This is a genomic window from Bacillus sp. B25(2016b) (assembly GCF_001679765.1).
GTDB classification, from domain to species: Bacteria; Bacillota; Bacilli; order Bacillales; family Bacillaceae_G; genus Bacillus_A; species Bacillus_A thuringiensis_K.
Genome location: NZ_CP016285.1, coordinates 4,887,729 through 4,979,321 on the forward strand (window position 1 = coordinate 4,887,729; position 91,593 = coordinate 4,979,321).

Consider the following 91,593-nt stretch of genomic DNA (forward strand, 5'->3'; position numbering starts at 1 on the left):
CTTTTTATAGCCCAATCACGCCTTTTAATTCATCCATGCGTCCTTTCGAAAGCGGGATTGAACTTTTTCTTTCGTCATCCAAAATTAAACTAAAACTATTACGAGTCCACGTAATCACTTCTCGTACTCTTTGTAAATTCACAAGATAAGAGCGGTGACATCTAAAGAAACCAAAACCTGTTAATCTTGCTTCTAGTTCACTTAATGTTAAGGCACATACGAAATCACCTTCACGAACGTGAATATGCGTTACTCCGTTTTGCGTTTCAATGAAATGGATTTCCATCGGATCAAGTAAAATGATTTTATCGTTCACTTTCGCAGGTATTCTTTCTAATTTCATTTGCGGAATCATTTGAATGACTTTTTCTTCACCGACTTCTTCCACTTCCTCTTGCTCAATTTCTATCTTTTTCACACCATCGTTGTTTAATATGTATACATCCTCTGTTAACGAAAGGGCATCCGATAGAAATGATGACGTAATAAAGATTGCCTTTCCTTGCTCTTTCATTTTCATAATTGCTTTTCGAATAATAACCGTACTCTCTATATCTACATTTTGCTCCGGTTCTTCCAAAATGATTAAATCCGGGTTATGAATCATCATTCGTCCAATATGAAGACGACGCTTCTCTGAAAATGATAGTTTTTCTATTTTAACGTTTAGCTTATCTAGGAGACCAACAGACTGCACAACTTCTTCTATACTTATCTTTGATTCATAAAGCCCTATTAAAAACTTAAAGTATTCTTTCACCTTCAAACGATCATATGCCTCATCTTTCAAAAAACAAAAACCGATGCGGGAATAATTTTTCTTTCCAATCACTTCTCCTTCAAACAGTACATTGCCAGTCGAAGCTTCTTCTTCACCAATAATAATGCGGTGTAACACTTTAGCTGTATGATTATTGCATTGCAAAACAATACATTGTCCTTTCTCAACCTTTAGCTCAATTGCCGGTAACTGGTTCGTCTTCCCTAATTGTTTCAACTCTAGTAACGCCATTTCATTTCCCCCAAATGCCTTTTTATCCTATTATATCAAACAGTTAATGGAAAATTATGATATTTTAAACAGAAAAAATAGATGCCAGAGTTCTGACACCTATTTCTTCACCATCAATTTTCCTTCATAATCATTCATCGTCTTTATTTCAACGCCTTTATAGTAATGAGCGACGATATCTGTATATTTCTTTCCTTCCGCTGCCATGCCGTTCGCCCCGTATTGACTCATACCAACGCCGTGACCGAAGCCTTTCGTCGTAACGATGATTTTATCTCCCTGTTGTTTCCACGTGAAATCAGACGAACGTAAATCTAACTTTTCACGAACTTCTTTTCCTGTTAATGTTTTCCCTTGAAAAGCTACATCCTTTACGCGCTTTCCTTCCGTAAGGTCTTTAATATTTCCAATCTTCCCGTCTGCTAGCACTTTCACACCGAGACGTTTTTGAAAATCAGCTACTGTAAATGTTTGCTCGCTCGTAAACTTTGGAGAGGCTTGATCCCACGGACTATCTACACTTTTCAAGTACGGATAATCATTTCCCCAATAGTCAGCTGCATTTTCTGTTCGACCATTACTCGTTGAAAAGAAAGATGCTGAAATTGGTTTTCCATCATACGTTAAAACTTGTCCTGCTGTTTTCGAAACGGCTTCTTCGATTTTCTTCAAATTATTTTCGTAGTTATTGCCCCATTGCTTCTTCAATTCATCTTTGCTTTTGTACACTTGATCTTTCACCGTATCTGTCACGTCCGCATTATTTTTCTTCCCTCCGCTTAGCATACGTTGTACTACAAATGTTCTTGCTGCTAATGCCTGTGCCTTTAGTGCCTCTATTTCAAAACTGGCATTCATCTCAGAAGCTACTACACCTGTCACATACTCCTCCATAGGTAATGATTCTACCTTCTTTTGTTTCTCACGATATACAGCAACTTGAACAGCTGTATCTACTTTTCCTGGAGCTGGTATACTTTCTATCGCTGGAGGAGTTTTAGAGGCCGTTTCTTCCCCTACTTTTGCTTTCGCAAATGGAATAACAAGGGCTGCAGGTACAATAATAACGAGCGCTATTAAGAGCGCTACTGTAATAAAAAGTGGCTTTGAAAATTTCATCCTATTTTCCCCCAATATAAAAGCTTTACTCCATTCATTCTTATGGAACAACTCTTTCTTTTAGAACATACTTAAGGGGAAGAGTATAAAACAGAAATTTTCTAAATATTTTTACTGGTACTTGCATAAGTACAGAATTTATTGACTATAACAGTAATAACCCAAAAAAATAGCCCCTATGTCAAAAGACATAGAGACTATTTCAATTAAGCGTGAAGATCAGAAACTTCTTGTTCTTTCACTTCTTCTACTTTTTCGTTTACACGTTCAATAGTTGCACCTAATGCAGCTAATTTCTTATGGAAGTTTACATAGCCACGGTCAAGATGTTTTAACTCAGTTACACGAGTATAACCTTCTGATACTAAACCAGCTAAGATTAATGCAGCTGCAGCACGTAAATCAGTTGCTGCTACTTCAGCACCTTGTAAGCTGTTTGGACCGTTCATAATAACAGAACGACCTTCAATTTTAATATCAGCATTCATACGACGGAATTCTTCAACGTGCATAAAGCGGTTTTCGAATACCGTTTCTGTAATCATGCTTGTTCCATCAGCTTGTAGTAATAATGCCATCATTTGTGATTGCATGTCTGTTGGGAAACCTGGGTGAGGCATAGTTTTAATATCAACCGCTTTTAACTTATCTGGGCCGATAACACGTACACCTTCGTTTTCCTCAATAATTTTAACACCCATTTCTTCCATTTTCGCTGTAATTGAGCGTAAATGTTCAGGTACAGCATTTTCAATTAAGATGTCTCCACCAGTAATTGCTGCTGCAACCATGAATGTTCCCGCTTCAATACGGTCAGGAATAATAGAGTGGTTTGCACCATATAATTTATCAACGCCTTCGATACGAATCGTTCCAGTTCCAGCTCCGCGTACTTTCGCTCCCATCGCATTTAAGAAGTTAGCTAAGTCAACGATTTCTGGTTCTTTCGCTGCGTTTTCAAGAATTGTTGTCCCTTTTGCTAATGTAGCTGCAGACATAATGTTTTCTGTCGCGCCTACGCTTGGGAAGTCTAAGTAGATTTTAGCTCCTTTTAGTTCTCCCTCAACATATGCCTCAACAAAACCGTTACCAACCTGTACTTTTGCTCCCATTGCTTCGAAGCCTTTTAAATGTTGGTCAATTGGACGTGAACCAATTGCACATCCACCAGGAAGTGCAATACGAGCACGACCGTTACGTGCTAATAATGGTCCCATTACTTGAACAGATGCACGCATTTTACGTACATATTCAAATGGTGCTTCAATGTTTAGTTCTTTAGAAGAATCGATTGTTACTTGATTATTTTCAAATACGACTTCAGCATTTAAATGACGTAATACCTCATTAATTGTGTATACATCAGACAAAACTGGTACTTCAGATAGTACATTCTTTCCATCACTCGCTAATAGGGCTGCAGCGATTATAGGTAATACAGCATTTTTTGCGCCCTCAACACGCACTGTGCCGTTTAACCGCTTTCCGCCACGGACGATGATCTTTTCCAAATTATTCCCCTCCGTGTCCTTTTTTCAGTATCTATTCACTCAATACTCAGAAGTTATGATCGGTGTGCCAACCACAATTGTATCTTTGTTGTCTGTAGAACGTATTGCTATTTGCACATTTATTTTCTCTCTATTTGTTGAAAGAGCGTCATCCCACTTTTTATTGTATGCGGAGACTGACACAAATGCTCTTTCTTCTACTTGTTCGATCGCTCTTGCTGAAAGATCTTTCAAAACCTGATTGGTTTTATTTTGCAAAACACCTTCAATCTTATCATTCAGTACACCTTGAACACAAGTGTAAATTATAGGTTTTTCACTAAAAATTTTATTCATGTTTTGAACATACTTCGGGTCCCATTTCGCCCCACTCACTTCAAAGATAATGAAAGTGTTTTCTTTAGTATTTTCTTTACTCCAAGTTACTACTACTCGTTCTTCATGAGAAGCAAACTTTTTATAGGATGTAGCTTTATATCCATCTGGAGATTGCTCTAACTCCCACTTTTGAATATTTGCCTTTTCCTTCACATCGTTTAACAACTTTTGAAACGTATGTATGTTAGAAATTGTTTTTGTTTCTCTCGCTAACCATGACCATTTTTCTACTTTAGCATCATTTTTCTCTAAAGCCTTGATCATGCTCTCCATTTTCTGTTCATCGCTTATCGGTTTCATCTCTCTATATCCAACCAAAAATAAAACAACACTAAGTGCAACAATAAGAATGGCTTTAAGCTTCAATTTCATCCCCTCCTATCCCCATTGTTAACGGAGATTTGAGGTTCTATACACTTACTTTACTAAATACGTTAAACTCTTCGAATAGCCTAAATAATCAAGGAAAAAGTTACTTACAGATGTCCCAATTGCAATTGTAATTAAGATGAGTAATACTCGCGTCTGCAGCACTTTTCCGGACTTCATTAAACGCTCAATGTGAATGCCTTGTAAGGCCCACCACGTAATGGTAATAAACAATAAATGCGAAACAATGGCAATCAGTGCTTGTTGCCCTAAAAGTTGTGCCAAAAAATCGACCCCTTTTTACTCAGCTACTACTTATGAAAGAATATAAAAACGATACCATAATAAGTAGGAGCTACACTTTTTCAAATGCACATAGACATCTTACATTTTACATCGTGATTTTCTTTCCAAAAACGTATATCTACATTACAAGTTAACACAAAATAAAAAGCGCAGAGTACTGACTCCACACCTTTTATTTTCACTATTGTACCACGTTCCCTAAGAAGAAGAAATCTTTCATTAATGGAAAATATTCATAAAAGAAATTGTACCCAATCATCGGCATAATCCCTAGTATTACAATCGAAATTGCACAAAGACTCATAACAACCTTTATATTTAACGGTAACCGTATTCTCTCTTCTGTCTCTCCTGTGCGGAAAAACATTTGTTGTAAAATACGGAAATAATATACGAATGAAACAACCGTCGTACCCATCATAATCGAAGCTAGTACGTAATGTGCTGGCTCTACATGAAGCGCGCCTAAAAAGATATTAATCTTTCCAATGAAGCCAGCCGTTCCTGGTATCCCAGCCAACGATAAAATAAAGATTGTCATCATAATCGCTGTAAATGGCGACCTTTTATATAAACCTGTGAAAATCGTTATATTTTCCTCATCATTTTGTAAGATTAAGCCGTGGATGATAGCAAATGCACCTATATTCATAAGCATGTATGCCAGCATATAAAACCACATGCTATCCATCGTAAATGGTGATAATGCCACAAGTGGAACGAGTAAATACCCTGCATGAGCAATGCCCGAATAAGCAAATAAACGCTTTATATTGTATTGTTTTAACGCGACTACATTCCCAACAATCATCGTAATACTTGCTAGCACCGCAATATATATACTCATATGCCCATATAAAGATTGCATATCTCCTTGTATTAATACACTTGCAAAAACCATAAGGAACAAACGAATAATGAGTAGGAAACCAGCAATTTTAGAAATCGTTCCAAGAAAAGCAGTAACTGGTGTAGCCGCTCCTTCATACACATCAGGTGCCCACATATGAAACGGCACTGTGGCAATTTTAAATGAGAGACCAACTAGCAATAAAAGAAATGCGAGAGCTAACAATAACTGAATACCACTAGCGAGTTCCCCAGTGAGTACCTTTTGCATATCTACAATGTTAGTTGAACCTGTAATACCGTATAAATAACTCATTCCGAAGAGCGTAATCGCCGTTCCAATTCCTCCGCTAATGACGTATTTCATTGCCGCTTCATTTGATGCACGGCTCTTTTTTCGTATTCCTACTAAAATATAGGAAGAAAGTGAAAGTAACTCCAAACCAACGAAAAGGGTAATGAAATCAACACTAGAAGCCATGAACATCGCACCAAGAAGTGCAATTAAAAATAAGTAATAATATTCACCCTTATCTTCAATTGGATTCTTCTTATCATCGCTCATTGCGGTGCATAAAATGAGGGCTGAGGCACCTAATAGCAATGTTTTAAACCCTTTTGAAAATCCATCTAACACAAACGATCCATCTAAAATATCTCCTGCCGGTTCGCTATATAGCGTAATTAATGACACGATTGCTAATACGATAGCAGCAATCGCACCAAGAGCTACATATCTATGGTTCAGCTTAAAAAACAAATCACATATGGAAAGGAGGATGGCGGTGCCGAGAATAATAAATTCTGGCACCATTAGATACCACGATAAGCTAAGTAACGTATTCATATCCATCCTATTTCACCCCCAATGTTTTCAATGTATTTTGAAGCGGATCCCCTAGTATCTCTGGCATAACTCCAATTGCAATAATACAAAAGATAAGTAGTAAAACAGGGACATACTCCCATCCGTGTATATCAGATTTTGCTTCCCACTCTTTCTTTCCAAATGTCACTTGAAGTGTCGCCCTTAATACATATACAGCGGTTAAAATGATGCCAATCACACCGACTGCAGCAATGACGGGCTCTCCTTGAAATAAACCGAGAAAGGCAAGAAATTCACTAACAAACCCAGACATCCCTGGTAATCCAAGCGAAGCCATTCCTCCTGCTAAAAAGAATCCGCTAAGTATCGGTACACTTTTCGCAAGTCCGCCTAGCACCGTAATATCCGAAGTTCCAAACCGTTGTTCTATAACACCGAGTAGGAAGAAAAGCAAGGCTGCAATTAAACCATGTGATACAACTTGGAATAGTGCTCCTTGTGTACCAGGTGCATTAAGTGAAGCAAGTCCCATTAACACAATTCCCATATGCGAAATACTAGAGTAAGCCAGTACTTTCCTAAAGTCCGTTTGGATGAGCGCTAAAAAGGCACCGTATAATAAATTGATTACGCCTAATATAGCAATTAGCGTTGCAATATCGTGAAAATATTCCGGGAATAGCCCTTTCCCGAAGCGAATAATACCGTACGCTCCAATCTTCAGCAAAACACCCGCGTGAAGCATAACTACAGCTGGATGCGCTTCTATGTGTACATTGACCATCCAGCGGTGCAACGGAAAAACAGGTAGTTTAATTGCAAAAGCAATCATTATGGCAATAAATACACTAAGCTGCAAACTACTTGGGATGACGAGTGCTCCCTCTGCGTTTACGCTTCTTAATATCTCTTTCAGCTCCACAATATTTGTTGTACCTGTTTTCGCAAACAAAATTGAGAAAACAATGAGCAAAATAGCTGAGCCAATACCGTTATATATTAAATAACTATACGCAGCCTTTTCACTCGACAATTTTCCCCACTTTCCAATTAATAAGAACATTGGTGGCAACGTAATTTCAAAGAAGATAAAAAACAACATTAAATTTTGAGCAGCAAAGACACCGAGCATTCCTATTTCTAGCATGAGTAACAACATATAAAATGCTTTTAAATTTCTTTTAATAGAAAAGGCTGCAATTGCTGCAAGCATCGCTAGAAGAGCCGTCAGTACCATCATGACAAGTGACAAACCATCAATACCGAGCTCGTAATAAATAGAAAACCACCTTTTATCCACCGCTGTTAAATCTCCGAACTTAATCCATTTCACCTTTTCATCAAATAGTGACAAATTCTTTCCAGAAGCATATGTACAAGCGAGGACTATAGCGATTCCAAATGGAAGTGCCGTCCCAAATAAGCCAAGCGCTCGCACTGTACGCAATTCCTTTTTCGGTGTTAATACAAGCAATAAAATTCCTAAAAGCGGGGAAAAAATGAAGAACGTTAACAACAAATCATTCATCGTAAATCCCCTCCCGTATAGAGCAAAATAATGACGAGTACAGCGAGCGAAACCGCCGTTACAGTACCGTACACTTGTACATTCCCGTTTTGAAGTTTCGAGCCAAGATTACTTGTGCCTTTAACTACACTTCCAATTAAAACTGCAATTCCTTCGACTACATACACTTCAAATAAGCGAAGCACATGAGTGATTCCTTTCGTAATAGAGATCACCGTCATGTTGTATAGTTCATCGACATAATATTTTTCTTTCAAAAGATTATAAAGCGATGTTTCCGTACCCCCAGCCCAATCTCTAGAAATTGATTTCTTGCCATATATGAAATATGCAAGAGCGATTCCCGCAAATGAAACGAGTGTCGCAACAATCATAATCCAAACTGATCCATGCGCTTCTTCAACCTTAAACCCTACATCTTTCGTCAACCAATCTCCGAGAAACGTCCCAAACCAAGGTGTATTTATATATCCTGCCACTACCGCAAGAACGCCGAGAACAAGCATTGGATACGTCATAACGCGAGGCGATTCATGCACTTCTTCCTTCGTCTTCGCTTCTCCGGTAAAGACAAGAAAGTATAGACGGAACATATAAAACGCTGTTAAAAACGCTGCAATTACTGCTAAAGTAAATAAAACGTAATTGCCATTCATCCAAGTCGCCGCTAAAATTTCATCTTTGCTGAAAAAACCGGAAAGCAGCGGAACACCGCTAATGGCGAGGGTACCTGTTAAAAATAGCATACCAGTTACTTTCATCTTCTTCTGTAAACCGCCCATTTTATTAATGTTTTGCGTATGCACAGCATGAATTACACTTCCTGCTGCCAAAAATAGTAGTGCTTTAAAAAAAGCGTGTGTCGTTAAATGGAATATACCAGCTACATAGCCGGCAGAACCTAAAGCAAGCATCATATAACCGAGCTGGCTAACTGTCGAATAAGCAAGCACCCTCTTTATATCTGTTTGCACAAGACCGATAGAGGCCGCAAAGATTGCAGTGAAAGCTCCAACGATTGCCACGGTCTGCATCGCCACTGTACTTGCTGAAAATAAAGGGAACATCGTTGCTACTAAATATACGCCAGCAGCGACCATCGTCGCTGCGTGAATAAGTGCCGAAACGGGCGTTGGCCCTTCCATTGCATCTGGCAACCATGTATGAAGCGGGAATTGACCTGATTTCCCCATCGCCCCGATAAAAATTAATATCGCTGTTATTGTAATCATGTAAGGAGGTAGATCACCTGTATAAATCGCCCTAAATATTGCGTCATATTCAAAACTACCTGCGTACCAAAAAATTAAAATCATCCCGATAAATAAACCAACATCACCAATACGTGTCATAATAAAAGCCTTTTTTGCAGCAGCCTTCGCTTCTTCTTTAAAGAAATAAAAACCAATAAGTAAAAATGAACCAAGGCCAACTAATTCCCAAAATATATAAAGCTGTAATAAATTCGTTGATATAACAAGCCCTAACATCGCAAATGTAAAGAGTCCTAAATATGCGTAAAAGGTTGGTAATCGTTCATCACCTTTCATATAACCTTTCGAATACACATGTACAAGCAGACTCACAAGCGTAACGATAAATAACATTAAAGCTCCTAATGCAGTCACTTCAAAGCCGAATGATATATCCACATCTCCAGCTCTAAGCCACACCCACCTATGCTTCACGCTTGCTTCTGAAAACCTTTCTATTAACACAAGTACCGCAAGTATGAAGGAGAGAAAGACGAAAAAAATACTAAGTACGCTGCTTCCTTCTCTAATTTTCTTCCCGAATATAATAAGTAACAAAAACGAAACGAGTGGGAAAAGCGGTATGAGCCATGCATAATCGATCATTGTTTCCTTCCCCCTTTTTCGGTCACAATGCTATCCTTTGAGCGTATCCATTTCATCCACCTGAACTGTCGTACGATTACGATATAAAGCAATTAAAATAGCGAGCCCTACCGCCGCTTCCGCTGCCGCTACAGCCATCGTAAACAGTGAGAAAATTTGACCTGTTAAATTCGGAAATAAGCCTAATTTACTAAACGCCACTAAGTTTAAATTGGCAGCATTCAGCATTAATTCGATACAAACTAATACGATTACTGTATTCCGCTTTGTTAAAGCTCCAAATAGACCGATGCAAAACAAAATAATCGCAAGTGTTAAATATGCAGAAGCTGGAACGCTACTCATTGGATTCCTCCTCTTTCTCGTCCTTTTTCGCAAGTATAATCGCGCCAACGAGTGCTACAAGTAAAATAACTGAAGTTAGTTCAAATGGGATAATATATTTTGAATAGAGAAGCGTACCGATTTGAAGTGTGTTGTTTTCATGGAGAGGTAAACTTCCTTGTGTGCTTTCATTTGCAAAATCAACATTATTAACAGCGAAATACATAACCGCTCCAAATGCTACAACTGCAAAGAAGATAATCCATTTTCGAAGAGTAAGACGCGATTCATTTTCCGCGTTATGTTTCGTTAACATAATGCCGAAAATCATAATAATTGTGATTGCACCAGAGTAAAGTAAAATTTGTGCAACGCCTATAAATTCGGCTGATAAAAGAAAATACAAACCTGCAATGCTGAGGAATGTTAGAACGAGAGCTAGCATCATGTGCATAACTTTCGTTAAGTTCAACATAAGAACACCGCCGATAATTGCAGACAAGGATAGTATAAAGAATGCTACAAACTCGCCATTCATGCCTTATTCTCCTTCCTGACGTTTTCGTCGTTTTCGTCAAGCCACTGCAAATTTTTAAATAAATCATCACGTGAATATTCCGCGAGTTCAAAGTTATTTGTCATGACAATTGCCTCTGTCGGACAAACTTCTGTACATAAGTCACAAAGAATACAAATTTCAAAATTAATATCGTACGTGTCGATAATTTTCCCTTTTTTCGTAGGATCCGGATGTTTCTTTCCTGTTAACTGAATACAGTCTGTCGGACAAATGTTAGAGCATTGGTTACAAACAATACATTTCTCCGGATAAAATTTTTGAATCCCCCGAAAACGGTCTGGCAACGGCAACGGTTGATTTGGATAATCATACGTTACCTTCTTCTTACTCAAATTACTTAATGTATATTTTAACCCTTTAAATAGTCCTTTCATCTCTTACTGGCACCCCCCTCATAGATTAGAAGAATAACTCCTTAATCAATGCCGTTAAGAAAATATTTGCAAGTGCAATCGGCAATAATACTTTCCATCCAAATTCCATTAACTGGTCACCTCTTATACGCGGAAACGTAACGCGGAACCAAATTAATAGAAAGACTACACTGCTAAATTTCAAAGCAAACCATACGGCACCTGGGATAAATCCAAGAAACATGACTGGATTCCATCCTCCTAAAAAGAGCACTGTAATTAACGATGCCATCCCGAAGAAATATACGTATTCTGAAAGCATGAAAAACGCCCAGCGAAACCCTGAGTATTCCGTATGATATCCAGAAACAAGTTCTGACTCCGCTTCTGGCAAATCGAACGGCGTCCTATTTAACTCTGCAACTGCTGCGATTAAGAAAACGACGAAGCCAATTGGCTGTACGAAAATGTACCAAACCTTCTCCTGCGCCGCTACAATCTCATTTAAATTCAGGCTACCAGCTAACAAAACGATACCAATTACACTCATTACGAGCGGAATCTCATAAGAAATCATTTGCGCCGCCGCACGCATCCCTCCTAAAAGGGAATATTTATTATTCGATGCCCATCCCCCAGTTACAACACCTATCGTCGTAATACCGGAAACAGCAATATAATAAAGTAACCCGACTCCAATATCTGCAAATTGAAATTTATCAGTGAACGGGATAACTGCAAGCACCATAAATGCTGGTGCAAATGCAATGACAGGCGCTAATATAAACAGCGGTTTATCTGCTGCTTTCGGAATACTATCTTCTTTCAATAATAGTTTTAAAACATCAGCTACCGTTTGCAGTAAACCGAATCGGCCTCCAACCTGGTTTGGTCCAATCCGCCCTTGCATAAACCCCATCACTTTCCGTTCTGCCAAAATTCCATATGTAACGAAGCCAAGGACTGCAAATAGTAGAAGTACCGCTAATCCGAAAAAAATGAAGAAATTCGTCCAGCTTGAAGGTGATTGTAAGAGCGTCTCAATCATTAGCCATCAACCTCCCCAAGTACAATATCAACTCCACCTAAAATCGTAATTAAATTAGCGATGTTTTCACCTTTCAATAACTTCGGTAAAATTTGCAAGTTATAAAAAGATGGCCTACGAAACTTCAAACGGTACGGCTCTTTCTTTCCGTCACTAGCGATATAACAACCAATCTCTCCGCGCGGCGACTCGATACGTACAAACGCTTCTCCCTTAGGTGCCTTAATAATTTTCGGTACTTTTGCCAGCACAGCTCCATCTTTCGGGAACTGCTGAACCGCTTGCTCAACAATCTTTAAAGACTCCTCGATTTCTTGCATTCGGCAAACGTAGCGATCCCAAGCATCTCCCACGCTTCCAACAGGAATATCAAAATCAAAACGATCATAAATCGAATACGGCTCATCTTTGCGGAGATCCCAGTTTACTCCAGTGCACCGCAAATTTGCTCCGCTTAAAGAATACGAAATCGCTTCTTCCGCGCTATATATACCAACGCCTTTCACACGATTTAAGAAAATCTCATTACCGCTAACAAGATCATGATAACCTGCCAGTTGCTCTCTCATATACGGAACAAACTCTTCCACCTTTTCAATCCAACCATCTGGCGCATCCCACTTCACACCGCCAACTCTCATATAGTTAAAAGTAAGCCGTGCCCCGCATAATTCATTTAATAAATTTATAATCATCTCTCGTTCACGAAACGCGTACAAAAACGGGCTGACCGCTCCTATATCAAGAAGATTCGTCCCCCACCAAACGAGATGGCTCGCAATTCTTCCTAGCTCCATCGCAAGTACTCGCAAGTATTCGGCACGCTCCGTAATTTCAAGCCCCATCATCGTCTCTACAGCATGGCAAATGACGTAATTATTCGTCATGGCTGATAAATAATCCATTCGATCTGTATAAGGGATAATTTGCGTATACTGTAAGCTCTCAGCAATCTTTTCCGTCCCGCGATGCAAATACCCAATAACCGGTGTAGCTTCTTTAATAATTTCCCCGTCAATCTTAATTACGAGCCTGAACACACCATGTGTACTCGGATGCTGAGGTCCTACATTCAAAAGCATCTCTTCCGTGCGGATCATAGCTACACCTCCACATCATACGGTTCATAGTCTTTTCTAAGCGGATATCCTACCCAATCATCTGGCATTAAAATACGCGTTAAATTCGGATGCCCTTTAAATACAATACCGAGCAAATCGTACGCTTCTCTCTCCGGCCAGTCAGCCCCTTTCCAAAGCGCTGTCACAGATTCGACTTGCGGCGCTTCCCGGTCTAGCTTTACCTTCACCGCTACCGATTGTTTCTTACCATATGAAAACAAATGAACATACACTTCCATATGTGTCACAAAATCCGTCGCATGTAGCTCTGACATATAATCAAAAGCAAGTCCCTCATGGAATCGCAGTAACTCCATCACTTCATAATATTTTTCGGGATCCACCACAAGAGTTGGCACATCCTTTGACAGTTTATTAATATAGGAATCTACTAATGCACCCTCTCCTAACTTCTCCCTAATAGCCTCAACATACTGATTTAAATACGGCTGATTTACGGACAGTTCTTCCTGCTTCGGCTCATCCTCTTTCTTACCTTCAGCCCCCTTTGTCTTCGCTCTTGCAGCCGCTGCAATTGCCTTTGCCTTTTCATCTCCCGAATCCCCATCACCTTGCGAGGCTTTCTGCTTCGCCAATGCTGCCGCTTTTGCCTTGGCCGCTGCCACCGCCTTCGCCTTCGCTTTTTCTTCTTCCGTTACTTCCTCGGTTCCTTCTCTTTTCTGCTTCGCTAACACCGCCGCTTTTGCCTTGGCCGCTGCCGCTGCCTTCGCCTTCGCTTTTTCTTCTTCCGTTACTTCTTCTGTTCCTTCTCTTTTCTGCTTCGCTAACGCCGCCGCTTTTGCTTTGGCAGCTGCTGCTGCACGTCGTTTTGCTTCTTCTATAGTAATATCATTATTTTTTGGTAGCGCTTTCTCTTTTTCTTGACCTTCTTCCTCAAGCTTACTTATTTCCGCCTCGTGTTTCGCTACAAGGCGTTTTCTCGCCTCTTCTTTTGCACGCCTAGCTGCTTCTTTTTTCAACTCCTCTAAATCTTTATTTGGATTACTCATTTATTCGTCACCTGCTTCCCGGTCTTTGCTTCGTAACGAATTTTTTCTTTTAATTTATTAATTCCATAAATTAAAGCAGCTGGATTTGGGGGACAACCAGGAATATACACATCAACTGGTACAATTTGGTCTACACCTTTTACAACAGCATATGAATTTACATACGGACCACCTGCTGTCGCACAAGATCCCATCGCAATAACCCATTTCGGTTCGGGCATTTGATCATATAAGCGCCGAACAATAGGAGCCATCTTCTTCGTTACCGTTCCCGATACAATCATGACGTCCGATTGCCTTGGTGAAGTCCGAAAAAATGACCCAAATCGATCTAAATCATAATGTGATGAGCCTACTCCCATCATTTCAATTGCACAGCACGCCAGTCCGAATGTCATCGGCCATAAAGAATTGCTCCTCGCCCATCCTTTCAACTGTTCCAATGTAGAAAAAAAGATATTTCGTTCTAATTCTGCTCGTTCATTTGGATGTAATTCCTCAAAATTTATAACCATTGTAACACCTTCTTTTTCCAAGCATACGCTAATCCAACTAGCAACATTACAACAAAGATGAGCATTTCAATTAATGCAAATAAACCTAGCTTGTCATACGCAACAGCCCAAGGATATAAAAATAAAGTTTCTACATCAAAGATCACAAACAATAAAGCGAAAATATAATAACGAGCATGAAACCGAATGTTTGCATCATGAAAAGGCTCAATTCCACTCTCATACGTCGTCGCCTTTGCTGCACTTGGTTTATTTGGGCGCAGCATCCTGCCTAATGTAAGAGCCACTACCGGCAGCAATATACCTAATAGCAAGAAAATCAAAACGATCATATAACTATTTTCATATACACTTGCCATTGTGAAACCCTCCCCCCTAAATTAAGAACAAGTTCACATAGTAAACAATATGTCCTAGTTGCAGTAATTATTATTTTTAAATTTTTCTAAATAATGCAACTATTCTAATCATTATAGCAAACTTCAAATTCCTATGTCGATATGTTGGGAGACAGAAACAAGAATTATTAAAATCTATCTTTACAACTTGCTATAATTGTGCAAAATAAATATAAAACTTATATATGCTTTTCAAGAAACCGTAGGTGATATAAATGAAAAAACAAACACATGTAAGTATTCTTATAAGCATTGTATTGCTGTCTATAACGCTTCACTATGTAGCGATGCCTTTTCTGTATGAATACTCATTTCCTTTTCAGCTATTAATCGGAACGAGTACCCTATTAATTGATATTATCGCTTGTAGTTATATACTTTATTTTTCAAACATGAAAGAAGGGCTATCTCGTTTATTTTGGATCATATTATCTGTTGGAGCTCTCTCTTATTTTATCGGTGATATAGTCGTTGCTTATCAGCGTTTGATTGTAAAAGACTTCTATACGTTCGTTGATCCATCTGACTTTTTTTACTTACTTTTTTTAGTTAGCTTTACGTTTGCCTTTCTATACGAAATCATTTACAACCGAGATTTATTAGAAAAACTTTTTATGCTATGTGATATTTGTATTATCGTTACAGCCCAATTTACTTTAAGTTACTACTTACTTATTGAACGAACTATTCACATCTTTACAACATCCTATATCGACATATTTGTTCAACTTACCTATCCAATGGCTGATTTACTCTTTCTCTTAATAGGAATCAACCTTTTATTTAAACCACTATCCTTATTACCTAAAAAGGTCGGTGCACTTCTTGGCAGTGCTTTAATTTTATATGCTACTACAGATGCGATTTATGCTTATATAAAATACTTCATACCAGAGTATTCTATGTTTACAGTTACTCCTTTCTATCAAGTAACCTTAGCACTAGTAGCAATCGCCTGTATTCTCCATACAAAAGAGCCTGAAAAACAAGAACAAGTACTACTAACACCTAAAATTGGTGAATCAATCCGATTATCATTACCGTATATTTCGGTAGTAATGCTTATTGTTTTTATATTAGTTGAATACGTTTTTGCGCCTATTATAGTAATCGGACTTATAATAACTTTCTCTTTCGTTCTCATACGTCATAGTTTAGTTCGAAAACAAAATAAAATATTATTGCTAGCTCAAATGCAATTCAACTCAGAACTCGAGAAACAAATTAAACTACGTACAGAAGATTTAGTAGAACAGAAAAATGAACTTTATCATAATCAACAAATGTTTAAATCTTTATACGAGCATCATCCAGATCCAATCTTCACATTAGATTTGTACGGCAATTTTCTCAAAGTAAATAACGCTGGTACTACTTTACTCGGTTATCAAACGAATGAATTATTAAACCAGCCTTACTACTCACTCATATACGAAGAAGATTTAGAAGAAATGATTAACGCCTTTCATCGTGTGAAAAAGGGATATTCTATCTCTTTAGAAATACGGGCATACCATAAAAACAGAGATATTTACTACTTGCACGTTACCGCCGTACCGATCTTTTTAAAGGAGAAAATTTCTGGGGTTTATTTAATGATTAAAGATATTACGGAAAGCAAACAACAACAAGAACAAATCAACTTCCTAGCATACCATGATACTTTAACAGAGCTTGCAAATCGTCGTGCATTTCATCAACATTTAGAACAAGCAATTGCACGAGCAAAAATATCGAAAAAGCCTTTTGCTGTTATGTTTCTCGACCTAGACCGTTTTAAAGTTATTAATGATACCCTCGGTCATCGAGTAGGAGACCTATTACTCATCGCAGTAGCAAAAAGGCTCGAAAAAATAGCAACATCAAATATGAAACTCGCACGGCTAGCTGGGGATGAGTTCACAATCCTTATCGAGAATTACAAAAAAAAGCCAGATGTCCAAAAAATAGCTGATAGGATTGTGGCGGCCATGAATGAGCCATTTGAAATCGAAAATCAACATTTACAAATCTCACCGAGCATCGGAATTGCAATATATCCTGAAGCAGGTGAAGATCCGCTATCCATTTTGCAGCATGCTGATATGGCCATGTACGAAGCAAAGAATAAAGGAAAAAACGGTAGCTCTCTTTACACGAAAGAACTATATAAAAAAATGGAACGAAAAGCTCGAATCGAAAAAGATTTGCCAATCGCTTTAGTAAACAAAGAATTTTATCTCGTTTATCAACCACAAATTGATACGACAACAAATAAAATTATCGGTGCTGAAGCTTTAATACGTTGGAAACACCCACTATTAGGTGACATTTCACCATGTGAGTTTATTCCAATTGTAGAAGAGACGCCACAAGTAGTCCCACTTGGACATTGGGTATTACAAGAAGCTTGTCTCCAATTAAAAATATGGCATACCTTTGGCTACCAAAATTTAAAAATAAGTGTTAATCTATCCGCAAAAGAGTTCCGGCAAGATCAATTAATCGAAAGCATTTCACAAATATTAAACGACGTGCAAGTCGATCCAAAATATGTAACCCTTGAGTTAACAGAAAGAATTGCAATGATTGACGAGAAAGAAACGTTATTAAGACTGAAGCAATTAAAAGAGTACGGTATCCAAACTTCCATTGATGACTTCGGTACTGGGTATTCTTCTCTTGCTTATTTATCAATTTTTCCAATCGACACATTAAAAGTACCGAGAGAATTTACACAATTAGCTGATCATCGTCCTGAAGAACGAGCCATCGTTTCTACAATACTTTCCCTCGCAAATACTTTAAATCTTTCAGTCGTTGCCGAAGGAATTGAAACCGAAAAACAACTTAAGTTTCTGCAAAAACATAACTGTAAATATATGCAAGGTTACTATTTCAGTAAACCACTTACTAGTAATGAGTTTATAAGGTTTCTACAAAAAACCCCCAGTATGAACAAATAATTCATACCGGGGGTTTTTTAGTGCTAAATATTTTTCTCATAATATTCTTCTGCGATCTCTTCGTAAAAAGCTGCAGATGTTGTATAGAAATATGGAATTAACCATAAGAATCCAATCCCTAATGTAATACAACTTAATATAAACCAGCCAATAAAACTTAAACATAAAATGAAATACTCCATCTTATGTCCATCCATCATACGACGACTTTCTGTAATAGCCTGGTTCAGTGAATACTCAGGATGATCGTTTATAATAAAGTATGTCATCGCATAAGAAAATGATTTAATAATACCTGGAATAATGAACAATAACATCCATAAGAAAAGATAAAGATTTACTAATAAATATAATAAAAATGATTTTAGAAATCTCTTTCCCTCTGAAAACCAAACGAATACATTACCAATACTAGCTTGCTTTTCACGAAGGATATTTAAACCAAGGTAATATCCACCTAAAGTTAACGGTCCAGCAACAAAAAATGTAAGAATATTCGTTGAAAGTGAACCATTTGTTTTTTGCCAACCGAAAATTAAAGAAAATCCCCAATCAACACTAAAACTAAAAGCCGTGATAAGAATTGAAATGAGTAGTGTAGCTCCAACAGCTAATCCCCATTTTCCCTCTAATGAATCTAGTGCTTCTCCTTTTAAATCACTAATCATGCGTAGCCTCGCCTCCTATACACAATAATTCTATTAGTATAGCATGTTCCTATTGAAATTCACCTTTTGAAATATAGCGATAAAAGTGTGCTGTCGTCGTACTCATATACGGACTAAGCCAAAGAAATCCTATTCCAAAAGTAAAAAGCGCTAAAATAGCCCATCCTATGAAGCTCAGCCATAAAAGAAACAAATCTAACTTATGACCCTTCATAAGATTCTTACTTTCCTTCATCGCCTGCGAAACACTATATTCTGGATTTTCAATCATCACATAATACGTCAGTGCATAAGAAAAATACATCACAATCATACCAACAATTGAAATTGCTAATAGTACGAAGAAAGCTATTGCAAATGACGTATTCCCTTCTTCACCTAACAATGCAAATAAGCCTATTAACAGCATCGGAATCCATGTACCTGTATATAACAAAATAGCAAGCATTGCCCACATTGTTTTCATCATTCTTTTAAAGCCACGAAATCCTTCAAATAAGTAATCTACTTTAGCATCTTCTCGTTTACTAATCTGTAAAAATACATTTGTATAACCATATGACGTAATCCCATACGATGCGTTACTCAAAATTATCATAATGAAATAAAAAATCCCAAAGGTAATACCTGCTCCAATTGACATCGTTTCCTCTTCAAATGATCCAGTTAAGCTTGCAACTGAGAGAAATATAATAATTCCTGGAATTAATAGTATAAGCATTGCAGCCATCGAAACGACATAACTTAAAATAAAATATAAAATTGTTGATCCAACACCTAGTCCCCATTTTCCCTTTAAAGAGTACAATGCTTCTCGCTTCATTTCACCAATCATTGATTCATCCCCTTTATGAAATATAAATTGTTGTACACTTCTACTTATACAAGCATCAATATAATTATACCAGTTTTGTAAAATTATCCATAAAATACACAAAAAAAAATCCGTAAAGGCAAAGCCCTTACGGATTTTTTTACTTCATATCGGAAACGTTTAAACGGTTCACGGCACGTTGTAATGCCATTTCTGCACGTTTAAAGTCAACATGTGCTTGTTTATCTTGCAGACGTTGCTCAGCACGACGCTTCGCTTCATTTGCGCGATGGATATCGATATGGTTTGCTTCTTCAGCAGATGATGATAATACAGTCACTTTATCTGGACGAACTTCGATAAAGCCACCGCTTACTGCTACATAATCAGTGTGTCCACCATTTTTCAGACGAACTGCACTAATTTTTAATGGTGCAACAGTTGGAATGTGACCTGGTAAGATCCCCATTTCCCCACTCTCTGCTTTTACACTTACCATTTCTACTTCTTTTTCGTAAACCGGTCCATCAGGAGTTACAATACTGACTGGAAATGTCTTCATACTTCGTCCCTCCTAAGGCCTTACGCCATCATTTTCTTCGCGTTTTCAATAACTTCTTCAATGCCACCTACTAAGCGGAATGCATCTTCTGGAAGGTCATCATATTTTCCTTCTAGAATTTCTTTGAAACCACTAACTGTATTTTTTACAGGTACGTAAGAACCTTTTTGACCTGTAAACTGCTCAGCTACGTGGAAGTTTTGAGATAAGAAGAATTGAATACGACGAGCACGATGTACAACTAACTTATCTTCTTCAGATAACTCATCCATACCTAAGATAGCGATGATATCTTGAAGCTCTTTATAACGTTGTAAAGTTTGCTGTACTTGACGAGCTACTTCATAATGTTCTTCTCCTACAATTTCTGGAGAAAGTGCACGAGATGTAGATGCTAATGGATCTACGGCTGGGTAAATACCCATTTGTGTTAAACGACGCTCTAAGTTTGTTGTTGCATCTAAGTGAGCGAACGTTGTAGCTGGTGCTGGGTCAGTATAGTCATCGGCTGGTACATATACCGCTTGGATAGACGTGATAGACCCTTTATTTGTAGATGTAATACGCTCTTGTAATTGACCCATTTCTGTTGCAAGTGTTGGTTGGTAACCTACCGCAGATGGCATACGACCAAGAAGGGCAGATACTTCAGAACCCGCTTGCGTGAAACGGAAGATGTTATCGATGAACAGAAGTACGTCTTGTCCTTGCTCATCACGGAAATGCTCAGCCATTGTTAAACCTGTTAATGCAACACGTTGACGTGCTCCAGGTGGCTCGTTCATTTGTCCGAATACCATCGCAGTTTTCTTGATTACGCCAGAATCGCTCATTTCGTGGTATAAGTCATTACCCTCACGAGTACGCTCACCTACACCAGCGAATACAGAGATACCACCGTGCTCTTGTGCGATGTTGTTAATTAATTCCTGAATTAATACTGTTTTACCTACGCCGGCACCACCGAATAGGCCGATCTTACCACCCTTAATGTAAGGAGCAAGTAAGTCTACTACTTTAATACCAGTTTCAAGAATTTCTACTTTAGTAGATAATTCTTCGAACGCAGGTGCTTGACGGTGAATTGGATCACGATGTACATCTGCAGGAACCTCACCATCTAAGTCAATTGCATCACCTAATACGTTAAATACGCGACCAAGTGTTACATCACCAACTGGTACAGAGATTGGTTTACCAGTATCTTCTACTTCTGTGCCACGAACAAGTCCATCTGTGGAAGACATTGCAACTGTACGAACTGTATCATCACCTAAATGAAGTGCAACTTCAAATGTTAAGTTAATACTTCCGTTTTCGTTGCTTTGTTTTACCGTAAGGGCGTTGTAGATTTCTGGTAGCTTTCCGCCATCAAACTTAACGTCTACAACCGGACCCATGATTTGCGTAACGCGCCCTTTATTCATCGGGTTCCCTCCTAGCTTTCTTTTAATTAGCCAACTTTCTACGAGCAGCTAGCTTTTAATTTTTTATTGGTTTATAGCTTACGCGACTCTTTTGACAGAGCCGCTTCCGCTTTTTATTGAATCTAGTTCCAGCGGCTAGAACAGTCGGTCATTTCGCGCCTTCCTGTGAGGCAAACTACGCCTCTTCGTCAGGAGCTCCAATGCCCTCCTGTTCTGGACGAGCCGCTTCCACTTTTTATTACTATTCTAACGCTGCTGCTCCACCAACGATTTCCGTAATTTCTTGCGTAATCGCTGCCTGACGCGCACGGTTGAATGAAAGTGTAAGTGAATCGATAACTTCCATTGCGTTGTCTGTAGCACTCTTCATTGCTGTCATACGCGCTGCGTGTTCACTTGCTTTACCGTCTAGTAATGCACCGTACACTAAGCTTTCTGCGTATTGTGGCAATAGTACTTTTAAAATTTCTTCTTCAGAAGGTTCGAATTCATAAACTGTCGTCGGTTTGTCAGACGCCACATCAGTAAGCGGTAAAATTTTATTTTCCGTTACCTCTTGTGAAATTTTACTTACGTAATGGTTGTAGTAAATGTACAGCTCATCATAAGCACCATCTGCGAACATCGCAATTGCTCGAGAAGCAAGGTCTTTAATATCAGTAAATGATGGATGGTCAGATAATCCAACTACTTCATCAATAATGTTAAAGCCGCGACGTTTTAAATAATCACGTCCTAGTCGTCCAAGCACAATAATAGAATATTGGTTTGAATCCATATTATGACGTTCACGAATTACGTTACTTACTGTACGTAATACGTTACTGTTATAACCACCTGCTAGTCCGCGATCAGACGTAATAACGATGTATCCTGTACGCTTTACAGGACGCGCATTTAGCATTGGATGATTAATCCCTTTGCTTCCTTGCGCAATGCTCGCTACTACTTCTTGAATCTTTTCCATATACGGAACGAAAGATTTAGCATTTTGCTCTGCACGGTTTAACTTAGATGCAGATACCATCTCCATCGCTTTCGTAATTTGACTCGTTTTCTTTGTCGAGTTAATCTTCGCTTTTATATCGCGTAAAGATGCCACAGGTTTTCACCACCTTTTTTCCGGAAGTTGGCACGATTAGTAAGAATCCTCTTCCTAATCTACGTTGCAAGATATTCTTGCTCATGATTGAAGGAAAAGAATAGGTGCACCTACTCTTTTCCTTTACATGACCTTTAGCAATCTCAGAGCCCGAGATGCCTTTTATATATACTATCTAGCTCCAGCGGCTTGAATGCTCGGTGGCTTCACTTCTTCCTACGAGGCAAACACCGCCTCTTCGTCAGAAGCTCCATCCCCCTCACATTCAGAACGAGCCGCTTCCGCTTTTATTAATCTAGTTCCGCCTCCTAGCCCCTTTCGTCTAAGAACCTTCCCCACAAGAAGGTAAAAAGCACCTTCTGTGAGAAAGAACCTTAGCCGATGGGGCTGAACAGTCGGCTTCACTTTTTATTATTATTCAGAAGCTACGAATACTTTTTTAAATCCGTTAATTGCTGCTGCAAATTTGTCGTCATCCGCAAGTTTCTTAGTTGTGCGGATTTCTTCTAATAAGTCAGTCGCATTAGAGTCTAACCAAGCATGGAATTCTTCTTCAAAACGAGTGATATCTACTACTGGGATATCATCTAGGAATCCACGTGTTAAAGCGTAAAGAATGATAACTTGTTTCTCTACACGTAATGGTTTGTGTAATCCTTGTTTTAATACCTCAACAGTACGAGCACCACGGTTTAATTTCGCTTGAGTTGCTTTATCAAGGTCAGAACCGAACTGAGCGAACGCTTCTAACTCACGGTAAGATGCAAGGTCAAGACGAAGTGTACCTGATACTTTACTCATCGCTTTAATCTGAGCAGATCCACCTACACGAGATACAGAAGTACCCGCATCGATCGCTGGACGTACGCCAGAGAAGAATAGATCAGATTGTAAGAAGATTTGTCCATCCGTAATAGAAATTACGTTTGTTGGGATGTATGCAGATACGTCCCCTGCTTGTGTTTCGATGAAAGGTAGTGCAGTTAAAGAACCGCCGCCTCTTGCATCACTTAATTTTGCTGCACGCTCTAATAAGCGAGAATGTAAGTAGAATACATCCCCTGGGTAAGCTTCACGACCTGGAGGACGACGTAATAGTAATGACAGCTCACGGTAAGCCGCTGCTTGTTTTGATAAGTCATCATATACTACTAATACGTGTTTACCATTGTACATGAACTCTTCACCCATTGTTACACCAGCGTAAGGAGCTAGGTATAATAATGGAGCTGGTTGAGAAGCAGATGCAGTTACAACGATTGTGTACTCTAATGCACCGTGCTTACGTAGTGTTTCTACTACGTTACGTACAGTTGATTCTTTTTGTCCAATTGCTACGTAGATACAAATCATGTCTTCATCTTTTTGGTTAATGATTGTATCAAGTGCAACTGCTGTTTTACCAGTTTGACGGTCACCGATGATTAACTCACGTTGACCACGACCAATTGGTACAAGGGCATCGATCGCTTTAATACCTGTTTGAAGTGGCTCATGAACAGATTTACGATCCATTACACCTGGTGCTGGACTTTCGATTGGACGAGTGTTTGTTGTATTGATTGGGCCTAAACCATCAACTGGTTGACCTAATGGGTTTACAACACGACCAATTAGTTCTTTTCCTACTGGTACTTGCATGATGCGACCAGTACGACGAACTTCGTCACCTTCACGGATTTCTGTGTAAGGTCCTAAAATGATAATACCTACGTTGTTTTCCTCTAAGTTTTGTGCTAGTCCCATAACGCCGTTAGAGAACTCTACAAGTTCACCAGCCATAACGTTATCAAGACCATGAGCACGCGCGATACCGTCACCAACTTGGATAACTGTACCAACATCACTAACTTCGATTTCAGACTGATAGTTCTCGATTTGTTGCTTTATCAGTGCGCTAATTTCTTCAGCTCTGATGCTCATGTGCTTCACCCCTATCTATTCTTCATTAATTCACGCTGAATACGTGCTAATTTTCCTTGTAAACTTCCGTCATAAATGCGATTTCCAATACGTACTTTAATGCCGCCTAGTAAATCTTCATCTACAACATTTTTCACGCGAATTGCATCTTTGCCCGTTCTCTTTGCAAATGCTTCAGCAATGTTAAGCTTCTCTTCTTCTGATAGAAGACGAGTAGAATATACAGTTGCATCCGCTACGTTACGTTCTTCATTAGCAAGAACAACATATTCATCTGCAATTTCAGGTAAGATATCAATGCGTTTGTTATCAATTAAAATATATAACGTATTTAAAATAGATTCAGAAACAGATCCGAATACGTTTGCAAGAAACGTTTTCTTCTGCTCTTTTGAAATGTTCGGTTGCGTTAAAAAGCTATGTAGTTCTCCGTTCTTTACATAAACGTTTTGTACAAGGCGTAATTCCTCTTCAAACATTTCTAATACGTGTTTTTCTTTAGCAATTTTAAAAAGAGCGACAGCATAACGTTTTGCTACAATCCCATTGCTCATCGCGCTTCTCCTACTTCTTTAATATAATCGCGAATTAACTTCACTTGATCTTCTTCTTTTAATTCTTTTTCAATTACTTTAGAAGCAATTTGAACAGATAAAGAAGCGACTTGTTCTTGTAAAGCAGCAATTGCTTGCTCTTTTTCGCGTTGAATTTCTTGTACAGCAGATGCTTTAATTGATTCTGCTTCTTCTTTCGCAGCAGCAACAATAACATCTTTCTGATCTACAGCTTGTTTTTTCGCTCTTTCAATTAACTCTTGTGCTTCAACACGTGATTGTTTTAACATTTCACGTTGTTCTTCTACTAACTTCTTCGCTTCAGCGTTACTTCTTTCTGCAGCGTCGATTTCATTAGTAACATGCTCTTCACGTTCTTTCATAATCCCCATTAAAGGACCCCACGCAAATTTGCGTAGCATCACTAACAGAAGTAAGAAAATGAACAATGTATAAGCAATCGTTCCAAATGGAATGGCAGCCCCTAATAATAAAGTTGGCACAAGGATTCACTCCCTTCAAAATATCTAGATTGATCATATGAAAAAAAAAGACATACGTTTCGTTCATAAAGCAATGGCGAAGAAAGTTCGGAAAAACACTCTTCGCCATCTATGTAAGGGGAGTCTCCCTTATTTGTTCATTACGATGAATGCAATAACTACACCGATGATTGGAAGTGCCTCAACTAAAGCAACCCCGATGAACATAATTGTTTGAAGTGCGCCTTTTAATTCTGGTTGACGAGCAACACCTTCGATTGTACGTGATACGATAAGACCGTTACCAATACCTGCACCTAATGCTGATAAACCAATTGCAATTGCAGCTGCGATTACACCTAAACTCATTTAATTTGTCCTCCTTTGTATTATAAAAAAATAAATTTTTTCTTACTTAAATTATATTAATGGTCATGGCTTACTTTATGAGCCATATAAACCATCGTTAACATAACGAAAATAAATGCTTGGATTGATCCAACGAATACACTGAATCCCATCCATGCTAACATTGGTACAAGCGCACCTACTGCCCCAAGGACTGATGCTCCGCCCAACTTAGCAAGTAATCCTAATAAGATCTCACCTGCATAAATGTTACCAAATAAACGAAGACCTAACGTTAATGTGTTAGCAAACTCCTCAATAACCTTTAATGGGAATAAGAATTTCATAGGTTGGAAATAACCTTTTACGTACTCTTTCGTACCCTTCATCTTAATTCCATAATAATGGGTGAGGGTAACTACCATCACGGCTAATGTTAATGTAACTGCTGGATCAGACGTTGGTGATCTCCACCATGCAATATGTTCGCCAGCTTCAGTTGCTGAATACATGAATGGTAAACCAAGGAAGTTCGATACGATGATAAACATGATAAGCGTAACGCCAAGCGTTAAGAAACGTCCACCTGTTTTCCAGTCCATCGTACTATTGATAATCCCTTTCACGAAGTCAAACACCCATTCCATGAAGTTTTGCATCCCGGTTGGGCGAAGAGCTAAGCTGCGAGTTCCGATAACAGCGATTAAGAAAACAATAACTGCTGCTACAGTAACCATCATAACTGATGACAAATCGAACGTTAAACCTAGAAATTCAACTAATTTACCGTGTTCCACTAGTAATTCACCTCTCTTCCCTGCTCTTATACTCTAAATAAAGAAAATCTATGATCATGACAAGGTATCCTGTCAGCAATCCTACACCTAGGCCCCACATCGCGATTAACTCTTGATATTTGGCTGCAAATAAAATTAATAACCCAATCGTGGCGAATCTTGAATATGTACTTACCGCTGTTGCCTTGAACTTCACGTTTTCTCCATTTGTTACGCGATCTAGCAGCTTGTCTGTTCTACGTGCAATGATGCGCAAACTAAGAAAACTGAAAATCGTACCGATAATCAGTCCAAGAAATACATCCTTGTAAGAGGTAAATCCCCATCCTAGCACTAGAAGCGCAAGCAAGTAGTACATATATTTCTTTTGTCTTTGGACAAGTCCATGTACGTCTATCATCATTGCTCTCCCGAATAGTAATGTCGAATGAGTCGAATCATTGCGTATACCCCTGTTCCTAGTCCGAGTAATAACCCTATAATAAGAAACAACGGAAACGTTCCAACCTTATTATCAATCCACTGCCCACCAAAGATTCCAACAAGAATAGAACCGACTAACTGAGCGAGAATACCTGACATTAAAGCATAAGCTTTTATATGGCTGCGATCGTTTTTTTGCAAGGATTCATCCCTCCAATATGTAACCCTCATTCACGATGTGTTAATAATAACTCATTTTTTTGCATAAATCCTATACAAAACAAAAAGTTTACATTTTCGTCACGGAATAGATGTAATTTTGTCACTGAAAGCCCTACCATCTATCCCCGTTGTTAGCATACAATAGGGTATTAACAGTGTCAACGAGAAATCGTAAAAAATCTAAAAATTTGAGTATTAGGCATTTCCTCCCAAAAATGAAAACGTTCCCCTTCTAAATACTGGTTACATATATGCAATTTCTAACAGTTTTCTCTTTATAATAGAAGGAAATGTTCACAAGTTTGTCACTATTATATTTTCGAGATATAACGCTTTTCTTCCATAATATAGTGTTCCTCAGACGTAAGACTTCTATATTATATGTGAGGTGTATGCAACTTATGTTGTATATACGATGTATATTTATCCTCTCCCCCTCCCCTACTTGCTTACAGCAAAAAAAGACGAGCTGGGGAATCTCCCCTGCTCGTCAGTTGTCTTACTTCGTTCCGAATAAACGGTCACCAGCATCACCAAGACCTGGTACTACATATCCGTGGTCATTTAATTTCTCATCTAATGCTGCTACATAAATATCAACATCAGGATGTTCTTCTTGTACTACTTTTACCCCTTCTGGAGCTGCAACGATACACATTAATTTAATTTGTTTCGCACCGCGCTTTTTCAGAGAGTTAATTGCTTCAGCCGCAGAACCACCTGTTGCTAGCATCGGATCTAGTACGATAAAGTCACGCTCTTCTACATCCGTTGGAAGTTTCACATAGTATTCTACCGGTTGCAATGTTTTAGGGTCACGGTATAAACCAACGTGTCCTACTTTTGCTGCTGGAATTAATTTCAGAATTCCATCAACCATTCCTAAACCTGCACGTAAAATCGGAATTAAACCAAGTTTTTTACCAGCGATCACTTTTGTTGTCGCTTTGCTTACAGGTGTTTCAATTTCAATGTCCTTAAGTGGAAGGTCGCGAGTAATTTCGAAAGCCATTAAGCTTGCTACTTCGTCCACTAATTCACGAAAATCTTTCGTACCTGTATTCTTATCGCGAATATATGTAATCTTATGTTGAATTAACGGGTGATCAAATACATACAGTTTTCCCATGTGAATCTCTCCTTTAGATGATATTCATGCGTTTGCACGCTTTTTTACACTATTTACGATTGTAAAGAAAACGCTACTAATATTCAAGGGCAAATTTGGCAAAATCATGATTTTACGATGAATCTATCTAGTATCTTTACCAATTATGGGAGCCGTATCCTTCATTATATCGCCAAAATTTATTCATCATTTGTATACATACTTTAAAAATAATATATGTCCACAAAAAAGACCGCCAAAACAATTAAGTCTCGGCAGTCTTCTTCAATCTATTATAGATTTGGATACATTGGGAATTTGCTAGTTAACGCTTCTACACGCTTACGTACTTCTTCTAATGCAGCTTCATTTTCATGATTTTTTAATGTATAGGCAATAAGTGACGCAATTTCATCCATTTCTTCTAAACCGAAACCACGAGATGTTACAGCTGCTGTACCGATACGTACACCACTTGTTACAAATGGGCTTGCTGTTTCAAATGGAATTGTATTTTTGTTCACTGTAATACCAACTTCATCTAATACGTGCTCTGCTACTTTACCTGTGATTTCTAAGTTACGAACATCAATCAAGATTAAGTGATTGTCTGTTCCGCCAGAAACAAGTGTAAGTCCTTCTTTTTGGAGACCTTCAGCTAAGCGGTTCGCATTGTTAATGATATTTTGTGCATATGTTTTGAAATCATCTTGAAGTGCCTCACCAAATGCAACAGCTTTCGCAGCGATTACGTGCATAAGTGGACCACCTTGAATACCAGGGAAGATTGATTTATCAATTTGTTTTGCAAATTGCTCTTCACATAAAATCATACCACCACGCGGGCCACGTAACGTTTTATGTGTTGTCGTTGTAACGAAATGTGCATGTGGTACTGGATTTGGATGTAAACCAGCAGCTACTAAACCAGCGATATGTGCCATATCAACCATTAAATAAGCGCCCACTTCATCTGCAATCTCACGGAATCGCTTGAAATCGATAACACGAGGGTATGCACTTGCACCTGCAACGATTAATTTTGGTTTATGTTCTTTCGCTTTTGCTAATACATCATCGTAATTAATACGGTGAGAGTCAGCATCCACGCCATATTCTACGAAATTATATTGTACTCCACTGAAGTTAACAGGGCTTCCGTGTGTTAAGTGACCACCATGAGATAAATTCATACCAAGTACTGTATCGCCTTGCTCTAAAATCGTGAAGTATACTGCCATGTTCGCTTGTGCACCAGAGTGTGGTTGAACATTGACGTGCTCTGCGCCGAAAATTTCTTTCACACGATCACGTGCGATATCTTCTACTACGTCTACGTGTTCACAGCCACCATAGTAACGTTTTCCAGGATATCCTTCAGCATACTTATTCGTTAAAACAGAACCTTGTGCCTCCATTACTGCTTCACTTACGAAGTTTTCCGAAGCAATTAACTCAATCTTTGAACGCTGTCTTCCTAGTTCTGCCTCAATTGCAGCAAATACCTTTTCATCTTGACGTTTTAAATGATCCACCAAAATCCCCCTTTTCTGAACGAATTACATCGATTCCCAATAGTTTTTTCTCATTTATTCAGAAAAAACGAAAATTCAGGTTGTAATTCTTTCGAACCTTCATGTTTTCAACTACATTCTAACATGACTTTCTATATCATAAAAGAAAAAAAAGACCGAAAATCGGTCTTTTCTTTCTTCTATTATAAAGTCAGACAACATACCTTTTATCTTATGATAAACAGTTACTATATGACTTCCTAATTTCTCATATTTAACGGCAAGTGGTAGTCTCTTCCGCTGCCGCATAGACAGCACGTGCCCCACCAATTAGTTTTCCACGTGTTTTGGCCATCGTTACATGCGCACTTCCAATTTCCTTCACACTTGTACGAACCGGAACAGCTACATGCTTTAAATGCATACCGATAAATGTATCACCAATATCCATTCCTGCATCAGCTTTAATAAACTCAACTACTACCGGATCTTTCAAATTGTGATACGCGTATGTCCCCAATGCACCACCTGCTGATCTAACAGGCGTAACTGTTACAATTTCAAATTGATATTTTATCGCTACTTCTCTCTCAACTACTAAAGCACGGTTTAAATGCTCACAACATTGAAACGCTAATTCAATACCTGTTTGCTCTTGAAATTGTTTTAATTCAGAGAAAATCGCCTCTGCTACTTCCATCGTTCCTGATGTTCCAATTCTTTCGCCTAGCACTTCGCTCGTGCTACAACCCACTACAAAAATTTGACCGCTTTGTAATGAAGCTTGTTCTTGGAAATCAGAAAGCAACATTTGTAGCTGTTCTCTTACCTTTACGATTTCTGTCATTACGCCTCTTCCTTTCACAGGTTGGTTCACCAAATTATATTGCACACTACTGATAGTTAGAATCTATTACTTTGTTTCGTATGTTTTAATTTTTCCTACGCGGTTTTCGTGACGACCACCTTCATAGTCAGTTGTTAACCAGATTTTCGCAATATCACGCGCTAGACCAGCACCAATTACACGCTCGCCCATTGCTAGCATGTTAGTGTCATTATGCTCTCTCGTTGCTTTCGCGCTGAAAGTATCATGAACTAACGCACAACGGATACCATTTACTTTGTTTGCTGCGATTGACATACCAATGCCTGTCCCACAAACTAAAATACCACGATCTACTTGACCATTCGCTACCATTTCAGCTGCTGGAAACGCAAAGTCAGGGTAATCAACAGAACCAGCTTCACATTCGCAACCTAAATCAATATATTCAATATTTAACTCTTCTAATAAACTTACAAGTTCTTTGCGGATATTCATACCGCCGTGATCAGATGCTATTACTACTTTCATTTTTACCCCTCCAAAGTTTCAATCCATTATCTTCATTTCTCACTCGATCCTTTAATGGGACGAAGTGATCTCCAATATCGTATTATACACGAAACATCAACCTTCTGAATGGTTTTTCAGTAAAGTTTGTACAAGTTTTTCCATCTCTTCTAACGTTTCTTTATAAATAGAAAGTGATCCGCCAAATGGATCTGAAATATCCTTACTTATTCCCTCAGCTACTCCATATAATGTATCTACTTTCTCTTCGACACTCGGATAATGCCCAAGGACAATTTGCTTATGGTTTTCCGTCATTGTTACTACAATATCTGCCCAACCAATCAAAGTTTCGTTTACCTGCTGCGCGGCATGATCGATTGCAATTCCCTTTTCAGCTAAAGCTTCCTTCGCATGTACCGATGCATCGCTCCCAGGATAGGCGAAAACACCAGCAGATTGCACTTCAAACTTATCTCCTCCGTGATGACGAAGCAACGCCTCAGCCATTGGACTACGACATGTATTGCCAGTACAAACAAATAACACTCGTTTCATTCAAACCCACCCCTATATTCCATTTCTTATCACTCATCATAACTTACATTAGAATAGAACAAAAGAAATGTGAATATACAAAAGGCGCATTTCTCTTATATTTTTTCTAAGAAAAATGCGCCTTATCCACATATATGTGAAGCCCTATTTCCAAGTGCCTAGAGTATTTTAACATACCTGCTGAACATACAACAAAAATAAGGAATCCATTTCATACGAAACGGATTCCTCTTATATAGCAATTATTTCATTGTAACTTTCATTACTTCTGTTGAACCTTTTGTAGCTGCTACGCCTACAGTTGTCTTAATAGACTCAGCTGCATCTGTGTTTGTAATAACAATTGGAGTAATTGTGCTTTTCGCTTTTTCACGGATTAATTCTAGGTCGAATGAGATTAATTTATCTCCAGCTTTTACAGCTTGGCCTTCAGAAACGTGAGCTTCGAAACCTTCGCCTTCCATTTTTACAGTTTCTAATCCAACGTGGATTAAAATTTCTGTACCGTTTTTCGCTTTAATTCCGATAGCATGTTTCGTGTGGAATAATTGTACGATTTCACCATCAACTGGAGATACAACTACACCTTCAGTAGGATCGATTGCAACACCGTCACCCATCATACGACCAGCAAATACTGGATCTGGTACTTCTTCAATATTTTTCACTGCTCCAGTTAATGGAGCTACGATTGTTTCTTCATTTGTTTTTGAACCAAGACCGAATAATTTTTTAAACATAGGATAGTCCTCCTTATAATTTACCTAAAAGTTTATAGGGCAATCCCTAGTAAAGCTCGGGATACATGTAAGACTTCATACTTCGAATATTATACTGTAAAAACGCTTTCGAAATAAATTACGTCATTACTAATAGACTCTTATTGTAGCGCTTCACAAAATTCCAGTCAATTCTGATTGTCTGAATAACAATTAGAAGTTAACTTCTATTTATATTTTCTCTTTTTTTGCCCAACTTGTCTAGAGGTCTTTACTACATTTTATTTTTTGTTGTTAATTTGTAAAATTTAATTCAAACTTTTTTCAAAATCCACTTGACTAAAGTAAGTAACTATTTTATCATTACTTACGTAAGGTAAGTTGATAACTTTTAGGAGGTTTTGAAAAATGATGGATTTCGGTCTACTTATTATTCGTCTTATTATAGGAATTACATTCATGGGTCATGGTGCTCAAAAATTATTTGGTTGGTTCGGCGGTTACGGTTTAAAAGGAACAGGTGGCTGGATGGAGTCAATCGGTTTACGCCCTGGTGTATTTATGGCATTTATGGCTGGCGCAACTGAATTACTAGGTGGTTTCTTATTCGCATCAGGTATTTTCATTGTAGTTGGTTCATTATTTATCGTTGGAACAATGTTAATGGCTATCTTCACTGTTCACGGAAAAAATGGTTACTGGGTAACACAAAACGGATATGAATATAACTTAATGTTAATCGCTGTCGCTGTTGGTGTAGCTTTAATCGGACCTGGGGCATACGTTTTACTTTAATTTTTATCTCAAATTTGAGATTCTTGAAAAAAGAACTTACTTCATTACAATTGAAGTAAGTTCTTTTTATGAAACAAAATATTATTTCCAGCAGGATTTTCTCATCGTTATCTTGTAAACAAACAATAAGTATTCATATTTAGAAAGGGGATTACAAGCATGTTATCCATTAATCCAGATGAACAAACTGAAAAAGATAATTACAAATTACTTACTGGAAGTATCATCCCTCGTCCTGTAGCATTCGTTACTTCTGTAACAAAAGACGGTGTATTAAACGGAGCGCCATATAGTTATTTCAATATTGTCGCTGCTAATCCACCACTTATCTCAGTATCTGTACAACGAAAAGCTGGAGAAAGAAAGGACACTTCCCGAAACGCAATTGAAAAAGGAGAATTTGTTGTACATATTTCTGACGAATCATATGTAGCAGCAATTAATGAAACAGCAGCTAACCTCCCGCCAAATGAAAGTGAAATTGAACTAGCAAAACTAACACCAATCAAAAGTGAAGTCATCTCTGTTCCAGGTGTAAAAGAAGCAAATATTCGAATGGAATGCGTATTAGAACGTGCAATTCCACTTGGCGGAACGGAAGACTCACCAGCTTGTGATCTACTAATTGGACGCGTCGTTCGTTTCCACATTGCCGAACATCTATATGAAAAAGGGCGCATTCACGCCGAAGGACTCAAACCAATAAGCCGCTTAGCAGGACACAACTATGCAAAATTAGGAGAACAATTTGAATTGGTTAGGCCAGTTTAAAAGTGGAAGTGGCCCGTTTAGCTCTGACCAGCTAAGGTTCTCTCGCACAAAAGGTGCTTTTTACCTTGAGTAGCGGAGGTTCTTAGATGCGAAGAGCTGGCCACTGGAACTGGATAATATCTAAAAGCGGCAGCGGCTCGCTCAGAATGGGAGGAGGATGGAGCTTCTGACGTAGAGGCGCTTTTTGCCTCGCAGGAAGACGCGAAGCTACCGACCATTCTAGCCGCTGAAGCTGGATAATATCTAAAAGCGGCAGCGGCTCGCTCAGAATGGGAGGGGAATGGAGCTTCTGACGTAGAGGCGCTTTTTGCCTCGCAGGAAGACGCGAAGCCACCGACCATTCTAGCCGCTGAAGCTGGATATATTTAAAAGCAAGGCGGCTAGATTCCTCCCATCACTCAAATATAAAATCCCCTGCTTTTTAGCAGGGGATTTTATCATTGTAATTCTTCCTTCTTTTCCTCTAAAGTAGGCATTTTCTCTTTTTTCGGCTTCCCTAGCTTAATTACGAAGAAGTATAGGGAAAGCAATGTAATAAGAAAAACAATTAAAAACGGGTACGGAGAGTAAAAGGCACGCGCCGCCTCAGTCTTTCCCGCAACAAATTTCAATGACTCAATATCTAAAAACTCAGCAAACATTTGTACACCGAGCATACTAAACCAAAAAACAAAAAAACTAATAATAATACCAAAAACTTGCTTCAATCTCGTCATTCATCTCATCCTTTCTATATCTGTAATTTTTAGCGCAATAAATATAGTACAAACAAAATATTCACAGAAAGGAACTATCTCACCATTCACGAATTAACTTAATCCAACCTAACATCGAAATTTGCAAAATAATACCCCAAATTATAAGTCTTCTTACCCATCGAGGATAGAAGGTTAAAAATTTAACATACCATTCCAATAGCTTGTTCATAATTCCCTCCTACATAAAATTATATAGGAAAAAGGATATATAATCCAAACCCAACCAAAATGATACCACCTACTACCTCACCATATGTACCGAGCATATCTTTCGCATGTCTCCCAATTAATAAACCCATCCACGCTAATAACATGCTAACAAATCCAAAAAGTAAAATCGTAATAATTGTTTGTGCCCCATAAATACCAAGACTAAGTCCTACTGAGAAACTATCTATACTGACGCCAAATGCAAATACGAATAAACTAATTCCAATAGGGGCTGTTCTAGTCTCTTCATTTTGTAAAATGCTCGAATATACGATATAAAACCCTAGTCCGATTAATAAAATAGCACCCGCAAAATGTGCGATATCTCCATACTTCTCTGATAAAAAACGACCTAGTACCATTCCTATAAACGGCATAATAATATGAAATATCCCTATCGTCATACCAATATACAGGATTTGTCTTAACTTTAGGGGTATCATCCCCATACCAAGACTCACCGAGAACGCATCCATCCCTAAGGCGAATGCCATAATTATTAAAGGTATTAGCTGTTCAAACGTCATTCATGCCCCTCCTTGGACGTGCTACTTCACAATATGCTTATCCAAGGAGAAATATTCTGTTTGCTAATCTTACCTTATCATTCAATAATAATATGATGTCCTGCCGCTTTTGTTAAACGATTCATAATTGCATTCCCTATTCCTTCATTAGGGAATGACTCACTAAAAATAACATCCACTTCACTTGCATCAAATGTTCTAAGTACATCATATAATTTAGTCGCAACACTAGCTAAGTCACTTCTAACACCACAAGATAATATAACATCTGCACTATATACATGCTGATACTCTTCTGTCGTTAATACGCCTACTTTAAATCCTTCTTCCTTTTTCTCATCTACAAGATGCTGAATAAACTCACGTGAACCCTCAACAATACTAAGTGGTGCTTTCGGCGCATAATGTGTGTATTTCATTCCAGGCGATTTCGGTTTTTCCTTCTCATCCTTTAAAGCTGGATCTAAAGAAACAGTACCTATCACCGCTTCTAATTGTTCTTTCGTAATCCCACCTGGACGTAATATTGTTGGAACCGCGCTTGTACAATCAATTACAGTTGATTCAACGCCTACTCCAGTTGCACCACCATCAACAATACCTGCAATCTTCCCATTCAAATCTTCATATACGTGAGAAGCTAATGTTGGACTTGGACGCCCTGAACGATTCGCACTTGGTGCTGCAACAGGTACATTCGCCTCTTCAATAAGAGCAAGTGCAATTGGATGATCAGGCATTCTTACTCCAACCGTATTAAGTCCTGCCGTCACCTTCTCTGAAATCCCTTCTTTTCTCGGCAAAATAATTGTTAATGGTCCTGGCCAAAAATGCGCCATTAACTTCTCTGCAACTGGTGGAATTTCTTTCACAATCCCATCTAACTGAGATTTTGTACCTATATGGACAATGAGTGGATTATCACTCGGTCTTCCTTTCGCTTCGAAAATTTTCGCGATTGCTTCATCATCCATCGCATTTGCACCTAACCCATATACTGTTTCCGTAGGGAAAGCCACCGCCTCATTTTCTCTTAATAATTTTGCTGCTTCTTGTAACTGTGGATAATATTTTTTTCTTTCCACAACATTATCCACAACCCACATGTTTGTATGCATTTTTTTCCACGTCCTTTTCTACCCTTAAATACTTGTATATTTTTAGTTTACTATGAGATTTATCCAAAAGACAAACAAGGTTTATCCACAAAATGTGGATAAACCTAATTAATCCGTGGATAACTTTGTGAATAGCTGACAATTTAGTATTATTGCATTCTGCTCTTTTATATTTTTACAAAAATGTTCTAGTTGTTGAATTCCCTCTGGAACCTCATCCTTTTCTATAGTAAAAAAGTCAAAAAACTGAAAGATCGGTACAGATTGTGGATGATTTGTTAGTAAGTACAATTGTTGAACACTTTTTTCTTTCATATACTGCAAAAACATTTCAAAAAAATATAAGAAAGTCTGTTTATCCACATGAGGTGTGAATAAACAAGAACGAATAAGCACATCTTCCCCACTTTGTTCATAACCAATTACAGCTCGTATTTCTTCCGCCTCTTCCAAAATCATAAATTGTGCGTACAACTCATTTATTTTATCATCTTTTTTATTAGCTTGTCCGAAAAAAGAATGTAATCTTTCCACATCTGCTTTCGTAGCAAAATACACTTTCTTCATAATAAATCCCTCCTCATTTTTATATATGAAGAGGGATTTATTAATAGTACTATTTAGAGAATAAAGATGTAAAAGCTTCTACAATAAACAATTTAACTTCTGGCTTTTCTTCTTCCTCTTCTACTTTTACATACTCATTTTGCTTTTCTTGTTTTTTCTCCACAGGTTTCTCCACTTTTTCCACAGTTTTCATTTCTTCTTTACTTACAGGCTGCTCTTCGACTTTTGTTTCATTTTTTACTACTTTCTTTTCAGAAGCTGTTACTTTTTTTACTACTTCCTGCTTTACAGCTTTCGTTTCTTTTACCTTATCTACTTTCTTCTCTTCTTTATCTATTACTTCCTCATCTAGTTGTTTCACCTGCTCCTCTTCAGGAGATTCCGCCTTCACAACGTGCTCTTCTTTTCTTACAGCTGTCCCGCTCGAAAAATCTAAGAAACACATTGGTGGAAATAATACACACCACCAGTTCGCCCCTTCACCTTCTCCAATTGTGATTAATACTGCTTCATATTCTCCTGCTGGATAAATAAAATTCCCGTATACCTTTGTAGGAAACTTTACATTCTTACTAAATTTCACTTGAAATGAATCTTTACTTCCTTCTCTTTTTAACGTATTTTCCACCGTTTTCTCGATTTCTGGAATATGACTTTGAATTACTTTGCGTGCCTCTTCAAATGAAGTTAAATCCGCTACCCACCCATCAATTTGTGCTTTTACTTCATCACGCACTTTACGTTTCAATGCCTGGTCTTTATCTGAATCACTATTTGCTAAAATTCGTAATCGAACGGCCTCTTTCGGAATAACTGAAGGCCCTTTCGCATCAGCTTTCATATATCCAAACTGCACAAGTAACTGTGCACCAATTAATAGTATAAGAAGATAAGCAATAACTTGTTTTTTCATTTCCTCCACCGTCCCTTCTACAAACAGTGTGGACAGACTTTCATCTTTCTAAACTATTAAATTCAAAATCTATATGAATTTTTCCACAAAAAAATAGAGTAAGGTGTGAACCTTACTCCATCTCTGCAAATACCATACGATCTTTTCCGTTAATATCGAAAACAACCTCAACATGAGCATGTGGAAAAGCTTGTTGTAACAATCTTTTTACATCCTCACCTTGTCCTACTCCAATTTCAAACGCCACAATCGCTTTCTTCTGCAACACATTCGGCAATTCTTCCATAAAACGGCGATAGAAATCTAATCCGTCTTCACCACCAACAAGTGCTCTCTTCGGCTCATGCTCTTTCACAACAGGAGAAAGACCACGCCAATCCTCTTCCGGTATATATGGAGGATTTGAAACAACAACATCTAGCTTTTGACCCGTTTTATGAAATGGTGACAATAAATCACCGTGATAGAACGTTACTTCTGCACCTAAAGCTTTTGCATTTTCTTTTGCAACTTCAATCGACTCTTGTGCAATATCTACTGTATAAACATGAAGATTTTCATTTTCTAAAGCAAGCGTAATAGAAATCGCTCCACTACCTGTACCTATATCTGCTACATGTAGTTTCTCATCACCAAAATGGCGCTCGATTCTTTCTAATACTCCCACTATAAGCTCTTCTGTTTCCGGTCTTGGTATTAATACTTCTTCATTCACAAAGAAAGACCGTCCATAAAACATTTCATAACCAATCATATATTGAATAGGAATACCTTCTACATGCTTGTGGATAAACTCCGTAAAGCTTTTCTCTTGATCCTCAGTTATTTCTTCACGCATATTCATAAGTAATCCTGTTCTGTTCACCTTTAATACATGACAAAGGACAATTTCTCCCGCATTTTCATCTCGTCCATTTTCCTGTAAAAAAGAAGAAGCCCATTTCAGGGCTTCATAGACACGCATTACTCAGCTGCCTCCATCTTTTGAGCCTGATCTTCCATCACTAAGGCATTGATGAAATCATCTAACTTACCTTGTAAGATTTGATCTAGCTTTTGAATCGTTAAACCGATTCGATGGTCTGTAACACGGTTTTGCGGGAAGTTATACGTACGAATACGCTCTGAACGATCTCCCGTACCAACAGCTTGTTTACGGTTTTGATCATACTCAGCTTGCGCTTCTTGTCTAAACTTATCATAAACACGTGCGCGTAATACTTTCATCGCTTTTTCTTTATTCTTGATCTGTGATTTCTCATCCTGACAAGATACAACTACACCAGTCGGTAAATGCGTTAAACGCACCGCTGACATCGTTGTATTAACGCTCTGTCCACCAGGTCCACTAGAAGCGAATGTATCAACACGAACATCTTTCTCATGAATATCAATTTCTACTTCTTCTGCCTCTGGTAATACAGCTACAGTTGCTGTAGATGTATGAATACGTCCACCAGATTCCGTTTCAGGAACACGTTGTACACGGTGAGCACCATTCTCGAATTTCAGCTTCGCGAAAGCACCTTTACCATTAATCATAAAGATAATCTCTTTATATCCACCTAACTCTGTATAGCTAGCCTCAATAATCTCCGTTTTCCAGCCCTGTACCTCAGCGTAACGGCTATACATACGGTATAAGTCACCAGCAAATAAAGCTGCCTCGTCTCCACCAGCAGCTCCACGAACCTCAACGATAACGTTCTTATCATCATTAGGGTCTTTTGGAACAAGTAAAATTTTCAGACGCTCTGATAATGTTTTATCTTGTGATTCTAACTCAGAAACTTCTTCTTTTACCATTTCACGCATTTCTGCGTCTAACTTATCTTCTAACATTGCTTTCGCATCTTTTAATTGCTCACGAACATCCTTATACTCACGATACACCTCTACCGTTTCCTGTATATCAGACTGTTCCTTTGAATATTCACGAAGCTTATTTGAATCACTAATAATCGCTGGATCACTTAACAATTCATTTAACTTCTCATAACGATTTTCTACAGCTTGCAAACGATCTAACACATCATTCACCTCTACATCCTAGTATCTAATACAAATAGTATATGGTACTTACTCAAAAAAACGCAAATTATATTTAAAAGCGCAAGCGGCTCGCTCAGAATCGCAGGCCACTTTCAACTCTCGACCTTGAAGCGCTTTTTGCTTCGAGCGAGAGAGCGAAATGGCCGGAGATTCTAGCCGCTGGAGCTAGATAATATATTTAAAAGTGGCGGTGGCTCTTTCAGCTCTGACCAGCTAAGGTTCTTTCGACCTAAAGGTGCTTTTTACCTTTTGGGCGGAAGGTTCTTAGATGCGAAGAGCTAGCCACCAGAACTAGATATATTTAAAAGCGTAAGCGGCTCACACCGCTCATTCTTTCTATTTTGAAAAAAACCCGCCTTGCGCAGCGAGTTTTACTTATCTTTGTTTGCAGGTACTGCATGACAATGACGACAACGCGGTTCATACGATTCTGAAGCTCCAACTAAAATAATTGGATCATCAAATGCCGCTGGTTCTCCATCAATTAATCGTTGTGTACGACTTGCTGGAGATCCACATACAGAACATACTGCTTGTAGTTTTGTTACATGTTCAGCAATCGCCATCAGCTGAGGAACTTGTCCAAATGGTAGACCACGGAAATCTTGGTCTAAACCAGCTACAATGACACGATAGCCACGATTTGCCAATACTTGCACCACTTCCACAATGTCCCCATCAAAAAATTGCACCTCATCGATTGCAATAACATCCAGCTCTTCTGTAATATGTTCAAATATATCCTTTGAAGCTGAAACAGGAACTGCTTTTACCTTTAATCCGTTATGTGATACTACATCTTCTTCACTATATCTATTATCAATACATGGTTTAAATACAATTGCATGTTGTTTTGCAAATTGCGTACGGCGCACACGGCGGATTAGCTCTTCTGACTTGCCAGAAAACATACTACCGCAAATCACTTCAATCCAGCCATTTTGATTTATTAAGTACATGAAGCTCTCCTTTCATCTACTTTTCAGTTAAAAGTAGGGTAAAGGTATAATATTTTCGCAAAAAAAACAGACAAGCGAATACATACACTTGCCTGTTTTATGTTTTTATTACTTAAGACCGTATTTCTTATTGAAGCGGTCAACGCGTCCGTCTGCAGTAGCAAACTTCTGACGTCCAGTGTAGAATGGGTGAGAATCAGAACTGATCTCAACTTTTAGTAATGGATAAGTGTTACCATCTTCCCACTCAACAGTTTCGTTAGATCCTTTAGTAGATCCGCTTAAGAATTTGAAGCCTGTGTTTGTGTCCATGAATACAACTTTCTTGTAATCTGGGTGAATTCCTGCTTTCATTCTTTTCATCTCCTTCCGCCCTGAATCATTTTCGAAACAGAGTTTTTCATCTTCAGCTGCATACACAACTATATTGATGAAACACATATGATGAAATTATAACAAGGCTAACTTCATTTTGCAACTACCTGTTTTTGTCTTTTTAATTTTAAAAGCGCAAGCGGCTCGTTCAGAATGGACGCGAAGCCACCGACCATTCTAGCCGCTGGAGCTGGATATTAAATTGAAAGTGGAGGTGGCTCGCTCAGCTCTGACCAGCTAAGGTTCTTTCGCCCTAAAGGTGCTTTTTACCTTTCGGGCGGAAGGTTCTTAGATGCGAAGAGCTAGCCACCGGAACTGGATATTATCTTAAAGTGGAGACGGCTCGTTCAGAATCGCAGGGCATTGGAACTCTCGACCTTGAAGCGCTCTTCGCTTCGAGCGAGAGAGTGAAATGACCGGAGATTCTAGCCGCTGGAGCTGGATATTAAATTGAAAGTGGAGACGGCTTGTTCAGCTCTGACTGGCTAAGGTTCTCTCGCATAAAAGGTGCTTTTTACCTTTAATGCGGGAGGTTCTTAGACACGAAGAGCTAGCCGTCGGAACTGGATACATTTTAAAAGCAGAAGCGGCTCGTTCAGAATCGCAGGGCACTTTAAACTCTCGACCTTGAAGCGCTCTTTGCTTCATGCAAGAGAGCGAAATGACTAAAAATTTTAACTGCTGAAGCGGCTCATCCAGCTCTGACTAACTCAAGTTCTTCCACTTATTTCCCTCTTTAATATCACCTAAACAGCATAAAAAACTCGCTTACTATAAAATAAGCGAGTCCTGATTTTTTCCCTTTACTTAGTTGTTACATACCTTTTCGAGTCTGCAACAATGTTTTGTAAAAACTCTTCATTTGTCTTCGTTTGACGAAGCTTACGTAAGAAACTTTCAACGAAGTCTGGTGTATCACGCATTGTTTTACGAATGCCCCATAACTTGTCTAAATGTTCTTTTGGAATTAATAGATCTTCTTTACGTGTACCAGAACGACGAATATCGATCGCCGGGAAGATACGACGTTCAGCTAATGAACGATCTAAGTGAAGTTCCATATTTCCAGTTCCTTTAAATTCCTCGTAAATAACATCGTCCATACGGGATCCTGTATCAACAAGGGCTGTTGCTAAAATTGTTAAGCTACCGCCTTCTTCAATATTACGCGCAGCTCCAAAGAAACGCTTCGGTCTATGGAAGGCAGCTGGATCGATACCGCCTGATAATGTTCTACCACTTGGTGGAATAACGAGGTTGTAAGCTCGAGCTAAACGGGTAATACTATCCATTAAAATGATAACATCTTTCTTGTGCTCTACAAGACGCATCGCACGTTCTAACACAAGCTCAGCTACTTTAATATGATTTTCTGGTACTTCATCAAAAGTAGAACTTACAACATCCCCTTTAACAGAACGTTCAATGTCTGTTACTTCCTCTGGACGCTCATCAATTAAAAGTACAATTAATTCTGCTTCCGGATGATTTGTTGTAACACTGTGCGCGATTTCTTTTAATAGACTTGTTTTACCAGCCTTTGGAGGCGCAACAATTAAACCACGTTGTCCAAATCCAACTGGTGCGATTAAATCCATGATGCGTGTCGGTAACTTTTTCGGTTCCGTTTCCAATTTCATTTGGCGATCTGGGTATAATGGTGTTAATGCAGGGAAATGCACACGCTCTTTTGCTGAATCTGGATCATCTCCATTTACAGCTTCAACTTGTAATAACCCAAAATAGCGTTCATTTTCTTTCGGAGGTCGTACTTTACCAGAAACCTTGTCTCCATTACGTAAATCGAAACGACGAATTTGCGAAGCTGAGATATAAATATCTTCTGAGCTTGGAGAATAGTTGATAGGACGTAGGAATCCAAATCCTTCTGATTGAATAATTTCTAATACACCTTCCATGAAAAAGAAACCTTCTTTTTCTGCTCGAGCTTTCAAAATAGAAAAAATTAACTCTTTTTTCGTTAACTTGCTATAATACGAAATCTTAAATTCTTTCGCAAGCTCGTATAACTCTTTTAATTTCATGTTTTCTAATGCTGCAATTGACAAATTCATTCAGACACCACACTTTAACGTTATTCTCTTTTTTCATGGGTAAAGGGAAAAAATACGGAAGGCAAATAATTAATAATGAAAGGCAATAAGTTCAAGTAGGGTAATATTCACTATTGTAACCCTTTTATCTAGTTTTAATCAATACGTTGGAACACAAATACAAGAAGCGAAGACAAGAAAATTTGTCTTCGCTTCTTATTTAATTTAGTTCCAGCTTCAGCAGCTAGAATGGTCGGTGGCTTCGCGTCTTCCTACGAGGCAAAAAGCGCCTCTACGTCAGAAGCTCCATCCCCCTCCCATTCTGAACAAACTGCTTACGCTTTTTACTTAACCCAGCTCCGGTCATTTCACTCTCTCACTCGAAGCAAAGAGCGCTTCAAGGTCGAGAGTTCCAATGTCCTGCGATTCTGAGCGAGCCGCTTCCACCTTTTACTTAATAACCAAGTTCGGTTTTTTATTTAAGCTATGACGGCCATCTACGAAGCGAACTGTGCCTGATTTTGCGCGCATAACAAGGGATTGCGTTGTGCCTACGCTACCTTTAAATTGAACACCGCGTAATAGTTCTCCATCTGTTACGCCTGTTGCTGCAAAGATTGCATCGTCACCTTTTACTAAGTCCTCCATACGAAGGATACGATTAATGTCTTCTATGCCCATTTTTTTACAACGTGCTAATTCAGCTTCGTTTTGTGGCAATAGTTTTCCGTGAATTTCTCCACCTAAACATTTTAAAGCAACTGCTGCTAATACACCTTCAGGTGCTCCACCAGATCCAAATAAAATATCTACACCTGTACGATCAAATGCTGTATTAATTGCTCCAGCTACATCTCCATCATTAATTAATTTAATGCGAGCACCAGCTTTACGAATTTCTTCGATAATTTCTTGATGACGTGGACGATTTAAAACTGTCGCTACAACATCTTCAATATCTTTATTTTTTGCTTTCGCAACTGCACGTAAGTTATCAATAATAGGCGCATCAATGTCGACCGCCCCGACTGCTTCTGGGCCAACCGCGATTTTATCCATGTACATGTCAGGGGCATGTAACAAATTACCGTGGTCTGCAATTGCAATAACAGCAAGAGCATTCCAGCCACCAGCTGCTACGATGTTTGTCCCTTCTAAAGGATCAACCGCAACGTCTACACGTGGTCCATATCCTGTACCTAATTTCTCTCCGATATATAGCATTGGTGCTTCATCCATCTCACCTTCACCAATTACAACTGTACCTTTCATCGGAATTGTATCAAATACATCACGCATAGCTGATGTTGCTGCACCATCTGCTTCATCCTTTTTCCCGCGCCCCATCCAACGCGCTGATGATAAAGCTGCAGCCTCTGTTACACGTACTAACTCCATAGATAAACTTCTTTCCACGATAATCCCTCTCCTTTAAGCCTTTATATTTCTGCCGTATTTTGTGAACCGTGTTTTTCTATAAAGTGTACTTCCGCAAGTAGTGATGCTTCGCTTCCCCCTTGCGGAAGTATCACTTATGCGTTCTTCATCTCTTCAATTTCTTGCTTTGTCATTTGTTCTCGCCAAATGTTTGCTCCAAGCCCTTTAAGCTTGTCCACTATATTCTCATAACCTCGATCAATATGCTCAAGTCCTGTTACTTCTGTAATTCCATCTGCCATTAACCCTGCAATAACAAGTGCCGCTCCCGCTCGTAAATCACTCGCCTTCACTTTTGCACCTTGCAGTAACACAGGACCAGTTACAATTGCCGAACGACCCTCTACTTTAATTTGAGCATTCATACGACGTAATTCATCAATGTGCTTGAAACGGGCACCGTAAATTGTATCTGTTACAACTCCCGTCCCGTGCGCCTTTGTTAAAAGCGTCGTAAACGGCTGTTGTAAATCCGTTGGAAAACCTGGATATACAAGCGTTTTGATATCAACTACTTTTAGCTTTCTATTACCGTTCACCGTAATTTGATCATCGTTCGTTTCAACTTGAACACCAGCTTCTCTTAGCTTTGCAGTAACTGATTCTAAATGCTGAGGAATAACATTATCAACCGTTACTTCTCCTCCTGATGCAGCTCCTAGAATCATATACGTACCAGCTTCAATACGATCTGGGATGATAGTATGGTGACAACCATGTAAAGAGTCCACACCATCTATTCGGATTACATCTGTACCAGCACCTTTAATACGTGCTCCCATGCTTGTTAACAATGTAGCTACATCAATGATCTCGGGCTCTTTCGCTGCATTTTCAATAACAGTTCTACCTTTCGCTCGTACAGCTGCTAGCATAATATTAATCGTAGCTCCTACACTAACAACATCTAAATAAATACGTGCCCCACGTAGCTCATCTGCTCTTAAATAGATGGCACCTTGTTCATTCGTAACATGTGCACCTAGCGCTTCAAACCCTTTAATATGCTGATCAATCGGCCTCGGTCCTAAATGACATCCACCCGGAAGCCCAATAACAGCTTTTTTAAAACGGCCAAGCATCGCACCCATTAAATAATAAGAAGCGCGCAATTTTTTCACTTTTCCATTTGGCAAAGGCATTGCAACCATGTTAGAAGGATCGACTACCATCTCCTCCTCCTGTCCATAAGTTACTTTCCCTCCAATTTCCTCTAGTAAGTCTCCTAACATTTTCACGTCCGAAATATTAGGGACACCACCAATAGTTACTGGAGTATCTGCTAAAATTGTCGCTGGAATTAATGCAACGGCACTGTTCTTTGCACCACTTACTCGAATTGTTCCATTTAAAGCTCTTCCGCCTTCAATTAGCAATTTTTCCATATTGAGCTCCCTTCTTGTGAATGTATTTACTTTCTATCTTTTTATAGAAAGCTCCCCTTAAGAATCTCAATTACTCTTTCCATCCCAAAACTCAATAAATAGGAAACCATTATCTTCATTTCTCCTATAGCACGAATAGATAAAGATCAACTATTCATCGAATTCACTTTATCAATTTAGATACGTTATCACATTTATTAATAGGACTATGCACATTATTTTCTATTTAAAAACCAAAAATGATAAAATCTTTAGACTTGTTCACGCTTTCATTATACAACGAAAGGAAACCGTCTAAAAGACTAGACGGTTTCCAAAACGGAATTTTATTCTTACGCTTTACCGTTAGAACCGAATTCGCGAATTTTACCAATAACAGTTGCTTTGATAGCGTCGCGGCCAGGTCCGATAAATTTACGAGGATCGTAAACTTCTTGGTCTTTGTTTAATACTTCACGAACAGCTTTTGTAAACTCGATTTGGTTCTCAGTGTTTACGTTGATTTTTGAAGTACCTAAAGAGATAGCTTTTTCGATATCAGCAGTTGGGATACCAGTACCACCATGTAATACTAAAGGTACGCCAGTGAAGTCACGAACTTGTTCCATTTCAGCGAATCCTAAGTTAGGCTCACCTTTGTAAGGACCGTGTACAGAACCTAAAGCTGGAGCTAGGCAATCGATACCTGTTGCTTCAACAAGGTGCTTACACTCTGCTGGGTCAGCGTAAATTACGCCTTCAGCGATTACGTCGTCTTCTTGTCCGCCAACTGTTCCAAGCTCAGCTTCAACAGATACGTTACGAGCGTGTGCGTATTCTACTACTTGTTTAGTAGTTTCAACGTTTTCTTCGAATGGGTGGTGAGAAGCGTCAATCATTACAGATGTGAAACCTGCATCGATTGCTTCTTTACATTTTTCGAAGCTTGAACCATGGTCAAGGTGAATCGCTACAGGAACAGTGATGTTCATTTCTTCGATTAAAGCTTTAACCATAGCTACAACTGTTTTGAAACCAGTCATATGACGAGCTGCACCCTCAGATACACCTAGGATTACAGGAGATTTTTCTTCTTCCGCAGCAGCTAAGATAGCTTGAGTCCACTCTAAGTTGTTCATGTTGAATTGACCAACTGCGTATTTTCCTTCTAGTGCTTTGTTTAGCATTTCTTTCATAGAAACTAAAGGCATGGTGAATCCTCCTAAAAAACGTTTTTTGTATCCGATAAGTTCTTATCGCTGGTAGTATGACCAGAATAAGGTAAAATATGTATATCTACATACCGGACTTTTTTCTACACTCAATAGGATAACAACTTGTACTCAAAAACTCAACCGTATTCACCTGCACAATAGTCCATGTAAACGCTTTTTTCCATATTTTTTATAAAAAATTCATTTTTATGCCTCTACAGCGAGCTCATTTCTCACAGCTTGACGAATTTCATCAATATCAAATGGTTTAGCAAAATGCATTAAAGCTCCTAAATCTTTTGCTTCTTGGATCATATCAAGTTCTCCATAAGCAGTCATTAAAATTACTTTAATACTCTCATCAATTTCTTTTACATGCTTTAAAATCTCTATACCATCCATGCCTGGAATTTTCATATCTAACACTACTAAATCTGGATTATCTTTTTTCACGATATCTAAAGCTTGAAATCCATTTGCTGCTTGGAATGTCTGATAACCTTCTTTTTGGAACACTTCATGTAATAACACACGAATCCCATATTGATCATCAACGATTAAAATTTTACCTTCCATAATTCCCAACCTTTCTGTATAAGTACAAGATTTAAAGCTTCTTATATCTTAACGATTTATTTTCGCTATTCTTTGGCAAATTCCTTCCTATTCTTTCTTATTTTACCGTTTCCTATTTTGTTATGCTACCCTACGATTTCACCTTTCTAAAAAAATAAACTATAATGAAAGCCGGCAAACACGTACGAAGGGAGTAACATTATGTTAAAAATTTTTTCAACTCAATTAAGTGGTTATTTCTCCAGAGTTTCTCAAAAAGAAGAAATGAATATAGAAGATAGCGCTCGTTTACTTGCTCAAGCACTAGTTGGCGATGGTTTCATTTATTTATATGGTACAAATGAGATGGAGGGCGTTATTGCCGAAGCACTATTCGGTGCTGAACCAATGAAGCAAGCAAAACGCTTATTTGAAAATGGTAAAGAAGCAGAAGTAACCTCTGCGGATCGTGTACTTCTTATTAGCCGTTTTTCAACAGATGAAGCGGTTGTAGAAATTGCAAAAAAACTACAAGAAGAGGGACACTCTATTGTCGGCATTTCTGCTCTTCAAGAAGGTACGGAATCACTCGAACGATATACAGACGTACATATTGATATAAAACTGTTAAAAGGTCTTATTCCAGACGATGAAGGTAATCGCTACGGATTCCCAAGTTTAATAGTAGCTTTATTTGCTTATCACGGAATCAAATTTACAATCGATGAAATGTTAAACGAATATTAAAAAAAAGCGCCTTATTTCAGGCGCTTTTTTTATTACTTGCTCTCTTTATTCGTAATAGAAGCTCTTACGAAGTCATGGAACAATGGTTGTGGACGGTTTGGACGAGAAACAAGTTCTGGATGGAACTGTGCTGCCACGAACCAAGGGTGGTCTTTTAATTCAATGATTTCAACTAGACGGCCGTCTGGGCTTGTACCAGAGAATACAAATCCTTCTTTTTCCATATCCGGACGGAACTGGTTGTTGAACTCATAACGATGACGATGACGCTCATATACAACCGGCTCATTATAAGCATTGTAAGCATTTGTTTCTTCAGCAAGCTTACATGGGTATAGACCAAGACGAAGTGTACCACCTAGGTCCTCTACATCTTTTTGTTCTGGTAATAAGTCTATGATTGCATATGGTGTGTCAGGGTTGATTTCAGAAGAGTTAGCACCTTCTAAACCTAATACATTACGCGCGAATTCGATTGATGCAAGTTGCATACCTAAGCAAATTCCTAAGAATGGAACTTTGTTTTCACGAGCATATTGAATCGCAACGATTTTACCTTCTACACCACGATCACCGAAGCCACCTGGTACAAGGATACCATCTGTATCGCCAACTAATTCTTTTACGTTTTCTGCTGTTACGTGCTCAGCATTTACCCATTTCACTTCTACATCTGTGTCGAATGAGTAACCAGCATGACGAAGTGCTTCTACAACAGAAATATAAGCATCTTGAAGTTCTACATATTTACCAACAAGAGCGATTTTTGTTTTCTTAGAAAGATTACGCACTTTGTTAACTAGAGCAGTCCACTCTGTCATATCTGCAGCTGGATTGTCTAATTTTAAGTGGTCACAAACGATTTGGTCCATGTTTTGTTCTTGAAGAGATAATGGAACCGCATATAAAGTATCTGCATCGCGAGCTTCGATAACTGCTTTTGTATCGATGTCACAGAACAATGCAAGCTTGTCTTTCATATCTTGAGAAACAGGCATTTCTGTACGAACAACGATAATGTTTGGTTGAATACCTAAGCTACGAAGTTCTTTAACACTATGTTGTGTTGGTTTTGTCTTCATTTCACCCGCTGCTTTTAAGTACGGGATTAACGTACAGTGAATGTACATTACATTGTCACGACCGATGTCGCTCTTAATTTGACGGATTGCTTCTAAGAATGGTAGAGATTCGATGTCACCAACAGTCCCACCGATTTCTGTAATAACAACATCTGCATTTGTTTCACGACCAGAACGATATACGCGTTCTTTAATTTCGTTAGTAATGTGAGGAATAACTTGAACTGTTCCTCCTAAATATTCACCGCGACGCTCTTTTTGAAGAACTGAAGAGTAAATTTTACCTGTTGTTACGTTGCTGTATTTGTTTAAGTTAATGTCGATAAAACGCTCATAGTGACCAAGGTCTAAGTCAGTTTCTGCGCCATCATCTGTTACGAATACCTCACCGTGTTGATATGGGCTCATAGTCCCTGGGTCTACGTTAATGTATGGATCAAACTTTTGAATCGTTACGTTTAAACCACGATTTTTTAAAAGTCTTCCAAGAGATGCTGCTGTAATACCTTTTCCTAAAGACGATACTACACCGCCTGTTACAAAAATATACTTAGTCATGAAAAAGCTCCCTTCTATTTTGCTGTTATATAATCACCGTTGCAAAGCGCAACGTATGTAGATAACACTGTATCCATCTTATTGTTAGACTCTTTTTATTTTCTAAACAAAAAACAAAAAAGAAAATTGCTCCCCTCATCACAAAAAGTAATAAGTAGGGAGCAATTTTCTTTTATATTTACACTTTAAAAGTATTATCGTCCTTTTTTAAAGAGCCCAAAAATGATTCTACATGGACGATAATGAAAAGTCAAGAACTACAGTTCTTCCTCTTCTTCTTCTTCAGTTTCATCATACTCAAGTTCTTCTTCAGCGAAGTCGTCGTCATCTTCGTCTAAATCATCAAGATCGTCGTCATCTCCGTCTTCTTCTTCAAGAACCTTGTCCAAATCTTCTACATCGTCTTCATCTTCACTTACGTCTGCATCGTCGAAGTCATCTTCATCTTCTTCAATGTAGTCGTCAAAACCGTCTTCTTCAACTTTACGTTTCTTCTTCGGTTTTGGTTGAGGCAAGATTTCTTCATCAATTTGCTCGTATGGGTACCAGCTGCGTAGTCCCCAACGATTTTCTCCTAAATTAATGAAACGTCCATCGATGTTTAAGTCTGTATAAAATTGTGCGATTTTCGCATTAACTTGCTCTTGAGATAGTCCCAGCACTTGAGCGATTTCTTGAACCAACTCGTTGAATGTCGTTGCTTGTTTTTTATCCCCTAAAACGCTATGTACAACTTCAATCATTGAACATTCTTTTAGCTCTTCTGGTGAATATTGCTTAAAATCCACTTATGCGGCACTTCCTTTCATCAAATATAACCTTATATATAACGGCCTGCTTAAAAAAATCCATACTATTCATTATAAACAAAAGTCGCACAAATATGCTACAAAAAAAACGGGAAACTTTTATAGGGTAGTAAAATTATAATTTGTCTGTTCCTTATTTCGGAAGCATATGGGCCCCTTGCAATACATACCTAATTTGCATTTCTGTATATTCTTCGAGCGTATACAGTTTTTGCAACGCCCAGCGTCTAAATCCCCACATCTGCCCTTGTATAAAAATATTATGGGCAAGAAGCTGTATTTCTTTTTTATTTAATGTAAATGTTCCATTTTCCGTACAATGTTCTAAAATATCTTCGAACATTCCTACCATTTGAAACTCCTTTTCTAATACATACGGAAGTGATTCTTTCGGTAAAAAGCGTACCTCTTGATACATTATCAATACTTCTTCCTGCAATTCGTCCATCACTTTAAAGTAATTCGTTATTGCTATCTTTAAACTTTCTACACTCCCTTTTTCTGTACACACTACTTCCTCTAATCGTTCTTTTACATGTTCATATATACTATCACAAACTAAATATAAAACATCGTCTTTTGTACGAATGTACTCATAAAGTGTCCCTATACTAAATCCAGCCGCTTTTGCAATTTCTCTCGTTGTTGTACGCGGAAATCCTTTTTGTTTAAACAGTTGCACCGCACCTTTAATCATTTGTTCACGTCTTAACGCAACTAATTTTTCATCTTTCACCGATGCATGTACATTATGTTTAACCATTCCCTTCACCTCTCTCTATTATTTTTTGGAAGGAAAAAGCGTAGGAAAATACCTACGCTTTCGTTCCTACTTCGTTAACATACGAGAAATTACAAGCCTCTGAATCTCTTGTGTTCCTTCATATATTTGTGTAATCTTTGCATCTCTCATATAACGCTCTACTGGATAATCTTTCGTATAGCCGTAACCACCAAATACTTGCACCGCTTCAGTCGTCACCTTCATAGCTGTATCCCCTGCAAATACTTTTGACATCGCTGATTCTTTTCCATACGGAAGCCCTTCTGATTCAAGCCAAGCCGCTTGATATGTTAAAAGGCGTGCCGCTTCTACATCTGTTGCCATATCTGCAAGTTTAAAGCCAATCCCTTGCTGCGCCGCAATTGGTTTTCCAAATTGATGGCGCTCCCTTGCATATTCTACAGAAGCATCTAAAGCCCCTTGTGCAATACCAACAGCTTGCGCCGCAATACCGTTACGACCTCCATCTAATGTTTGCATCGCAACTTTAAACCCTTGCCCCTCTTCTCCAAGTAGATTCTCTACAGGAATACGGCAATCTTCAAACATAATTTCAGTCGTTGGTGAAGAGCGAATCCCTAGCTTGCTCTCCTTCTTCCCAACTGAAAATCCCGGTGTATCACTTTCTACAATAAATGCACTCGTACCACGCTGCTTCGATTCAGGATCAGTTAGCGCAAAAACAACATAAATATCAGCAATACCGCCATTTGTAATGAAAATTTTTGATCCATTTAAAATATAATGGTCTCCATCTCTCTTTGCAATTGTCTTCATTCCACCAGCATCCGATCCAGATCCTGGCTCCGTTAAGCCGTATGCACCAATTTTCTTCCCTTCAGCCATCGGTCGTAAAAACTTTTGCTTTTGCTCTTCCGTCCCAAATTTAAAAATTGGCCATCCCGCAAGTGAAGTATGCGCGGACAGTGTTACGCCTGTTGAAGCACAAACGCGAGATAATTCTTCAATAGCGATTACGTACGCTAAGTAATCGCTTCCAATTCCGCCGTACTCTTCAGGCCATGGAATACCAGTTAAACCAAGCTCTGCCATTTGATCAAATAATTCTCGATCAAATCGCTCTTCCTCATCACGCTCAGCTGCTGTTGGTGCCACTTCATTTTTAGCAAAATCTCGAACCATTTTTCTTATCATTTCATGTTCTTCTGATAGTTTAAAATGCATCTCCGTCTCCCCCTCGCCCTTTTATAAAGCACGGCTAATAACAAGTTTCTGTATTTCACTTGTTCCTTCATATATTTGCGTGATTTTCGCATCACGGAAAAATCGTTCTACTGGATAGTCTTTCGTATAACCGTAACCACCAAATACTTGCACCGCCTCAATCGCAACTTCAACCGCTGTCTTAGAAGCAAATAATTTCGCAATAGATGCTTCTTTACCGCATGGTAATCCTTGTGCCCTAAGAGATGCTGCTCTATATACGAGTAACCTTGCTGCCTCGACACTTGTTGCCATATCTGCAAGTTTGAAGCCAATCCCTTGCTGCGCCGCAATGGGCTTCCCGAATTGTTCTCGTTCTTTTGCATAATCAATCGCACATGCAAGCGCCGCTTCAGCAATTCCTAACGCCTGTGCACCGATTCCAATTCGCCCAACATCTAAATTCGCCATCGCCACCTTGAATCCTTGTCCTTCTTCCCCAAGTAAATTCTCAGCTGGCACTTTCATATCTTCAAAAGTAAGTTGTACTGTACGAGAACCGAGAAGTCCCATCTTATGTTCATCTTTTCCGATGATTAAACCAGGTGTATCTTTCTCTACTATAAATGCAGAAATACCACTTTTTCCTGCCTCTGGATTTGTAGAAGCGAATACAATGTATGTACTTGCTTCACCACCATTTGTAATAAACACTTTCGATCCATTAATAATATAATGATCACCTTTTTTCACAGCTCTTGATTTCAAACTCCCTGCATCTGATCCTGCATTTGGCTCTGTTAAAGCAAATGCGCCTAAATATTCCCCGGTTGCAAGTTTAGAAACATATTTTTTCTTCTGTTCTTCTGTTCCGAAATATAAAATCGGATTCATTCCAACTGACGTATGTACAGCTAAAATTACACCAACTGTTGCACTGACCTTTGAGATTTCCTCAATTGCTAGAATGTAAGAAATAAAGTCCATTTCTGCCCCGCCGTATTTTGCAGGCGCTGGAATACCCATTAATCCAAGCTCACCCATCTTTTGCAAAATCTCTTTCGGGAACACCCCTTGTTCCATGCTAGGAACAAAGGGAGCTATTTCCTTCTGTGCAAAGTCCCGAACCATTTTCCTCATCATTTGCCGCTCTTCATTAAAACGAAAGTTCATATATTCCGCCTCCATTTGCTATATATCCTTTAAATAATTTGGTAAGACCACTATGTTGTAACAAAGGGGGCATTTATTCGTAAACGTAGAATCCACGGCCTGTTTTACGCCCTAACCATCCTGCATTCACATACTTACGTAATAACGGACATGGGCGATATTTACTATCTCCTAATCCTTCATGCAACACTTCCATAATGTATAAACACGTATCTAAACCGATAAAATCAGCGAGTGTCAAAGGCCCCATCGGATGGTTCATACCAAGCTTCATGACTTCATCAATTGCTTCTTTCGTCGCTACACCTTCATATAACGTATAAATCGCTTCGTTAATCATCGGTAGCAAAATGCGGTTTGATACAAAACCTGGGAAATCATTCACTTCAACTGGTACTTTCCCAATTTTTTTCGTAATATCTTCAATTGCTTCATATACCGCATCATCGGTAGCCAAACCACGAATAATCTCAACAAGCTTCATAACTGGAACTGGATTCATAAAGTGCATACCGATTACTTTTTCCGGACGCTTCGTTACCGCTGCAATTTCTGTAATTGGCAGAGATGACGTATTCGTCGCTAAAATTGCGTGTTCTGGAGCAATTTCATCTAGATTCGCAAAGATTTTCTTTTTAATATCCATTTTCTCAACAGCTGCTTCAATAATAAGATCCGCTTCTTTCACACAATCTAAATCAAGCGTTACTGTAAGACGATTTAATGTCGCTTCCTTCTCTTCTTCCTTCATGCGTCCTTTTTCTACTTGGCGCGCTAGGTTTTTCGTAATGATAGCCAATCCTCTATCTAATTGCTCTTGTTTTAAATCTTGTACCTTCACGTCATATCCTGCCATTGCACATACTTGTGCAATTCCTGATCCCATTTGCCCTGCACCAATTACAACAATGTTTTGTACACCCATTTTTTCTTCCCCCTTAATTGTTAATAAATTTTATACCCTCGAACTTTAATTAGTGAACTTCAATCATCACTGCGTCCCCTTGACCGCCACCGCTACAAATCGAAGCAATTCCAATTCCGCCGCCGCGCTGCTTAAGTGCATGGATTAGTGTAACGATAATGCGCGCTCCGCTTGCTCCAATCGGATGTCCCATCGCCACTGCGCCGCCATTTACATTCAATTTTTCTGGATCAATTCCTGCGATTTCTGTACTTGCGATTGCTACCGCTGCAAATGCTTCATTAATCTCGAATAAATCGATGTCTTCAATTGTCTTGCCTGTTTTTTCAAGCAATGCGTTAATTGCATAACCTGGCGTTCTTGGGAAATCTTTAGATTCCACTGCAATTGCTGTATGCGCCAAAATTGTCGCTAATGGCTTTCTTCCTTCTTGCTTCGCTCTGTCTTCGCTCATTAATACAAGTGCGGCACCACCATCGTTTAGTCCTGGCGCATTACCAGCTGTCACCGTCGCTGTCTTATCAAATACAGGTTTTAACTTTGCTAACTTTTCAATCGTTGTATCTTCACGTGGCGCCTCATCCTTTGCAACGACAATAGGATCGCCTTTTCTTTGCGGAATCGTTACTGGTACGATTTCCTCTTCAAAACGCCCTTCTTTATGCGCTGAAACCGCACGCTGATGGCTACGATATGCCCATTCATCTTGCGCTTCGCGAGAAATTCCATCTTCCTTTGCAACTTCTCCGCCATAAACGCCCATGTGTGTACCTGAAAATGCGCATGTTAAACCGTCAGCAACGTTTAAATCAATAACTTCGTTGTTGCCCATTCTGTATCCCCATCTTGCTCCACGTAAAATGTAAGGACTGTTACTCATCGACTCCATACCGCCAGCTACAATCAGTGATTGATCGCCAGTACGAATAATCTGATCCGCTAAAGTAACCGCACGAAGCCCTGATGCACAAACTTTATTCACTGTTTCCGTCTGCACTTCCCAAGGGATTCCAGCAGCCCTCGCAGCTTGGCGCGATGGAATTTGTCCCTGCCCACCTTGAATAACCGTTCCAAATATAACTTCTTCAACATCACTAGCCGCAACATTTGCTCTTTCAAGCGCTGCTTTAATTGCAATTCCTCCAAGTTCCGTCGCTTTTACATCTTTTAAAGATCCTCCAAATTTTCCAACTGGTGTTCTTGCAGCACTTAAAATAACTGTTTTACTCATGTTTCTTTCCCCCATTTCATTTTTTAACACTGAGCGCTCGCTCGGTATCTCTCCGTTGAGAAGAGGTGCAATCATTGCACCTCTTTCTAAAGTTGTATACATTCTTACAAACTACATCGCTTCTTTTTTCTGTCCGATAACAGATCGTTCTAAAATCTCTGTCACATCAAGAGTTTGAACTTTCTCTTCTACCTCTTTCGCTTTCGTTCCATCACTGATCATCGTTAAGCAATATGGACAACCTGTACCAATAATGGATGGCTGTACAGCTAATGCTTGTTCTGTACGAGCAACGTTAATACGAGAACCTGTTGTTTCTTCCATCCACATTAAGCCACCACCTGCGCCACAGCACATTCCCGTTTCACGATTACGTGCCATTTCTACAAGATTCACTCCAGGAATCGCTTTCAAAATGTCACGTGGCGCTTCGTACACTTCGTTGTATCTTCCTAAATAACAGGAATCATGGTACGTAACTGTTTCTTCAATAGCGTGAACAGGCTTTAAGCGCCCTTCTTTCACCCACTGAGCTAACAATTCTGTATGATGATAGACTTCTGCTTGCAAGCCAAAGTCCGGATACTCATTTTTAAATGTGTTATAAGCATGAGGATCAATCGTAACGATTTTCTTCACTCCTGCCTTTTCAAATTCTTCGATATTCTTTGTCGCCATCTCTTGGAATACAAATTCATTTCCGAGGCGGCGTGGTGTATCTCCAGAATTCTTTTCTTTATTACCGAGAATTGCGAATGAAATGCCTGCTTCGTTCATTAACTTCGCAAACGATATCGCAATCTTCTGACTACGATTGTCGTATGATCCCATTGAACCAACCCAGAATAAATACTCGAATTCCTCCCCAGCTTTTGATTTTTCTTTTACAGTTGGAACTGTTACTTCGTCATCACCTTGGCGCCATGTTTCACGCTCTTTACGGTTCAGCCCCCACGGATTTCCTTGACGCTCGATATTTGTCATCGCGCGTTGTGCTTCCGCGTCCATTTTTCCTTCTGTTAAAACGAGATATCGACGTAAATCAATAATTTTGTCAACATGCTCATTCATAACTGGGCATTGATCTTCACAGTTACGACACGTTGTACATGCCCAAATCTCTTCTTCTGTAATAACATCTCCGATTAAACTCGGATCGTAAGCGAGTGTTGTAGACGCTGATTCTTGTTGTCCTTTTCCAGCTGCCATCATCGCTAACTGATTTCCTTGTGTATTATTGAAGGCAACTACTGGAACCCACGGTGCTTTTGATGTTACCGCAGCTCCTTTATCAGTTAAATGATCGCGAAGTTTTAAAATTAAGTCCATCGGCGATAACATTTTTCCTGTTCCTGTTGCCGGACACATATTTGTACAACGGCCACACTCTACACAAGCGTATAAGTCAATAAGTTGATTTTGTCTAAAGTCTTCAATTTTACCAACACCAAATGTTTCTTGCGTTTCATCTTCAAAATCAATCTTTTCAAGCTTCCCTGGGTTTGAAAGACGACCGAAGAATACATTAGCTGGTCCCGCAATTAAATGCGCATGTTTTGATTGTGGAACATACACTAAAAACGTTAACAAAATTAGTAAATGCACCCACCAAGAAAAATAGAACACTGAAATGGCTACGGTTTCATTTATCCCGCTAAAAACGTAAGCGATTGCAGAAGCAATTGGTTCACTCCATGAAAGCTCCTCGCCATGCCATATAATTCCCATACCGTTACCAAGTAGCACAGAAATCATTAAGCCACCGATAAAGATAAGAACAAGACCTGATTTGAAGTTACGTTTTAAACGAACAAGCTTTTCTACATAACGTCTATGAAAAGCCCAAAATACTGCAATTAAAATAACAAGTGTGACAATTTCCTGGAAGAATGTAAATGCAGGGTATAGTGGTCCAAGTGGAAGATGTGATCCTGGTGCGAGTCCTTTCCAAACGAAGTCAATTGCTCCAAATTGGACAAGAATAAATCCGTAAAAGAACATAACGTGAATGATGCCGCTTTTCTTATCTTTCAGCAGCTTTTTCTGACCGAAAACATTGACCTTAAGGAGATCCCAACGCTCTTTAAAACGACGGTCAAATTCAATTTTTTTCCCTAATTGTATGTAGGCCATTCTCGTCCGTATAAGATATACAAACAAATATCCTGCATAAGCAATAACAGCAATGGCAGCCAGCCAATTAATGATCAGTAAGCTATTCATTTTTATGCTACCCCTCTCTTTGTAAGCCCTCTTTCTTTTTTCGAATCTTCAAAAATATATAATTTTCTGAATTATATTCCCTATCCCCATTATATAATGAGTGAGCATTCAGTCAACAGTTTTTTGTTATAGAACAACACATTTTTTCATAAAGCTGTTTATTTCGGTGAAACTATAAAGTGAAACTTTAATCAGTAGGGGTGGTTCATCCCCTGCTGATTATTAGTTGAACCAATCGGGCTTTTACGGGCAGTTGATTTCCAAACTAACTTCTACTTATTCAACAGTTTTGAGTTGAAAGGCTTACTGCCCGTTAAAGCGGGATAAAGTGAAACTTTAATCAGTAGGGGCGGTTCATCCCCCGCTGATTATTAGTTGAACCAATCGGGCTTTTACGGGCAGTTGATTTCCAAACTAACTTCTACTTATTCAACAGTTTTGAGTTGAAAGGCTTACTGCCCGTTAAAGCGGGATAAAGTGAAACTTTAATCAGTGCAACATACTATCCTCTAATAAAATTTATAATAAGAGCCATGCTACCCGTATCATTTGTAACACACTGAAGGTGAAAAGAATGCGAAGGAGGGAATTCACTGATGCTCTACTTATCTCTTTTGTTAATATCCGTTGCTCTTTGGATTACAATTGACCTTTCATACGGGCGACTTCTTCATTTAAAACGAGTAAGCCCTCGCACTTTCCCTTTACGTCAAAGTGATTTTCACCTTTATACATACGGGAAAGATTTATATGACGCTTTATTTACTGATATAAAACAAGCACAGCATCACATTCATATTTTATTCTTCATTGTAAAAAACGATAAAATCAGTCGTGAATTTTTAAAATTGCTGATTGATAAGGCTCAGGAAGGAATTGAAGTACGACTTTTACTTGATCGATTTGGCAGCCATTCTTTATCAAACGAAGCTATTCGCTCCCTGCAAAAACATGGTATATCTTTTTCATTTTGTCATAAGGTAAAATTTCCTCTGCCTTTCTTTTCTGCTAATCAAAGAAATCATAGGAAAATTACAGTGATTGATGGGAAAACCGGCTATATCGGGGGATTTAATATCGGCGAAGAGTATCTAGGGCATAATGAATATTTAGGATTATGGCGAGACTATCATTTACGTCTTACAGGAGAAGGGGTTCAAGATTTACAAAAGCAATTTTTGCATGACTGGTTTGATGATACGAAACAGAATTTATTGGATGCTTCTCTTTATTTTCCAAAACAAAACCCAGGTACCATCCTGCATCAATTTATTCCGACTGATGGTGCTTATTTACAACATACTTTTTTACATTTAATTAACGGGGCAAAAAAAGAAATCTGTGTCGGTACACCATATTTCATTCCTGGAAAAAAAATTATGAATGCCTTATTAAAAGCAAGAGAAAGAGGGGTTCAAATCACAATTCTTGTTCCAGAAAAAGCTGATCACCCTCTCGTTCGAGAAGCAAAATTCCCGTACTGCCGAAAATTAATACAGGCTGGTTGCAATATTTATGCATTTCAACAAGGATTTTTTCACGCCAAAATTATTATAGTGGACGATGATATTTGTGATATCGGAACGGCAAACTTTGATATGAGAAGTTTATATATTAACCATGAAATAAACTGCCTGTTATATAATAAACATTTCATTCAAACAGTAAAAAATAAATTCCATGAAGATCTAGAGAATGCATCCGTACTTTCCTATAGTGATGTAAACCCGCCTTCTCTTATCGATAGAGGAAAGGAATGGATTGGAACAATGCTTGCTTTCTTTTTATAGGAAAAACAATGAATAAAAGGGGGTATCTCATATGATTATACGGTTTGGATATGTCTCACATGCAATGGCACTCTGGGACTGTTCTCCTGCCAAAACAATGACGTTTACAAGCTTTAAGAAACTCAGCAAGCAAGAGCGAGAAGACAAACTGTACCATGTTATAAGGCAAAATTTAGAGCACACAATACGTATCCTTCATTACAATATAGCGCATGAAATCCCACTATATCGCCTATCATCTTCCATCGTCCCACTTGCAACACATCCCGAAGTCGAGTTTGACTATATTGGGGTATTCACACCACTTTGGCGTAAAATAGGGGCTTTAATTAAAGAACACAATTTACGAATAAGTTTTCATCCAAATCAATTTACGCTATTTACAAGCGACAAGCCACATATTACTACTAACGCTATTACGGATATGACTTATCATTATAAAATATTAGATGCTATAGGCATTGCAGATTCTTCTTACATTAATATTCATGTAGGTGGAGCCTATGGAAATAAAGAAAAGGCAATTGAGCGCTTCCATGAAAACATAAAAAAACTTCCTACACATATAAAAAAACAAATGACTCTTGAAAACGATGATAAAACATATACAACTGCTGAAACTTTATCAATTTGCCAAAAAGAAAATATCCCATTTGTATTTGATTATCATCATCATTTGGCCAATCTTTGCGAAGAACCACTAGAAGAGTTGCTTCCTGCAATTTTTGAAACTTGGTCACATACAAATATTTCTCCTAAAGTTCACATTTCCTCCCCGAGATCGGAAAAAGAATTTAGGGCCCATGCTGAATATATCGATTTAGAGTTTATTAAGCCCTTCTTACACATTGCGAAAAAAAACAATCATAATTTCGATATTATGATTGAAAGTAAACAAAAAGACTTAGCACTATTCCAATTAATAGACGAACTTTCTGCTATAAGAGGAATGAAAAGAATAGGTGGTGCAAAGTTACAGTGGTAAATTGTAACTTTGCACTATTTTTTCAAAAAAGTAATTTTTATAGTAAAAAACATTCTATTTTATATGCTATTATTTAAATTAGCATTTTCTCCCCGAGATTCAACTTTATTGAAACGGAGTCATAATATGATTAATCAAAAAAAGTATATACAATCTGTCATAATATACATATTTATATTTGCTCTTTGGATATTCCTTATACCAAATGAGTTGAATATAAAAGAAACCGGGATTCTTTTCTTATTCTGTTTCGCTGCACTTTTTTCTTGCTATTGCTTATGTAAAGCGATTAGAAAAATGACACATGGTGATAAATTATTTTGGATTTTATTATTATGTACTTGTCTATGCGGGTTAGCTATGGAGATAACTTTATTCCTTCATTCACTTTCCATTCATGAGCAAGTTATATTCTCATATAAAGCATTACCTTTTTTTATCATACAATATGTTTTACTCTTTGTTGGATTTGCTATAAAGTTTATAAAAATTTACTCTATTAAGGGTCTTGCTCAATTTTCATTCGATAGCATCTTTATTGTTATTATGAACATTTATTTCACTTTAACTTTTATCTTGGACCTTTCAAGCTTCCGTATGTTAACAAAGGAAACTTGGATTTTAATTGGCTATTTCATTGCACAATCATTAGTAATTTACGCCGTTATTAGTCTATATAGAAGAGAACAATATTCTTCTAGTAGAATTGCACTAATTACCGGTTTCACTATTGTACTCGTATACGGTTATATTCATCTGTTTCAATTGAATTTTAAGATGAAAACTTCTGCTGAAATTAATTATTTAATACACACTGCTTCTATTTTATTAATTGGACTTTCTTCCATACTATATATATTGGATAAACCAATGCAGCATGAAACGAAAGCAAAATATTATCGATTCGATTATATACGTTTTATACTACCTTATTTTAGTATTATTATTACTTTTTCCTTTATTATCATTCAACCTTGGGATGATAAATTCATGTTAATTGGCCTCGTATTATCACTTATTTTGTTATTCTTGCGGCAACTTTACATGTGGAAAGATAATCAAGCACTAATCCTTACATATGAACAGTTGACTACACAACTAGAGGATGAAGTTGAAGAAGGTGCATTTGCATTATCAAAAAGTGAACAACGCTATAAGTCTTTATTCGAAGATCATCCCGATGCCGTTTTCTCTTTAAATATGAATGGCATTTTTCAACAATCTAATAAGGCATGCGAAAGCTTATTTACTGCCTATTATTGTGAAGTAGGAAGCTATTCTCTGGTACACTTCATTGATTCAAAAGACCACGAACTACTAAAGAAGGCTTTACAAATTACAAAGGAAGGTAGGCCACAAACGTTAGAAGTTCGTACAAAAGAACAAGAAGGCTATTATTATTATCTTCATATTACACTTATCCCTACTTTTATAAACAAAGAAGTGGTCGGAATGTTTGGGATAGCGCGTGATATTACAACTTTATATGAAAAACAAAAACAAGTAGAGCATTTAGCCTTTCACGATGCACTTACTGGATTACCAAATCGCCGAAAGTTCGAAAAAGATTTAAAAGCCATTTTAAATACAGCCCAAACTAACGCAAATGATGTTGCCGTCATATTCCTTGATTTAGATCGATTTAAAAAAATTAACGATAGACTTGGTCATGACGTCGGAGATTTATTATTAATTGAAGTAGCAAAAAGATTACGCGGTTGCTTGCGTTCAAAAGATATCGTCGCTCGCCAAGGTGGAGATGAGTTTACAATTCTATTACCAGAAATGTACTCAGAAAAAAGTGCAATTTTTATAGCTGAACAGATTTTAACTATTTTAAACAAACCATTCTTCATTCAAGGCGAAGAACTCTCTATTACACCAAGTATCGGAATTGCGATGTACCCTGATTATGGAACTAATGTAAATGAGTTAATGAAAAATGCTGATATGGCTATGTACCGTGCGAAAGCAAATGGAAAAAACAGATTTGTTTTCTTCTCAAAAGAAATGAGTATCGCTCAAAATGAAATTCAATTCTTAGAAGGTGAACTTTCAAAAGCATTACAACAAAATGAATTTTTCCTTGAATACCAGCCACAAGTAAGCACAAAAACAAAACAAATTATCGGTTTTGAAGCATTAATACGTTGGAAGCATCCAAAACTCGGTATCGTATCTCCTGCCCAATTTATCCCTCTAGCAGAGGAAACTGGTTTTATTATTGAACTTGGCAATTGGATTTTACGTACTGCCTGCTTAGAGGCAAAAAGATGGCATAATCAAGGTTTTTCTCACTTAAAAGTTGGTGTAAATTTATCTGTTGTTCAATTTAACCATGCAGATTTAATCCCAACTATTTCAAAGGTGTTGGAAGAAACAGAACTGAAACCAGAAGCACTAGATATTGAAATTACGGAAAGCATCGCAATTAATCAAAATCAATCTGTAGTTGCAAAACTAGAACAACTTCAAAATCTCGGTATTCAAATTTCAATCGACGACTTTGGAACTGGTTATAGTTCTTTAGCTTATTTAACAAAATACCCAATCAACACATTAAAAATCGCTCGAGAGTTTATTTGTGGAATTACAACTAGTCCTTTAGAAGAAGCAATTGTCTCTTCCATTATTACACTATCAAAAGAACTAAATTTAAAAGTGATTGCAGAAGGTGTAGAAACAGCAGAAGAATGGGAATTTTTACATAAACAAAATTGTGATCACATTCAAGGATTCTTTATTAGCAAACCTGTTTCTAGTAAAGACGTTTGGATGTTACTCCATAAAAAAACAACCGCCTAAGTAAGACGGTTGTTTTTTAATATTCAAAAGGTAAATCTTTAGCTAATTGTACCTCTTGATCGTTATGAGAAATTATATGGCTTTTCTCTAATGCCGTATCGCCTAATGAAATACCCCATGCCATCGCTAACGTTAATAAACTACCAATAAGTAATTTCTTCATATTCCATCACCCACATTTTTTATTTTAATATATCATGAAAATTTATCCCTATTATATGCAATTATGCATACCCATTTTTTAGGATATTTATCTACTGATTTTATTTACGAGCGCTTCTTTATATGCATGCATTTCTAATATATCAAAAAAGAAACTTGCCTTTTTATATGCATCTTCAACCTCTGCCTCATCGTACTCCAACTTCCCTAGGCATTCACCTCTTTGATAATATAGCTGTCCAATTAATGCCATACTATTAATTCGGCATGATATTTCAATCGCTTTATTTACTTGATAAAGTGACTCTTCATATTGATTATCTAAATATAATGCTTTTGCATGATTATATCTTACCTTCACTTCAAATTCTTCATTATCATGCAATACATCTAATTGTTTTAATATATCTTCAAATAACTCAATACTCTTCTTAAAATAGCTATTTTCAGCATAAATATTTGCAATCGCATTTTCTATATAAAGATTTTGGTATACGTCTATTCCAGCTAACTGTTGATTTAACAATTTTTTCAATTCTAAAATACAATATTCGTAATCGATTTTCTTTAATATGTAAGCTGCTACATGATATTGCCATTGAAGAAACTGCTGAAATTCAGGATGATATTCTTCCTTTTTCAGCTCATTCCATACTTTATTATAAATTTCTTTATATCTTTTTTGCTTACAAAGCATAATGATTTGATCTTTAAACTGTTTTTTTCTTTCAATATCAGAATAAATGAGTACCTCATAAAAATGAATAATGGGAACTTGTAATTTTGCTGCGATACCTTGCAATATATCCATACTTGGGTATACCGCGCCCGATTCAATTCGACTTACTTCCGATTGATGACATATGTTCTCGGATAACTGTTTCTGTGTTAATCCTCTCATCACCCTAATTTTCTTAATTTCACTTCCTAATTTTTCTGCGTGCATACTTACTCACCATCCCATTAGAACAATCTAATTTTTTGAGTTGTCATACCACTACAATAATGTGAATTCGACAATTTTTGATATGAAATAATGCATAATATATATAAAATTCGGCAAATTTTTCATACAATTCATCTCACATACAATAATAGATTAGGAGTGTTATAGATGAATTATAGAAAACTTGCTAGTGCTTTCGTTACATTCGGTCTTCTTTGCCCTTTATCAACAGAAGCTATTCATGCTCAAGAATTAGACAAAGGTGCAGTCAAAGTTGAAATTGCTCAGCCTGGTTTAACAATCGGTAAATTAACACAACCTCAAAATGATACGAAAGAAAATATTGCTAAAAAGTATTTAAAAGGTGAGGTAAATGGGGCGAAAGCTCAACAAGAACAAGTCACTACTGAAAAAAATGTAGATTTCCAACCTACAAATAAAGAAACCAAAGAAAATCAAACCGAAGTTCGCCTTGCACAAACATATAAAAACTATAAAGTATATGGCCAAGATCTCATTGTAAAAGTAGATAAAAATGGAGTAATCACAACTGTTAGTGGTAAAGTTGTTCAAAATTTAAATCAACAACCTAATCTTACTATAACAAATTTTTTGTCGAAAAATGAAGTAAAATCTAAATTACGCGATATAGTTCAAATTCCAAGTGATGCAGTTGAGACAGAATTCTCTAGCGAAACCGTTGTTTATAAGAAAAAAGATGGCTATTATACATTCGCAACTGTTATTACATTTACTTATGAAAACAATGAACAAATTATAAACGGCAATGCTATAGTTGATTTAAAAACTGGCGAAGTACTTTTCCAAGAAAAATTCATTAAAAACAAAGAGAATAAGACTATAAATCAAGTAACATCACCTAGATTATCCCACGCAAGTGAGCAAGGAACTGGGAAAAATGCACTTCAAGAAAACATCTATTTCAATATTGCCAAAGGAACTGATGGAAAATTTTATTTAGCGGATTTATCACGCGGAAATGGTATTTATATTTATAATGCAAACTACGCCGATTCCCTCGGGGGATATAGTCAAGCTGGTTATCCAGGGACACTAATTTCAAGTAGTACTCCTAATTTTGCAGATAAAGAAGCCGCGGGCGCTATGAAGAACATGAGTGATATTTACGATTACTTTAAGAAAGAACATAATCTAAAAAGTTACGACAATAAAGATTCAAAAGTTGTTGCTAGTGTACACGGTTTTGATTCTACTGAAGTTAGTGATGGTGTAAAAGAAGACTATGTAAATGCATTTTGGCATCCCGCTTGGAACCAAATGGTATTTGGTGATGGTTTAGACGGAAAACTAACATCAGCTCTTGATGTAACAGCTCATGAATTTGGACATGCTGTATTCAGTGGCACAACGAAAAATAAAGTCGTGAGATATCCAAGCGCTGAAACATCTGCACTAAACGAGGGATTAGCGGATTTCTGGGGTACACAAATCGAATATTACGTAAAGAAAGATAAAGGAAACTGGATTATGGGCGATACATTAGGTGGCCTAACAATTCGTGATATCCCAAGGGAAATTGGTGACGGCGGTCATAAACTATATACAAATTTACAAGATTTCTATAACGATGGTAATAATCAAGAATCACACGTGAATTCTGGTATTATCAGTCACGTATTATATCAATTAGCTGAAGGTAAAACATATAACGGTGTTGCTGTTCAAAAACAAGGAAATGAAAAAGTAAGTAAAGTTGTTATGCGTACATTGCAAAATTATGCAACTTCCGCTGAAGACTTTGAATCACTTCAATCTCATATCGTACAAGCTGCAAAAGATTTATATGGAACTGCCGTATCAAATGAATTTGCAAAGGCATTTGAAGCACACGGTTACAAACCGTTACAAAAAATAAATAAAGTAATAGCGTTACAATAATAAAAAAGAAGTTTACCAATCATAGGTAAACTTCTTTTCATATCCATCCCTTTTCTTCCGCAATTGTAATTGCTTCAATTCTATTTTTCGCATCAAGCTTCGCTAATACTTCAGAAATATAATTACGTACTGTACCCGGCGAAAGATAAAGCGCCTTCGCAATTTCGTTTGCCGTCTTTCCTTCTTTCGCAAGCAACAATACTTCCTTTTCGCGATCTGACAACGGATTTTGCTCCTGCCATAGGCCGAACATTAAATCTTGGGAGACCTCTCGTTTCCCCTTCATTACATTACGAATTGCTGCTGCTAAATCTTCACTTGGACTATCTTTTAACAAATATCCGTGCACACCAGCTTTCATTGCTCGTTCAAAATAACCAGGTCTTGCAAATGTTGTTAAAATCATTACTTTGCATGATGATTTTTCTTTCTTTAAAGCCTCAGCGACATCCAATCCACTTTGAATCGGCATTTCAATATCCATAATACTTACATCTGGCTTTAACGATTCAATTAATTGTAACGCCGCTTCCCCGTTCGCAGCTTGCCCAATTACTTCGATATCATCTTCTAGGTCAAGCAGGGCCCCTAACGCACCACGAAGCATCCGCTGATCTTCTGCAATAATAATTCGGATCATGCCCTCACCTCATCTTTTCCTGTTCTAATAACAACTGGAACTTTTACTGTTAACAACGTCCCTGGATTGATTGTACCTAGTTCAACAAATCCATCAATAAGAGCAATTCGTTCTTTCATGCCGCGAATACCATTTCCATCATGATTTTGATCTGTTAAACCGATTCCGTTATCTTCTACTTGTAAAATCAGCTCACCTTGCGATTCTAATACAGAAACTGCGCACCGCGTTGCCTTACTATGTTTTACAACATTTGTAACGGCCTCACGTAAACACATCCCGACAATATTTTGTTCAATTGGTGATAACGAGCTCGATCTTGCTTCTTGCCTCACTTCTAATTCAATATTAGCTGCTTGTAAGATCGCTTTTATTTGCTCTAGCTCTTCTTCTACCGTAATCATACGCATATCAGAAATTAATTCCCTCAGCTGTTTTAAGGCTGTACGAGACGTTTGTGTAATTTCCTTCGCTTCTGCACTTGCACGCTCTGGATTTTTCAAAATTAACTTCTCAACGAGCTGGCTTTTTAAAGTAATAAGAGATAGCGTATGTCCTAATGTGTCATGAAGATCTCTTGCAATCCGCTGCCGTTCTTCACGTTTTACTAAGTCTTTAATTTGCTCGTTCGCCTCATCTAATTGATTTCTTAACATCTTTTTCTGATTAAAATTACGCATACCAAATGGCGTAAGAAGCATTAAAATAAACATCGGAACGATATTTACTAAACTTGTAGTTGTTAATTGATTCATATTTACAACTAAAAATGCTCCAAGCATTATAACTAACGAACATAAAAGCACTCGAAATACTTTCTTATTTGGCGCAAATCCCATCGCACTTGCTGTGAAAAAGCCAAAAAATATCATAAAAGGATTATAAAATAAAGCAAATAAAAAAATGAGTATCATTTGAATGCATGCCCAAAAAACAAACGTCCTCTGAACAAAATATAGCTGACGGTATGTAATAATAAAAAGTATCAACATACCGCTTCCTAGCACAAGCTTCCATCCTGATGCTTGTGCTAAGTGATAAATTGGAAATAATAGATAAACAAACCACATGTATGGAAAGAATCCCATATGTTTCGGAAAAATCTCAACCCTCTTCTTCTCTATCATTTATACCGCTTCCTGTCTTTTTCTTATATATATTGATACTACAACAAATATAAGGAAATAACCTCCTAATACCGCGATATTTTCCCATCCAATTGATTTTCCAGCTACAATATCCCACGCACCACTTCCGAAATGGTATGTCGGTGTCCATTCACCAATCGTTCTTAATATTTTTGGGAATACTTCAATCGGCATCCACAACCCGCCAACTATAGCTAAACTCATATTTAAAATATTTGCTAAGCCAGCAGCTGCGTCCGCCTTCTTAATGGAACCTATTACTGTTCCTAACGCTAAAAATGGTGTTACCCCTAACAATAACCATAACCCCGCACCAATCCATTGCCCTACCGTTAACTCAACATGATTAATTAGTATCCCTGCAATAAAGATAACTAATATTGAAAAAGCATTTACTACTGTTTGAGCGATAATTTTTGCTGTTAAATATGCTCCCTCTGGAAGCGGTGTAATTTTTAGAAGATGTGTCCATCCTTGCCCTCTTTCCTGAGAAAGTCTCACACCGAAACTAAAGAGTGCAGTCCCTACAATACTGAAAGTTGCCATCGAAATTAAATAATGTGCTTTCCACGCATCTCCGTTTTGTGGTACTTGAACAACATTTGTAAAAATGTAGTAAAACATAACAGGCATTAATAATGAGAAAAAGATAAATAATTTATTGCGGAATGTACGTAAAATTTCTATTTTGCACTGCATCCATAACGCTCTCATGCGATTTCCTCCTTCTGATTTGCGACAAACTGTTCAAATGCCTCATCAAGGCTTCCACGTTCAACTGAAACATCTGTTACAGGTAAACTCCTTTGATAAATGGCTTTTAAAGTTGCATCCGTATCCTCCGTTGTTAAAATGAAGCGTCCTTCGTTTGACTTTACTTCTGTTACATTTGGTAATTCCTTTAGTAATTTTGTAGGAATGCTTTCCTTCGAATAAAATGTGATTGTTTTTCTCGAAATCGTTGCTTTCATTTCGTCTGGTGTACCATCTGCGATAATCTTTCCGTTCGCAAATAATAAGATACGATTTGCTAAAGCATCTGCTTCTTCTAAATAATGCGTCGTTAAAATAATCGTTTTCCCTTCACTTGCTAACTTTCGAATCGTTTCCCAAAACGTTCTTCGAGACGTAATATCCATTCCGACTGTCGGCTCATCTAAAAATAACAAATCCGGATTTCCCGCAAGTGCAAGCGCAAAGTTTAATCTTCTTTTTTGCCCACCTGATAATTTCTCACATCTTTGCTTTCGCTCTGATTCTAAATTTGATAACTGCAGTAACGTTTCTTTCGCTATAGGATTCGTATAATAACTACGGAATAACTCAATTGCCTCTTCCACCGTAATACTATCAATGACACTTACTTCTTGCAGCATCGCACCGAAGCTATTACGAACATCCCTATGCTTTGGACTCTTTCCAAATATAAAGACCTTACCTACTGTTGGATCCTTTAATCCAAGCATCATCGACATCGTCGTTGTTTTTCCCGCACCATTCGGACCAAGTAACGCTACTATTTCCCCTTTATTTACATGAAATGAAACATTATTTACTGCGCTTTTATGTTTAAATGTTTTAGAAACACCATTTACTTCAATAATCTTTTCCATCTCTCCACCCCCGCTGTTTCTTATATTTACATTGTATTACTTGGAACACTTAGGAAACAGTATGATGCGTCATGACATCGATATGACAATTGTCATGTATTCTTTATGAGAGGAATCAACCCGCATACCGCAAGCGAGTAGCAGGACGAAAATAAACATGATACAATCGGATAAGATATATATTCGAGGAAGGACAGTGGTTTTCATGATTATTCGTAATGAACAAGATTTAGAAGGCTTACGAAAAATCGGCCGCATCGTTGCGCTTGCACGTGAAGAAATGAAAAAACAAGCGAAGCCAGGTATGACAACGAAAGAGCTTGATTTGATCGGTAAAAAAGTATTAGATGAGCATGGTGCTATTTCTGCACCTGAAAAAGAATATGATTTTCCAGGTGTAACTTGCATTAGTGTAAATGAAGAAGTTGCTCATGGTATTCCAGGAGATCGTGTATTAAAAGAAGGCGACTTAGTAAACGTCGATGTATCTGCTGCACTTGATGGCTATTATGCAGATACAGGTATTTCATTTGTACTTGGAGAAGACGAGGAAAAAGAAAAACTTTGCCAAGCAGCGGTTGATGCATTTTGGACAGCAATGAAAAAGGTTAAAGCTGGCTCAAAACAAAATCAAATTGGTCGTGCTGTTTCAAACTTCGCACATAAAAGTGGGTACAATGTTATTCAAAACTTAACTGGTCACGGCATTGGTCTTAGCTTACATGAAGCACCAAATCACATTTTAAGCTACTATGATCCAATGGATAATGCGCTTCTAAAAGACGGTCTTGTTATCGCTGTAGAACCGTTCATCTCTATGAAAGCTGATCATATTATTGAGCGTGGTGACGACGGTTGGACATTCGTTACACCTGATAAAAGTCTTGTTGCACAATGTGAACATACCGTTGTCGTAACACGCGGTGAACCAATAATCTTAACAGAAATCTAATACCAAAAACGGCTGTTTTGTAGATTTATTCCACATAAAACAGCCGTTTTTTATTTTTGGGAAAATATGTGAACTATTGTTGAACTCTTTATCATTTAAGTATATAATCTTTAGCGGAGGTTACTTAAGCTTATCTTTACTAAAAAGATATTGTAACTAAGGAGTAAAACACCTTCTTTCTTATTGTTTAAACAGGCTCAAAAATGACCGTAGTAACGTGTTAGTCGAATATTCTATAATCCTTATATCTCTCTAACAATGTAAGAAACTATCATCTTTCAACTTCGGTCCACTAATCGCACAACTCTCTTTAGACAAAATAAATGACTATTTTCAAAGTACTTATTGTCTTCATTCTGACCAAAACCAACCCTATCTAGATTTTTATTTCCACATAACTTTAAGGCAAAAATAAGCCTTCACAAAGGGATACACTACCTTGGTTAGTATGTATCGTAAAACTTACCTTTATAACCATTCTTTTTTACTAGATATACATGAAAACTATCTCACATATGAAGGTCTGATATCATTCTTTATATCAGTATTTTTTTCGACATTTTTTGTCGAATTGTGTATATTTCCATAGAACTGTGTAAATATACATTTTGTTTTACGTTAAACAATTTTACTTTGAACATAATCCTGTTTGTCTGAGAACGCGTATAGAAACGGAGGGATAACAAAAATAAATAGCTTATAACAAATACTTTTAATATTCCATTTGTTCATGTGGAATAAGTCCCCAATGGACAAATGAATGTTCAGAGGAGGAAAAATGAAAAAACTTTTTAATGTATGTTTAATTGTATTCGTACTATTTTCGCAACTTGCTAGTTTTCCATACAATCAAGTAAGAGCGGAAACGTTAACAGGAGATTCCTTATTTGACACTGTTGAAATGAAAGATGCAACGAATCATATTATTGACGAAGCAAAAAATCCTAGCAACTTAGTAAAGATAGGATCAACCATTGAAGTAGAATACGCTTGGTCAATAAAGGATCAACAAGTTGCACACGCAAATGATACAGCAGTAGTTCAAATACCACTTGCATTAAAAGTATCTAAAGATTTGCAAGGGGATTTAGTAACAGATCAAAAAAATATTGGTCAATATTTTATAACAGCTAAAGATAATAAATTAAAATTAATATTTAATGATCAAGTAGAAAATTTGAAAGACGCTAAAGGAAAAATTAAAGTTAATACCGTGTTTAACTCAACTTTAAAAACTGGGGAAAAATCAGTTCAAATCGCTTTTCCTTTAGGAACAATGGTTCAGCCTATATCAGTTCCTGTTCAGGTAGAAGACTCTAAAGAAGATGGCACCAAACAGGATACTAATAAACCAGTGCAAGATCCAGTAGCTAAACCTGTTACTGACAATCCGGAGCAAGATCCAACAACTAAAACTGTTACTGATAATCCGGAACAAAACCCAGCAACTAAAACTGTTACCGATAATCCGGAACAAAACCCAGCAACTAAAACTGTTACCGATAATCCGGAACAAAACCCAGCAGCTAAAACTGCCACTGATAATCCGGAACAAAACCCAGCAGCTAAAACTGCCACTGATAATCCAGAACAAAACCTAGCAGCTAAAATTGCTACTGACAATCCAGAACAAAAGCTAGCAAGCGACCCTGCTGAGAATACAAATTCAGGTCCAAAGCAAATAACAACAAACATTTTAACCGGTGTAAAGTTGACGGATAAAGACGGAAAACCATTTACAGAGGATAACCGTCCAAGTACAGATTCCCCTGCCAATATTGAGTTTACATGGGAACTTTTAAAATCAATGAATGTGAAAAATGGAGATTACTATATTTTTGATCTTCCTAAACATTTTAAGATTTACAATACAATTAACAGTCCTTTATATGATAGTGAAAACCATCAAATTGGTAATTTTACTGTTACAAAAGATGGAAAAGTCACGATGACATTCAACGATTATGTTGAAGAGCATCCAGATGTTGCTGGTAACCTACAATTAAAGACAGAATTTAATAGAGCTGAAATTAAAGGTACAACAACACAAGAAATTCCTTTCCCGATTAAAGATAAGGATGTTTCTATTACAGTTGACTTTAAGCCTAATGTACAAACAGCTACGAATAAAAAAGGATTACCTGATAGACCAATTAATACAAATGAAATTAATTGGAAAGTAGAGATGAACAAAACGCAAGACACCCTTAAAAACGCTATTTTTAAAGATAGCATTCCACAAGGTACAAACTTAAATAAAGATTCTATTAAAGTTTATTATTTAGAAGTTGATGTTAATGGGAATGTAACGCGTGGTGCAGAAGCTGAGCCAACAGATTACAATATTATTTCATCAGATGGCTCAAAATTGGAGATTGCTTTTAAAGATTCTATCAATAAAGCATATCAAATCGAATATGCCACAAAAATTACTGATGAAAATATTAAAAGTTTCCGAAATAACGTTACGATAACGAGTGATAATCAAAAGCAACAAAACGCAAGCTCTACTGTAACGGTTTCTCGTGGTACACACTTAAATAAAACAAGTAAATATGATCCAAAGACGCAAACAATTGAGTGGACAATTACTTACAATGGTGATCAAAGAGAGATCAAAAAAGCAGATGCGATTTTAAAAGATATTTTTGACGATACACACGAACTAGATGCAAATTCTATTGTTGTAAAAAACGCTTCATATAATGAAAAAGGAACGCTTGTAACAGGTGACGCTGTTAATAATTACACTGTAAGTAACAAGAAGAATGGATTCGATTTACAGTTTAACAATGATATTAATAGTGCTTATGTGATTACCTATAAAACCAAGCCAACTAATAAAGTTATAGAAGATGGAAAAGTAAAAAATAAAGTTACAGCTGATAATGATTCAAGTAAAGAAAATGAAGCTAGCTTCAAGCAGCAAAATATTATTAAATCTAATAATAAAGCTGAAACAAATTATAAAGACAAAACAACAACTTGGACAATTATGGTAAATAATAACAACTATCCATTAAACAAAGCGATCATTACGGACACCTTTGATCACGGTGGATTACAATTAAAAGATAAAAAACTAGAAATTAAAGACGGAAATTATATCCTTCAAGCTGGGACTGACTATGTTTTAGATGCAACAGATAAAGGCTTTACAATTACTCTTATAGGTACATATCAGTCTAATATGACAAAGACATTAGTCGTAAAATATACGACAGACTTTGATTATACAAAGCTAGAAAGTGGTAAAACTTCATTTAAAAATACAGGTAACCTATCTTGGATAGATACGGATTCTAATCCACAATCAAATAAAGTTGAAGCTAATTTCGATCCTGATACTTTCACAAAGGCAAATGGTTATAAATACGGTTCTTATAACGCCCAAACGAAGGAAATTACTTGGATAGTAGGCTTTAACTATAATAACGTTGAGATTAAAGATCCTTACGTTATAGACGTAATACAAGATAAACAAAAGTTAGTTCCTGGATCCATTGAAGTGCGCGACATGATTTTAAATGGAAATCCTGATAATGCACAACCTGGTAATGCTGTACCAACTGAGAAATATGAACTTGAAGAACCTACAGAGAAAAATAAAAACACCCTAAAGGTTCATTTCAAACAATCAATTAATTCACCCTACTATATTATCTTTAAAACAAGCCTTGATGGTGAACTTATCCAAGGTACCTACAAAAATGAGGCAGATTTAAAAGATGGCTCTAAAATTGTAAACACCCTTACAGGTGACACTCAAGTAAATAAAGGTGGCAGCTTTGTTACTAAAAAAGCTGTGCAAGACGACAACTATATTAATTGGAGTATCGCAATTAACGAAAGCCAATCAACCATTGCGGATGCGGTTGTAACAGATGACCCAACCGAAAATCAGGTAATTGTGGAAGATTCATTCCACTTATATCCTACAACTGTTGATCCATATGGAAATTTAACAAAAGATAAAGTAAACGAATTAAAAGAAGGAACAGACTATAAACTCAAAATAACAACAGACAATAATACCGGAAAGCAACATTTCGAAATTGCCTTCTTGAAAAAAATTGATCGAGCTTATATTTTAGAATATCGCTCACTTATTAATGCAGACGATAAAGAAAAAGTAAGTAATAAAGCGAAAATCACAGGCAATAAGTTGACAGTTAAAAACACAGAAACTACTGAAACAATTGAAGTGAGAATGTCTTCTGGTTCAGGTGGAGGATCTGCTACCAAAGGTCGTGGAAACCTTGAAATTATAAAGGTAGATAACGACAATAAGAACGTACTATTAGCTGGGGCAGAATTTACTTTATACGATCGTACAGGTAAAACTGTTATCCGTAAAATTACAACAGACAAAGACGGTATCGCTAAATTTAATAATTTAAAACGTGATAAATATTTATTAAAAGAAACAAAGGCTCCTGAAGGCTATGTAATTAGCTGGGATTTAAAACAAGGGAAAATTGTTGAACTTGGTACACAAGAGACTACAACATATAAACTTGCAAATAAGAAATTTGTCGGGAAAGTAGTTTTAACAAAATCTGATGACCTGAACAAAAACGCAACACTACAAGGCGCTATTTTCACACTACTGGATAAAGATAAAAAAGTAATTCCAGAACACAAAGAATTAACAACAAATAATAACGGACAAATTATTATAGATAAACTAAAACCAGGAACTTACTACTTACAAGAAACGAAGGCTCCTGAGCATTATCAATTAGATAGCAAACTTATTCCGTTTACTATCTCTATAGATCAAACAACAGTAGTAAATCTAACTGCGACAAATAGTTTAACTAAAGGATCTGCTCTTTTAACAAAAGTGGATAATTATAATAAAACTTTAGCAGGGGCAGAGTTTACTGTTCAAGATCGCAACGGAAAAAATATTCCTGGATATGAGAAATTAACAACAAATGAACATGGACAAATCGAAGCAAAAGATTTACGTCCTGGTAAATATCAATTTGTCGAAACAAAAGCTCCTGAGCACTATGAATTAGACAAAACACCTATCCTATTCGAAATAGAAAAAAGCCAAACTACAGCTGCTTCTATTAAAGCAAAAAACACTTTAATTAAAGGTGGTGTTACTTTAACAAAAGTTGATGATGTAGATGGCAATACTCTTGAAGGTGCGGTATTCAAAATTGTTAACAACAAGAACGAAGACGTGCGTACAAACTTAAAAACAGAAAAAGATGGAACTTTAACCGTTGAAGATTTAGAGCCTGGTGAGTATCAATTTATTGAAACAACACCACCTAAATACTATGAGTTAAATAAAGAACCAGTTCCATTTACAATTGAAAAAAGTCAAACAAGTATCATTCCAATTACTGCAAAAAACAGTTTAACAACAGGTGCCGTTGAGTTATTAAAAATCGACGAATTTGATAAAAAGACTCCTCTTGCTGGAGCTATATTCAAAATCGTTAATGAAAAAAACGAAGACGTGCGTACGGACTTAACTACCGATAAAAACGGAACTATTAAAGCTTCTGACTTACGTCCAGGCAAATATAAATTTATTGAAACGAAAGCTCCTGAACATTATGAACTGCGATCAACACCAATTGAATTTACAATTGAAAAAGGTCAAAAAACACCAATTGTTATTACAGCTGAAAATAGTCTACTACCAGGCGATGTTGAGCTAATAAAAATCGATGATGTTGATGGCACTCCACTTACAGGTGCCGTATTCAAAATTGTTAATAACAAAAATGAGGATGTCCGTACAGAATTAGTTACGAATCAGGAAGGTAAAATTATTGCTACTGGTTTACGTCCAGGTAACTATAAATTTATCGAAGTAAAAGCTCCGGAGCATTATGCCTTAAATAAAACACCGATTGAATTTACAATTAAGGTAAGTCAAGCAACTGCTATTAACGTTACTGCTACTAACAGCTTAATAAAAGGCGGTATTGAATTAACAAAAGTTGATGATGTAAATGCTAAGGAAACCCTTGAAGGTGCGGTATTTAAAATAATTAATGACAAAGGCGAGGATGTTCGTACGGAACTTACTACCAATAAAGACGGTAAATTAGTAGTACAAGACTTACGTCCAGGTAATTATAAACTAATCGAAACAAAGGCTCCTACTTATTACGATGTAAATGAAGAACCTATTGAATTTACAATTGAAAAGAGCCAACAAAAACTCATCCCTATTACTTTCAAAAATAGTTTAACGAAAGGAAAAGTTAAACTTATTAAAGAAGATGATGTGGAAAGTAGTAAAGCTCTTGCCGGCGCTGTATTCACATTGCAAGACACAACTGGCAAAGAAATTATGAAAGATTTAACAACAGATGGTCACGGAGTATTAGTTATTCCTGATTTAGCACCAGGGGATTATCAATTTATCGAAACAAAAGCCCCTGAACATTATAAATTAGACAAAACACCTATTAAGTTCACAATTAAAAAAGGTAGTAAGGAAGATCTTCCTATCCCTGTTACTATAAAAAACAGTTTACTTACAGGTGGCGTCACTTTAACAAAAGTTGATGATGTTGATGGCACTACTCTTGAAGGTGCAGAATTTATAATCGTTGACGCTCATGATACTAAAAAGGTAATTCGCAAAGGTTTAACGACTGATACAAACGGTAAAATTACTGCTTCTGATTTACGTCCTGGAGACTATCAATTTGTTGAAGTGAAAGCTCCAAAAGACTATACCTTAAGCAAAGACCCTATTCCGTTCACTATCGAAAAAAGTCAAAAAGAGAATATTACTGTTACTGCTACTAACAGTTTAAAGAAAGGTGCAGTAACATTAACAAAAATCGATGACATCGATCGTACGATGCTCGAAGGTGCAATCTTTAAGATTGTGGATATGAATGGTAAGGAAGTTCATACGAATCTTGTTACAGATAAAAACGGTAAAATTTCTGTTTCTCATTTACGCCCTGGAGACTATCAGTTCATTGAAACAAAAGCTCCTGAGCACTATGTATTAGATGAAACAACGATTCCATTTACAATTGAAAGAAGTCAAACGAAAGAGATCAATGTTACAAGCAAAAATGCTTTAAAAAACGGTAGCGTTGAACTAACAAAGATTGACGATATTGATATAAATACAAAACTTGCTAATGCCGTATTTAATTTATTAGATGCAGACGGAGAGTTGGTTGAAGAAGGCTTAAAAACAAATGATGAAGGTAAAATTGTTGTTGAAAATCTACGTCCTGGTACGTATCAATTCGTTGAAACAATTGCTCCTGAACATTACGATTTAGATAAAAAACCTATCGTATTTACAATTAAAAAGAGCCAAACTGAAACTCTTCATGTCACTGCTACAAATGCTTTAACAAAGGGTGCAGTTAAACTTTCTAAAACAGATGATGTTGATGGCACTGTTCTTAAAGATGCAGTATTTAAAATTGTTAATATGAATGGTGATGTAGTTCATAAAGACCTTGTTACAAATGAACAAGGAATAATCGAAATTAACGACCTACGTCCTGGTGATTATCAATTCATCGAAACGAAAGCTCCGAAGCATTACGTTTTAGATGAAACACCAATCAAATTCACTATTGAAAAAGGACAGAAGAAAGCTATTTCTTTAACTGCTACAAATAGCTTAAAACAAGGTAGTATCGAATTACTTAAAGTTGATGATTTAAACAATCAAACAAAACTTGCCGATGCGGTATTTAATTTACTAGATCAAGATGGCAAAGTACTTAAAACAGATTTAAAAACAAACAGTGAAGGTAAAATCGTTATCGAAAACTTACGTCCTGGTACGTATCAATTCGTTGAAATAACGGCTCCTGAACACTATGATTTAGACAAAAAACCAATTATATTTACAATTGAAAAAAGCCAAAAAGATATTGCTACCGTTACTATGAAAAATAGTTTAACAAAAGGCGGCGTGGAACTTTCTAAAATGGATGACGTCGATGGCACTACTCTTGAAGGCGCAGTATTTAAAATTGTGGATATGAATGGCACCGTAATTCACAAAGAGCTTGTTACGAATCAACAAGGTAAAATTAGCGTTTCTGACCTACGTCCTGGTGATTATCAATTCATCGAGACAACGGCTCCGAAACACTATGATTTAAACAAAGAGCCAATTCCATTCACAATCACAAAGAGCCAAGCTGATCCTATCTCCGTTACAGCTACAAATAGCTTAACGAAAGGCGCTGTGGAACTTTCTAAAGTGGATGATGTAGATGGTACCGCTCTTAAAGATGCGATATTTAAAATTACTGATATGAATGGTAACGACATTCGCACTGAGCTTACAACAGATGTAGATGGAAAAATTTCTGTTTCTGATTTACGCCCTGGGGACTATCAGTTTATTGAAACGAAAGCTCCTGAACACTATAAATTAGATAGTAAACCTATTAAGTTTACAATTAAGAAAAGCCAAAAAGAAAAGCTCCAAGTTACTGCTACAAATAGCTTAACTGAGGGTTCTGTAGAATTAATAAAAGTGGATGATATAAATCCAGATACAAAACTTTCTGATGCAGTGTTTAACATCATTGATGCGAATGGTAAAATTGTTCGCACGGATTTAACTACTGATAAAGATGGTAAGATTACTGCTACAAACTTACGCCCTGGAGACTATCAATTCATTGAAACGAAAGCTCCGAAAGATTACGATTTAAATAAAACACCTATCAGCTTCACTATCGAGAGAAGTCAACTATCTCCCGTTTCTGTTACTGCTAAGAATGGCCTAACAAAAGGTGGCGTGGAATTAACTAAAGTTGACTCTATAGATAAGAAAGAAATGCTAGAAGGTGCGGTATTTAAAATTACTGATATGAATGGTAACGACATTCGTACGAATTTAGTTACCAATAAAGACGGAAAAATCATCGCGAAAGACTTACAGCCAGGAGACTATCAATTTATTGAAACGAAAGCTCCTAAACATTACGACTTAAATGAAGAACCAATTAAATTCACAATCGAAAGAAGTCAAACAAAGCATGTCTTCGTTACAGCTATTAATAGCTTAACGAAAGGTAGTGTGGAGTTAATTAAAGTTGATGATGTTGAAGAAAACACAACACTTGAAGGTGCAGTATTTAAAATTGTTAACAAGGATGGGCATGACGTCCGTACCGATTTAACTACTGATAAAAACGGCCGTTTAGTCATTGATGAATTACCACCAGGACACTATGAGTTTATCGAAACAAAAGCTCCTGAACACTATGACTTAAACGAAACACCTATTAAGTTCACAGTTAAAAAAGGCCAAGAAAAAATCGCCTCTGTTACTGCTACGAATAGCTTAACTAAGGGCACAGTTGAATTAACTAAAGTTGATGACATCGACGGTACTACTCTTGAAGGGGCTATCTTTAAAATTGTAGATATGGACGGCAAGGATGCTCGTTCAGATTTAACTACTGATAAAGATGGGAAGATTTCTGTTTCTGATTTACGTCCGGGAGATTATCAGTTCATTGAAACGAAAGCTCCGACTGGCTATGATTTAAACGTTAAACCAATTCCTTTCACAATTACGAAAGGACAATCTCAGATTACCTCTGTTACAGCTTTAAATAGTTTAACAACAGGTTCAATTGAGTTAACTAAAGTTGATATTGATCACCACGGAACACTTGAAGGTGCCATTTTCAATATTTTAGACCAAGATGGAAAAGTAGTACGAGAAGGTTTAAAAACAGATGGGCATGGTAAATTAATCGTAAATGATTTGAAACCTGGTAATTATCAACTAGTGGAAACAAAAGCTCCTGAAGGCTATCAATTAGATGCATCACCAATAAGCTTTACTATTGAAAAAGCCCAAGCTTCACCACTACAAATTACAGTTTCAAATAAAAAAATTGAATCTTCTTCAGGTGGAGATGACAAGCCAGTTACTCCTCCAAATAAAGAAGAAAACAAAGGCAATGAAACATCTGAGAAACACGAAAACGGAACTCCTGAAGAAACATCGAATAAAACAGATAACAAACAGCAAGATGATCAAAATACGGATAAACACCTTCCAAATACAGGTCATAAAGAAGACCCTACACAAACAGTAGGTATCGTTCTTCTACTAGCTGGATTATTAAGTATTTTAGCTACAAAACGCAAAAAAAATTATTAATAATTTTTTCACATCCAATCAATCTCTCAATTGATTGGATGTTTTTTTATACAAAAAGGACGATACATAAAGTATCGTCCTTTTAACGGGGTGAGGCTGCCCAAAAGTACGGAAAACCTTTGAACAGCCTCTTATTTTCATATGGATGCCTTACATATATCACTGATAATAATTATGAAATGCGGAAACATAATTACCATCAACTGATTCAAACATGAGAAATGAAACCCTACAGTGATTCCATTCCTCTACATAATCTAAAGTTTGGGTACACTAGATTCATGCAATGTAGGAGCTTTCAGAGTAGAAAGCGAACCTTCGTTTAAAATGATAGCATACATATCTCCCTCAAAAATATGCAAATATGCATATATCGTTTTTATTTCTCAATGTCAGAATATTGAAAAACAAAAGGCGCGAAGGTAAAATAAAGTCATTATCCGTCTTCTTTTGTCAGTCAGAGAGAATAGAAGAATAGGAGAGGAAAAAATGAGAAAATCATTGAAACAAAAAATAGTAAGCTCTTTGCTTGCTGTATCACTCGCTGTTAGCTTAGCTCCAATCGGGCAAGCGAAAGCGGATTCCACGTCAGAAGTTACACAAACTCCATCTATTACAAAACAGATTGATCCAAACCGCGCGATTGAACATGTTCGTTTCTTGTCTGAAACAATTGGTCCTCGCCCCGGTGGGACAAAATCCGAAGAATGGGCTTCTCGTTACATTGGTATGCAGCTTAAATCAATGGGCTATGACGTAGAATATCAACCATTTCAGGTGCCCGATCAATACGTTGGATTCATTGAATCACCACTATCAACAAAACGTACTTGGCAAGCTGGTGCTGCTCCTAATGCACTAATTTCTACAGAAGCTGTTACAGCTCCCCTTATCTTTGTTCAAGGTGGGACAAAATTAGAAGATATTCCAAATGAAGTAAACGGTAAAATTGTTTTATTTGAAAGAGGAACGACAGTTACAGACTATAATAAACAAGTTGAAAATGCTATTAGCAAAGGTGCAAAAGGTGTTCTTTTATACAGTTTAATTGGCGGACGCGGAAATTATGGACAAACCTTCAATCCCCGCCTAACGAAAAAGCAATCTATCCCTGTCTTTGGTCTTGCTTATGCACAAGGAAATGCATTTAAAGAAGAAATCGCTAAAAAAGGGACAACAATTCTTTCCCTAAAAGCGAGACATGAATCTAAATTAACATCTCTAAATGTTATCGCCAAAAAGAAACCAAAAAAGAGTACAGGTAATGAAAAAGCAGTCATTGTAAGCTCGCACTATGATAGTGTTGTCGGAGCACCTGGCGCAAATGATAATGCTTCTGGAACTGGATTAGTATTAGAACTAGCTCGTGCTTTTCAAAATGTAGAAACTGATAAAGAAATTCGCTTTATTACCTTTGGTTCTGAAGAAACTGGATTACTTGGTTCGGATTATTACGTGAATAGTCTATCCCCAAAAGAACGCGACCGTATTTTAGGTGTCTTTAACGCCGACATGGTTGCAACAAATTATGATAAAGCAAAGAATTTATACGCTATGACACCTGATGGCTCTACAAACTTTGTAACAGACGCTGCCTTGCAAGCAGGTAAACAACTAAATAATGAACTCTTCCTACAAGGTAAATTCGGTTCTAGTGATCATGTTCCATTTGCTGAAGCTGGTATTCCTGCTGCTCTATTCATTTGGATGGGTGTCGATAGTTGGAATCCATTAATCTATCATATTGAGAAGGTATACCATACACCTCAAGATAACGTATTAGAAAACATTTCGCCTGAACGAATGAGAATGGCATTAGACGTTATCGGAACAGGAGTTTATAACTCGCTTCAAAAACCTGTTCCTCAAACTGAACAGAAAGCTGCTTAATCATTTAAAAGACCACTGATTTTATCAGTGGTCTTTTATTGAGAAAAAATATATATGCATAAAAGCATATTTTATCCTACCCATTATCGTATACAATATTAATTGTAACAAAAACGATTACAACCAATAAGGAGGCTTTTTCTATTATGAAAAAAATGATTTTAGCAGGTGCATTAACTTTAGCAGGAATTACTGGAGCTACTGCGTTTATCCCTGAAACAAAAGTCGCTGCTGCCGCTCAAGAACAAAGCTTTACAAAATTTTATTCTTTGCAAACTGGAGGTAGTTCTGAACAAGAACCTATTTTCCTTCAAAAAGGACAAGAACTAACAATTCATCCTAACAGCAAAACTCCTAGTTACAGTGTTTATGACTCAAATCATAACCTTATTGGACGTTATTCTGATGGTTACGGCCGAATTTTCACTGCAAAAACAGATGGAAATATGTATGTTCAATTTCATGCACCTTACGTTTACTATAGTCCTGTTAGTTTTTCTGTTACTTATACTATTCAATAGAAAAGAGGTCCTTTATAGGACCCCTTTTATTTCTCTTCCCAATTCACTTTTACAAATCCATCTTTTACTTTTAATCCGCTTATATTCAATACATATTCTTCATTTGCTTTTAAAGTAACTGTAAAAGTACCTTTTTTCGATTCACAAATTTCCTTTAACTCTTTTATACCTTCTCCTTGTCTTTCATACACACTAAAGCATAAGTTTCCTCGTTTTGCATCTGTCTCATAAGAAAATGTCACTTCTATATCCTTTTCATATTGAAATTTAATATCCTTACCGGCAATATCCCATGATGAGAATTTTGCCTCGTAACTTGTTTTTCCTTGCTTCTCATTTTCTAAATATATATCTCCCGCTCTCCACGCATCATCTAACGTTTGTGCAAAAGTAAAACCACTAAGTAATACAAACATTGTACTTGCCAATACCGCAACTAATGTTACTTTCTGTTTTTTAACAAAATTCATCTTACATCCTCCTTCAACCTTCTTTTTACTTCTTCTTACCATATATAATAAAAACCCAATAAAGAATGGCAATATAACTGCTAAGATACTCCATCCTTTGCTCATTTGATGTGCTTTAGCATCTGTATATACCCATGATGTAACACATATTAAAAGTGCTATAAAAGCCAAAAACATTGTAATTCCAGCTATCTCAAATACTACAAATGGATTAGCGAACTCTATCATGTAATTTATACTCCTTCTTTAAAAATGACTGTATTACAACATATATCGGAATGTATACGTGCATCATAATCAAACTTGCTATCAGCATAGGAGTTTTATGATCCAAATGAGTGATAAATTGTTCTATAACAATTGTTAACAAAACAATCCAAATGGCATGAATACTAATTAGCCACCTCTTCTCTAACTTCTGAGCCTTTCGCACACCCTGCTTCGTGTTATTGATTAGCTCTTCGCTTGGAATTATCTCTCCTGCTAAACTGCTCTTTATTTTCTGTTCAAGTTTATCTTCCCTCATGAACGAACCCCTCCAAATGTTCTCGCATTTTCTTTTTCCCATAATTAAGCCGATACTTTACCGTACCAATTGGTATATTTAATATTTCACTCATCTCCTTGTAAGAATATTGTTCATAGTAATAGAGTACGAGTACCGTTTTATATTTTTCATTTAATAACTGTATAACTTCCCGTATCATTTCGGCTTCTACCTTTTGAATGATTTCCTCTGATATATTCACATCATCTACAAACTCTACTTCTCCACCATCTTCTTTATGAAATAAATCTAATACGCGATCCTTCCATCTTTTCTTCTTGCGGTAAAAGTCATAAAATGTACGAACGCAAATTGTAGTAATCCACTTTTTATAATTATCCACATAAGAAAGTTGGTGCCTTGATGAAAAAACCTTTATCCACGTCTCTTGAAAAATATCTTCCGCATCTTCTTTCGTTTTCGCTAATTTATAGCATAAGGAATATATTTGCTTCTTATATATATCAATTAATTCTTCTATCTTTTCTTCCATCATAAGCCTCCTAACATTTACATAAGACGACGCAAATTCCCCTTTTGTTTGATAAAATTTTATTTTTTTTATTATCTCCACATAAAAAGGCAATCACAACATCGTGTGATTGCCTTTTATTTAAAAACGAAAGCCCGCTTCCGCTTTTCTTCATTACATTTTTTCTGGTGCAGATACTCCTACGATTGCTAATGCATTTTGAAGTGTAGTGCGTACTGCTTTCATTAACTCGTAACGAGCTTTACTTAATTCTAAGTTATCTTGGTTTAATACTTTTTCCGCATTGTAGAAGCTGTGTAATGTTGCTGCTAATTCAAATGCATAGTTTGTAATACGGTGTGGCAGACGTTTTTGTGCTGCATCCGCAACTACAGCTGGGAATTCACCAAGTTTTTTCAGTAACTCTACTTCTTTCTCAGAAGTAACAAGTTTATAGTTCACATCTCCATCTGCAGCTAATCCTAATTCTTCGCCTTGACGAAGGATACTGCATACGCGAGCATGAGCATATTGTGCATAGTATACTGGGTTTTCATTAGATTTTGATACCGCTAAGTCCATATCAAAGTCTAAATGAGAGTCACCGCTACGCATTGCGAAGAAGTAACGCATTGCGTCCACGCCTACTTCTTCCATAAGCTCACGAAGTGTAACTGCTTTACCCGTACGCTTACTCATCTTCATTTTTTCACCGTTTTGATACAGTTGTACCATTTGGATGATTTCTACTTCAAGCGTGTCTTTATCGTAACCAAGTGCTTGAATAGCAGCCTTCATACGAGGAATGTAACCGTGGTGGTCAGCACCCCAAATGTTGATTAACTTATCAAAACCACGCTCTAATTTATCACGGTGATAAGCGATATCTGGTGTTAAGTATGTGTAAGAACCGTCGTTTTTAATTAATACACGGTTTTTGTCATCGCCGTAAGTCATTGAACGGAACCAAGTTGCTCCATCTTCTTCAAAGATCTCTTCACGCTCTTTTAATACAGCAAGAGCTTGATCAATTTTTCCGTTTTTGTATAGTGATGTTTCTGAGAACCATACATCAAATTTAACACGGAAGCTTTCTAAGTCTTTTTGAAGTTTTGCTAATTCATATTTTAAACCGTACTCACGGTAGAATTCATAGCTTTCTTTTTCATCAACTTTCGCATAACGATCGCCGAATTCTTCAGCTAAACGTTTACCGATTCCAATGATATCCGCACCATGGTAACCGTCTTCTGGCATTTCTTTATCTAAGCCTAAAGCTTGCATGTAACGAGCTTCAACAGAAAGAGCTAAGTTATGAATTTGGTTACCAGCATCATTAATGTAGTACTCACGAGATACATCATAGCCTGCTTTTGCTAATAGGTTACATAAAGTGTCACCTACTGCCGCACCACGTGCATGTCCTAAGTGAAGGTCACCTGTTGGATTCGCAGATACGAACTCAACTTGTACTTTTTCACCTTTACCAGTATTCGTTTCACCGTAAGCTTCACCAGCGTTTACGATTGTTGGAATTAAATCTGTTAAGTAGCTATTATCCATATAGAAGTTAATAAAACCAGGACCAGCGATTTCGATTTTTTCAATAGAAGCTTTTGCTTTATCAAAGTTTGCAACTAGTTCTTCTGCAATCATTCGAGGTGCTTTTTTTGCAACGCGTGCAAGTTGCATTGCCATATTTGTAGAGAAGTCACCATTTGTTTTATCTTTTGGAGATTCTAATACAACGTTTGGAATCTGTTCTTCTGTCGCTAATTCTGCCTTTAATACAGCAGCCTGAATTTCTTCTTTAATCAATCCTTTTACCTGTTCTAAGGAATTCATTATTTTGCCTCCTTCAAATTAATTGTAATAGTATATCTGCCAGCTTCTTGTTCACTTAGAAGCAATGCGTAAGTTAAGAAGAGTTGTCCTTTTTTCTTTTCATCCGACCATTTAAAAAGAACGTTATCAGTCTTTGTTTGCAATGCAAACGTACCAAGTTCACTTGTATACGTACCAGTTGTCCATTCACCTTTCACATGCGTCTGACGCATAGAAACAGCACCTGAACGCATAATGAGAACTTGTTCATCTTGAATTTTAATAATTGTTTTCACTTCGCCTTGTTCGTTCGGCTCCTGGAATGTTACATATGTACCTTGACCTTTTACATAGTATTGACCATTTGCTTCAAAAGCAACGGTTTCCTTCCTCGCCCCTTCACGGATTTCTGTTACGAAATGAACGTGTACCGGCAAGCCTGCAAGTTGTTTCTCCACGTCTTGCACACCTTTCAAATGTTATAGATATTAAATACTACTTATAATAAATCACTTTTCCTATCATATCAAAAAAAGACTCTGTCTGTCTGCTGAAAAATCAGGAAAACTCCATTTCAAAAAATAATTCACTTATACTTTATTTCATATGATAAAATGTTTTTTAAATCTAAATATTCTTTTAATTATAGAGGTGAATTCAGTGATACCAACAAAATTAATAAAAGGCGATGAAATACGAGTGATTTCCCCATCGTGTAGTTTAAGTATTGTTTCAAATGAAAATAGAAAACTTGCTATAAAAAGATTAACTGACATGGGCTTTCAAGTTACATTCTCAAAATATGCCGATGAGATAGATCGATTTGCTTCCTCTTCTATTTCTTCCCGCATTCAAGACCTCCATGAAGCATTTGGAGATCCTAATGTAAAAGCTATTTTGACTACACTTGGCGGATACAACTCAAATGGTTTATTAAAACATCTCGATTACGATTTAATTCGTGAAAACCCGAAATTTTTCTGTGGTTATTCTGATATTACTGCCTTAAATAATGTAATTTACGCAAAAACAGGACTTGTTACATATTCAGGACCCCATTTCTCTTCATTTGGAATGGAGAAAGGACTCGAGTATACAGCCGATTACTTTTTACAATGCTTAACCGCTAATGAGCCTATTGAAATCGTTCCGGCTGAAACGTGGAGCGATGATTCTTGGTATATAGATCAGGAAAATCGAGAATTTATTAAAAATGAAGGATATGTTTCAATTCATGAAGGAGAAGCTACGGGAGATATTATCGGTGGCAATATGAGCACATTTAACTTACTGCAAGGTACACCATATATACCAAATTTAAAGGACAAAATTTTATTTATTGAAGAAGATAGTTTAACTGGAACATCTACTCTTAAAACTTTTGATCGTTATTTACATTCCCTTATGCAGCAGCAAGATTTTGAATACATAAAGGGAATCGTTATAGGAAAGATGCAAAAAGGTGCAGAATGTACGATAGAAGACATTCAAGAAATGATTGCTTCAAAACCTGAACTTGCACATATTCCTATCATTGCAAACGCAAGTTTCGGGCATACAACTCCGATTTTCACTTTCCCAATTGGTGGAAGTGCAAAAATTATTTCTAACAAAGAAAAGACATCTATCACTATTTTAACGCACTAAAGAAGGAGCGAATGAGTCGCTCCTTTTATGGTTTTTCTATTTTTTCCAACGCTTTTTGCGGTATTGACTCTTTCGTTATTTCAGCCCATCCTTTTCCTTGCATACCTTTTGCATAAATTTTTATAAAAGCACCTGCATGCAATTCACGATTTACCATTCTTTTAATAATTTGTTGCTTTCCGTCCTCTGTATACCCTTTAAATGTATACAAATATTCACCGTCTTTTTTCTCACCTTTATCTACAACCGCATAATAATCTTGTATTTCTTTATTTGAAAAGAAGTTGTCTACAAAAGCATGTACACCTTCTGTTTTTGTGTTTAAATAATACGCTGTTCCACCTAGAATAATGGCGAATACAGCTAAAACTTTAATTACCAATTTCATACATGAACCTCCTGTTTGCACTTCTTTCTCGCTAGTATTATATCTATACTTGTATTATACGGAAAAGGGCATACTATACTCTATCTAAAAGTCTTACACTTTCCTTACATTATTGTAAGGGATTTTTTCTTACAGCAAGTTCTCAAGAAAAAATTTTTCCGTTTCATACACTTTTATATTATTATTGAATGATACGAATTTTTATTACAAAAATCAAAGGAGACAGTTTTCAAATGGCTATCTTGCAAGGTTTAGCACTATTACTCGTTGTACTTTGTCTATTTACACTTTTCAGTTACCGCGCGCCTTACGGAATGAAGGCGATGGGCGCTTTAGCTAATGCAGCAATTGCAAGTTTTCTTATTGAAGCATTTCACCGTTATATAGGTGGAGAAATGTTTCATAAGGACTTTTTACAATCAGTAGGAGAAGCTTCCGGTAGTATGAGCGGTGTCGCAGCAGCGATTTTAGTCGCATTAGCAATCGGTGTTTCCCCCGTATACGCTGTTTTAATTGGTATCGCTACTAGTGGATTCGGTATTTTACCAGGATTTTTCGCTGGATACGTTTGTGCCTTCGTCGTGAAATTTCTCGAAAAGAAATTACCAGCTGGTGTGGAATTTTTAGCAATCCTATTTATCGCTGCACCAATCTCACGCGGAATGGCAATGCTTATGGATCCGCTCGTTAACGCAACACTCGGTAAAATCGGTTCTATGATTTCAGTTGCAACTACAGAAAGTCCTATCATTATGGGTATTATGCTTGGTGGATTAATAACAGTTATTTCTACCTCTCCACTGAGTTCTATGGCACTAACTGCAATGCTTGGATTAACAGGTTTACCAATGGCAATTGCTAGTCTGGCCGTTGCAGCCTCAGCCCCGATGAACTTTATTTTCTTTAAACGATTAAAAATTTGTTCAAAGAAAGATACAATTGCTGTAGCAATCGAGCCTTTAACACAAGCCGATGTTGTCTCAGCAAATCCAATTCCAATCTATATGACAAATTTCGTTGGCGGTGCACTTGCTGGTATTATTACATCGCTATTCCAGCTTGTTAATAATGCACCTGGAACAGCATCACCAATTCCAGGTCTTCTTGTCCTATTCGGATTTAATGACGTTATAAAAGTAACGATTGCTGCCGTACTATGCGGAATCGTTACCACTATTGTCGGATACATCGGATCTATTGTTTTCCGTAAATATCCGATCCGCTCTGCTGATGAAATTCGCGGCATTGCTTCAGAAGAGAAAGTTGCATAAGAAAAAGAGCTATTCCCATCATTTGAGAATAGCTCTTTTTTATGTTGCATAACGGTAAATGAAATTATATAGGCGATTTTTTAAATATATCGGCGCAACTCGAATTATATCAGCGATTTTTTAAATATATCGACTTACCGACACATAACGACAAAATAAAAGCCCTCTAATCTGAAGTGACCCCCGAAAGTTAGACAGGTCGTTTCATTAGGCAGCCTCTAGGGTATGAGCCCGGTATTGTACTGGGCTCATACCCTTTAATTTTGCCTTAATTCTTTTATGATTATAGTATTCTATATACTTTGCTAACTCTTGTTTGAAATGTGTTATACTTTCAAATTCTTTTCGATACAGAAATTCCGATTTCATGATACCGAAGAAATTTTCAATAACGGCATTGTCATAACAGTTTCCTTTGCGAGACATACTTTGAGTTATGCCACAATTCTTAAGAGAATGACGGTATTGTTTCATTT

85 protein-coding genes are annotated in these 91,593 nt (G+C 37.3%); 14 read left to right on the plus strand and 71 right to left on the minus strand.

Features of this window, described 5'->3' with window-relative positions:
- Positions 1–4: 4 nt before the first annotated feature.
- The 16 genes from BAQ53_RS25065 to nuoA form a co-directional block, all read right to left on the minus strand.
- Positions 5–1,012 (minus strand): LytTR family transcriptional regulator DNA-binding domain-containing protein, encoded by a 1,008-nt coding sequence (locus BAQ53_RS25065; RefSeq protein WP_001185928.1) that lies wholly within the window; start codon positions 1,010–1,012, stop codon positions 5–7.
- A 99-nt stretch (positions 1,013–1,111) separates the two neighbouring features.
- A complete protein-coding gene (gene spoIID / locus BAQ53_RS25070; protein ID WP_000672650.1) occupies positions 1,112–2,131 on the minus strand; it encodes a stage II sporulation protein D in 1,020 nt (339 codons plus the stop codon).
- A 206-nt stretch (positions 2,132–2,337) separates the two neighbouring features.
- On the minus strand, positions 2,338–3,642 hold the full coding sequence (gene murA, locus BAQ53_RS25075) for a UDP-N-acetylglucosamine 1-carboxyvinyltransferase (protein WP_000411274.1): 1,305 nt from the start codon (positions 3,640–3,642) through the stop codon (positions 2,338–2,340).
- A gap of 39 nt (positions 3,643–3,681) precedes the next feature.
- Positions 3,682–4,386: a YwmB family TATA-box binding protein gene (locus BAQ53_RS25080; protein ID WP_000767914.1), complete on the minus strand. Its 705-nt coding sequence runs from the start codon at positions 4,384–4,386 to the stop codon at positions 3,682–3,684.
- Positions 4,387–4,437: 51 nt separating this feature from the next.
- Positions 4,438–4,674 (minus strand): DUF1146 family protein, encoded by a 237-nt coding sequence (locus BAQ53_RS25085; RefSeq protein ID WP_000057889.1) that lies wholly within the window; start codon positions 4,672–4,674, stop codon positions 4,438–4,440.
- Positions 4,675–4,876: 202 nt separating this feature from the next.
- Entirely contained in the window at positions 4,877–6,391 is a 1,515-nt protein-coding gene (nuoN, locus tag BAQ53_RS25090) for an NADH-quinone oxidoreductase subunit NuoN (protein WP_347876356.1), read from the minus strand.
- Positions 6,392–6,398: 7 nt separating this feature from the next.
- On the minus strand, positions 6,399–7,901 hold the full coding sequence (locus tag BAQ53_RS25095; RefSeq protein WP_061884787.1) for an NADH-quinone oxidoreductase subunit M: 1,503 nt from the start codon (positions 7,899–7,901) through the stop codon (positions 6,399–6,401).
- On the minus strand, positions 7,898–9,760 hold the full coding sequence (gene nuoL, locus BAQ53_RS25100) for an NADH-quinone oxidoreductase subunit L (RefSeq protein ID WP_061884788.1): 1,863 nt from the start codon (positions 9,758–9,760) through the stop codon (positions 7,898–7,900). Before nuoL ends, BAQ53_RS25095 begins: the two co-directional genes overlap by 4 nt.
- 30 nt (positions 9,761–9,790) lie before the next feature.
- The gene (gene nuoK / locus BAQ53_RS25105; RefSeq protein WP_000100079.1) at positions 9,791–10,105 is read right to left on the minus strand and encodes an NADH-quinone oxidoreductase subunit NuoK; all 315 of its coding nucleotides are present in this window, start codon (positions 10,103–10,105) and stop codon (positions 9,791–9,793) included.
- Positions 10,098–10,622: an NADH-quinone oxidoreductase subunit J gene (locus BAQ53_RS25110; RefSeq protein ID WP_001012813.1), complete on the minus strand. Its 525-nt coding sequence runs from the start codon at positions 10,620–10,622 to the stop codon at positions 10,098–10,100. Before BAQ53_RS25110 ends, nuoK begins: the two co-directional genes overlap by 8 nt.
- Positions 10,619–11,038, minus strand: coding sequence for an NADH-quinone oxidoreductase subunit NuoI (gene nuoI / locus BAQ53_RS25115; RefSeq protein ID WP_000677191.1), 420 nt, complete (start codon positions 11,036–11,038; stop codon positions 10,619–10,621). The genes BAQ53_RS25110 and nuoI overlap by 4 nt, the downstream gene beginning before the upstream one ends.
- 25 nt (positions 11,039–11,063) lie before the next feature.
- Positions 11,064–12,065: an NADH-quinone oxidoreductase subunit NuoH gene (nuoH, locus tag BAQ53_RS25120; RefSeq protein ID WP_000573426.1), complete on the minus strand. Its 1,002-nt coding sequence runs from the start codon at positions 12,063–12,065 to the stop codon at positions 11,064–11,066.
- On the minus strand, positions 12,065–13,165 hold the full coding sequence (nuoD, locus tag BAQ53_RS25125) for an NADH-quinone oxidoreductase subunit NuoD (RefSeq protein WP_208906385.1): 1,101 nt from the start codon (positions 13,163–13,165) through the stop codon (positions 12,065–12,067). Before nuoD ends, nuoH begins: the two co-directional genes overlap by 1 nt.
- A 2-nt stretch (positions 13,166–13,167) precedes the next feature.
- The gene (locus BAQ53_RS25130; protein WP_208906386.1) at positions 13,168–14,196 is read right to left on the minus strand and encodes an NADH-quinone oxidoreductase subunit C; all 1,029 of its coding nucleotides are present in this window, start codon (positions 14,194–14,196) and stop codon (positions 13,168–13,170) included.
- Entirely contained in the window at positions 14,193–14,711 is a 519-nt protein-coding gene (gene nuoB / locus BAQ53_RS25135) for an NADH-quinone oxidoreductase subunit NuoB (RefSeq protein WP_000236331.1), read from the minus strand. The genes BAQ53_RS25130 and nuoB overlap by 4 nt, the downstream gene beginning before the upstream one ends.
- Positions 14,702–15,070 (minus strand): NADH-quinone oxidoreductase subunit NuoA, encoded by a 369-nt coding sequence (nuoA, locus tag BAQ53_RS25140; protein ID WP_000179273.1) that lies wholly within the window; start codon positions 15,068–15,070, stop codon positions 14,702–14,704. The genes nuoB and nuoA overlap by 10 nt, the downstream gene beginning before the upstream one ends.
- A gap of 254 nt (positions 15,071–15,324) precedes the next feature.
- Between nuoA and BAQ53_RS25145 the strand changes: the two genes are divergently transcribed.
- The gene (locus BAQ53_RS25145; protein ID WP_208906387.1) at positions 15,325–18,054 is read left to right on the plus strand and encodes an EAL domain-containing protein; all 2,730 of its coding nucleotides are present in this window, start codon (positions 15,325–15,327) and stop codon (positions 18,052–18,054) included.
- A gap of 23 nt (positions 18,055–18,077) precedes the next feature.
- On the opposite strand, the gene BAQ53_RS25150 is transcribed toward BAQ53_RS25145, so the two are convergent.
- The 19 genes from BAQ53_RS25150 to BAQ53_RS25240 form a co-directional block, all read right to left on the minus strand.
- Positions 18,078–18,722 (minus strand): DUF975 family protein, encoded by a 645-nt coding sequence (locus BAQ53_RS25150; RefSeq protein ID WP_208906388.1) that lies wholly within the window; start codon positions 18,720–18,722, stop codon positions 18,078–18,080.
- Positions 18,723–18,771: 49 nt separating this feature from the next.
- Positions 18,772–19,557: a DUF975 family protein gene (locus BAQ53_RS25155; RefSeq protein ID WP_000578832.1), complete on the minus strand. Its 786-nt coding sequence runs from the start codon at positions 19,555–19,557 to the stop codon at positions 18,772–18,774.
- A 139-nt stretch (positions 19,558–19,696) separates the two neighbouring features.
- A complete protein-coding gene (gene atpC / locus BAQ53_RS25160) occupies positions 19,697–20,098 on the minus strand; it encodes a F0F1 ATP synthase subunit epsilon (RefSeq protein WP_000847211.1) in 402 nt (133 codons plus the stop codon).
- A gap of 20 nt (positions 20,099–20,118) precedes the next feature.
- Positions 20,119–21,525, minus strand: coding sequence for a F0F1 ATP synthase subunit beta (gene atpD, locus BAQ53_RS25165; RefSeq protein ID WP_001032593.1), 1,407 nt, complete (start codon positions 21,523–21,525; stop codon positions 20,119–20,121).
- A 241-nt stretch (positions 21,526–21,766) separates the two neighbouring features.
- Positions 21,767–22,627, minus strand: coding sequence for a F0F1 ATP synthase subunit gamma (gene atpG / locus BAQ53_RS25170; RefSeq protein WP_208906389.1), 861 nt, complete (start codon positions 22,625–22,627; stop codon positions 21,767–21,769).
- Positions 22,628–23,041: 414 nt separating this feature from the next.
- Complete coding sequence (gene atpA, locus BAQ53_RS25175; RefSeq protein WP_000027521.1) at positions 23,042–24,550, minus strand: F0F1 ATP synthase subunit alpha; 1,509 nt, start codon at positions 24,548–24,550, stop codon at positions 23,042–23,044.
- 11 nt (positions 24,551–24,561) lie between these two features.
- A complete protein-coding gene (gene atpH / locus BAQ53_RS25180; protein ID WP_000064683.1) occupies positions 24,562–25,104 on the minus strand; it encodes a F0F1 ATP synthase subunit delta in 543 nt (180 codons plus the stop codon).
- Entirely contained in the window at positions 25,101–25,607 is a 507-nt protein-coding gene (atpF, locus tag BAQ53_RS25185; RefSeq protein ID WP_001142618.1) for a F0F1 ATP synthase subunit B, read from the minus strand. The genes atpH and atpF overlap by 4 nt, the downstream gene beginning before the upstream one ends.
- 129 nt (positions 25,608–25,736) lie before the next feature.
- The gene (gene atpE / locus BAQ53_RS25190; RefSeq protein WP_000052064.1) at positions 25,737–25,955 is read right to left on the minus strand and encodes a F0F1 ATP synthase subunit C; all 219 of its coding nucleotides are present in this window, start codon (positions 25,953–25,955) and stop codon (positions 25,737–25,739) included.
- A gap of 56 nt (positions 25,956–26,011) precedes the next feature.
- Positions 26,012–26,731 (minus strand): F0F1 ATP synthase subunit A, encoded by a 720-nt coding sequence (atpB, locus tag BAQ53_RS25195; RefSeq protein ID WP_000399872.1) that lies wholly within the window; start codon positions 26,729–26,731, stop codon positions 26,012–26,014.
- Between the two features lie 7 nt (positions 26,732–26,738).
- Positions 26,739–27,131, minus strand: a complete 393-nt coding sequence (locus tag BAQ53_RS25200; RefSeq protein WP_000567600.1) for an ATP synthase subunit I — start codon at positions 27,129–27,131, stop codon at positions 26,739–26,741.
- Positions 27,131–27,355 carry an AtpZ/AtpI family protein gene (locus tag BAQ53_RS25205; RefSeq protein ID WP_001171223.1) on the minus strand — a complete coding sequence of 75 codons (225 nt, stop codon included), beginning with the start codon at positions 27,353–27,355 and terminating at the stop codon, positions 27,131–27,133. Before BAQ53_RS25205 ends, BAQ53_RS25200 begins: the two co-directional genes overlap by 1 nt.
- A 26-nt stretch (positions 27,356–27,381) precedes the next feature.
- Positions 27,382–27,495: a DUF4024 domain-containing protein gene (locus BAQ53_RS25210; RefSeq protein ID WP_000232962.1), complete on the minus strand. Its 114-nt coding sequence runs from the start codon at positions 27,493–27,495 to the stop codon at positions 27,382–27,384.
- Positions 27,496–27,875: 380 nt separating this feature from the next.
- Positions 27,876–28,505, minus strand: a complete 630-nt coding sequence (upp, locus tag BAQ53_RS25215) for a uracil phosphoribosyltransferase (RefSeq protein WP_000517539.1) — start codon at positions 28,503–28,505, stop codon at positions 27,876–27,878.
- A gap of 272 nt (positions 28,506–28,777) precedes the next feature.
- A complete protein-coding gene (gene glyA, locus BAQ53_RS25220; RefSeq protein WP_000349806.1) occupies positions 28,778–30,019 on the minus strand; it encodes a serine hydroxymethyltransferase in 1,242 nt (413 codons plus the stop codon).
- 253 nt (positions 30,020–30,272) lie between these two features.
- The gene (locus BAQ53_RS25225; RefSeq protein ID WP_000136371.1) at positions 30,273–30,845 is read right to left on the minus strand and encodes a TIGR01440 family protein; all 573 of its coding nucleotides are present in this window, start codon (positions 30,843–30,845) and stop codon (positions 30,273–30,275) included.
- Positions 30,846–30,911: 66 nt separating this feature from the next.
- A complete protein-coding gene (gene rpiB / locus BAQ53_RS25230; protein WP_000869545.1) occupies positions 30,912–31,355 on the minus strand; it encodes a ribose 5-phosphate isomerase B in 444 nt (147 codons plus the stop codon).
- 96 nt (positions 31,356–31,451) lie between these two features.
- On the minus strand, positions 31,452–31,892 hold the full coding sequence (locus BAQ53_RS25235; protein ID WP_000832367.1) for a low molecular weight protein arginine phosphatase: 441 nt from the start codon (positions 31,890–31,892) through the stop codon (positions 31,452–31,454).
- Positions 31,893–32,134: 242 nt separating this feature from the next.
- Complete coding sequence (locus BAQ53_RS25240; RefSeq protein ID WP_000473665.1) at positions 32,135–32,632, minus strand: PTS sugar transporter subunit IIA; 498 nt, start codon at positions 32,630–32,632, stop codon at positions 32,135–32,137.
- 387 nt (positions 32,633–33,019) lie between these two features.
- Between BAQ53_RS25240 and BAQ53_RS25245 the strand changes: the two genes are divergently transcribed.
- Both BAQ53_RS25245 and BAQ53_RS25250 read left to right on the plus strand, forming a co-directional pair.
- On the plus strand, positions 33,020–33,406 hold the full coding sequence (locus BAQ53_RS25245) for a DoxX family protein (RefSeq protein ID WP_000968616.1): 387 nt from the start codon (positions 33,020–33,022) through the stop codon (positions 33,404–33,406).
- A 159-nt stretch (positions 33,407–33,565) separates the two neighbouring features.
- Entirely contained in the window at positions 33,566–34,177 is a 612-nt protein-coding gene (locus BAQ53_RS25250) for a flavin reductase family protein (protein ID WP_000949038.1), read from the plus strand.
- A gap of 437 nt (positions 34,178–34,614) precedes the next feature.
- On the opposite strand, the gene BAQ53_RS25255 is transcribed toward BAQ53_RS25250, so the two are convergent.
- The 15 genes from BAQ53_RS25255 to spo0F all read right to left on the minus strand — a co-directional run bounded on the left by BAQ53_RS25255 (position 34,615) and on the right by spo0F (position 48,301).
- Positions 34,615–34,893: a DUF3935 domain-containing protein gene (locus BAQ53_RS25255; RefSeq protein ID WP_000197472.1), complete on the minus strand. Its 279-nt coding sequence runs from the start codon at positions 34,891–34,893 to the stop codon at positions 34,615–34,617.
- 79 nt (positions 34,894–34,972) lie between these two features.
- Positions 34,973–35,104, minus strand: a complete 132-nt coding sequence (locus tag BAQ53_RS26405; protein ID WP_279615939.1) for a hypothetical protein — start codon at positions 35,102–35,104, stop codon at positions 34,973–34,975.
- 19 nt (positions 35,105–35,123) lie between these two features.
- Positions 35,124–35,672, minus strand: a complete 549-nt coding sequence (locus BAQ53_RS25260; RefSeq protein WP_000142464.1) for a manganese efflux pump MntP — start codon at positions 35,670–35,672, stop codon at positions 35,124–35,126.
- A gap of 77 nt (positions 35,673–35,749) precedes the next feature.
- Positions 35,750–36,790 carry an L-threonylcarbamoyladenylate synthase gene (locus BAQ53_RS25265; RefSeq protein ID WP_000557351.1) on the minus strand — a complete coding sequence of 347 codons (1,041 nt, stop codon included), beginning with the start codon at positions 36,788–36,790 and terminating at the stop codon, positions 35,750–35,752.
- A gap of 108 nt (positions 36,791–36,898) precedes the next feature.
- Positions 36,899–37,357: a GNAT family N-acetyltransferase gene (locus BAQ53_RS25270; RefSeq protein WP_000758437.1), complete on the minus strand. Its 459-nt coding sequence runs from the start codon at positions 37,355–37,357 to the stop codon at positions 36,899–36,901.
- A 49-nt stretch (positions 37,358–37,406) separates the two neighbouring features.
- Positions 37,407–38,270, minus strand: coding sequence for a stage II sporulation protein R (gene spoIIR, locus BAQ53_RS25275; protein ID WP_002097913.1), 864 nt, complete (start codon positions 38,268–38,270; stop codon positions 37,407–37,409).
- 112 nt (positions 38,271–38,382) lie between these two features.
- Positions 38,383–39,234, minus strand: coding sequence for a peptide chain release factor N(5)-glutamine methyltransferase (prmC, locus tag BAQ53_RS25280; protein WP_001267055.1), 852 nt, complete (start codon positions 39,232–39,234; stop codon positions 38,383–38,385).
- A complete protein-coding gene (prfA, locus tag BAQ53_RS25285) occupies positions 39,234–40,301 on the minus strand; it encodes a peptide chain release factor 1 (protein ID WP_000887064.1) in 1,068 nt (355 codons plus the stop codon). Before prfA ends, prmC begins: the two co-directional genes overlap by 1 nt.
- A gap of 392 nt (positions 40,302–40,693) precedes the next feature.
- Positions 40,694–41,281 (minus strand): thymidine kinase, encoded by a 588-nt coding sequence (locus BAQ53_RS25290; protein ID WP_000280859.1) that lies wholly within the window; start codon positions 41,279–41,281, stop codon positions 40,694–40,696.
- A gap of 108 nt (positions 41,282–41,389) precedes the next feature.
- Positions 41,390–41,635, minus strand: a complete 246-nt coding sequence (locus BAQ53_RS25295) for a type B 50S ribosomal protein L31 (RefSeq protein ID WP_000643433.1) — start codon at positions 41,633–41,635, stop codon at positions 41,390–41,392.
- 824 nt (positions 41,636–42,459) lie between these two features.
- The gene (gene rho, locus BAQ53_RS25300) at positions 42,460–43,731 is read right to left on the minus strand and encodes a transcription termination factor Rho (protein WP_001053903.1); all 1,272 of its coding nucleotides are present in this window, start codon (positions 43,729–43,731) and stop codon (positions 42,460–42,462) included.
- Positions 43,732–44,160: 429 nt separating this feature from the next.
- The gene (gene glpX, locus BAQ53_RS25305; protein ID WP_000442340.1) at positions 44,161–45,126 is read right to left on the minus strand and encodes a class II fructose-bisphosphatase; all 966 of its coding nucleotides are present in this window, start codon (positions 45,124–45,126) and stop codon (positions 44,161–44,163) included.
- 116 nt (positions 45,127–45,242) lie between these two features.
- Positions 45,243–46,532: a UDP-N-acetylglucosamine 1-carboxyvinyltransferase gene (gene murA, locus BAQ53_RS25310; protein ID WP_000413254.1), complete on the minus strand. Its 1,290-nt coding sequence runs from the start codon at positions 46,530–46,532 to the stop codon at positions 45,243–45,245.
- A gap of 332 nt (positions 46,533–46,864) precedes the next feature.
- Positions 46,865–47,722 carry a class II fructose-bisphosphate aldolase gene (locus BAQ53_RS25315; protein ID WP_001131855.1) on the minus strand — a complete coding sequence of 286 codons (858 nt, stop codon included), beginning with the start codon at positions 47,720–47,722 and terminating at the stop codon, positions 46,865–46,867.
- Between the two features lie 210 nt (positions 47,723–47,932).
- A complete protein-coding gene (gene spo0F, locus BAQ53_RS25320) occupies positions 47,933–48,301 on the minus strand; it encodes a sporulation initiation phosphotransferase Spo0F (RefSeq protein ID WP_000398594.1) in 369 nt (122 codons plus the stop codon).
- 201 nt (positions 48,302–48,502) lie between these two features.
- Between spo0F and BAQ53_RS25325 the strand changes: the two genes are divergently transcribed.
- On the plus strand, positions 48,503–49,027 hold the full coding sequence (locus tag BAQ53_RS25325; RefSeq protein WP_000912412.1) for a DUF2529 domain-containing protein: 525 nt from the start codon (positions 48,503–48,505) through the stop codon (positions 49,025–49,027).
- Between the two features lie 32 nt (positions 49,028–49,059).
- Here BAQ53_RS25325 and pyrG read toward each other — a convergent pair whose 3' ends face one another.
- The 8 genes from pyrG to BAQ53_RS25365 all read right to left on the minus strand — a co-directional run bounded on the left by pyrG (position 49,060) and on the right by BAQ53_RS25365 (position 58,976).
- Positions 49,060–50,667: a CTP synthase gene (pyrG, locus tag BAQ53_RS25330; RefSeq protein WP_000170460.1), complete on the minus strand. Its 1,608-nt coding sequence runs from the start codon at positions 50,665–50,667 to the stop codon at positions 49,060–49,062.
- 257 nt (positions 50,668–50,924) lie between these two features.
- Positions 50,925–51,455: a DNA-directed RNA polymerase subunit delta gene (rpoE, locus tag BAQ53_RS25335; RefSeq protein WP_000346280.1), complete on the minus strand. Its 531-nt coding sequence runs from the start codon at positions 51,453–51,455 to the stop codon at positions 50,925–50,927.
- 154 nt (positions 51,456–51,609) lie between these two features.
- The gene (locus BAQ53_RS25340; protein ID WP_208906390.1) at positions 51,610–52,239 is read right to left on the minus strand and encodes a TetR/AcrR family transcriptional regulator; all 630 of its coding nucleotides are present in this window, start codon (positions 52,237–52,239) and stop codon (positions 51,610–51,612) included.
- Positions 52,240–52,305: 66 nt separating this feature from the next.
- Entirely contained in the window at positions 52,306–53,445 is a 1,140-nt protein-coding gene (acdA, locus tag BAQ53_RS25345) for an acyl-CoA dehydrogenase AcdA (RefSeq protein WP_000545543.1), read from the minus strand.
- Between the two features lie 21 nt (positions 53,446–53,466).
- On the minus strand, positions 53,467–54,597 hold the full coding sequence (locus BAQ53_RS25350; RefSeq protein WP_208906391.1) for an acyl-CoA dehydrogenase: 1,131 nt from the start codon (positions 54,595–54,597) through the stop codon (positions 53,467–53,469).
- 73 nt (positions 54,598–54,670) lie between these two features.
- Positions 54,671–55,522 carry a 3-hydroxybutyryl-CoA dehydrogenase gene (locus tag BAQ53_RS25355; protein ID WP_000538874.1) on the minus strand — a complete coding sequence of 284 codons (852 nt, stop codon included), beginning with the start codon at positions 55,520–55,522 and terminating at the stop codon, positions 54,671–54,673.
- Positions 55,523–55,571: 49 nt separating this feature from the next.
- Entirely contained in the window at positions 55,572–56,855 is a 1,284-nt protein-coding gene (locus BAQ53_RS25360; protein WP_208906392.1) for an acetyl-CoA C-acetyltransferase, read from the minus strand.
- Positions 56,856–56,864: 9 nt separating this feature from the next.
- Entirely contained in the window at positions 56,865–58,976 is a 2,112-nt protein-coding gene (locus tag BAQ53_RS25365) for a (Fe-S)-binding protein (RefSeq protein WP_001086769.1), read from the minus strand.
- 596 nt (positions 58,977–59,572) lie between these two features.
- Between BAQ53_RS25365 and cls the strand changes: the two genes are divergently transcribed.
- The 3 genes from cls to BAQ53_RS25380 all read left to right on the plus strand — a co-directional run bounded on the left by cls (position 59,573) and on the right by BAQ53_RS25380 (position 64,556).
- Entirely contained in the window at positions 59,573–60,766 is a 1,194-nt protein-coding gene (gene cls / locus BAQ53_RS25370) for a cardiolipin synthase (RefSeq protein ID WP_208906393.1), read from the plus strand.
- Positions 60,767–60,797: 31 nt separating this feature from the next.
- On the plus strand, positions 60,798–61,751 hold the full coding sequence (gene uvsE / locus BAQ53_RS25375) for a UV DNA damage repair endonuclease UvsE (RefSeq protein WP_208906394.1): 954 nt from the start codon (positions 60,798–60,800) through the stop codon (positions 61,749–61,751).
- A 126-nt stretch (positions 61,752–61,877) separates the two neighbouring features.
- A complete protein-coding gene (locus BAQ53_RS25380; protein WP_208906395.1) occupies positions 61,878–64,556 on the plus strand; it encodes a DUF4084 domain-containing protein in 2,679 nt (892 codons plus the stop codon).
- A 16-nt stretch (positions 64,557–64,572) separates the two neighbouring features.
- On the opposite strand, the gene BAQ53_RS25385 is transcribed toward BAQ53_RS25380, so the two are convergent.
- Together BAQ53_RS25385 and plcR are read right to left on the minus strand one after the other, a co-directional pair.
- Positions 64,573–64,719 (minus strand): quorum-sensing peptide PapR, encoded by a 147-nt coding sequence (locus tag BAQ53_RS25385; RefSeq protein ID WP_000734730.1) that lies wholly within the window; start codon positions 64,717–64,719, stop codon positions 64,573–64,575.
- Positions 64,720–64,806: 87 nt separating this feature from the next.
- On the minus strand, positions 64,807–65,664 hold the full coding sequence (gene plcR / locus BAQ53_RS25390; RefSeq protein ID WP_000542919.1) for a transcriptional regulator PlcR: 858 nt from the start codon (positions 65,662–65,664) through the stop codon (positions 64,807–64,809).
- A gap of 168 nt (positions 65,665–65,832) precedes the next feature.
- Between plcR and BAQ53_RS25395 the strand changes: the two genes are divergently transcribed.
- Positions 65,833–67,584: a M4 family metallopeptidase gene (locus tag BAQ53_RS25395; protein WP_208906396.1), complete on the plus strand. Its 1,752-nt coding sequence runs from the start codon at positions 65,833–65,835 to the stop codon at positions 67,582–67,584.
- Between the two features lie 37 nt (positions 67,585–67,621).
- Here BAQ53_RS25395 and BAQ53_RS25400 read toward each other — a convergent pair whose 3' ends face one another.
- The 4 genes from BAQ53_RS25400 to BAQ53_RS25415 are packed head-to-tail and all read right to left on the minus strand — an operon-like array spanning position 67,622 to position 70,985.
- Complete coding sequence (locus tag BAQ53_RS25400; protein ID WP_000619235.1) at positions 67,622–68,224, minus strand: response regulator transcription factor; 603 nt, start codon at positions 68,222–68,224, stop codon at positions 67,622–67,624.
- Entirely contained in the window at positions 68,221–69,351 is a 1,131-nt protein-coding gene (locus BAQ53_RS25405) for a sensor histidine kinase (protein WP_000570638.1), read from the minus strand. The genes BAQ53_RS25400 and BAQ53_RS25405 overlap by 4 nt, the downstream gene beginning before the upstream one ends.
- The gene (locus BAQ53_RS25410; RefSeq protein WP_001202431.1) at positions 69,352–70,086 is read right to left on the minus strand and encodes an ABC transporter permease; all 735 of its coding nucleotides are present in this window, start codon (positions 70,084–70,086) and stop codon (positions 69,352–69,354) included.
- A complete protein-coding gene (locus tag BAQ53_RS25415; RefSeq protein WP_208906397.1) occupies positions 70,083–70,985 on the minus strand; it encodes an ABC transporter ATP-binding protein in 903 nt (300 codons plus the stop codon). The genes BAQ53_RS25410 and BAQ53_RS25415 overlap by 4 nt, the downstream gene beginning before the upstream one ends.
- Positions 70,986–71,142: 157 nt before the next feature.
- Between BAQ53_RS25415 and map the strand changes: the two genes are divergently transcribed.
- The 4 genes from map (at position 71,143) to BAQ53_RS25435 (ending at position 84,498) form a co-directional block, all read left to right on the plus strand.
- Positions 71,143–71,937 (plus strand): type I methionyl aminopeptidase, encoded by a 795-nt coding sequence (gene map / locus BAQ53_RS25420; protein WP_139032807.1) that lies wholly within the window; start codon positions 71,143–71,145, stop codon positions 71,935–71,937.
- Positions 71,938–72,715: 778 nt separating this feature from the next.
- Entirely contained in the window at positions 72,716–82,087 is a 9,372-nt protein-coding gene (locus tag BAQ53_RS25425) for a SpaA isopeptide-forming pilin-related protein (RefSeq protein WP_208906398.1), read from the plus strand.
- A gap of 489 nt (positions 82,088–82,576) precedes the next feature.
- On the plus strand, positions 82,577–83,977 hold the full coding sequence (locus BAQ53_RS25430; RefSeq protein ID WP_208906399.1) for a M28 family metallopeptidase: 1,401 nt from the start codon (positions 82,577–82,579) through the stop codon (positions 83,975–83,977).
- A 146-nt stretch (positions 83,978–84,123) separates the two neighbouring features.
- Positions 84,124–84,498: a hypothetical protein gene (locus tag BAQ53_RS25435; RefSeq protein WP_000738221.1), complete on the plus strand. Its 375-nt coding sequence runs from the start codon at positions 84,124–84,126 to the stop codon at positions 84,496–84,498.
- Positions 84,499–84,524: 26 nt separating this feature from the next.
- On the opposite strand, the gene BAQ53_RS25440 is transcribed toward BAQ53_RS25435, so the two are convergent.
- From BAQ53_RS25440 to BAQ53_RS25460, 5 genes are all read right to left on the minus strand, one after another.
- On the minus strand, positions 84,525–85,196 hold the full coding sequence (locus tag BAQ53_RS25440; protein WP_208906400.1) for an anti-sigma factor: 672 nt from the start codon (positions 85,194–85,196) through the stop codon (positions 84,525–84,527).
- Complete coding sequence (locus BAQ53_RS25445) at positions 85,180–85,494, minus strand: hypothetical protein (protein ID WP_001206382.1); 315 nt, start codon at positions 85,492–85,494, stop codon at positions 85,180–85,182. Before BAQ53_RS25445 ends, BAQ53_RS25440 begins: the two co-directional genes overlap by 17 nt.
- Entirely contained in the window at positions 85,481–86,008 is a 528-nt protein-coding gene (locus tag BAQ53_RS25450) for an RNA polymerase sigma factor (RefSeq protein WP_208906401.1), read from the minus strand. Before BAQ53_RS25450 ends, BAQ53_RS25445 begins: the two co-directional genes overlap by 14 nt.
- A gap of 153 nt (positions 86,009–86,161) precedes the next feature.
- The gene (gene argS, locus BAQ53_RS25455) at positions 86,162–87,832 is read right to left on the minus strand and encodes an arginine--tRNA ligase (protein ID WP_208906402.1); all 1,671 of its coding nucleotides are present in this window, start codon (positions 87,830–87,832) and stop codon (positions 86,162–86,164) included.
- Complete coding sequence (locus BAQ53_RS25460; RefSeq protein WP_000414867.1) at positions 87,832–88,269, minus strand: YwiB family protein; 438 nt, start codon at positions 88,267–88,269, stop codon at positions 87,832–87,834. The genes argS and BAQ53_RS25460 overlap by 1 nt, the downstream gene beginning before the upstream one ends.
- Before the next feature lie 202 nt (positions 88,270–88,471).
- Between BAQ53_RS25460 and BAQ53_RS25465 the strand changes: the two genes are divergently transcribed.
- Positions 88,472–89,458, plus strand: coding sequence for a S66 family peptidase (locus tag BAQ53_RS25465; RefSeq protein ID WP_208906403.1), 987 nt, complete (start codon positions 88,472–88,474; stop codon positions 89,456–89,458).
- Positions 89,459–89,483: 25 nt separating this feature from the next.
- On the opposite strand, the gene BAQ53_RS25470 is transcribed toward BAQ53_RS25465, so the two are convergent.
- Positions 89,484–89,846, minus strand: coding sequence for a YxeA family protein (locus tag BAQ53_RS25470; protein ID WP_000779931.1), 363 nt, complete (start codon positions 89,844–89,846; stop codon positions 89,484–89,486).
- 233 nt (positions 89,847–90,079) lie between these two features.
- On the opposite strand from BAQ53_RS25470, the gene BAQ53_RS25475 reads away from it, so the two are divergent.
- Positions 90,080–91,117: a PTS sugar transporter subunit IIC gene (locus tag BAQ53_RS25475; protein WP_208906404.1), complete on the plus strand. Its 1,038-nt coding sequence runs from the start codon at positions 90,080–90,082 to the stop codon at positions 91,115–91,117.
- A gap of 207 nt (positions 91,118–91,324) precedes the next feature.
- On the opposite strand, the gene BAQ53_RS25480 is transcribed toward BAQ53_RS25475, so the two are convergent.
- Positions 91,325–91,593 (minus strand): IS3 family transposase (locus BAQ53_RS25480; protein ID WP_208905809.1); only part of this gene is annotated, 269 nt, incomplete at its 5' end.

Excerpts from the sequence above, each read along its gene's own strand:
- BAQ53_RS25065 (WP_001185928.1), bottom strand. The coding sequence starts at position 1,012 with ATGGCGTTACTAGAGTTGAAACAATTAGGGAAGACGAACCAGTTACCG.
- spoIID (WP_000672650.1), bottom strand. The coding sequence starts at position 2,131 with ATGAAATTTTCAAAGCCACTTTTTATTACAGTAGCGCTCTTAATAGCG.
- nuoN (WP_347876356.1), bottom strand. The coding sequence starts at position 6,391 with ATGAATACGTTACTTAGCTTATCGTGGTATCTAATGGTGCCAGAATTT.
- BAQ53_RS25095 (WP_061884787.1), bottom strand. The coding sequence starts at position 7,901 with ATGAATGATTTGTTGTTAACGTTCTTCATTTTTTCCCCGCTTTTAGGA.
- nuoL (WP_061884788.1), bottom strand. The coding sequence starts at position 9,760 with ATGATCGATTATGCATGGCTCATACCGCTTTTCCCACTCGTTTCGTTT.
- nuoK (WP_000100079.1), bottom strand. The coding sequence starts at position 10,105 with ATGAGTAGCGTTCCAGCTTCTGCATATTTAACACTTGCGATTATTTTG.
- BAQ53_RS25110 (WP_001012813.1), bottom strand. The coding sequence starts at position 10,622 with ATGAATGGCGAGTTTGTAGCATTCTTTATACTATCCTTGTCTGCAATT.
- nuoI (WP_000677191.1), bottom strand. The coding sequence starts at position 11,038 with ATGAAAGGACTATTTAAAGGGTTAAAATATACATTAAGTAATTTGAGT.
- nuoH (WP_000573426.1), bottom strand. The coding sequence starts at position 12,065 with ATGATTGAGACGCTCTTACAATCACCTTCAAGCTGGACGAATTTCTTC.
- nuoD (WP_208906385.1), bottom strand. The coding sequence starts at position 13,165 with ATGATCCGCACGGAAGAGATGCTTTTGAATGTAGGACCTCAGCATCCG.
- BAQ53_RS25130 (WP_208906386.1), bottom strand. The coding sequence starts at position 14,196 with ATGAGTAATCCAAATAAAGATTTAGAGGAGTTGAAAAAAGAAGCAGCT.
- nuoB (WP_000236331.1), bottom strand. The coding sequence starts at position 14,711 with ATGGTTATAAATTTTGAGGAATTACATCCAAATGAACGAGCAGAATTA.
- nuoA (WP_000179273.1), bottom strand. The coding sequence starts at position 15,070 with ATGGCAAGTGTATATGAAAATAGTTATATGATCGTTTTGATTTTCTTG.
- BAQ53_RS25145 (WP_208906387.1), top strand. The coding sequence starts at position 15,325 with ATGAAAAAACAAACACATGTAAGTATTCTTATAAGCATTGTATTGCTG.
- BAQ53_RS25150 (WP_208906388.1), bottom strand. The coding sequence starts at position 18,722 with ATGATTAGTGATTTAAAAGGAGAAGCACTAGATTCATTAGAGGGAAAA.
- BAQ53_RS25155 (WP_000578832.1), bottom strand. The coding sequence starts at position 19,557 with ATGATTGGTGAAATGAAGCGAGAAGCATTGTACTCTTTAAAGGGAAAA.
- atpC (WP_000847211.1), bottom strand. The coding sequence starts at position 20,098 with ATGAAGACATTTCCAGTCAGTATTGTAACTCCTGATGGACCGGTTTAC.
- atpD (WP_001032593.1), bottom strand. The coding sequence starts at position 21,525 with ATGAATAAAGGGCGCGTTACGCAAATCATGGGTCCGGTTGTAGACGTT.
- atpA (WP_000027521.1), bottom strand. The coding sequence starts at position 24,550 with ATGAGCATCAGAGCTGAAGAAATTAGCGCACTGATAAAGCAACAAATC.
- atpH (WP_000064683.1), bottom strand. The coding sequence starts at position 25,104 with ATGAGCAATGGGATTGTAGCAAAACGTTATGCTGTCGCTCTTTTTAAA.
- atpE (WP_000052064.1), bottom strand. The coding sequence starts at position 25,955 with ATGAGTTTAGGTGTAATCGCAGCTGCAATTGCAATTGGTTTATCAGCA.
- BAQ53_RS25200 (WP_000567600.1), bottom strand. The coding sequence starts at position 27,131 with ATGATAGACGTACATGGACTTGTCCAAAGACAAAAGAAATATATGTAC.
- BAQ53_RS25210 (WP_000232962.1), bottom strand. The coding sequence starts at position 27,495 with ATGGTAGGGCTTTCAGTGACAAAATTACATCTATTCCGTGACGAAAAT.
- upp (WP_000517539.1), bottom strand. The coding sequence starts at position 28,505 with ATGGGAAAACTGTATGTATTTGATCACCCGTTAATTCAACATAAGATT.
- BAQ53_RS25225 (WP_000136371.1), bottom strand. The coding sequence starts at position 30,845 with ATGACAGAAATCGTAAAGGTAAGAGAACAGCTACAAATGTTGCTTTCT.
- rpiB (WP_000869545.1), bottom strand. The coding sequence starts at position 31,355 with ATGAAAGTAGTAATAGCATCTGATCACGGCGGTATGAATATCCGCAAA.
- BAQ53_RS25235 (WP_000832367.1), bottom strand. The coding sequence starts at position 31,892 with ATGAAACGAGTGTTATTTGTTTGTACTGGCAATACATGTCGTAGTCCA.
- BAQ53_RS25240 (WP_000473665.1), bottom strand. The coding sequence starts at position 32,632 with ATGTTTAAAAAATTATTCGGTCTTGGTTCAAAAACAAATGAAGAAACA.
- BAQ53_RS25245 (WP_000968616.1), top strand. The coding sequence starts at position 33,020 with ATGATGGATTTCGGTCTACTTATTATTCGTCTTATTATAGGAATTACA.
- BAQ53_RS25250 (WP_000949038.1), top strand. The coding sequence starts at position 33,566 with ATGTTATCCATTAATCCAGATGAACAAACTGAAAAAGATAATTACAAA.
- BAQ53_RS25255 (WP_000197472.1), bottom strand. The coding sequence starts at position 34,893 with ATGACGAGATTGAAGCAAGTTTTTGGTATTATTATTAGTTTTTTTGTT.
- BAQ53_RS26405 (WP_279615939.1), bottom strand. The coding sequence starts at position 35,104 with ATGAACAAGCTATTGGAATGGTATGTTAAATTTTTAACCTTCTATCCT.
- BAQ53_RS25260 (WP_000142464.1), bottom strand. The coding sequence starts at position 35,672 with ATGACGTTTGAACAGCTAATACCTTTAATAATTATGGCATTCGCCTTA.
- BAQ53_RS25265 (WP_000557351.1), bottom strand. The coding sequence starts at position 36,790 with ATGCATACAAACATGTGGGTTGTGGATAATGTTGTGGAAAGAAAAAAA.
- BAQ53_RS25270 (WP_000758437.1), bottom strand. The coding sequence starts at position 37,357 with ATGAAGAAAGTGTATTTTGCTACGAAAGCAGATGTGGAAAGATTACAT.
- spoIIR (WP_002097913.1), bottom strand. The coding sequence starts at position 38,270 with ATGAAAAAACAAGTTATTGCTTATCTTCTTATACTATTAATTGGTGCA.
- prmC (WP_001267055.1), bottom strand. The coding sequence starts at position 39,234 with ATGCGTGTCTATGAAGCCCTGAAATGGGCTTCTTCTTTTTTACAGGAA.
- BAQ53_RS25290 (WP_000280859.1), bottom strand. The coding sequence starts at position 41,281 with ATGTACTTAATAAATCAAAATGGCTGGATTGAAGTGATTTGCGGTAGT.
- BAQ53_RS25295 (WP_000643433.1), bottom strand. The coding sequence starts at position 41,635 with ATGAAAGCAGGAATTCACCCAGATTACAAGAAAGTTGTATTCATGGAC.
- rho (WP_001053903.1), bottom strand. The coding sequence starts at position 43,731 with ATGAATTTGTCAATTGCAGCATTAGAAAACATGAAATTAAAAGAGTTA.
- murA (WP_000413254.1), bottom strand. The coding sequence starts at position 46,532 with ATGGAAAAATTGCTAATTGAAGGCGGAAGAGCTTTAAATGGAACAATT.
- BAQ53_RS25315 (WP_001131855.1), bottom strand. The coding sequence starts at position 47,722 with ATGCCTTTAGTTTCTATGAAAGAAATGCTAAACAAAGCACTAGAAGGA.
- spo0F (WP_000398594.1), bottom strand. The coding sequence starts at position 48,301 with ATGGAAGGTAAAATTTTAATCGTTGATGATCAATATGGGATTCGTGTG.
- BAQ53_RS25325 (WP_000912412.1), top strand. The coding sequence starts at position 48,503 with ATGTTAAAAATTTTTTCAACTCAATTAAGTGGTTATTTCTCCAGAGTT.
- pyrG (WP_000170460.1), bottom strand. The coding sequence starts at position 50,667 with ATGACTAAGTATATTTTTGTAACAGGCGGTGTAGTATCGTCTTTAGGA.
- BAQ53_RS25340 (WP_208906390.1), bottom strand. The coding sequence starts at position 52,239 with ATGGTTAAACATAATGTACATGCATCGGTGAAAGATGAAAAATTAGTT.
- acdA (WP_000545543.1), bottom strand. The coding sequence starts at position 53,445 with ATGCATTTTAAACTATCAGAAGAACATGAAATGATAAGAAAAATGGTT.
- BAQ53_RS25350 (WP_208906391.1), bottom strand. The coding sequence starts at position 54,597 with ATGAACTTTCGTTTTAATGAAGAGCGGCAAATGATGAGGAAAATGGTT.
- BAQ53_RS25355 (WP_000538874.1), bottom strand. The coding sequence starts at position 55,522 with ATGGGTGTACAAAACATTGTTGTAATTGGTGCAGGGCAAATGGGATCA.
- BAQ53_RS25360 (WP_208906392.1), bottom strand. The coding sequence starts at position 56,855 with ATGTATACAACTTTAGAAAGAGGTGCAATGATTGCACCTCTTCTCAAC.
- BAQ53_RS25365 (WP_001086769.1), bottom strand. The coding sequence starts at position 58,976 with ATGAATAGCTTACTGATCATTAATTGGCTGGCTGCCATTGCTGTTATT.
- cls (WP_208906393.1), top strand. The coding sequence starts at position 59,573 with ATGCTCTACTTATCTCTTTTGTTAATATCCGTTGCTCTTTGGATTACA.
- uvsE (WP_208906394.1), top strand. The coding sequence starts at position 60,798 with ATGATTATACGGTTTGGATATGTCTCACATGCAATGGCACTCTGGGAC.
- BAQ53_RS25380 (WP_208906395.1), top strand. The coding sequence starts at position 61,878 with ATGATTAATCAAAAAAAGTATATACAATCTGTCATAATATACATATTT.
- BAQ53_RS25385 (WP_000734730.1), bottom strand. The coding sequence starts at position 64,719 with ATGAAGAAATTACTTATTGGTAGTTTATTAACGTTAGCGATGGCATGG.
- plcR (WP_000542919.1), bottom strand. The coding sequence starts at position 65,664 with ATGCACGCAGAAAAATTAGGAAGTGAAATTAAGAAAATTAGGGTGATG.
- BAQ53_RS25395 (WP_208906396.1), top strand. The coding sequence starts at position 65,833 with ATGAATTATAGAAAACTTGCTAGTGCTTTCGTTACATTCGGTCTTCTT.
- BAQ53_RS25400 (WP_000619235.1), bottom strand. The coding sequence starts at position 68,224 with ATGATCCGAATTATTATTGCAGAAGATCAGCGGATGCTTCGTGGTGCG.
- BAQ53_RS25405 (WP_000570638.1), bottom strand. The coding sequence starts at position 69,351 with ATGATAGAGAAGAAGAGGGTTGAGATTTTTCCGAAACATATGGGATTC.
- BAQ53_RS25410 (WP_001202431.1), bottom strand. The coding sequence starts at position 70,086 with ATGAGAGCGTTATGGATGCAGTGCAAAATAGAAATTTTACGTACATTC.
- BAQ53_RS25415 (WP_208906397.1), bottom strand. The coding sequence starts at position 70,985 with ATGGAAAAGATTATTGAAGTAAATGGTGTTTCTAAAACATTTAAACAT.
- map (WP_139032807.1), top strand. The coding sequence starts at position 71,143 with ATGATACAATCGGATAAGATATATATTCGAGGAAGGACAGTGGTTTTC.
- BAQ53_RS25425 (WP_208906398.1), top strand. The coding sequence starts at position 72,716 with ATGAAAAAACTTTTTAATGTATGTTTAATTGTATTCGTACTATTTTCG.
- BAQ53_RS25430 (WP_208906399.1), top strand. The coding sequence starts at position 82,577 with ATGAGAAAATCATTGAAACAAAAAATAGTAAGCTCTTTGCTTGCTGTA.
- BAQ53_RS25435 (WP_000738221.1), top strand. The coding sequence starts at position 84,124 with ATGAAAAAAATGATTTTAGCAGGTGCATTAACTTTAGCAGGAATTACT.
- BAQ53_RS25440 (WP_208906400.1), bottom strand. The coding sequence starts at position 85,196 with ATGATAGAGTTCGCTAATCCATTTGTAGTATTTGAGATAGCTGGAATT.
- BAQ53_RS25445 (WP_001206382.1), bottom strand. The coding sequence starts at position 85,494 with ATGAGGGAAGATAAACTTGAACAGAAAATAAAGAGCAGTTTAGCAGGA.
- BAQ53_RS25450 (WP_208906401.1), bottom strand. The coding sequence starts at position 86,008 with ATGGAAGAAAAGATAGAAGAATTAATTGATATATATAAGAAGCAAATA.
- argS (WP_208906402.1), bottom strand. The coding sequence starts at position 87,832 with ATGAATTCCTTAGAACAGGTAAAAGGATTGATTAAAGAAGAAATTCAG.
- BAQ53_RS25470 (WP_000779931.1), bottom strand. The coding sequence starts at position 89,846 with ATGAAATTGGTAATTAAAGTTTTAGCTGTATTCGCCATTATTCTAGGT.
- BAQ53_RS25475 (WP_208906404.1), top strand. The coding sequence starts at position 90,080 with ATGGCTATCTTGCAAGGTTTAGCACTATTACTCGTTGTACTTTGTCTA.